This is a genomic window from Acinetobacter guillouiae, assembly GCF_002370525.2.
Taxonomy (GTDB): domain Bacteria; phylum Pseudomonadota; class Gammaproteobacteria; order Pseudomonadales; family Moraxellaceae; genus Acinetobacter; species Acinetobacter guillouiae.
In genome coordinates this window covers 115,343-230,685 of record NZ_AP014630.1, presented here as the reverse complement: position 1 = coordinate 230,685, position 115,343 = coordinate 115,343, and the positions used below count along the sequence as shown (strand labels likewise).

The following is a 115,343-nucleotide window of genomic DNA, read 5'->3' as shown; positions in this document are numbered from 1 at the left end:
ATACCTGAGTCGTCTTCGCCTGATCTTACAAACGAAGCAACTCACGCTCAACCTCAAGTTGGCTCTTATCAAGAAATGCAAGAGAAAGAAGCTGAGGCTGCTGCCATTGCTCATGATCGCTATGATCCTGACAATATTTATAAGGGAGCTGAGAATGTTGTTATTCCACCGCCTCAACTCAAGCGTAAATTATTATCAAGTGAAGCACTAGAGGTTAAGTTCCGCCCTATCGACACTTATCCAAACTTTAACGTCATCAGACAAACTGTTTATGATGTTACGCGTTTAAAAGTCATCTCTGAAATTGAAGATGTACTTGATAAAGTCGAAGTAGATAATCCGAACTGTAAGCTCATTGGTGTAGAACCGTTTACCGTCAAATTTCCTAAAGAGACCTATTATGGAGATGTGTTTAATCTTGTTTTAAAAGGCTGCTCTGCTCAGGAAATCAAGGAGGTTTATCTTTATACCACACATGGAAAATTAACTTACCGTGCCATTGTTGAAGAATAATTTCTTTAAAACAATGACAGGTAAATAAACCCTTTTCTCTGTTTCAGCTCAATGCCTCATATTGAATCAGCGCAAATATTCATCACTAAGCTGAGTTGGAACAGAGCTTTATAAGAAATGAAAAAGAAAATGATAGAGCAAAAAATTGTAGATTTATCTATATCACAAATATCTGCTAAAAAAGCAAATATTTCAAAGCTATAAAATTGGCATATAGTAATTATTGTGAATTATGTTATTTCAAAATTTCTGGTGTTATCCGTATTGACTTTATAAGTTCCATTTAATGTACTGGGCATTATACGAAATAAATTTATAATCCCCCAAATAAAATGCCCGCTTTTAGAATATGCACTTTTGTGATTTTCTTAGCGGACGATTTGGACTAATTTCTTCTTTCAAAAGATATGAATTACTGTTCAATCACCAGCACAAAATTTGGTAACACTACTCCTTTGTTGGTCTTTAGCACACCTACACATAAATTTTCAGGCGCTGAAATAAAAGTGATCCCCGAGAAATCGCCCGTTGATTTACATTTTTTCTGATCTACTTCACTGGGCGCCTCAAGATTTAATTGATGCTGTATATCTAAGACAAGAACCTGTGCTAATGCATCAAAAGCTTTATTTGCTTGTGTAAAAAAGACCGTATTATTATTTGCATCCCATTCAGTTAATGGTGCTTTTTTCTGGCTGATATAATTGTATAAACGCTTTGCAGACTTATTATTGTCAGCAGCATTTTTAAATTCAGCTTTCAATCCAAATACTGCCTTGACATCAGGTTTTTCTTTAAAAGAAAGCCGTGCAAATGGGACAATTTTAACGTCAGAAGCCTGATTTGAAGTCATTAGTTTAAGAGAAGTATCTGCTTGATTCTCCTGTAAAGCCGAGCTAATTTTTTTATTCACGATCTCATCAAATTTAATGGCTTGCTTTAAATTACTGTTAGAGATAGCTGCGCCATTATTTCGTTTATCAATCGCTGTAGCAACACCAACACCAATCAGTCCAAATGCATTTGATGCAGGGTTGGAAAGCGCATTGCTTGCATCTCCGACAGTAATTTGGCTTCCCTCAATAAAATGATCACCGCCACCAGATTCCGTCATCGCTGAAATTTGCTCAGATGATACTGAAATTGTCGTGTTGCTACCTTTTGCAGGGTATTGAATGGATTTGGTTGTTGCACATCCAGTTGCAATCATCACAATGACGATTAGGCTTAAGAAAGACTTATTCATATGAAAACAGGCCTGAAGAATGGTTAATATATTAAAAACATGTGAATTTTTCGATATTGTTAAGCAATAATAAATAATTATTGTGACAAATGATACTGAGAATTATTCATTTTATGCAGATAAAAATTGGTCTTATATTTGAGTACACTAATTTTTATTTTTTACTGATTAACCTTTCATTTTTTTAAATAAAATCTTTTAAATTCCCCGTCCGAATTGGGTAATAGGAGAAATTACTTTCATTTCACTTCAATCTATATCGTTGTTTAGGGCTTTTCGGCTTATCTGGAATAGTACGTTCAATAAGGTTTGCGTCTAACGCAGGATTGAGATAATTCTTTTGGAATGTTGCACGATGGGATAAATTTAATAACTGCATCAACTCAGCCAAGCTATATTCTTTTTCCTGCATAACTGAAATTAAACGCTGAACTTGGTCGCTTACTTGTACGTCAACTTGAGCGCTAACATGATCGCTATCTTGAGCGGTGTTATTTGATTCCAATATCGCATCCAAAATCATCTGCAAAATAAACTCTATAAATGCTGCAGAATCAGTACGGTCTGTGCTTGCTTGTAAAGCCTCATAGTAGGCCTTTTGATTTTGATAAATCAGACTCTCAACAGGAATATTTGCAAAAATAGTATTCCATCGGCTAAGTATCAATGTTTGCCAAAGTCTCCCCATACGTCCATTCCCATCAGCAAATGGATGTATAAACTCAAACTCATAATGAAATACCGAACTCTGAATGAGTGGGTGTTCTTGGCTATCTTTAAGCCATTCCAGTAAATCAGACATTAAACGAGGAACCTGATTCGCTGGCGGAGCCATATGCACCACTTGATCACCAGACATAACACCTACATTGGCATGACGGTATTGTCCAACGTCATCAATCAAGCCTGTCATTAAAGTTTGGTGTGCTTGTAATAAATCTACTTCTTGGCTGGGTTGCCATTTTTGAAATGCTTCATAAGCTTTTATGGCATTACGTACTTCTTGAACTTCTTTAGGCGGTGCAATTACAGCTTTACCATTCAAAATTGCAGTAATTTGTTCTGTGCTGAGGGTATTTCCTTCAATTGCAAGCGAGCCTTGAATTGTTCGGATACGATTGGCTTTTCTCAGTTTTAAGTTGTGTTGGACTTCCTCTAAAGCACTCAAACGCCCTATATTCTCACTGATCTGCGCAATCAGATGAATGATTTTTGATGTGATGGTATAAGGCGGTTGATATTTCATGCCATTCCTAAACAGAAGTAAATACAAAGCACAGTTGATTAAACGCTAAAAGTTTTGTCTTTTATAGGCTATTGAATGCTTTCAGAAATGGCACCCTCTATTTAACCATGACACTATAGGCGAAATAAAAAAATCCTTTACCTCGTCTCAGTTGGCATCACAACATCCGCAGACTGACATACCTCTTGCCACTTGAGTTTAAAATCATCAATGGCTTTTTGTCGGGTTAAAGGTATCTGATAAATCGGTACACCCTTTGCATCGTCAATCATACCTTTTAACAATACCTGTTCTTTTGCAGATAATGCTTCAGGATTAAAATCAACATCATCCAACGATAAACCGTTTTGACGTAACTGCATTAACATTTCGGAGGTCTGTTCAAGTAACTGACATTCTTTAGGAGCTTCAGCATGTGCGACAGAAACCAATAATAATAAAATACTGAATCGTTTCATTCTCAATTGTTCTAGTTTTTACTTAACTTAGTTATACGATATTTGAGCTATTTTTTGAAGCAAATAGATACATATCCACTCAACTAAAAAGACAATTGACTATTTCAATTCAAACTTTCTTGAATTAGTATCAAGTGAAAAGAACTTCTAGCACGATTCAAAGGAGGTGAAATACAAAATAAAAATCATATAGATGTAACGTTCTCTTAAGATAATCATGATGCGGTACTTATTAGCGATTCAAACAAGTTAAAAGCATAAAACTGCTATTCGGGAGTGACAATGAATAACAGCGCCAATTATGTAAGACAAGTCAAAAATGCTAAACGTGGTGGATACACCCCAACTATTGCCAAAGATGTAAATAAGCATAAAATTCAGAAAGCTATCCAATTGATTGAGCAATGGAGAAAACTCGCAAACGAATTGAAACCCCAAATGCAAATAGATATGGCAATCACCCTAGAAGAATGCGCACAAGATCTGGATCATATTTTAAGGAGAAAATAAGTCTATATTTCAAAACTGATAAAGATTTATTGATTTAACCCCAAATACTCAAGGCTTACCCCTCCGTAAGCCTTTTTAGTCGGAAGCTTAAAGCGATTACTAATCGTTGCTCTAGTTGTCATTACTCTAATCGCCGTTACTCTAGCTATCTTTACTATTTTATCTACCTGCAAATTAAAAGCGATAAAATCCTTTGCTCTCTAAAAATCTAAGCATTCATAGCACACGACATTATCAGCTTCTGACCAATACCCGATCGCTAAAGCTATAAATATTAAAGATTATTCAATTGTTTATTTTTTGGCTTGCAATCTTATAAATATTCTGTAAAATTCTCGCCACGTTGCCGGCATAGCTCAGTTGGTAGAGCAACTGACTTGTAATCAGTAGGTCCACAGTTCGAATCCGTGTGCCGGCACCATTTTTACTTAGCCTCGCTTTTTTAGTGAGGCTTTGTTGTTTTTGGCTTAGGCATTTTCTTATAATTTTTTGATGTGCTTGCTATCATCACAAATAATAAAAATCATGTTTTGACTGCGCTGAGCTGTATATATCGAACGATTCCCTCTTCAAATAACCTTTGACAAAGTTTTGCGGTCATTTGTATTTTGACTTGATCTAGCCCTCCACGCTCTGTTTTCGCTCGTGTCGTAATATATTGACTAAAGCCAGCCAATACTGCTGTGGATAGATCTTCTAGCACGATTTGCTCAAGACCATGCTGTTGCAGTGCATGATTTATTTGGGTCGTGGTCATCAGTGATTTTAAATCGACATCAACGGCTTTAAGTAGCCATTTGTATTTCATTTTTTGTTTTGAATTTAAAACTGTGTCTGAAAGCATTAACGCATGAAAACCCAAACGACCTTTTGAATTTAAAATTGGGACAACTGAATTTAAAAATAAATTTAAATCGCTGTGGTAAGCCGCATCAATACACAACACCACATCAAAGGGTTGCGTAAAGAAAAGCGCATTTAAATTTAAAAAAGATTGGCAGTGAATCGCCTTAATCTGCGGGAGTTGTTTTTGAATTTTATCGACACACTGTTGTTGTAACTCAACCGCTTCTAAGTCTTGAATTTGGTAGTGTTCTAACCAGTACTTTAAACTGGCACCTTGACCACAGCCTAGGTCTAGTACCCGATCATGTTGATTAAGCTGTACCGCTTGTGCAAGTCGTTCAGCAAGTTGCTGACAGGCTTGAGGATAAGAGGATGTTGTCTTATCCCAATAACCTAGATTGGTCCAAGCACACTCAGCATTATCTCCTAACATTTTTGCATCGATTGCATATTTATGTTTTGGAAGTTTTTGCTGAATCGCTTGAAGCCATTTCATTTTAAATCATTCACTTATTCAGTTATGAATTCATTAAGTTTTATATGAATTCACTGGGCTTTAATAGCCAAGTTGCGGAGCCACCTCAACTTTAGGTTTTAATCCAACAAATGGCAATGGTGCACCAAAAATTTCTGCGATATGCATTGCAGAAGTTACCGCAGATTCAAGAATTGGCAAACCATCACATGACCATGAGCCGCAATAGAATACTTTACGGTTGGCGACTTTATGACGCGCTTGCAACTCAATATTCAATGCTACTGTTTCAGAATCCACCACAGCACGGGTTAAGGTCACAGTAGAAATAACTTTCTTCGGATCGATGCTGGTCACAGGACGCCATGTTTGGAACACTGGAGATTTACCCACCAAACTTGGTTCAATCGAGTTCAGCCAAACTGTGAATTGTTGTTTGGTAAATTTACGATCCATCATATAGCTCAACACAGCCCAATCTTTACGATTTGGCGGCATCACGGATGCATCGGTATGCATGACCAATTCGCCTTGCTCAAACTTAAATTTTTGCAATAAAGCGATATCATCAGCAAATTGTTGTTTATTTAAAAAGTTTTCTAATTTATTGGTTGGTGTTGCAACCACCACACGGTCAAATTGAAATTGCTCACCTTGTGCATTTTCAACCAGAACAGCACTACCCTGTTCCTCAACTTTGGTGATTTCAGAACCGCTATGAATATCAATACCTTCAATCAATTTATCGACAAAAGCAGGCGTTCCACCGTGTAAACGTAATAAAGCATCACCATCGGTTAATTGCTTTAAGAAGATTAAGAGCGGTTTTGCAGGCCATTCACCAATAGTTTTAGGGTCACAGGTGCAAATGGTATAAAGCACAGGCATTACTGCACCATGCCAAAATACTTCTTCAATGTCATTGTGATTGATAAAATCAGCAAGGGTAATATCTTGATTTTTAGATTTAAAAAATTGAGAAATGGCAGTTTTAAGCTGCAACATCCCTTTGACTAAACGCCAACCATACTGCTTAATCCCTTTACGGTTATTGATAATAGGGAAATTACCAATACGGGTGCGTGATGTGGTCAACCAAGTTTCTGTTTTATCTTCAAATAACCAACTGCATGCCATAAAGGTACGCACTGGAAAGGTTTTTATGCCAAGGTGTGTTGCAAGGCTCAGTGTATTTTTCCATAAATGCTGATTCATCACGCGCAAAGGTGCATCAATTAAACCACCTTCAAACTCAATGCTGTGACTATCCATACCACGACCAGGTAATGCTTCGAAGATGGTAATGTTATGACCTGCATCTTTAAGAATTCTTGCGGTGGCCAGGCCAGCCATACCACTACCAATCACTGCAATATCCAAAGTTATTATCCGTGCGTAACCATTTTTTTTATTATGAGCTATAGCCGATTAAATCGCGGTATTAAAAAGTTCCAGTTTTAACTTTTTTTGTTGGAAATTTTTTAGGAAAAATCTCCATTCCTCGGTGTTTATTTAATTTTAGTGGTTTTAGACCAAGCTCTTGTGCGACACCCTGCTTATACTTGATTGATATTTATATATATAAAAAAATACTGTTAAAAACATACAGATAATTTAACTATTTATTAAAAAAACATTTACAAATGCCAATTTATTAATTATTATTTACAGCATAAAAACGATAAATAATTCACATTTACAATAAAAACAAATAATTATGACAACACACACAATAAAAGAAACTACAGCATAAAAAGGATCTCTATAGTGTGGAATAGAGATCCTTTTTTTTACTTTGAATTTGCTTTTTAAGTAGATCAATTACACCACTTGTAAAATGACGGCATACAAAAAACACTGTAACAACGGATATAAATTAACCAAATGAAATATATTGTGCTTTACTTCACATTTTTAATTAATTATGATGCGCGAATAACAAAACAACCCAATCAAAACAAGACATAATCATTTAAAGAAAAAAACTACAGCGTAAGAGAGCTTCTGTTCAATAAGAGCAAAGCTCTTTTCTTTTTTTTAATTTCTGACCTTTTGGTGCTAAAAATTTTAAATATAAAAAAAGCGGATTTTACAATCCGCTTTTTGACTTCTCGATATCTCATACATGGCTGAACTCATAGACTAAAGACATGCAAGGTATCCGTTATACACAACTACCTTTTATCAATATCAACTAAGCTTCCGCTACAATTTCACCAAATTTGCCATTATTGAAATCGTTAAACGCTTGCACGATTTCTTCTTTGCTATTCATCACAAATGGACCATAGCCTTGAATTGGCTCATTCAGTGGTTTACCTGTAAGGACCAAAAACTTAGCGTCTTGCACTGCTTCAAGTTGAATTGCTGCATCGCCATCTTTTTCAAACATGACAATCGAGCTATCAAGTACCTTTTGTGTACCATTGAGTAGCATTTCACCTTCGAGTACAACCACCAAAGTATTGTGGTCAACTGGCACATGAATAATTTGCTCATGACCCGCTTTAAGCTGACCATCCCAAACATTGACTGGGCTAAAGGTTGAAGCAGCACCTTGTTGTTCAGCATATTTCCCAGCAACCACACGTAAGTGGCCTGCATCATCATCAAAATGAATCACAGGAATATCTTGCGCAGAAATTGCTTGATACTTAGGTTGGGTCATTTTATCTGCCGCAGGTAAATTCACCCATAGCTGAACCATTTCAAAGATTCCACCTTTTTCAGTGAATTCATGTGAATGGAATTCTTCATGAACCAAGCCTGCGCCCGCAGTCATCCATTGCACATCACCTGTTTTAATGGTTCCACCGCCACCATGGGAGTCTTTATGAGTAACTTCACCTTGATAGGCGAGTGTCACTGTTTCAAAGCCACGATGTGGATGTGAACCTACACCGTGCTGTTCATGGCTAGGTGCAAATGTATAAGGCGCTGCATAATCCAATAATAAAAAAGGACTAATCGCTTGACCTAAACGATCATAAGAAAACAAGTTTTTTACAGGAAAGCCATCACCGACCCAATGCATATTTTGATTGCGGTATACACCAATAATTCTTTTCATCTCAATACTCCTATCTCTAGGCTTTAATATGAATCCATTTTAGGTTTTTTAAAGTGATCAATACAGCAATCTACCAATACGCTGAATCCCAAATATAGGATATTCAATAGCGACGGCACAGCGTAGTTTTTAATCAATCATCTTATTTATGAGATTATTAATCTCAGTTTATAGGCTTAATTATCATCATTAAGCCACGTAACATGAAATCCATGCAAAATAATTTGTTTTGTATTTAAGCACAATTTAAATTTTAGTGACTTCAAGGATATAAAAAATGGGAAAACCTTACGTTCGTTTAAACAAAGATGATGCTGCGGTATTGTTAGTCGATCATCAAACTGGATTACTCTCTTTAGTCCGCGACATTGACCCAGATAAGTTTAAAAACAATGTTTTGGCGCTGGCTGCGGCGGCTCAATATTTTAACCTTCCCACCATTCTGACCACCAGTTTTGAAGATGGTCCCAATGGTCCACTGGTACCTGAGTTAAAAGCGCTTTTTCCAGATGCGCCGTATATCGCTCGCCCTGGTCAAATCAACGCTTGGGACAATGAAGACTTTGTCAAAGCGGTAAAAGCAACAGGTAAAAAACAACTGATTATTGCAGGTGTTGTCACCGAGGTTTGTGTTGCCTTTCCTGCACTTTCTGCCCTTGAAGAAGACTTTGAGGTCTTTGTGATCACCGATGCTTCAGGAACATTTAACCCGCTAACACGCGACTCAGCGTGGGACCGTATGAGCAATGCAGGTGCACAATTAATGACTTGGTTTGGTGCCTCATGTGAGCTACATCGCGATTGGCGTAATGATATTGAAGGTTTAGGTACGCTATTTGGTAACCATATCCCTGACTATCGTAATCTGATCAACAGCTACACACAAAACACTTCTCAAAAATAAGACAATCTTTGTCGCTAGGAATGTAAGCCTTTGCATTCCTAGCTTTTGCTTCTGCATTTTATGTGTACAAATTTTAAAATACTTTCCTATTAATGATACTATTCTATCATCAACACACCTGAGATGAAGCTGTGCACTCTTTTGATGATTACTATTATTTCTATCTGGTGGTAAAACATGGTGGATTTAGTGCTGCGAGTGAAGCCAGTAATATCACCAAGTCTAAGCTGAGCCGACGTATTCTGGATTTAGAAGCCAAATTTAATGTAACTTTGATTCAACGCTCAACACGGCATTTTAAAGTCACACCTCTAGGACAAGAATTCTTTGAGGAATGTGCAAAGATTATTGAACAGGCGGATAATGCTCAGAATGTCTTATTAAAACAAGAAATTGAATTACAGGGACTGATTAAAATTAGTTGCCCACCGGTGATGATGGAACATCAAATTCGACCGATTCTAAATCAATTTTTAAAAAAATATCCCAAAGTTCGGGTTGAATTGGCACTCACCAGTCGACGTATCGATGTGCTGCATGACGATATTGATTTGGCTATTCGTACTAATTTTTCAAGCAATGAAGACTCCAGCATTATCGTTAGAGATGTGATTAAAACCACGCACTGTTTAGTGATTAGTCCTGAACTTTTAGGCGATCGTGAAATTCAACATGTCACAGAACTTTGTGAATTTCCAACCATTGTATTAGGTACAGATAAACAGCACTATCATTGGCATTTACATCATATTCAGCAACGAGAAGAAATCGATATTCCGTTACAGCCTCGGGTCAAAAGCAATGACTTAATGGGCGCGTATTATGCGGTACTTGATGGCTTAGGTATTGCTGATCTTCCCTATTTAACGGTAGAACGAGACATTGCTTCAGGGCGTTTAATCCATCTGTTACCAGAGTGGTGTTCCAATATTGGGGTTGTACAGTTGGTTTATGCATCTCGCAAAGGTCAACGCTTAGTCATGGAAAAATTGATTGAAGATTTAGTTGAAGGTATTCGTGCCTATGCACCTCAACACGACGGTTATATTTTATAAAGCCAACAATCGAACAATAAAAAACCAGAAGCTAAACTTCTGGTTTTTCAATTCTAATCCTAGGCAATGATTAGATTTTACCGATCAGATCAATTGAAGGTGCAAGTGTTGCATCGCCTTCTTTCCATTTTGCAGGACATACTTCACCTGGGTGTGCGTGCACATATTGCGCTGCTTTCACTTTACGCAGTAATTCTTGTGCATCACGTCCAATGCCACCGGCATTGATTTCAATAATTTGGATTTTACCTTCAGGATCAATCACGAAAGTGCCACGATCTGCAAGACCTTCAGCTTCAATCAACACTTCAAAGTTTTTTGCCAAAGCCCAAGTTGGATCACCCACCATTGGATATTGGATCTTTTTGATTTCATCTGAGTTGTCATGCCATGCCTTATGGGTAAAGTGTGTATCAGTAGAAACTGAATAAATTTCTACACCCATTTTTTGGAATTCAGCATAGTTATCTGCTAGGTCGCCTAACTCTGTTGGGCAGACAAAAGTAAAGTCAGCAGGATAGAAAAATACCACAGACCATTTACCCAAGAAGTCTTTTTCAGACACTTCGATAAATTCACCATTTTTATATGCAGTTGCGTTAAATGCTTTAACTTCAGTATTGATCAAACTCATTTGGTCTTCCTTCAATAGGTTTCAGGGATTGCTTATCTGTGAAATCACTATACGAAAAATTATTAAATCGGTAAAACTGGAGTTTTTAATAAAAATAATCGGTTTTATAGATTTATTTTTCCAATCTGTTGGCTTGGTTTGATCGAAATATTATTTCAAACTTTGCTTGACCTTTCGCCGTTTACTCTATAGATTTTCTTTTTGAGTGGACTTTAAAAAATGACGTTCTCAATTCTTTTGGAGCAATTCCAAAACCTTCCTTTTGGTACAGACGCTTTTAAACAACTGAAAATAAACTGTGAATCTCAAATTGCTCATTCTGAGTCTGATTTTGAGAAAACGGCGATTTTTATGATTTATGGTTTTGCCAAAAACTATGTCTTACTTTATGAAGATCAAGCCATTACTGCTGAATTTGCAGCAAAAGCAAAAAACCAATTGCTAGGCTATATGCAGCAACTGGACACAGCAATTCAGACTCAAGATCGTGCAACCATTCTTAATCACTTAGATCAAGTCACAGCGCACTATATGCAAAGCTCACGAATTTTTTAATCACAGCATCCATGATTTAACAAGCTTGGTTATTCAGCCTTGTTGTTGCTGATATACGCTTTCTAAACTGCACCAAGCCGCATGTGCCAATGCTGCTTGGTAAACTTTTGGCGTGGCTTTCACTTTACCTGACAACCATGCCCGACAATAACTTTCTGTCGATCCAACCATAAATGACAATAATAATTCATGGGGAATGTTCTTGATCACCCCATAATCGGGTTGCTGTTTCATCCAAGCCAATAAGTGCTGATTACGTAAATGATTCTGCTGTTTTAGCTGATCCCGTTGAGTACTTTTAGAAATACTAAAATTGGCAGTATATAAAAATCTGGCGAAATCAGGATAATCCATCACCCAGTCTATATAACTTGCTGTCATCACTTGGATACCCTGCTGTAGACTTTGTGCAGACAATAAGGCTTGATCACGGCGTTCTGCTTGGTCTTCTATGGCTAAAATATACAGGGCGGCCACTAAACCTTCTTTATTTTTAAAATGGTGATAAATCGCCCCCACACTGGTTTGCGCACGTTCACGGATCATTTCTATTGTTGTCGTTTCAATCCCATATTCTAAAAAACAGGCTAATGCTTCCGTTAAAATCACACGTTTTAATTCTGCACGACGTCCACTATAACGACGTTCCAACAAACTTTGATTATTCATGTACAGCCTTTGATTTTATTTAAGCATTTTCTATATGACATTTTACGCGATTCAAATCGTCTGTCGAGCCAATAACAGAATTTAATTCTGTATTAGAATATTATTCTGTAAACTAAATAATATTCTGTAAACTAAATAAGGAATACAACAATGAGCCAAACCCTAAAACTGTGGAATAGATTTAAAAATAAGCCCGCTGGCAAATGGACCTTTTCAAAATTATTGTGCTTAAAAGCGCCTTATTTCAGCAGTATTTCACCTGTTTTTGAACGACTCGAAACGAATTATGCTGAAATTAAAATTAAAAAACACCGTGCTGTACTCAATCATATTGGTACAGTCCATGCAATTGCCATGTGTAATATGGCTGAGCTTGCTGGCGGAACCATGACCGATGTAACCGTGCCTTCCACACACCGTTGGATTCCCAAAGGGATGACAGTTGAATATTTAAAGAAGGCTGAAACTGATTTAATTGCGATTGCCACGCCTGTTGAGCGCAATTTTCAGTGGAATCAAGGTAGTGATTATTTGGTCAATGTAGAGGTTAAAGACACGCACAATGATCTGGTATTTAAAGCTGTGATTACCATGTGGGTTTCAGAAAAAAAGTGATTGTCTAAAACCAAATCATGAAGTTCATAAAAAACCCTTTGTTTTCACAAAGGGTTTTGATAAAGCTTGACCGTTTTTATCAATTAAAACGGTAAGTCATCATCCAAATCCGCAGGCGCAGCAGTAGGTGCTGATGGTGCAACTGCAGGTTTAGGCGATTGAAAACCTTGGTTTACATTGTTTCCGCCATTGCCATAGCCACCTTGTGGATTGGCATTGCCGTAACCACCGCCTTGATTACCTTGATTCGCATAACCGCCACCGCCTTGGTTGTTGTTAAAACCACCTTGCTGGTTGTTATTGAAACGTGGTTGGTTATAACCACCATTGTCAGCAGCAGCGCCTTCACCTTGTTGACGGTTGTTATCAAGCATCTGCATTTGTTCGCCACGAATTTCAGTGGTATAGCGCTCTTGACCATTTTGATCCGTCCACTGACGGGTACGTAAAGAACCTTCAATATAAACTTTTGAACCTTTACGTAAATACTGCTGTGCAATCTCACCTAAACGGTTGTGCAATACAATACGATGCCATTCCGTTTGTTCTTTTCTTTCACCGGAATTTTTGTCTGTCCAAGATTCACTTGTCGCAATTGAAAATTGAGTGAGAGAACCCCCATTTGGGAAAGTTTTAGTCTCAGGATCACGACCTAAAGTACCAACTAAAATAACTTTATTTACACCACGCATTAGATGTTATCTTCCTATTCGATTCTATGTTTTACTTTATAAGAGTTATGTTTAAATGGCTACCTCTTTCCCAAACAACTGCGTTAAATGTTGTCGCGCAGCATCATCAATTTGCTGTTTATCAACTTTTATATACGCAACTTGCTGGTCAGACATAACCACAACTTCCTCAATACCACGAATTGACAACAACTGAGAAGTCCAATTATCGGTTTGTTTATCCTCAGGCAATCGTAATACGATTGATGTTAAATATCGTGGTTGAGCTAGCCCAAAACTAATGAGCAACCAAAGTATAGCAATAGCTGATAAGACACTCCAACCCATTGTTGTATTATTGAGCAAAATTAATTGTCCACCGAGTGTCCCACCAAAAAAAGCCCCTAAAAATTGAGCACTTGCATTGACACCCATCGCTGTTGCTTTGGATTGAATCGGTGCTGCTTTAGACAGCCATGAAGGGAGTAATGCTTCCATGACATTAAAGGCAATAAAGAACAATCCAAGGCCTAACAACAAGATATATTTGGATTCATAACCAAAAATCAGAACGACTAATCCCGCGATAATTCCTGCAATTGCAGTCAGAAAAATGCTGCGCATTTTACGGTATTTTTCAGCCAGAATAATGCTCGGAAATGCAAAGAACAGACTAATGACCAACAAAGGCAAGTAAACAATGCCATGTTGTGCCAAAGGGATCCCCGCAAAATTGATCAATTGAGAAGGCACATAAACAAACATTGCAGTAAGCAATAAGTGCAGCGCAAAAACTGAAACATGCAGACGATTTAAATCGCCCATTTTTAAGACTTGTTTGAGCTGATGCAGATAACCTTGTTTAAAGTTTTTATGGTGACGTGTAGTTTTAGGCACCATAAACAACATGAGGATTGCCAATAATCCCATGATTGTTGTTACCCAGAATAGTCCTGAAATTCCCACCAAACTGGTGAGCCAAGGCCCTAAACTAAAAGCCACAACAAAAGACAATCCGATACTCATACCCATCACAGCCATGGCTTTGGTTCGATTCTCTTCGCGGGTGACATCCGCCAGCAAAGCCATAACAACCGCAGATACAGCGCCAGCGCCAGCAATCGCACGGCCAATAATGACCCCATAAATGGTTTCAGACATTGCCGCAACAGCACCACCTAAAGCAAATAGCAGTAAGCCAAAAACAATCAAAGGTTTACGACTAAAACGATCTGCCCATAAGCTAAAAGGAATTTGCAGAAGTGCTTGGCTGAGACCATAGACGCCGACCGCTAAACCGATCAAAGCAGGTGTGGCATACTGATAAGACTGACCAACCACCGCAAACACAGGGATAATCATGAACAACCCCAACATGCGTAAAGCAAAAATACTACTTAATGCAAAGGTCGAGCGGCGTTCTAAAGGATTCATCATATCTACTGGCTTATCAAAACTGGCGAGCTAATTATCAAACACATCATCGCATATTGTGGCAACTTTGTGGAAACATTGAGCATAAAAAAGAGCACTGTTAAAGTGCTCTTGTATTGTAATCTCTTTTCTTAAAAAAGGATTAACTCTGTTGTTCAATTCGCTTGTTATATTGAATCGATGCAATCACTGCCCAAACAATAAAGGCAACACCAATCAAACCTGTTACCACCTCAGGTACATGTAAACCTGTACCACTTGCAATCATGATAAATGCCAAAGCACCAATGGCATAATGCGCACCATGCTCAAGGTAGATATAGGCATCAAGTGTACCTTTATCGACCAAGTAAATTGTCATTGAACGAACAAACATCGCACCAATGGCCAAACCGAGCATAATGATGACAACATCAGAGGTGATCGCAAATGCGCCGATCACGCCGTCAAAACTAAACGATGCATCTAAGACTTCTAAGTAAATAAAGCCACCAATACCCGCTTTGATGACACCAGTAGGTGCACCATTGGCATCATGACCCACAGCATTGCCGTCTTCATCCACTTCTGGCTCGCCACCCAGTAAATGACTGAGTACTTGTACCCCGATATAAATCACGATGCCCCAGATACCTGCCATTGTGACCACAAGGCGTTTCGCTTCATCTACATTTGCAGCCATAATCAGCAATGCCACTAAAGCAAGGAATACCGACATTGCTGGTACATTGGCCAAGTTGGCTAAACGCTTTTCAATCCATTTAAACCAATGGGTATCTTTGCCTTCATCCAAGAAAAAGTTTAAAAATACCAACAACAAGAATGAACCACCAAAAGCGGCAATTTCAGCATGATGTGCCAATAATTTTTCTGAGTATTGAATTGGATCATTTAATGCCATTTTCACAACATCAAACATGCCCATATCCGCTGTGACTGCAACAATCACAACAGGAAATACCAGTCGCATACCAAACACAGCAATCAAAATACCAACGGTTAAAAAGATCATTTTCCAGAAATGATCCCAATTACGCAGTACAGATGCATTTACAACAGCATTGTCAAAAGACAGAGACACTTCCATCACAGCAAGAATTGCCGTAATAGTCAGTGCAGAGAGCATGGCTTGCACGCCTGCATTTGGACCATGGGTAAAGCCCCAATATGCAGAGATTGCCAAACACACGATCGTAAAAAATATTGAGAAACCAAAATGTTTCATCATGGGAATTCGACCTACGGAGAATAGTTTTTGAATCAGAAAACTGAAATAAAAATCGCGTTTTTAATGCGCACATTATGACGACTTTTTCACATTTATCCAAAGTTCTTTGTCATATTTTTATGCAAATACAGCCGAATTTTCTGCATTCAAATACCTAAAGCAATTTAGAGTTGTTATAGTCTTGCAAACTGAAATCATTTTATAACTTGAATCATTGCATAGGAAAATGACATGTCTTTTTCTCAAGACGTATGGCAACGTAATCTTGCTTTATATAACAAAACTTTAGCGCTTCCATTTAATCAAGAACTTGCGACAGGCTCATTAAACAAGGAAGCTTTTTGTCATTATGTGATTCAGGATGCGCATTATCTGGTGGCTTATGGTCGTGCATTGGCTGTCTGTGGTGCAAAAGCATTTGATGCTGACGATATCATCCAATTTACCCAAGGTGCGAAAGAAGCGATTGTGGTTGAACGTAGCCTACACGATGGATTTATGAAAGATTTTGGGATTAGCAAAGCTGACTTTGAGAATACCCCGCTTACCCTTGCCTGCCATCACTACACTGCTTTTTTAACTGCGACGGCTTGGTCTGAAAGCTATCCTGTGGTTTTGGCTTCGTTACTGCCTTGCTTCTGGATTTATGCAGAAGTTGGAAAAGATATTGTGAGTAAATCTATTGCCAATAATCCATATCAAGCATGGATCGATACCTATTCAGGTGAAGAGTTTAACGAAGCAGTTAAAAATGTTTTAGCAACGATTGACCGTATTGCAGAACATTGCGATGCAGATACCCTTGAGAAAATGCATAAAGCCTATACCAAAGGCGCTGAATTAGAATGGCTATTCTGGGATAGCGCTTATCATCAAAGACAGTGGTTGGGCTTAGATCAGTAATACAATTTTATTGAAAATTACCAATGTATATAAAGATGAATAATTAAGCTACTTCATGTATTACATCTACAACTATCCCTCATAAAACTGAGGGATAGTCTCAATAAAAAAGAGTGCCAAAGCACTCTTTACTCGTAACAGAATATATTAAAATGCTATTTTAAATTAATCTGATAAATTGCTGTACTGCCACTGACTTCATTGCCCACAATCAACATAGGTTTTGAATTTGGTGAATCTTTGGCAGAGACAAACGTCAGTCCTTCAGGACCTAAATCACTTTTCTCAATCAGAATCTGCTTGCCATCCTTGTTTAAGATCGGCTGACCTTTAGCATCTTTATAAACCTGATCCTGTTTAAAGGTACGATTATTAAAATACTGTATAAACACAGGCTTTTGTGGATTACTAATGTCGTATACCATAATCCCACTTTGGCGCTCTAAGCCGATAAAGGCAAAGGTTTTTTTACCAATCGTACCTAGCGCTAAACCTTCAGGCTCAGGCCCTTTATTGTCACTTCGGTCATCAAAAGCCGCCGCTTCATGATCACTATTAAAGTAATTTGGAAATAGCTCAGCAACTTTACGCTCAAATTCACTGCCTGAATCCCAAACTAACTTGCCTTGTGCATCCCATATACTGAAAGAACGTGCGCCATAGCTATAAAGTTTACTATAGGTCAATAATCCATTGGCATCCAATTTTGGTGAGCCATCCGTGTTGGTTTGATAACCCATATTCCAAGCAATGTTTAAACGTCCTAATTGTGTATCATCACGGCACATGCCCGGATCAGTCGCTGTTGCACCACAATAGGCAAAAACTGTGGCGTCTAGTTTGGCCCCTTTTACACCCGCAACAAGATTGGTCAAATGAGCAGGATAATCGCCTTTATTATTGAAACCTTTGACGTTGAATAAATGCTTCATTCGAATTGCTTCTGCAAAACCTTGACTTTGATCTCCAGCATAATATGCAGTTGAGTCCTTCAACCATTCACGTGAATCACCTTCATTGGCGGTGACTAAATAACTCGCTCCATTGGCTTGATAATGGGCAATTGAATCAGGTTGATACATCCCCACCAAACCTGGCCAAGCTTGGATATTAATTTTTCCATCTTTATCACTGACATCTAGCGCATTGTTAGCAAGCCCATGATCTTTATAACCTAATGGAAAAATATCGGTCACTTTTTTAGCGACGATATCAATTTTGGCAATGGCATTATTTTCTTGTAAGGTCGCCCAAGCGGTTTTTCCATCATTGCTGATGGTGATGTACTCAGGTTCTAGATCCTGAGCCACCGTCGCTTTAGGACCAAAAATACGTACACCCGCTTTAATCAAATCGGCTTTTTTATCATTAAACGCTTTAAAATCGGCAAGGCTGGCGATTGGTCGTTGAATATTGCTGATATCAATAATGCTGATTGAACCTTCGGGATCGATACTATAGTCATCATTGGGTTCAGCCTCATTTGCCACCAAAACAGTTTTACCATCGGGGCTAAATGTCAGCATATCAGGCAAAGCACCAACTTCGACTGTACTGATCAATTTCAAATCTTTGGCATTAAAAAAAGCCACAATACCCTTATCTGTTTTTTGTTTGGCTTGAACAGCAAGTGCCACAATGCCATTTTTAATCGCAACTGAATTTACTTCAGAATCAGCTAAAGCTTCACGAGCCGAAAGCTCACCAATATGCACAGGTGTTTCGGGTTTAGACACATCTAACACATCAACCAAACCCTTTTTGGCATTGACCACAAATACCCGTTTTGTTGTTGCATCATATGCGGGAATCTCTGCTGCACTTTCAGCAAAAATACCCGTTTCATAACGCCCCAATAAGCTTAAATTAATGCTTTCAGGTGTGGTTTCTTCAACCGTTGGCGTTGTTGTTTTATTATCATCATTACATGCCACTAAGCCAACAGAAAGCATTGCTAAACACAATGCAGAAACTTTTATGTTCATAAACAGCCCATTTTTTGTTTAATTTGGCTTAATGTATTCATCACGGGTGTAAGTTCCATGACAAGCAGATTACAGTTTCATGGCAATTTCTTGAACATTCAATTGGGTATCACGCATGATTCAATATAAAGCAACGATTTCATACAGATTTAGTCAGATGATTGTTTTAAAATATTCACAAAATGGGATTATTTAAGTTCTATGACGACTACGCCATCGCACAGTAAACTCCAACCTAAATTTTATTTATTGGTTTTTTTAGTTTCGATCGGCTTTTTCATGCAAGGCTTAGATACCACGATTATCAATACCGCTTTGCCTGCTATGGCAGAAAGCCTGCAAGAAAATCCATTAAAAATGCATGGCATCGTGATTAGCTATGTCTTGGCAGTTGCTGCATGTATTCCTTTAAGTGGTTGGTTGGCAGATCGCTTTGGGGTACGAAATATTTTCTTTGCAGCAATCGTGATTTTTACCGCTGCCTCATTGGGCTGTGCACTATCCAATGACTTCAATCTGCTTATTGTATTTCGAGTTATTCAAGGTATCGGTGGCGCATTACTGGTTCCAGTCGGGCGACTCGCCATGTTAAAAATCATCCCTCGTGAGCAGTTTCTTTCTGCAATGAGTTTGATGAGCTTAGCAGGCTTACTCGGTCCATTAATGGGCCCGATCTTAGGCGGTTGGTTGGTTGAATATGCCTCTTGGCACTGGATTTTTTTGATTAATTTACCCATCGGTATTTTAGGCACTTTTGTCACCTTTAAAGCTATGCCCAATGTGGCTGAAGCATCAGTAAAATCCTTTGATTTCAGTGGCTTTATCCTATTGGCAATTGCAATGGTGGGCATGGCTTTAGGGATTGAAAATATTGCCAGCAATGAAATCTCCAGAAGCCTGAGCTTAGGCTTACTTTTCGCTGGGATAATCTCAGCCTTGGTCTATGCCTATCATGCCCATACCCATAAAAATGCATTGTTTCGTAGTCGACTGTTTAAAAATAAAATCTATACCATTGGTGTACTCGGTAATTTCTTTGCGCGCTTTGGTGGGAATGCGGTTCCCTTTATTTTGCCGCTGATGCTCCAAGTTGCATTTAAAATGGAACCTTTTATGACTGGGGTAATGATGACCCCAATTGTACTCGGTTCATTATTTTCTAAACCCATCATTCGCCCGATTCTACAACGTACTGGTTATCGTCCATTTCTACTGGTTAATACCTTATTGATCGGTGCATGTATTGCCAGTTTTGCGTTACATACAGCGGATACCCCGACATGGTTAGGTGTAGTGCATTTCTTTATTTTTGGTGTACTCAACTCATTACAGTTTGTGACCATGAATACCCTTACGCTTAAAGATCTCCCACAACAGGATGCCAGTAGTGGGAATAGCTTTTTATCGATGATTATGATGTTATCAATGAGTATTGGGATCGCTTTGGCAGGTACTTTACTCAATGCATTTACAGGCTATTTTAGTGAAGCGCATATTACACAAGCATTTCACTATACCCTGATTTGCTTAGGTGCGATTAACATCATTACGGCGTTGATATTCTTTCAAATTCCCAAAGATGCGCAAATTTAAGTGTTGCAATTTTTATTCAGCCATCGTTTTTTAGAACCAAAGCACGTTAAACTGATCCATCTGGATATTTAGAAAAACCATGTCAAAATACGCTGCGAAAAAACACAAACAGCAAAAAATCACTCGCAATAGCTCAGTTTTAGCGATCGCACTTTTCTGCTGCGCCATACTCGGCACTTTGTTTTTTGTTCATAATAATGCTGCCTTGGCTGAAGCCTATCCGATTAAAGGTTTCGATGTTTCACATCATCAAGGTGATATTGATTGGAAAAAAATTTCTCCGCAGCACTATCAGTTTGTCTATCTTAAAGCCACTGAAGGTGGCGATTATCAAGATGATAAGTTTCAGCAGTATTGGTTAGAAGCACGTGAACGTGGTCTGCGCGTGGGGGCTTATCACTTCTTTCGTTTATGTCGTGATGGTGACATTCAAGCACAAAATTTTATCAAAACAGTGCCAAATAAAAGCAATGCCTTGCCCCCTGTGATGGACTTGGAATATGACAGCAGTTGCATAAACATCTATACCAAAGAACAATTAATCAAACACATCAAAAGTATGCATGATCAATTGCAAAAGCATTATGGTAAACAACCGATTTTTTATACCTCTAAAATCTTTTACAACATGGTACTCACAGGTGAGTTTAAAGATACACCGATTTGGATTCGTGAATATAAAGATAAGCCAGATTTAAAAGACCAACGTGCATGGACATTTTGGCAACAGAGCAACCAAGGCAAAATTCAAGGCATCGAGAAAAATGTCGATTTAAATGTATTTTATGGTGACGCAAAACAATGGCAGCAGTTTTTACAGAAAAATAAGTTGAATTAAGCATAATCAAGATCATTCATGACATAAGCTGTCGCATATTCTTTACAAAATTTAAATTCATCAATAGAAACAAATCAAGATCGGTTAGAATAATCACACAGCGTTTCAACACTGTGTAATTCATGAGAAAAATCATCCATATTGACATGGATGCATTCTATGCATCTGTAGAGCTACTCGACCGTCCTGAACTAAAACACTTACCTGTGGTGATTTCCTCACATCATCCTCGGGCTGTGATTGCTGCTGCATCCTATCCAGCGCGTCAGTTTGGATTACGCTCCGCCATGTCGATGTCACAGGCAAAAAAACTCTGCCCTCAAGTCTATGTGATTGAACCGAATTTTGAAAAATATCGCGATGTTTCTGTCAAAATTCATGAAATCTTTCAGAAATACACTGCGCTTATCGAACCTTTATCTTTAGATGAAGCTTATTTAGATGTCACTGAAAATTTACAAAATATTCCCAGTGCAACTGAAGTGGCGGAACGAATTCGAGCCGATATTTTTCAACAAACAGGGCTTACGGCTTCGGCAGGTGTGGCACCGAATAAATTTCTTGCCAAAATTGCCTCGGATTGGAATAAACCCAATGGCATTTGCATCATTAAACCGACCCAAGTTCAACATTTTATCCATGATTTACCCCTGAAAAAAATTCCCGGTGTCGGTAAAGTCACTCAGGAAAAACTGAAAAGCTTAAACTTAGAGACTTTGGGGGATTTGCAAAAAATTGAAGAAAATATACTGATCCATCATTTTGGCAAATATGGTAGACAGTTGTTTTTATATGCCCAAGGTATTGATGATCGCCCAGTACAAGCCGAACGACAACGTCAGCAAATTTCCAAAGAAACCACATTTGATGATGATCTCAGCCTTGAACAGTGTTCAATCTATTGGGACAATTTAATTGAACGTGTTTGGCTCAGTTTAGAAAAAAAACACATGCAGGCTCGCGGTGTCACCGTTAAGTTAAAACTCAAGAATTTTCAAGTTTTACAGCACAGTAAAAGTTTTAAAACCGCACTTCAATCACAGCAAGAAATGGTTCAGGTCATTCAAATATTATTAAGTGAAATGCAAATTCCTGAGCATTTCCAATTCCGTTTAATCGGAGTGGGTTTGTATCAACTGACCGATCAGCAAGATGAAGCACAATTGTCATTATGGTAAACATAAATGAAAAAGACATGTGCGACATCAGCTTAAATCTTTTACTTTATATCAGAAATAAAATCGTGAATTAATCTAGCCACTTGATTGGCGTGTACATTGGCCAAATCATGTTGACCTTGTTCAATGATATGCAATCTGGAATGCTGGATTTTTTCATGCAAATATTTACCCACGCCCACAGGGCTAATGGGATCTGCATCTCCCCAAAGCAACAGGACTGGGCACGCTATTTTGTATAATAAATCATCTAAATGGGATTGATGATCGACAAACCAATTGGGCACCGCAAATGTTTGCTGGTAATCGCCTCGCCAATCGGCAACCTGAAAGGGGCTTAAATCAATTCCACCAGAGCTTGCAACCAAAACCAAAGCTTTGATCAATTCAGGTTTTTGTAATGCTGCTTGAACTGCAAAAACCCCTCCCATAGATTGAGCAATCACAATACAGGGCTGTTGAATTTGGTCAAGAATATAACCCTGTAAATCGTCAAAACTATCAATATGCGGATGCTCTGGATGCCCAGCAAAACTTGGATAGGCCATCACTGTTTTTTGATGATCGGCTGAAAGCTGCTGCATAACAGGTTGCCAAAACGCTGTACTTCCCGATGCACCTGGTAAAAAAATTAAATGCATTCAGCCATCACCTTGATATACAAAATTTAATCATCACTCTTTAGTTTAGCGCGTTGAAAAGCAGGACGCTGCTGAATTCGTTCAGCATATGCAGCCAGTCGAGGAGTTTTATTTTTGGTACGTTGTTGCATGGCAATCACGGGAAAACTCATTTGAATGTCGGCAAAAGAAAACTCACCTGCGGCATAATCATGTTGACTAAAATAAGCTTCCAAAAAGGCTGCATGTTCTTTTAAACGAGGATTGCTAAAGCCGCCACGGACACCTTCTGAAATTTTCTTTGCAATTGGGCGAATTAAAAAAGGAACATGTTTGGGCATATTGGTCATGACCAAGGTCATCAACAAATAAGGCATTAAAGAACCCTCGGCATAATGCATCCAGTAGTTATATTGCATTAAGTCTTTAGGATTCTGAGGCTTAAACTGATTTTTTGTATCATAAGTTGCTTGAAGATAATCCAAAATCACAGCAGATTCTGCAATGGTTAGATCACCATCGGTCAATACAGGTGACTTTCCAAGCGGATGAACTGCTTTTAACTCAGGGGGTGCAGCAAAAGTAGGCAAGCGTTTATAGTACTTAATCTGATATTCAAGCCCCAGCTCTTCTAAAGCCCAAATAATACGGAGTGAACGAGATTGATCTAGGTGATGTAATGTAATCATTGTATTGCCTCAGTTTTTATCCTTCGACTATAAATTGATCTCAACTTTTCAACAATTCTATTACTGTATTTAAATCATTTTTTTATCAACTTTGTTTATACTCTAGATTCAATATTGGTTATTCTGAGAATAAAAATGAAGTCACTTATCCCGTTAATTTTCTTCTTTATTTGTTCAAATCTATATGCATATCAACCCAAGCTTATGTTACTGGGATCTCTTGAGAATAAGGGTGAGTCCTTTATTGATGTAAATGCACATCAAAAAATTCGTGATTCGTTTAAGCAAGCTGTCATCTATGAAAAATATGCCAACCCTATTAAAGATGAGCAAAGTGTAACATATCAATCGGTTATTAAACAGCTTATTGTAGATTGTAAAGAGAAAACCATTGCCATTCGGGGTGCTGACTACTTTGCAGGAAAAACATCAAATAGCAAATTAGTGAAAAAATTTGATGACATTACCTTGAGCCATGATGGTGAAACGGGGGCCGCTTTTTATTCCTTTGACGACTTAGAGTTTAAAGCCTTGAATCAAGATAAGTTCTATAACAAAATTTATGCAAACACCTGTAAATAATCAATAAAAGCAACTTTGTATAATCTTAATGACAGAAAAAAAAAGATATTTTGTTTTTATACAAAATATCTTTTATGGATCAGCGACAACGGTCATCTTTTACATAGCCGTTTTTATATAATCGTGGTATTGATTTCCACACTACGCAATAAGGTCTTGGTCACTGGAGTTTTTTGGCAAATGTCTAACACTTTTTGATGCAACTCTTCAGACAAAGGAGTGGCAAAAGACAAGCGACGCTCGACCCATTCTTTCCCCTCTTTATTGGCATTAAAATCAGCTTCAACTGTAAACTCACCCAAATCAAGACCTTTGTGTTGCGCATACATACGCAATGTAATCATGGTACAAGAAATTAAACCTGAACAAATAAAATCATAAGGCGCTAAGCCCTTGTCTTGCCCACCGAATGATTCTGGTTTGTCGGTAATCAGTTGATGTTTTCCACTCACCACCTCACCTGACCATGGTTCTGGATAGGTTTTTACCTTTGCATTTGCAATAATTGCCATTTTATTTTCCTTGAATCTTTAAATTTTTAGTGAATGCCCGTTTAAATAAAACTTTGTAAACGCAACACTTGCGCTAAAGGATGATCAAGCACGCCTTTAACGCAAATTATTTAGTTTGAATCCATGTCTAAAGATCGACAATGCGCAATGCAGCACATCACTTCGATGCTCGCATCTTGTCTGGGAATGCCGGTGCTTCTAAACGTGGACCATCATAATCAGGGATCGTTCCAAAACGCGCATCCTGATTCGCCCATTGTTCTGTTGCCGTTTTTAGTTCTTCCTGTGTTCTGCCCACAAGATTCCACCACAGTAAAATAGGCGACTCAAAAGGTTCACCACCTATCAACAGTAAACGCGAGCCTTTTGGTAATTCAACCTCAATCTGTGAAATTCCAGGTTCTATCACCACCATATTGTCACTATTTAAATCATGACCATTTACTGTTGCTTCACCTTCTAATGCCATAAATCCATATTCAAAATGAGGATTCAGTGGAATACGTGTCTTGGTTGATTCTTTTGCAAAAAAATCGATCCCGACTAATTCCGTATGCACTTTGACAGGAGATTTGGTATTCATGAATTCACCGACTAAAACTGTAAATTCAATATGGTCCTGCTCTACAATGGGTAATTCTGGATAATGATCAAACTGCGGTGCCATATTGATCTTATCATCAGGCAATGCAATCCAAAGCTGTGCAGCATGCATTCTCGTTTCAGTATCGGGAGCAACTTCTGTATGGGAAATTCCATAACCCGCAGTCATCAGATTCACTTGTTTAGGACGAATCAATTGTTTAGAGCCGATGCTGTCTGTATGCATCATCGTCCCTTCGATCATCCAAGTGAAGGTTTGTAATCCAATATGCGGGTGCGGTCCAACATCCAATCCATCTCCCTGAGGAAATACGACTGGGCCAGCGTGATCTAAAAAGCACCATGCGCCAATCATGCGTTTTTGACGACTGGGTAATGCGCGTTTAATGACGGTGCCTTTGCCTATTTCTGCTGAACGGATTGGAAAATCTTGAATAAACTGATTCACATATTTTTCACAATCGTCAGAGTTAGAAATCTCGGTATAGTTGGTATTGGTCATTTTGTTATCCTAAATTTGTCCATCAGCTCAGGACGTTATTTCAACATCTACAATTTCATTTTATTTAGCTTATCGGTTTTATATACATCGACCTATAGCTATCTTAATACGCTGAATACCATGAATAGGACAATAATAGTTTGGTTTTTGTTATGCAGTTTCTGATTACAAAATCTGGGAGCAATACTTTACCGAGTTGCATATTCACATTGAAATGTTTATAGACCCACCATCACCCTATGACATGTTCAAAGCCTTGATCGAATTAAGCAGAAGGTGGTGGCGTAAGATCTACAAATAAGCCTGTGAAACGGCGAACCAGAGGTAAAAAAATTAATACTGTGGGAAAGGCAATCATCCATGAAAATAGCCAGACGCTAAACCATTTTGCAAAAAATCCATCGAACCACCCCACATTTTTCCATAAATTAATCATGGAAATGGTCGCACTCATCAAAGCTGAGAGTATCAACGGCATAATCCACCCTGCATATTTTGCTGGTAATTTCGGAATTCCAGCAAAAATCATGGCAGGTTTATGTTGATCGCGTCTATTTCCGATCTTGATCTCTGGTTTTAAATCACGCATTTTTCTTGACGTTCTGCTTTAAGTTTTTCATAAATTGTTTAACTGCGGGTTCAAAGTCTTGAAATAGCACATGATCACGGTGGGTAATCATCACCTCTAAAAAGAGTTTTAATCCTACCGCAAACGCTTTGGTGGTTTCTTCATCAAAAAACTCAGCAGCTTTTAAGTGTTCTACGATTTGGAAAATATCATCGTGATTGCCCACGTTAAATTCGATATTTTCATTGTAGATTGATGGATGACCTTGCGCATCTGCAAGATGTTGAACAGTTACATAATATTGATGTTGTTTCATAAGATTTCTCTAACTTGTTAAATATTCGACTGGGTTTAATGTAGGGCCGTACTAAATTTAATATCCAAAACATCAATATCAAACGCTTGAAAAACCTGTTCCAGTGAAGCGATCAAAGACGCTTTATTGATCTGGGTTAGGTCGGCACATTGGATATTGAGTGACTCCACTTCGGATAAATAAGGCAAAGCATATTTGGCTTCATCTCTGCCATGCAGATTTTGCGTAATCAAACCGACTTTCTCTAAATCGCTCACCACTCGATATATGGTCGATAAGCTGATCTGCTTATTTTGTACATATAACTGCTGATAAATCTGCTTTGCGGTCAGTTGTGCTTTTTGGTCCAACAGTGCTTTGAATACAATCACTCTTGCTTGGGTCACTTTTAAATTTGCATGACGCAGTTTTTGTTGTACCTCAATACTCATGTCTCACCTAAACCTTCTATTGCCCTATTATTGCCCCATTATTGCACTGTTATAAACGTCCAATTTCTACTGCAGCTTGATCAATTTTTTCAGCGACTTGTCTAACTTGCTCCGCATCAAAATCTTTACCCTTGAGCTTTAGGCGTAATGATGTTTTTAAGTTTTCCATCGCACGATGAATATCCAAATATTGGTCGTTTTCATGAATTTCGCGTCGAGTTTCTAAACGCTCTAATAAGTGTTGGATATGCGCATGCTGCTCTTTTAAATGTAATTTTCCAGCATCAGTAATCTGATATTGCTTACGATCACCTTCTGTATTTTCAGCATGCACAAAACCAATTTCTTCAAGATAGGTCAGGGTTGGATAGATTGTGCCTGAACTTGGAGTATAGCCTCCACCGACCAGATCACTGATGGCTTTGATAATTTCATAACCATGCTTTGGCTGTTGCTGTATCAGATGTAAAACCAAAAGCTTCATTTTACCCGATTCAAACAACCGACCTCGTCGTCCACCATAGCCCCGTTCGGTATGCTGTTCACGATGCTCAAAATCATTTTGTGAATGATCATGTCGCTCTGATTTCATCTTTATTTTTCTCAAATTGATTAATTTATACATATTAAGATATATCTTAATAAGTCTTAAGACAATACTAAAGAACAAAATCAATTATAATATTTTGATAAATAATGAATTAAATAATTTTAAATCGATCTATCTTAAAAAATTAAGACATAAAAAAGACCGATTAAAAGCCTTTAAACCGAATCTATTGGCTATTTTTATTGTTGTTATGGATTGCTTAAAGCTTGACTCAGTTACCCATTTTTTAAGCATTGTTTTTATGTCATGGCGCAGCAAACTTTTAATTTTCAGATCTTTAGCCTTGACATAGAGATTAATTTACATACAATGCGATTTGTAACAAAAAATTAATATTTTTATAACAAAAGGGTCACACAATGTTTAAGAAAACTTTATTTGCTGCATTACTTGCTAGTTCTTTTGGGTCTGCACATGCATACCAAGCTGAAATCGGTGGTTCACTCGGTATTGTTGATCCAGATAAAGGGGATACATCTACTGGTTTTGCTATTGATGGAACATATTATTTTAACCCTGTTCAAGTTAAAAATAACCCATTAAACGAAGCTGCCTTTCTAGATCGCGCAAGCAACGTAAATGCTGGGATTAGCTATATCGATTATGATGCCTACGATGTAACAACTTATGGTGTTGGTATTGAATATTTCGTTCCAAATACCGATTTTTATGCAAGTGCTGCTATTGGACGCTCTACAGCTAAGGCCGATCATGTCGATGATTTAGATACAACAACTTACTCAGCAGAAGTAGGTTACTTGCCAATCCCGGGTCTTTTGATTGCAGTGGGTTTAGCAGGCTATGATAATGATTTTAATGATGATATAGATCCAACTATCCGTGCTAAATATGTCACTCAAGTGGGTCGCTATGACATGAATTTTGAAGGTGGTGCAAGCTTTGGTGATACCGATGCTTACAGCGTAGGTACAGATTTATACCTAGATAAAACTTTCAGTGTCGGATTGGCTTATTCAGGTAGCCGCACTGATGGTACTGATGAAGACAGCTTTACAATTCGTGCAAAAAAATTCTTTACTCAACAAATCAGCTTAGAAGGTTCTGTTGATTTTGAAGATGACGATAATGTCTATGGTCTACGTGCTGCTTACCGCTTCTAATTATTGGTAAACTTTAAAAAACCGCTCTCGTATAAGCGGTTTTTTAATCTCTAAATTTACTGTTCTAAATGCAGCATTCTTAACTGTAAACTCACATTGCCATTAAATTGATTTTTATCCAATTCATAAACAATACGTACCCTATCTTGCATAGGATCAAAATTGAATTTATCGCGTACATTAAAGGCAATTGCATCAATCGGTTGGCCATTTTCCAAAGCTAAGCGCAATTTCAGATGCACTTCCTTTAACCAACGATAATCGATGACTTTAAAACGCCCTTCAAATACTGGTGCAGGAAACTTTTGCCCCCACGGTCCCAATTGCGCCAAAGTATCTACAGTTTGCAGTTGAAATGCCTGAGCAGGTAATTCTCCATCCGTCCACAACACCGCTTGGAATAGAGCATCATCTGATTGAGCAACCAACTCAGTAAAACGTTGTTTAAATTCTTCAAAATGGTGCTTTCGAATAGTCAAACCCGCCGCCGCTGCATGCCCACCAAAATGACTAATCAAATCAGGATATTGCTCGGCAACTTTTTCAATACTGTCTCGAATATGAATACCATCAATCGAACGAGCGGAACCTTTGATATGAATCCCATCTTTATCTGCCGCAAATACAATACTGGGGCGATGAAATTGCTCTTTTAAACGCCCTGCCACAATACCAATCACACCTTGATGCCAATGCTCTTCAAACATGACCAGCGCTGCGGGTAAATGATCTTGATCAAGCTGTAGATTTTCCAGCGCTGCCAAAGCCTCTTGTTTGATCTCCGACTCAACTTGACGGCGTTCTAAATTTAAATCATTGAGTTGGCGTGCCAAAGTGTGAGCTGTTTGCGTATCGGTTGCCAAAAGACATTCAATACCGATGTCCATGGTTTCCATACGCCCTGCGGCATTAAGACGAGGACCTAACACAAAACCTAAATCAGAGGCTTTTAACTCAGCAGGATCACGCGCTGCAATGTCTAATAAGGCACTAATCCCAGCACGACATTGATTCTGTTGAATCCGTTTAACCCCTGCATCCACTAAGATACGATTGTTATGGTCGAGGCTGGCAACATCGGCATAAGTGCCCAAAGCAACCAAATCCAAATATTGCGGCATTTTTGCAGCCGATTTCCCCAGTTTTGCCCGATGGCTACTTAACTTTGCCAATAGGTAAAATGCCACACCGACGCCAGCCAAAGCCTTACTTGGAAATTCGCACCCTAACTGATTTGGGTTAACAACCGCCTCAGCCTGAGGCGTTTCCTTGGTCGTTAAATGGTGATCGGTGATAATCACCTGCATTCCATGTGACTGTGCTTGTGCTACACCTGCATGACTGGAAATTCCATTGTCGACCGTAATTAATAGATCCGGCTGATATTTTTCAAAAGCCAAATCGGCAATTTTAGGGGTTAGGCCATAACCATATTTAAAACGATCTGGAACGAGGTATTCAACATTGGCCCCCATTTCTCGTAAAGCCAGCATCATCAGTGCGGTACTGGTGGCACCATCTGCATCATAATCACCAACAATCACAATTTTTTTATCTTGATCTAAAGCTTGATCAATTATTTGAATGGCTTGCTCCAAACCTTTCATTTCTGGTGCAAGTAAATATTTAAGTTTTAAATCTAATTCTTGTTCAGATTGCACACCACGACGAGCCAAAATTTCAGCAATAAAGGGTAACACGCCCTGAAAGTTTTCAGGGCGTGTGATCAAAGGTCGTTGTTTAATTTGTAATTTTTGCATTTATGGCATCAAACGTTGTATTGTCCAAGATTCACCGACTTTTTCATAAGTGAGGCGATCATGTAAGCGATTTGGGCGGCCTTGCCAGAATTCATAATACGTCGGCTCTAAACGATAGCCTCCCCAAAATTCAGGTTTAGCCAATTCATTCTTTTCAGCCACTTGATCATACAACGCTTGAAAACGCTGTTGTAAATGTTCACGACTCTCAATCACGCCACTTTGTGGGGTACTGATATGCGCTGCAATTTGGCTATCACGCGGACGTTTATGATAATAATCTGTAGATTCTTGTTCAGATATTTTCTGAACTTGACCACCCACACGAACCTGACGTTCTAACTCAGGCCAATAGAATAGCAATTCTGCATAAGGATTTTCAGCTAAATCTAAGCCTTTTTGACTGTCATAATTGGTATAAAAATCATAACCAGCCTCAGTAGCACCACGCAATAACACAGTACGCACATGTGGACGCCCTTGTGCATTTGCAGTTGCCAACGACATTGCATAGGGTTCATGCAGTTTTGCTTCTAAAGCCAAATTAAACCAATTGAGAAACTGCGCATGAGGATCAGCATCCACCTGCTCCTCATGTAGTTCACCTTTTTGATAAGTAAGACGAAGCTCACTTAAGTCTTTAATTACATCTCGCATGAAGCAAAACCTTCTACAGACGATACAATATTTTAAGCCGCATTTTGACGAACAGCATCTGCTAAATGATTTGCCAAATCAGTTACTTCTTGCAGATTATCGCCTTCTACCATAACACGGATGATCGGTTCCGTCCCTGACTTACGAATTAAAATTCGCCCACGTCCTTTAAGTGTGGCTTCTACTTTATCAAACTCGGCAACCAATGCTGGCACCGCAAATGGGTCAAACATTTGTTCAAGGCGAACATTAACCAAAACATTGGGTAAAGTTTTAAAATCTGCAACCAATTCATCTAAAGATTTATTCTGTTCAACCAATACTGTTAACACTTGCAGGGCTGCAATGATTGCATCGCCTGTTGTGCTCTTGTCTAAAGTCAAAATATGACCAGATGGTTCGCCACCAGTCACCCAGTTGTTTTCTTCTAAATTTTGCAATACATAGCGATCACCCACTTTAGCACGCACAAAAGGCACTTTGGCTTTTTCAAGTGCCAATTCTAATGCCATGTTACTCATCACTGTACCCACGATACCCGCCGGTTTTTGAGATGCTTGGGTTGCTAAAATATACAGAATATGGTCGCCATCAATCAATTTACCAAAACGGTCGACCAAAACCACACGATCTGCATCGCCATCAAAAGCAATACCTAAATCTGCTTGATGCTCAATCACGGCTTTTTGTAAATTTTCAGGATGTGTTGAACCACAATCCTTATTGATATTTAAACCATCTGGTTCGTTATAAAGCGCAATAACTTTTGCGCCTAATTCACGAAATACTGCTGGACCTACGCTATACGCTGCACCATTGGCGCAATCCACCACAATTTTTAAATGGCGTAAATTGAAATGATATGGGAATGTCGATTTACAAAACTCGATATAACGACCATTGGCATCTTTAACACGTACACTCTTACCTAAGTTTGCGGTGTCTTCAATGATGATATCGTTCTCAAGCTCTCGGTTAATCGCATCTTGAATCGTATCTGGGAGCTTTTTCCCTTCATCTGAAAAGAATTTAATCCCATTATCAAAATAAGGGTTATGTGAAGCAGAAATCACGATCCCTAAGTTGGCATGCAATGCACGGGTTAAATGGGCAATTGCAGGGGTCGGCAGCGGTCCAAGTAAATGTACATAAACACCTGCAGCATTGAGACCCGCCTGTAAAGCTGCTTCAAGAATATAACCCGATAAACGAGTATCTTTACCTAAAACTACAATCGGTTTTGATTTTGGGCTAATTTGCTTTAATACTTTCCCTGCCGCAAATCCGAGTTTAAGTGCAAATTCTGGGGTAATTGGGAGTTCACCAAATTTTCCACGAATCCCGTCTGTTCCAAAATAACTCATCTTTTACCCACTTATTATGTGTTGTATAACAATCAATTTTTAAGGTTTACTACTTTACACCAAAATAAAAAAGCCGTCATAAACTGACGGCTTTTTCCAATCAAAATATTACAAAAGATTAACCTACACGATAGTTCGGTGCTTCTTTGGTAATCGTTACATCATGCACATGTGACTCTTGCATACCTGCAGCGGTAATTTTCACAAATTTTGCATTTTGACGTAAATCTTCAATGGTTGCAGAACCGGTATAGCCCATAGATGAACGTAAACCGCCCATCATTTGATGTACGATATTGCCCATTGGACCTTTGTACGGTACGCGGCCTTCAATCCCTTCTGGGACCAATTTTTCAGCGCCTGCTTTCGAGTCTTGGAAATAACGATCGGCAGAACCCGTCGCACCAGCCATTGCACCCAAAGAACCCATACCACGGTATGCTTTGTAATAACGACCTTGGAAGAATTCAACTTCACCAGGCGCTTCTTCAGTACCCGCCATAAGTGAACCCACCATAATCGTGCTTGCACCAGCACCAATCGCTTTTGCCATATCCCCAGAGAAACGGATACCACCATCAGCAATCAATGGAATTTGGTCTTTCAATGCATTGGCAACACTGTCAATTGCAGAGATTTGTGGCATACCAATACCTGCAACGATACGTGTCGTACAGATTGAACCAGGACCAATACCCACTTTCACCGCATCTGCACCCGCATCAAGTAATGCCAAAGCAGCATCACCCGTTGCGATATTACCGCCAATCACTTGAACTTGAGGGAAGTTTGCTTTCACCCAACGTACACGCTCGATCACACCCGCAGAATGACCATGCGCCGTATCCACTACAATCGCATCAACGCCGGCTTCAACCAAAGCTTCAACACGACTTGGAGTTTCAGCGCCAGTACCCACTGCAGCACCAACACGTAAACGACCTAATTCATCTTTACAGCTATTTGGATAAGATTCCGCTTTACGGAAATCTGTAACTGTAATTAAGCCTTTTAGTGCATTGCTTTCATCAACCACCAATACTTTTTCAATACGGTGTTTTTGCAATAATGCTTGAATATTTTCTTTCGATTCATTTTCACGAACAGTCACAAGACGATCTTGCCCTGTCATGATATTGCTTACTGGTTGTTCCAAGTTGGTTACAAAACGAGTATCTCGGCCAGTTACAATCCCAACCACTTTGCCATCTTTAACGACAGGTACACCGCTGATGTTGTTGGCTTGTGTAATTGCCATCAAATCACGAATCGTGGTTTCAGGTGTCACGGTAATTGGATCTTTCACCATTCCCGCTTCGAATTTTTTTACACGGCGAACTTCTGCAGCTTGTGCAGAAATATCCATGTTTTTATGTAAAATACCAATACCACCGTTTTGCGCCATTGCAATCGCCATACGTGACTCTGTCACAGTATCCATTGCTGCTGAAACCATAGGGATGTTCAGTTGAATGCCGCGTGTGAGGCGTGTCTTTAGAGAGACATCTTTTGGGAGGATAGTAGAATAGGCAGGGAGTAATAAGACATCATCGAAGGTTAGCGCTTCTTGAACGATGGTCAACATAACAATCTCGCTGGTAATTTCCGTGAGCTATTATATACAAATTTCCGTTCAATTTTCATTTTTTATTGTGCGGATTTATCTTATTCTCAATCACACTTTATTTTTCAGTATCTTATTGAAATAAAAATGGGCTTTGAATATAAAATTATCGTGAATTTAACACCACAGTAGACTGTCGACTTACAGTCTCTGCCTTATATCCTAAATTTTCCCAATGAAGCGTTAACACACCTGATCAAAGTCTTCATCATTGCTGGGGGTAGCGACTTCTATTTCGATCAGGGGAATTAAACCATAGCCTTGTCTTGCTTTTGCACATTGTGAATCCCCAGCACGTACTTGTTTGCATGAAGAACTCCGTTGCTCATACATACTACAGCTGACTTGCTGTCCAATCTCACCTTTTAATGCCACACAACGCGGTTGCTTTTGATTGGTGCCCTGCATACAAGAATACACCGCTGTCAAAGGTTCGACATAATCTGGCGGCATGGCTTCTCCTTCTGCCCAATAAAATGAGACTCGGAAAAAGGCGCAACACGCCCCACAACTTAAGCACGCATCCTGTGCTGAGATTTGTGACAACATTTTTTTAAGATTCTCGTTATCAATTTAAAATTTTGGCAAGAAAATCCTAAAAAAAGTCGCACTCAAACTCAATATCTTTTTTGAATTTTTTATTGTGGACAGGTAAACACGGACTCATCCATCAAATCGACACCGCATTGTAAATTTTCGATCCAGTCTAAAAACTGATGAATCATCTCTTTACCAATAAACGGCTTACCATGTTGCGGCACAATCATTTCAATATCCATTTGACGCACCATTTTCACCCATAAACGGATCACCCGATTGGTACACATATAGCGCTGATGAAAACCATGCATGGTTGGAATGTGCATTGCAAAATCTTCAATTGGTTTCGAGGCATCATCAACAATCGATGCACCCATATCACCTGAGAATAAAATTTTTGAAATTGGATCATAAAACTGGAAATTTCCAACGGAATGTAAGAAATGCGCAGGAACCACGATAATGCGCGTTTCTCCCAATGGAATAGAGCCACCTTGGTCAGGCAATTCGATCAGACGTTCTAACCAGCCCCCTTTCATACGGTCACTCATAAATGCTGAGTTTAAATGAGGTAAAAAGCGTGCCCATAATTTAGATGCGACCACTTTGGCATCAGTATAGACCAACCAACGCGGCATTGAGGTAATGATGTCAGGGTCTTGGTGAGATGCCATGACATAGTCTAGATTTTGTAATCGGGTGTATTTATTAAGCTCCATGGTCAGGGGCACATAGGTCAAATCACCGCCCGGATCTAATACTGCTGCACGTTCATTATTTAAAATAAGAAACTGATTGGCTTGTACACCTTCACCTTTCACCAAACTGGTAAAACTTATACATTTATGAGTGCCATTATCAAACAAAACTTGCGACGTGGTGCGATCTAAAGCCATACCAGAAACCCCAAAACCTTTTTTAAAATAAATCTTTAGTTATCCCATACAACATATAAGGTTTTCTTCAAAGTTACAATAAATCTACAACCTAAGTTTAAAGATTATTTGTGTCATCATTCTCAGAATAATAAAAAACCCAACATTAAGTTGGGTTTTCAGCTTTAAAAATAGATGACTTTATTGATGTTCAATCAGCTTGGAAAATTGCACTTAAAAAAAGTAATGCTGAACTAAAGCTGCGACACCAATAATAAAGAAGATTGCAGCTCCAATTTTATGAATCAGAGCAATCGGTAATTTATCTGCCAATTTATTGCCAATAAATACAGCAGGTGCATTGACCAACATAATCCCCAATGTCGTACCTAGAGTTACCCAACCGATGCTGTCAAAGCGTGCAGCAAGTGCCACTGTGGCGATTTGGGTTTTATCCCCAATTTCTGCAAGGAAGAATAATACAAAGGTTGCACCAAAGACCCCATATTTTTGCCATTTATTAATACTTTCAGATTCATCATCCAATTCATCTGGAATCAACATCCACCCAGCCATACCAATAAAGCCAAGTGACACAATCCAAAGTAATACTGTCGGGCTAAGGACTGTGGTAATCCACTGACCAAGCACAGCCGATACACCATGATTGACAATAGTTGCTAATAAAATTGCAAATAAAATAGGAATAGGTTTACGAAAACGTGCAGCAAGAAGTAATGCGAGCAGTTGTGTTTTATCGCCCATTTCGGATAAAGCGACAACCACTAAAGAGATGAAGAAGGCATTTAACATTTCAAAGTCTCTGGCTAGCAATATTTACCGATGACTTACCCCTCCTGCTAGCCAATATGAATAGTCACCTATTCAACGCGGAGTGATAAATCAAAGGTCTTGCCAACAAAAGATAGCTGAGTAAACACCTTCAGCTAAATTGGTTCTTTGCTATGATGACCATACTCTGTTGAGTAATTATGTTGATCATCACCCATTTATCATCTCGCAGATGACAAACAGCGGCTACTCCCCAATGAAGTACAGCTATTCTACAACGCTTTATCAGTCATTTTCAATTTTTAAAAATTAAAAAATTTAAAGCTCAGATAAACTTCAAAAAATATCGTGCCGAAGCATCTTTAATGCCCGCAGAGGATGAATCCAATTTCGTTTCTTCACTAATTTTGAACCCTAGATGGTTATCCTATCGTGGAGCGACATGGATGTCGCCGATTGATTTAGTTGAAAATATTAATTAGGAGAAATTATATTCTTGTGCCTGAGTTTTTTGACAGATTGACTATATTGAATGATGACTTTAATGCAGGTTTGAAAATTATTGATAAAACAAAATCAGATGCATATAAAAAACCTCGCCTAAAGCGAGGTCTTCTATAATTTAAAACTTAAAGCAAGATGTTACGAATATCTGATAACAACTTGGTCAATTTATTGGTAAATCGCGCAGCATCCGCACCATTAATCACACGGTGGTCATAAGACAATGACAATGGCAACATCAGTTTTGGATCAAAACCTGAGCCGTTCCATACCGGTTGCATGGTTGCAGGTGAGATACCCAAAATCGCAACTTGCGGCCAGTTCACCAATGGCGTAAATGCAGTACCACCAATTGAACCTAGGCTGGTAATGGTAAAGTTTGCACCTTGTAAGTCTTTCGGAGAAAGTTTCTTATCACGTGCTTTTTTACTTAACTCACCCAATTCAATGGCAATTTGCTTAATCGATTTTTGATCAGGATTACGCAATACTGGAACAGTTAAACCATCTGGTGTCGCCACAGCGATTCCCATATGGATTTCTTTACGCAACAGCACAGACTTTTGATCATCTGCCAAGTGACCCGCAAAATAAGGCTCTTCTTTGAGTAAGAACGCCACCGCTTTTGCAATAAAAGCAAGGATCGTTAAGCTAATACCATCTTGCTTAAATTTCCCTTTTAACTCACCGCGCCAAGCTTCTAGTTCCGTAATATCTGCTAAATCAAATTGTGTCACTTGTGGAATGAAATTGTTTAATGACAATTGCGGTACAGACACTTGCTGTAAACGCGTCATTGGTGCAATTTCACTACCACCAAATGCACTGAAATCTGGTAATGCAGGCAAACCTGAAGCGACTGGCGCAGCAGTTGTTTGAGCTGCTGCTTGCGGTGCAGTCAATTTGGCTTTAACAAAAGCAAAAACATCATCCTTCATCACGCGTGCATGAGGGCCAGAGGCCTCGACTTGTGATAAAACCACACCCAGTTCACGCGCAAGCTTACGCACAGCAGGACCAGCATAAACTTTGGCATTTTCAGCTTGTTGCGCTTTAGATAACTTTTCAGTACCCGCTTGAGCAACGGCCACTTCAGCTTTTGGCGCTGATGCTGTCGTTTTCGCGGCTGGTGCTGATGCAGCTTGTGATGCTTGAGCGGCTGGTTTTTCTTGCGGTGCTGATGCAGTCTGACCCTGTGCTTCAATCGTCACCAAAGCAGTGCCCTGGCTTACAGACTGATTCAATTCCACATGGATCGCCGTTACCGTACCTGCAACCGTACTTGGCACTTCTACAGAGGCTTTATCCGACTCAGCAACGCAAAGGCTTTGGTCTTTTTCAACTTGATCGCCTACGCTCACCAAGATTTCAGAAATTGTTGCTTTATCTACACCAAGATCAGGAACAGCAACTTCAACTTTACCCGATTGGGCTGGTGCTGATGCTTCTGGTGCAGCAGCTTGAGTTGGTGTTGCTGACGCTTGTTGAGGCGCTTCAGCAGATGCTGCTGCCGAAGTCGTTGCAGCGCCTACAGTTTTCACTGTAATCAGTACCACACCTTCTTTAACATTATCGCCTTCTTTGACCACAACACTTTCAACCGTGCCAGCAACTGTACTTGGAACTTCAACCGTTGCTTTATCCGATTCCACTACAACGATGCTGTCATCTACCGCAATTTCGTCGCCCACTTTAACCAGAACTTCGCCGACCAAAGCTTTTTCAACACCAATATCTGGCACTTGAACTTCAACTGTTTGAGATGAAGCTGTCGTAGATGCAGAAGGTGCAGCAGACGCCACAGGTTCAGCTTTAGTTTCTACAGCAGGTTCAGTTTTTGCAGCTTCTTGAGTAGGCTGTGCTGGTGTTTCTGTCTCTGTTGCATCCGCAGATTCAACTTCGATCAACACAGCACCTTCTGAAACTTCATCACCTTCCGTAACAGCAATACTTTTAACCACACCTGCTGAAGTGCTTGGCACTTCAACAGAGGCTTTGTCCGACTCAAGTAGAACGATACTGTCATCAACAGCGATGGTATCCCCTACTTTCACCAAGATTTCTGCAACAGTGGCCTTATCAACGCCAATATCAGGAGTTTTAACTTGCATCATTATTTCTCCTCTGTCACTTCAGTATAAGCAGCAACTTCTTGTACAGATGGATGCGCTTGCGGTAACCATGCAACTGGACGATCAACATCAAGCTCAAATGAAGAGATTGCATCTTTCACTAAACGTGGATCAACTTCGCCTTCATCAGCAAGTTTTTTCAATGTTGCAACCACAATGTGTGCCGCATCTACACCAAAGTAACTGCGCAAATTACTGCGTGTATCTGAACGACCATAACCATCTGTACCCAATGTTACATATGGACGGCTATCTGGAAGATAAGCACGGATCTGTTCGCTATAGGCACGCATATGATCTGTTGCTGAAACAACAATACCATCCGTGTCACGTAATTGCTGAGAAACCCAAGACTCTTTACCGTCTTCAAGTGGATGTAAGCGATTGTATTCTTCAACAGCCATACCATCACGTGCCAATTCATTGAAGCTTGTTACACTCCATACATTGGAATGGATTTGGTATTCATCACGTAAAATTTGCCCAGCTTTAATCACTTCACGCAGAATCACGCCTGAACCCAATAACTGAACTGTGGCTTTTTCATCTTTATTGAACAAGTACATACCACGTTTGATGCCTTCTTCAGCACCTTCTGGCAATGCAGGTTGGTCATAGTTTTCATTCATGAGCGTCAAGTAATAGAACACACGTTCCTGATTCACATACATACGTTGTAAACCATCATGCACAATCACAGCTAACTCATAACCAAAGCAAGGATCATACGCTACACAGTTCGGAATCGTACCTGCCAAGATATGAGAATGACCATCTTGGTGTTGTAAACCTTCACCATTTAATGTTGTACGACCAGCTGTTGCACCACACAAGAAGCCTTGTGCCTGAGAATCACCCGCTGCCCATGCAATATCCCCAATACGTTGGAAACCAAACATTGAGTAATACATATACATTGGAATCATTGGTAAGTTATTGGTTGAATAACTGGTACCCAATGCTGACCAAGCGCTCATTGCACCTGCTTCATTGATTCCTTCTTGCAACATGTGACCATCTTTCGCTTCACGATAGTTCATGAGCTGTTCTTGGTCTTCTGGGGTATAGTTTTGTCCATGCGCAGCATAGATACCCAACTGACGGAACATACCCTCTAAACCGAAAGTACGCGCTTCATCAGGTACGATAGGCACAACACGGTCTTTAATGGCTTTTTCTTTTAACAATGCTGCAATCAAACGTACCATAACCATCGTGGTTGATTGTTCTTTACCGCCACTGCCTTTAAGCACACCATCAAATACTGAAATATCAGGAATCGCCAATACTTCACTGTCTTTACGACGTGCAGGCAAATAACCACCTAAAGCTTCACGACGTGCTTTCATATATTTCAATTCAGGTGAGTTTTCACCTGGACGATAAAATGGAAGCTCTTCAAGTTGCTCATCAGAGAATGGTAAATTGAAACGGTCACGTACATATTTCAATGAATCGTGTTGCATTTTCTTGATTTGGTGGGTTTTGTTGACGGCTTCAATCTCGTCAGACAAACCATAACCTTTGACTGTTTTCGCCAAGATTACAGTCGGTTGACCATTGCTGGTCATTGCTGCTGCATATGCGGCATATACTTTGTATGGGTCATGACCACCGCGATTCAGATTATCAATATCTTCATCACTTAAGCCTTTCACCAACTCCGCAGCTTCTGGGTATTTACCAAAGAATTTTTCACGGGTATAAGCGCCACCTTTTACTTGGTAGCGTTGGTATTCACCATCCAGCGTTTCATCCATACGGGCTTTTAAAGCACCTGAGGTGTCTTTGTCCAATAAAGGATCCCAATGACGACCCCAGACCACCTTAATCACACGCCAGCCTGCACCACGGAACAGTGACTCTAGCTCTTGAATGATTTTACCGTTACCACGTACAGGACCATCTAGACGCTGTAAGTTACAGTTAACCACCCAGATTAAGTTGTCTAATTTTTCGCGACCCGCAAGCGAGATTGCACCTAAGCTTTCTGGCTCATCCATTTCACCATCGCCAAGATACGCCCAAACTTTACGGTTTTCTTCTTTGATCAAGCCACGATTCATCAAGTACTTTTGAATGTGCGCTTGATAAATTGACATGATTGGACCAAGGCCCATCGAAACGGTTGGGAACTGCCAGTAATCTGGCATTAAGTAAGGATGAGGATAACTTGAAAGTCCCTGACCACCCACTTCACGACGGAAATTACTCAATTGATCTTCAGTCAAACGACCTTCTAAAAATGAACGTGCGTAAATACCTGGCGCACAATGACCTTGGTAATAGATCATGTCGCCACCAAAGCTATCGCTATTGGCACGGAAGAAATGGTTAAAACCGACATCATATAGGGTCGCTGAAGACGCGAAACTTGCCAAGTGACCACCTAAGTCATCACCTGTTTTATTGGCACGTAGAACCATTGCCAAAGCATTCCAACGAATTAATGCTCGAATACGACGCTCCATATCTTGGTCGCCTGGCATCGCTGGAGATTCTTCAACTGGAATGGTATTTAAATAAGGGGTATTTAGACGCTGAATAGGTACATGCTTCGAAATTGCTTGTTGATATAATTTTTCTAATAAAAACGCAGCACGATCCGTACCCATATGCTGGAGCACTGAATCAAAGGCATCTTGCCATTCTTGTGTTTCCTGAGCGTCGCTATCACCATAATACGCCATTTCCCACTTACTCCTTGAATAGTTTTCTATATATTATATGTATCATGTTTTAGGCCTGTTAAGTTATCGTTACAGCCAAATGCAGATTGTAAGGATTATTTAGCAACTAAATAGTTGTTGACTAATTAACACTTAAAATAACAAAAAACCGCCAATAAAGGCGGTTTTTTATACAAAATAATTTTTTATTTGATGATAGTCTGAATACAGTATTTAATTCATCGCGACTACGAATTCAACCATGCATACAGAGCATCAGTCATAAGCTCAACAATCAAATGTTTAGCATTATGGCAACATGGCTAAGTAAGAAGATGGATTTTTACGTTGACCATCTTTCACTACTTCATAATGCAAATGAGGACCTGTGCAACGACCTGTGCAACCCACGTTGGCAATATGTTCACCAGCCTTCACCTGATCACCCACACGGGCAATTAGACGTGAAGCATGCGCATAACGTGTAATATAGCCATTGCCATGGTTAATTTCTACATATTGACCATAACCAGTACCCCAACCAGACTTGGTTACGATACCAGGACCTGTTGCATAAATTGGTGTACCACTTGGTGCTGAAAGATCTAAACCAGAATGATGTTCGGCACGACCACCCATTGTACGACCACCAAAATCAGAGCTTACGCGCTTCATGTCTGGAAGAGGATGAGTGACTAACCAAGAATATGGAGAGTTTGCTGTATAACGAGAAGCAGAGTTTGCGCTAGAACCGTATTTTTTAGCGATACTTGCATTGTTTAACTCGATTGGCGCATCCTGGCTACGTAAAGTAATATTCATCTTTGCTGAAGCAGGAAGATCTAAATCATCTGGATTATAAGAGCCTTGAGATAAAGTCTTGGATAATTGTTCTAAACGATCTGGTGATTGAACCAAGTCTGCAAATGCAGCGGTTGCAGCGGAAGCTGCTAAAGTAAAAGCCAATAAAATACGTCGCGTATGCATAAAAACCTCTTTAACTGTTCTTAGTCAAGTTTCTTGAGTGATCTCATCCTTGATATCTATCGAAATTAGCGCTTAAGATAAGACATAAATATGTAGGAACCATGTATGTCTGAACCCAAAAACGTCTTTCAACCAACAAGACAACACTTAAAAACAGGAAACTTATCGTTTCTTACAAAGCAAGTTGCCGAATGGCAAAAACTTACTAAATTAATTCAACCGCTACTTCCTCAACCTGAGAATTGGCGAGTTATCTGTTATCAATACGGTATTTTGACCATCACCGGTGAAAATCAAGCCATGATTAGTCAACTCGGTTATCTTCAAAAACAGTATATTTCTCAATTGTCACAAATCAACGAACTTCGTGATTTACAAAAACTGCAAGTTCGTTTACGTATTCAAAACAGCAATACTGAAACACCCCCACAACGCCATAAAACTGTAAGAAGCATACAACCTGCAACATCTGAAATGTTACAAAATGCCGCTAGTTTTGTGAGCGACCCTAAGCTTAGCCAAGCTTTACTACGTTTGGCAAGCAATAAAAAGTAAACTGATTAGATTAAATTAAGATTAAAACTGATCAAAATATGACAGATATCACACTTTTTATTGTTACATTATAACACAATGCCTAAAAGACAAAGACTTATGTCACGTTGACAAAATGAATTGGGCACAGCTTCTCGTCATCAAATGTTACAATTTCATAGCTGCTTGGATCGCTTTTAACATTGCGTAAAAGTTGATTATTCAGTGCATGACCCGATTTATAGCCATCGAATTTGGCAATAATTTGATGTCCAAGTAGGTATAAATCACCGACTGCATCCAAAATTTTATGCCGAACAAACTCATCAGCAAAACGTAGACCTTCTTCATTGACCACGCCAGTATCATCTAAACCAACAGCATTATCTAAGCTCGCACCCAATGCTAAATTATTGGCTTTCAAATAATCGAGATCTTTCATAAAACCAAAAGTACGTGCACCACTGACTTCATAGACAAATGTTTCTGTTGAAAAATCAATGGTCGCCGATTGGTATTCTTTTGCAAAGGCAGGATGATCAAAGTCGATGGTGAAGTTGATTTGAAAACCATCGTGAGGGGTAAAAATTGCACGCTTATCTTCTATGAGTGCTTCAACAGGTTTGAGAATCCGAATAAATTTTTTCGGTGCGTCTTGTTCTACTAATTCGCCCTGCATGAGTAAATATATAAATGGACCTGCACTACCATCCATAATTGGTATTTCAGAAGCAGACACTTCTATAATCAGGTTATCTATACCCAAGCCAGCGATTGCACTGGTGACATGTTCAATGGTGCCAACCTTGGTTTCATGACTGACCAAATTGGAACACATGAATGCTTCTTGAATCAGCATGGCATCTGCAGGCAGATCGACAGGTGGATTTAAATCGATACGGCGAAATACAATACCCCCATCCGCCACATGTGGCAAAAAGTTAATCATGACTTTTTGTCCGCTATGTAGTCCGATGCCACTCGCTTTAACGACTCGCTTCAGGGTACGTTGTTTCAACATGCTAATTCGGTCTTCATTCTCAAATCCGCTATACGTTAGCACATTTAGCCATTGATAAAAAACAAAAAAGGTAATGAATCTCACTACCTTTTCCGTTGATATTAATTATTTTTAATAATTATCAATCATTTACGCTGTTGATTTTTCAAATAATCTTGAATACTCATTGGCGTAGAACGACCGCTTGAACTTGGTGCTGCAACAGGTGCACCATCTTCTTGACGTTTATTGATCGCAGGAACATCATCTTCATCAACCACAGTGTTGTGGCTGGCTTGCTGGCTATATGATTGCGCAACATTGCTGATATGGGTTCTGCGTTTTGCTTCAGTTGCATCACTGGCATTACGTGTTAAACCTGTAGCAATTACAGTGACACGGATTTCATCACGTGCGTCGGGATCAAATACAGTACCAAAGAACACCTCACCTTCTTCAAGGTCAACAATCTGGTTCACAACATCTGTAATCACTTCAGTTTCACGTAAAGTCACATCAGCACCGCCAGTGATGTTAATCAACACCCCTTTGGCATTCATGATATTTACATTATCCAATAACGGACTACGGATCGCCAAACGTGCAGCTTCTTCAGCACGGTCTGGACCACTACTCTTCCCTTCACCCATCATTGCATAACCACGTGTACTCATCGCAGTTTTCAAGTCAGCAAAGTCAAGGTTAATATGACCCGGACGAACAACCAGATCAAAAATACTACGTACCGCATTCAGCAACACGTCATCTGCTTTACGGTAAGCATCTTGCATAGAGATGTCACCATAAACGCTGAGTAAACGTTGGTTCGGTATAATAATTAAAGAATCAACATGTTGTTCTAATGCTTCAATCCCTTTTTCAGCCGAACGTTGACGACGACGACCTTCAAAGTTAAATGGCGTTGTCACCACACCCACGGTAAGAATACCCATTTCTTGAGCAATCTCAGCAACAACGGGTGCAGCACCTGTACCTGTACCACCGCCCATTCCAGCAGTCACAAATACCATATCGGCACCTTCAAGGTGTTGACGGATTTGCTCACGGCTTTCTTCAGCAGCAATTTGACCTACATCTGGATTAGCACCAGCACCCAAACCACGTGTGCTTTGCTCACCAAGTTGCATTTTAAAAGGCGCATTCATACGATCAAGGGCTTGCTTGTCTGTATTTGCACAAACAAATTTTACACCTTTAATGTCAGATTGCACCATGTGTTGTACAGCATTACCACCGCCGCCACCAACACCAAACACAGTAAAACGGGCTTGACCGTTGTTATCGGTTTGTCCATCGTCTAAAAATTCAAATGAGGCCATGACCTTTAGATTTCCTAATATAATTTGGCAGTCACTTAAGCCCGTATACTGCCTTGATCTTCAATAATAAAAATTGTTTTTAGGATGCTGTTCATTGCAGAGCTTGTCAAGTATTGGACAGAACACTTACAACTTCCTAACAATATTCCCCAAAAAACCACACCTAAAAAATACCTTTTAATTTGTTATTTAAGGCATTCCAACCATTCACAATCCGATCAAAGAATGGTCTTCCACCTTGAACTTCAGGTTCTTCAATCGCCTCTTGCATGTCACTTTGACTAAACAAAAGTAACCCTGCTGCTGTAGCATACATTGAACGACGTAAAGATGGTAAATTCTGATCATCGGTCACCACTTGTAACGGTGGATTGCCTAAGTGTGCAGAGATACCCAACATACGACGAGCCAATGTCACCATGCCTTCAATCTGGCAAACATCACCTGTCAGTACTACACCATGATACAAACTTTGTAGTGCACTACGTTGTTCTAATTCGTATCGTACTTTACCTAAGATATCTTCATAACGTGCGATAATAATTTCAGTCAACTCAATACGACTAATGGTTTGTGGGCCATCAATTGCCTCAAACTGAATCATATGATCCGGTTTAACTTGGTGAATGTCGACACAACCATGCAGTAACTTAATCCGTTCAGCTTCTTCGGTTGTGGTTTGCAATACAGTGGCAATATCACGGGTGACATTTTCACCACCACATTGAATGGTATGAGCTAATGCCAAATGCCCTTCAATATAGACTGCAATATTGGTCGTTCCAGCACCGATATCGAGTAAACAAACGCCATATTCTTTTTCATCTTTCAGCAAACTGCCTTCTGCAGTTGCTAAACAAGACACCACCATTTTTTCAACCGAAATATTGGCGCCTTTCATTGCACGATCCAAGTTTTGCATAGTGCTGATTGGCATCATCATCAATTGATAATGGGCTGTCATACTATTGGCAGATAAATTGATTGGGTTCTGTACCCACTCACTTGAATCATCCAGCTCAAAACCTAAAGGCACTGCACTTGCTAAGTAATGATCGGCTGTCATATGACTGGCTTTAGCAAGCTCTAATGCACGCACCACTTCAGTTGTCGTAATGGTATGTTCTGAATTTGAAATCGGTGTACGACCAATCGCATAATGGCTTTGTAATTCGGTGCTTGGAATTGAAACCCAAGCTGAATGAATACGACACTCAGCCATATCTTCAGCTTCTTGAACGGCTTGTTTAATTGCATTTGTGACTTTATCAAGGCTCACAATTTTGCCTTTATTCATTCCTTTATTGCGTGCGCTTGCCATGCCAATAACCTGAATATTATCAGGGGCATGTACTTTACCAATCAGTACTGAAACTTTATGTGTCCCAATGTCAATTGCAACAACTGAGGGAACAGCTTCATTCATCACTTTGCTACCATTATCTTCATTGTTTATGTTTGGCTATATGCCTCTTTTTCAAGCCACGTATTATGGCTGTGCAACCATCCCACCTGCAACGCTTATGTCATTACTGGTTACAACAAATTGACCATTCACAATCTTTGGTGAAATAGAATTTCTCCATTGAATTGCCAAACCATTTCGGTAGCGCAAATCAATGGCGGAAATATTCGACCAAGCGGGTTTCAAATCAGTTTGAGCCAGATGACTTAAACGTTGTAGCTTACTCATGGTTTGATCTTGATCTACGATCACCCGTAGTCCCGAATCAAACTGCATAAACCAAGTCATACGTTCAGTGAGATAAAGCTCTTTTAAACGTAAGTTGACTGGGTGAAATAATTGATTAATTTCATTATAGCGACGCATCATCACTTTGGATTGGCTGAGCGGCCCATGAAGCAATGGCAAGTTTGAATAATTCTTCGCCACCGCTTCTGTATAGACATCTCCAGCATCACTCAGTAATCGCCCGGTTCCCCAACGTGCGATTGCATGACGCGGCATAATCCGCACACGAATACCATTTGGCCATGCCCGTGAAACCACAACACGATCCACCCATGATACTTCTAGTGCTTTATCTCGAATCTGTTCTAAATCCGAGGTGAAATAATTATTTTTAACAACAGGCGCCAAATGTTGTGTAATCGCTTGTGACTCTACCGGTGAGGTGGTACCTACCACTTGAAGTGTGGCCACCCGAGCATCGGTAATCACTTTATACAGACCATAGATTCCTGCAAATAGCACAGCAATAGCAATGACCATAAGCAACCAGCTTCCCACGTTGAGAAGCTTTTCCTGACGTGTTGGCGGCTTATCGTGTATTGATGTAATTGCCGCACGTTTGCGACGCATCGAAGCAGGAAGTTGAGCCATAAACTTAGTGTGCTTGTTCCATGAGCGTTTGCGCTAAAATCGCAACACACAATTCATCAAAGCTATAACCTACAGCTTTTGCGGCTTTAGGCACAAGCGAGTGACTGGTCATGCCAGGCACTGTATTCACCTCTAATAACCAGAAATGACCTTGTTCATCTAACATCGCATCAATCCGTCCCCAACCACTGGCACCGACTGCTTGGAAAGCACGTAAACACAATTCTTGTAAGTTCTTTTCTTCTGACTCGCTTAAACCACATGGAATACCATATTCCACGTCATTACGGTTATATTTTGCTTCATAGTCATAGAATGCAACATCAGCAGGTGGTTGCAAACGAATCACGGGTAATGGCAAACCATTGAGGAAAGAAATGGTATATTCACGCCCCGTGATCCATTTTTCAGCCATCACCACAGCATCATGTACTGTGGCTTTTTCAATTGCAGCAGCAAGGTCTTCCGCTTTTTCAACCTTGCTCATACCAACACTAGAACCTTCATGTACAGGCTTAATGATTAATGGTAAGCCAAGACTTTCAATCACTTCAGTTAAATCAGAATCTTTAGAAATAATACGATAAGGTGCTGTCGGTAAATCTGAACCTTGCCAGATTTGTTTGGTTTTAACTTTGTCCATACCAATTGCTGAACCCTGAACACCTGTACCTGTATACGGTACATTCATCCATTCTAGCGCGCCTTGGATTTGACCGTCTTCACCACCACGACCATGCAATACAATAAATGCGCGATCATAGCCCACAAGTTCCGTCACGCTACGTTCTTGTGGATCGAAGCCTTCCGCATTCACACCCGAACGTAATAATGCTTCTAAAACAGCTTTACCACTATCTAATGACACCTCACGCTCAGCAGATTTCCCACCAAGCAACACCGCTACTTTGCCGAATTTAGAAGCATTTGACACGTTTAAATCCTTAAACTTATAAGTTAGTCAATTTAATTTCTAGGCTTTATTCAAATCCAAATTTAAACAAAGCCAAATCAATTATTTTAAATACAGTTGGTTTTGAGCCAATTCTACAGAAATTGCTCCCACGTTACCCGCACCTTGTGTTAATAACAAGTCATTCGCTTGTAACACTTTTTGTATCGCGTTCTGCAAATTGCCTTCCACTGGGTCAATCAAGATCGGCTCAACTTCACCACGCAGGCGAATACTCCGAGCTAATGAACGACTATCTGCACCAACAATCGGTTTCTCACCTGCAGGATATACTTCTAACAACAACAATTGATCGACTTGTGACAACACATCTACAAAATCATCAAAACAGTCACGAGTACGACTATAGCGGTGTGGCTGGAACATCATCACCAAACGACGATCTGGATGGCTGGCACGTGCAGCTTTAATGGTTGCTTCAACTTCTTTCGGGTGATGCCCATAATCATCTACAAGTTTTACAGTGCCTTCATCCAATTCAAACTCACCTTGAACTTGGAAACGACGACCTACACCACTAAAGCTTTCTAAGGCACGTGCGATCGCAGCATCAGACACACCTTCATCCGTTGCAATACCAATCGCAGCCAGTGCGTTTAGAATATTATGCAAACCTGGAAGATTAATGGTTAAACGTAATGGCTCACGACCTTTACGTAATACAGTAAAGCTTGACTGCATACCGACTTGTTCAACATCAATTGCTCGAATGTCATTGTCTTCATTAAAACCATAGGTCAATACTGGACGACCAATACGTGGCATGATTTCACGAATATTGGCATCATCACCACACACTACAGCCAAGCCATAGAACGGCATTTTCTGTAAGAATTTGATAAAGGTGTCTTTAAGTACATCAAAACTACCGCCATAAGTATCCATATGATCTGCATCAATATTGGTAACAATAGCCGCCATAGGCTCTAGATGTAAAAATGATGCATCTGATTCGTCTGCTTCTGCGACAATAAAACGACTAGCACCCAACGCAGCATTAACACCGGTACGGTTTAACAGACCACCGATCACATAAGTTGGATCCATGTTTTCTTCTGCCAACATGCAGGTCACTAAACTGGTTGTGGTGGTTTTACCATGGGTTCCTGCAACCGCGATACCATGACGATAACGCATCAATTCACCCAACATTTCTGCACGGCGGACTACGGGTATACGATTTTCAATTGCTGCTTTTACTTCTAAATTTTCAGGATCAATTGCAGTAGAAACAACCAGTACATTTGCACCTTTGATATTGTCTGCCGTATGTCCAATAAAAACTTTAATGCCGTTTTCTTCAAGTTGAACCGTTGTTTTTGATGCTTTAATGTCAGAACCAGAAACCTTATAGCCTTGGTTTTTCAATACTTCTGCAATACCACACATCCCAGCGCCACCGATACCCACAAAATGGATATGTTTAATACGGCGCATCTCTGGAATTTTAATTAGGTTTTTTGCTTTATCAGCAGGGCTTGTTGGAGACATAATCAACTCTAACTTACAAATCTTGAATTAAACCAACCACACGTTGTGTTGCATCTGGTTGAGCTTGTTGACGAGCTTTTACCGCCATTTCCATCAATAATTGGCGGTTCATCAACGGTGTTAGTAAATCCTTTAACGAATCTGGAGTCATGCTCTGCTGCGGACAGATTTTCGCAGCACCTGTTTTCTCCAAAAATCGTGCATTGGCAGTTTGGTGATCGTCCACCGCACTTGGTAATGGCACAAATACAGCCGCCACACCAGCCGTCGCCACTTCAGTGACCGTTAAGGCACCTGCACGACAAATAATTAAATCTGCGTTGCTATAGGCCAGTGCCATATCTTCAATAAATTGCTGAACCTCAACCTGTATATTTGCAGGCGCATCCGCATATAAAGTCTGTGTGGTCTCTTGTTTATTTTGCCCACACTGATGAAATACTTTTAATGGAACATCAAATTGTTTTAAGGCTTGAGGTACACATTCATTCAAGGCTTGTGCACCCAAAGAACCACCAACAATTAAAATATGTAAGGGTTCAGCCGCATTTTCGCGTTCTTTATAACGAAAAGAAGGATTATAAATTGCGGTAATTTCTGACCGTACAGGATTACCTGTCGTCACAATTTTTTCACTTTTCGGAAAAGTATCAGGAAATGCTTCGCAGACTTTTTTAGCAATTCTTGAAAGCTGGGTATTGGTAAAGCCTGCCACTGCATTTTGTTCGTGAATAATCACAGGAATACCCAACAGACGTGCAGCCAAACCACCCGGACCCGCAACATAACCGCCAAAACCAGCCACTGCATCGACATTGAGCTGTTTCATATAGCGCATTGCGCTCAAGGTTGCTTTTAAAATTTTAAAGGGTGCAGCCAATTTACGTACAATACCGTTGCCACGTACACCTTGAATGTCAATGTGATAGATTGGAATATCATGTTGTTTTAAAAGTCGATTTTCCATACCTGTCGGAGTCGCCAACCAAGACACTTGGCTGCCTTGTTGTTGCAATTCTTTTGCAACTGCCAGTGCAGGGAATACATGTCCACCTGTACCTGCCGCCATCATCATGATGTGTTTCGGTGTGCTTTGCTGGGGTTCGGTCACGGTCTAATTCTTCAATGCAAAAATAAATATTTAACGAATATCTTAAACAACCAATTGTAATCACAATCCGCTATGGGGAAAAGTTTATTTACTTTTTTTCACCAAGCCTTTCATTGTTTTTTTCTACTGATTTGAAAGTTTAAACTACTTTTATCATTAATCCGTTAAAAAAAGTGGAATTAAACGTTATTTTTTTATATTTCTCGATGATTTATCATTTTTATAGCCAATCGACAGCAAAAAATAGAGCCGCGAAAGACTCTATTTTTTAGTTGAGATTTAGAATGCAGTATCCCAGCTTAAATTAAACTGACTGACCTGCTTCTAGTACATTAAACAAATCATCTGCAATTGAAGTACCAAATTGATCATCAATTTCACGAATACAGGTTGGACTGGTGACATTGATTTCAGTGACATAATTTCCAATCACATCTAATCCTACGAAAACCAAGCCTTTGGCTTTTAAGAATGGTCCAACTTTGGCTGCGATGGCTTTGTCATTTTCAGTCAATGGACGAGCTTCACCCAAACCGCCTGCTGCCAAATTCCCACGCACCTCACCATTTTGAGGAATACGAGCCAAGCAATAAGGTACAGGCTCACCATTAATCAGCAAAATACGTTTATCACCATCCACAATTTCAGGGATATAACGTTGTGCCATAATCGGTTGTGTGCCATTTTCAGTTAAAATTTCAATCGTTGAACCAATATTGACGCCATCTTGATATAAACGGAAGATCCCCATTCCACCCATACCATCCAGTGGCTTAACAATAACGTCACCATGTTCTTTTAAGAATTCACGAATCAAACTTTGCTGTGAGGTCACTAAAGTGGGTACTTGTAGATCTGGAAATTGGGTCGCAAATAGTTTTTCATTACAGTCACGCAAACTTTGTGGTTTGTTAATAATCCACACGCCTTCACGCTCTGCCTGTTCCAAAATATAAGTGGTATAAACAAAGTTCATGTCGAAAGGTGGATCTTTACGCATCAACACCACATCATACGTTGCAAGCGACTCTTTGGCTTTTTCACCTAACTCATAGTAGTGATCGTAATCTTCAAAAACCTGAAGCGGTGAAATCAAACCAAATGCTTTGCCTTGGTCAATATATAAATCTTGTTGTAATGCATAGCCTAACTCATGCCCTCGACGTGCAGCCGCCCATAACATTGCCATTGTTGAGTCTTTTTTCAGGTTTACACTTTCGATGGGATCCATCACAACAAGTACGCGCATATTGATGCTCTTATAAAATTTTGGATTGAATGCAGTATAGCGGAGAATCTGGTGTACTTTTTCGAAATTTCGCTAAACTCTTAGCAATTATTGTGAATATGATGATCGAAATGCAACAAGCCATTGTGGGATTTCATTTGGATGAGGAGCAACATTATGTTGCTGAACTTGCGTGTGGGCATCAACAACATGTGCGTCATCTTCCGCCTTGGCAGAATCGTCCGTGGGTGTTGACAGAACAAGGACGGCAGGAAAAAATAGGCATGTTTTTAGCGTGTAAAACGTGTGATCTTCAAAAAAATAGTTTATAAGTTGAACTAGTTTCTATTCGTCAATAAAAAGAGTTATTCAATGTCGAATCAACCTGACTCAGAGATTAAAAATTACTATAACCAACTTGCACACGACTACGATAACAACCGTTTTAACAACAGTTATGGGCAATATTTAGACCAACAAGAGCGTGCTTTTCTCAAGCGTATTCTCGGTAAAACAGCACCTACACATTGTATGGATATCGGTTGTGGTACAGGTCGTTTACTCGATTATGCCGATTACGGTGTAGATTTCAGCCCTGAAATGCTGAAAGTTGCTAGAGAAAAATATCCACATAAAATTTTGCTTGAAGGCTCTCTGACTGAAATTCCAATCGAAAATCATCAGCTTGAGGTGATTTATAGCTTTCATGTGATCATGCATCAAGACTACGCAACCACAGAACAATTTCTAAATCAGGCGCAGCAAAAATTAAAACCCAATGGCAAGCTTATTTTTGATTTCCCCTCCGCCAAACGTCGACAAGCTGTAAAGCATCAACAACAAAGCTGGCATGCTGCTCATCAAATGACATTGGCAGAGATTGAAAAGCTGCTTGGCACTCAATGGAAGCTGGTTGAAAGTCAGGGCTTTTTATTTTTCCCTATCCATCGTATTCCAACGATTTTACGCCCACTGTTTAGAAGCTTAGACAACTTGATGTGCCGTTCATTTTTAAAAGAATATGCATCATACTTGGTTGTCGTTTTAGAAAAACAACCGTCAGTAAACAATTAGAATAAGCAGGTGGAATATGCGGCAATATTTACCCAAATCATGGAAACTGCTTTATCAGTTATTACGCAGGTATTGTCGTGAACACCTTTTCTCGAAGCTACCATTTGCCTTAAAACATCAAGCACTGTGGCAAGCAGACCAGCAAATTTCAACCCAACAAAGCATCAAGATAAATCATTATTTTGAAAATAAAACCCATAACATTGATCTTGCGATTGAGGCCTTAAACGGTTTGGTCATTGAGCCAAATCAAATCTTTTCATTTTGGCATTTGGTAACAGCCCCAACGTTAAACAATGGCTATAAAACAGGACGTAATCTGGTCAATGGAAAAATTTCAGAAGATCTGGGTGGTGGGATCTGTCAAATTTCTTGTTTGCTCTATATCAATGCGTTAAAAGCGGGTTTAACCATCATAGAACGACATTCACATTCGATTGATATTTACCAAGAACATGAACGCTTTACCCCCTTAGGCAGTGATGCAACTGTGGTGTATGGCTATAAGGACTTACAGTTTCAAAATTGTTTAGATCAGGCACTACAGATTCAAATTTTCAGACAGCATGACCAACTGGTCGCCACCTTGGTCGCTCAGCAGTATTTAAAGGAGTATGCACTCAAATTTATTGTTGAAGATTCTAAAACCCATCGAATTGTCCGCACCTTGCAAGACCAAAAACAGATTGAGCAAAGTATCTACTTGCTCAATTCACCTGCTGATTAAGCTTATTTTTCTTGAAATTGTTGTTGGCTATTTTCTATCAGGTATTGATGAGCAGTCCGTGGATCCCGCGGTAAGGCCAGTTTGACACGACAGCCCAACTCAATATCATCTTTTTCAAACACAATGATTTCAGCATCCAGCTCTATTGGACGACCAATTTCAAAATCGGTTTGATCTAAACTTTCTCCCAATAAGTCTGCATATTTCTTTTCTAAGTGGCCAATGGTTAAATCTTGAATCATGACTTTAATCGAGTATTGCTGTCTCGAACATTCAGGTTCACGTTGAATACGTGATTTCTTGATATAACTGTTCTCAGATGCTCTTAACATCAATTCATTGATTAATTTTTTCTGGGCGTGCACGTTGATATTTAAAACCAGCTCAAACTGTTCTAAACCTTTCCATTGAAATGGATATTGCCGAAAAAACATATCCCGCTCAAATTGGTAACGTTGCCAACGTCGTTGGTCGATATGTTTGACCAACATAATGCCAAGTACAGCAACCACGACGATTATCAATAGAATGAACATTAAAAATGGCACCTAATCCTTTATAGTCCATAAAAATAAGGAGCTTATGCTCCTTATCTTATCCTTTTTTTTAACTTATATACCATATTTCACACGGTAAGCTTCCATTTTTGCTAAAGCATCTTGCTCACCTTTGGCATCAAGATAATCCATTAAGTCTTTCATGCTAATTAAAGCATGCACCGGAATCTCAAGTTCTTGTTGAACTTCTTGGATGGCAGACAATTGACCTTGCCCTTTTTCTTGACGATCTAGCGCAACCAATACGCCTGCAATTGTCGCACCTGCATTTTTAAGAATTGTGACAACTTCACGAATTGCGGTACCCGCTGTAATCACATCATCAATAATCCAGACTTTTTTGCCTTCTACTGAAGCACCGACCAATACCCCGCCTTCACCATGGTCTTTGGCTTCTTTACGGTTAAAGCCCCAAGGCACACTTACACCATGTCCTTGTGACAAAGCCACAGCTGTTGCGGCAACAAAAGGAATTCCTTTGTATGCAGGTCCAAAGATCACTTCAACGTTGTTACATTGTGTTAATTTATCTGCATAACCTTGAGCTAAAAGCGATAATGCTTCACCATCGTTGAGTAAACCTGCATTAAAAAAATAAGGGCTCACACGGCCTGATTTTAAAGTAAACTCACCAAATTTAAGCACACCACGTGATAATGCGAGTTCGATAAAAGCTTGCGGGTTAAACTGAGCTGGCGTTGACATGAGGTGCTCCAAAATTCATACATTGAGGTTATGACTGCGCATGATACCAAAGAGTAGCTATCCAAGTGATCAAAAAATTTTAAGAGTTGTCTCAATTAACGTAAATGGCTTACGTTCATCCGTCACTAAAGGCCTACTTGAATGGATGGAAAAGTCAGATGCAGATGTGATCTGTATCCAAGAAAGCCGTATTACGCATGAACAGTGGACCGATAAATTTAAACCCGAAGGTTGGTTTACCCATCTGTTCCCTGCGGAAAAATCAGGCTATGCAGGTACAGCGATTTACAGTCGCTTGCCGTTTAAATCGATCCAGAATGGTTTGGGTTTTGAACTTGCCGATAGCCAAGGTCGTTTTATTAGCGCGGAATTTGATGTCGGTTTAGCCAAACCTGTGCACATCTGCTCGCTGTATTTGCCTTCAGGCTCATCAGGTGATGAAGCACAAGCCCGTAAAGATCACTTCTTAGAAGAATATCGAAAAATTTTAAAACAATGGCGTGATGAAGATAAGTCAATCATTGTATGTGGCGATTACAACATCGTGCATAAACGAATCGATATTAAAAACTGGTCAGGTAACCAAAAATCGTCTGGTTGCTTACCGCATGAACGTGCTTGGTTAGATCATATTTATGATGAACTGGGCTATGTCGATACATTTCGTGAAGTCCGTAAAGAAGCAGAACTGTATTCTTGGTGGTCCAATCGTGGACAAGCGCGTGCGAAAAATGTCGGTTGGCGAATTGATTATCAAGCATGCTCACCTGACTGGAAAGATCGCACAGTCAATGCTTGGGTCTATAAAGATGAATGGTATAGCGACCATGCCCCTGTGATTATTGATTATCAAATTTAAACAGCCCTATGCTCAATTTTTAAATAAAAATTGAGCATTTTTGTGAACAAGTGTTCACTGATTATAAGGCAATAACTTACAAATTTTGTCGTGTTATCTTATATTTTCTTCATATCAACAAGCGCATTATACACGCACGGCACAGGGACATTGTCAGGATGACAGCAAAAGGATAGGACGCCGTAGGAAGAAAAGGAAATAAGTATTTCGAATATTTATTTTTCAAGGATGTGACATTGGACGTTGTAATGAGACCCGCATAATCAGGATGATTAGATGCGGGTTTTCTCTTTTTTTAATTTCAATTTTCTTTAGTTTCAATTTTTTATTTTTTAGACTTAAATCATTTAATCAGCCAGTCTACTGCTCGCTTCAATAAAATATTAATCGCAAATTGTTAAATTCTGATGACAGCAATCATGCCTTTTAAAATATTTTATCTATTCTTATACTGTACATATTGGCAATTTTGCTACTCTTTCTGTCAAATCAAACAATTGAATATTAGGTTAAGACATGTTGAAAATTTATGGAATCAAAAATTGTAACTCCATGAAAAAAGCTTTTGATTTACTGACTGAACTTGGCTTGAGTTACGAGTTTCATGATTATAAAAAACAAGGCATAGATGCAGAGACGGTTAAACAATGGCTCGATCATATTGGGCAAGATCTTGTGCTTAATAAAAAAGGCACAACGTGGAAAAAACTCAGTGAACAAGAACAGCAACTGGCTTTGTCGAGTGAACAAGCACTGATTCAAGCGCTTACCACACACACCAGTTTAATCAAACGCCCTGTGATTGATCAAAATGGCCAATATGTAATTGGTTTTGATGAAGATAAAATTAAAGCTTTAAAACTTTCAACATAAAAATAATCGAGCAACAAAAAGCCTGATCAATAGATCAGGCTTTTTGTTGCAGTGAATCAATCTGCTTAGTTTGCACGCACCCAAGTTTGGTTGCGACCTAAAGCAGAAATACCCATATAACCACGTAACTTTAACTGATTACCAGCAAGTTCACCTTTGAGTTTATAGGTCTTGCCATTTTTAGGATCTAGAATCGTACCATTGTCATAGTTTTTACCACCAACATTTTTTAGACCATTGACAATCGTCACACCTTTCAATGATTTATTGTGGTAAGGACCTTCACATTTGGTACAAGAGTTTTCTTCACCTGGCGTTAAAATACTTTGAATCGTTGCCGTCAATGTTCCATTTTTTTGTTCAGTGAATTTCACAATTGCTTTTGGCTGTTTCGTTGTGTCATCAATTGTTTTCCAAACTGTTCCATTGAGTGGATCCGCAGCATTTGCAAGAACTGTTGCTGATAATAAGCCTAATGCAAGTACAATTTTTTTCATTGTTTTGTTTTCCCTAGTCTAATTGACACTTTATAGTATCAAAAATTTACGTCGAATTAGCAATTCTTGAATGTGACTATATAGTGTACCCTTGTAACAAATGTTGATAAATCAACAAAAATAAAGTCAAAAGTTTAACAATATGGAAGGAACATGAAGATTAACTCAGCTCTGAAACAATATCTTACAGAATCTATTCTTAAATCTAGCTTCAAATTTCCAAGTCGTTTCAATCTTCCCCCGGCAACTGCACGTTTTGGAATAGAACAACTTGCACGTGTTTTTCCACAACGTAAAGATGTACAGATCCGTTCTTTGCGCATTGCGGGGATTCGGGCAGAAGAAATTAAACCGCAAGCGCATGCGACTCAAATGATTTTTCATATTCATGGTGGAGCGTTTTTTGTCGGTTCTATCAAAACCCATCGGGCTTTTTTATCTGAAGTTGCTGCACGTACACAAATGCAAGTTTTACATGTCGATTACCCGCTCGCACCTGAAAGTAAATTCCCTGAAGCAAGTGATGCGATTTATGATATTTATCAGCAGCTTTTAGATCAAGGCGTGCTAGCGAAAGACATTATTGTGTCAGGTGATTCTTGTGGAGCGAATCTGGCTTTGGCACTCGCATTACGAATCAAAGAAGAAAATAAGCAACAACTCCCTAGCGCTTTAATCCTGATGTCACCCTTCTTAGACCTGACCTTAACAGGCGAGTCTTTACGCTATAATCAGAAGCATGATGCTTTACTGTCAATCGAAGCACTTGAATCTGGTATTGATTTTTACGTACCGAAAAACATGGATCGTTCTTTACCCCCACTTTCGCCTATTTTCGGAGATTTTGCAGGGTTGCCTCCAACCTTGGTTCAAATTGGTTCTAAAGAAATTCTTTTGTCAGATGCGCAACGTTTTGAAGAGAAAGCCAAAGCTGCAGGCGTGCAAGTCAATTACAAGCTGTATACGGGAATGTGGCATAATTTCCAAATGTTTAGCCCGTGGTTTGATGAAGCAAAACAATCTTTAGCAGATATTGCTGAATTCGCTCATAAAATTGATAAAGATTAATCCCAATATTGACCAAATGGTGAACAACAAGCGCTTTAAAAGCCAAACTGTTGTTCACCTTTAAAAATAAAATCATCCATTTAAACAAAATGAGCATTCACTAGAATAATAATTATACAATTCATTGGAACTATATTGCTTGTCAAATTTATTTTTAGGGGATTTTCCCAGTCCGAATAGACTCTTAACCTATACTACAAAGTTAATCACACTTTTTAAAATTATGTATATATCCTTCAAGTATTTACTTCAACTTTAGTTTGAGTTTAAGCCAATAAGTTGCTACATTCTAAGTATCAACAATAAAAATCCAAGTGTGGATGGATTAGATTATGCGTAATAAAATTTATTCAGAAAAACGACGTAAAATTCATTCCTTATTCAATCAAGTATTGAAACATTCTTTTATTGCCAAATTAATCCATAAAAACCAACTCAGTAATAATCTGGAAATCGACCCACATACAGGTATTTATAATCAGTTTGCAATTAATACCTATTTAAAAGAGTTACATCCTCAGACTGAATCAAATTTTGGTATCGTTTTACTCAGTGTGGATAACTGGTGTGAAATCAAGAATAAATACACTCTAAAAATCGCACATAAGGCTTTAGCCGCAATCGCCCAAGAGTTATTACAAAATATTCGTGAAACAGATCTTGTTGGTCGTTATAGCGAATCTGAATTTATTTTAATTCTCAGTGATGTTACTCAAGATCAAGCTCATCATATCGCAGATCGTCTATCACTTTTAATGAATCATTATGATTTAAAGATCAATAACAAAGTCATTCCACTTCAAACAAGTTGTGGTGCATCTGTTTCTAAACATGACAGCATGAGTAATGCGGTGTTACAACAAGCAGATCAAGCACTATATATTGCGAAAACCAATCGCAAAGCTTGTTATACGGGCACAGGTGTTTTATCTTAAAATAGCAGTATAATTAAAAATTAATTACACCACTATTTACTTTATATTAATAATAAAATACCCATTTATTAACAAATAAATGATAACAATTCTTTGTTTTAATAAATTTTAATCACTATAATTTAAAAATTTATTAATCAGTACTTAATGAATTACAGCTTAAAAAACCCTGGAATAATTATGAATGAAGGTATCAAATATAAGACTTAATCATTACTGGCAAAAGCTGAAACAACAATTAGATTCAAATATCATTATGAATTGGAGCAGTTTACATAAATGTATCTTGATTCTGTTCCTGACTGTTGCCCTTCATTTATCATGGATTGCGTGGAAAGTTTTTATTTTATTCAATCCAGAAACTTGGCAATGGGTCAATATCTCCTTGATTCGTTCACAACTTGTGGTCAACGCTGGCTCCACCCTACTGCTTTTTTTCCTGATCGCATTTTGTTATTTCTTTCAGAATAAAAAATGGGCAAATACCATCCTCCCCCATATCGTCATCAGTATTTTTATTATCTTAATGCTTGCTGATGGCTTTCTTGTCGGTATCTATAGTCCAGCCACTGTTTTTGCATTCGTGTGTATTTCTGGTGTGGGTTTAATCTTATTCAATAGAAAAATTATTTATCTTCAAATTAGCACTGCCCTGCTGTTCTATATTTCAATGATGTTCTGTACCTATTGGCGCATCATTCCATACGCCCCCATCTTTAATGAACACATATTGGAAAATAATCGACATGATAACGCGTTCTGGGTGGGGACGATGCTGTATTTTATTGTCCCTATTTTAATTGTATGTTTGATTTTATGTGAAATTTTACTGTCGCAATGGCGATATAGAGAATCATTAATCAAAAAACTCAGTGAAACGGACCCACTGACCAATTTATATAATCGTCGTTTTTTTAATGAAAAGCTTGATGATATCCAAAATAAGCAAACCGAATATGCCATTATCTTGATTGATATTGATCATTTTAAAGAAATCAATGACTTATATGGACATCATTTTGGTGATGAAGCATTGTGTCAAGTTGCCAAATTATTATCATCTCACATTCGTCAGTCGGATATTGTGGCTCGTTATGGCGGTGAAGAATTTATTATTGCCTTACCTGAAACCTCTTTAAACATTGCTCAAGCACTTGCTGAACACTGTCGATTGGCGATTCAAAACCAAGTGCTTGAATCCCTTGATCATCATTATGTTCAGCTGACCGCCAGTTTTGGTATTGCCACCTCCAGTGACGATGACAATATTAGTAAAATTATTCATCTGGCAGACAAAGCGCTATATCGGGCCAAACAGTCTGGGCGCAATCAAGTACAGCTCTACCGCGCTCAAATCAATGAAATAGCTTAGCAGTATTCAATAGATTAAACCTGACTGCGATATTGCTCTTCACATGCTACAAATCGAAATTCTGCTTGCGCTTCTGCTATCCATTGCTGTACAGCAGGGACGGCTAATATCTTATCGATATAACGTTGACTGTTTGCTGATACTGCAATGCCATAACCCATAAACCGCATCACAACTGGCGCATAAAAAGCATCGACAATCGTAAATTCATCAGCACATAAAAAACTGTCAGGGTGTGGTCGCTCCGACCATAATTGTTCAATCCGTTTTACATCGTGCTGTAGTTTTAAATTTTCCTGCCAAAGTTGTGCACCAATATGCTTTAAATCAGCATCTAAATTCATATCACAACAACTACGCAAAGACATAAAACTACTATGCATTTCAGCGGACATCGATCTTGCACGCGCACGTTGTTTTAGGTCTTGAGGCCACAAGTGTTTTTCAGGAAACTTTTCTGCCAGATATTCACAAATCGCCAAAGAATCCCAAATTAAAAAGCCATCGTCCACTAAGGCTGGGACTTTGCCAGTTGGGTTTATTTTTAAAATACTTTGTTTAAATTGACTATCGACATCAAAGTGATCGAAAGCAATAAGATGCTCTGTAAATGGAATGTTGAAATGCTGAATCACTAACCAAGGTCGCATCGACCACGTCGAATAATTTTTATCACCAATAAACAGTTCTAACATTCTAATACTCCTGTATTTATTACTTATTTTGAATTCAGCATACACAAGATAAGACTGTTCTAAAAGCATTTCAAAAATGCTCGCTTTTAAAACAAATCAAGGAGTAGATTGACTACTCCTTGACGAGATATCAGACTGAATTGGTTAGAATAAGAATGCAACACCTAAACCAGCTTTATAACTACGGTCTCGCCCTTCCAAATCGACACCCACACTTCCATCAAGTTGGGTACGTTCATTGACCGCATAGATCAAACCAGAGCCTAGACCATACTTATAGTCTTGGCTCTCTGTTTTTGAATAAACAAACTCAGAGAATCCTGAAAGATTACCTGCAATTTTATAACCGACAGTAGGTACAGCGGTCACTGACCAATGCCCATCTTGCACAGCATAGTTCATGGTGATTCCAGTATTGACCAAATCGTTATACTGGTAAGCTAATGATGTGCCGATGCTATAAATATCATCTTCTTCACTAAAACCATCATTGCCCGTTGCAATCAAGGCTTGAGCCAAAATCGCCATAGATAATTTGTCATCTTTTAAGTCGATGGCTTTTTTAATCCCAATAGAAACATCACCTAAGCCAGAGTCATCCTCTTTCATGCCTTTGTATTTGGTTTGTGTCCAAGCTGGACCCTGCCAGCCTAACTGTAATTCCATACTTGAGGTTAAACCAGTACGGAGCAGCATATCGCCATTGAGGGTGACAGTTTTTGCTTTTGCGCCATCTACTTTAGTTTCTGTATAGGTCGCACTTGGAAGACCTTGCTCCCAAGCCAATTGACCCACTGGCGTGATTCCTGTTCCGAAACCTGTTCCAGGACGATCAAAAGAAAATTCTGCTGCCATTGCGCTTATACTTAGACTCGAAGCAAGGGCTAATGTGATTCTATTTAAAATTGCCATATCAAGACTCAAAATTTACGATAATTCTTTGGACATTTTCGCACCGCGACTACGTAGTAACTCTAAAGATTCTTTCTCTTCAGGTAAAGCCTGAGACCAATCTATTTGATCAAATTCACAATCAAAGAACAAATCACTGATCGAAGATAAAATGGTTTTACCTTCTTCATCTTTGGTATTCGGATCAACCTTATGATCTAAAAGCTTGTCAATTGCAGGTACACAGGCTGCGCTTGCAGCATCCCACAATGGACCATAGCATTCTTCAGCATCCCACAAATAAAAATTTGCTTTGGCATTTATTAGAGCATCCAAGATATCTAAATGTGGTTGTAAATCTTGCGCTTTTTGTTCTGCTGTTAAAGGATCACCTGCTTCATAAGCATCACAAATTTTTTCCCACCATTTAAACAATCCATCTGACCAAATTGAAACAGCTGGCCCTTTTTCAGGCTCCATAAAGTTAGGATCAAATCCATCTGCAAGCAAACGTTTGACTTGAGCAAGGTCTAAATCTTCTAAAGCCTGTATAAAGACTTGTTGTTGTGCTGATAACATGTTGATCTCACTATTCTATTCCTATACAGCATTATGACGAATATTTTTAAAATAGCTTTGAAAAATTTTAATCGTGTCGCTTTTATTTTATAAATGGCATTTATTGTTCATTTATGACAAAGAAGACAATCCATAACTCTTTTAGAACAATAAAATTGAAGACCATAAAAAAGCCCCGAAGGGCTTTTTATCAGATCATGCTTCATCTGCATCAGCAAGTTCTAGTTTTCCACCACGTGGATTTTCAATTTTTTCTAATACGTGCTCTAGGCTACGCTTTACGCGATCTATCGCACCGTGTAATGAAAGATCAATGTTTTTCGCTCGATGTTTTACCACGACTGGCTTCAAACCCGCTGCTTTGACCTCAATCATACACTGGATATCATCCGCCCCACCTTTGTCACCGTTCTCATCACTGATATGAACTGAAAACTGGGTAATACGTTCGCTATGACGTTGGAATTCTTGATTTAGCTCATCGCGTACGTAAGTAATTAAACGATCACTATTTCTAATATTTTTATCTGTACGGATTTCTATATTCATAAAAAACATCCTCTTTCTAATCAAAAAACGAGTGCAAAACTTATATTTTCGGCACACTTTGCGCCTGCTGTATAAGACAGCTTTTCACCTACAATAAATTGGAACCGTAACTCCTCTATTGCAAAGATGAACACTTTTAACGATCTGCAGATAGGTGTTCTTATACATTCAATATCAGGCCATATTGGAAAATATGCAAGTAGATTTTTAACTTTTTTATGAAAAGAATATGAAAAATGACATCTTGTTACGTTACTTTATAAGTAAATGATTTAATTGATTTTTTAATGACTAATTCTGACTAAAAACATCAACTATGTTTAATTCTTAAGCTTTTAATGGATATAAATTATAAATCTTTGCTTTAAATATGCGACTCACGTTTTAAAACATTTCACCTCTTGATGTTTACATATTTATTTTCATTCCATCTAATTTTCGCTTTATTTTTATTTAAGAATCTGTATTCTTGAAGCGCTTTTCTTGGGGGAAAGGAAGAATTCATGAAACTTACACAAATTGCGGCTATCTGCGCAATCGCTTCAACTGCAACTTTGGCTCAAGCTGCGCCTGTTTGGCAAGATTTTAGTATTACTGGTCTTTATGGTGAAAACTATGAATTAACACCAGATGAGAAACAATCTACCATCACTTTTGAGTATGCTGCCAAACTTAAATACGGTGATTTCTTTGCCTTTGCTGACCGTACCAACAGTGATGGTCAGTCGGATACTTATTTTGAGGTTTCTCCCCGTCTTAGCTTAGGTGCTGTTTCTGGGAAAAAACTTGAATTAGGCCCAATTAAAGACGTATTAATCGCGACCACTTGGGAAGGTGGTAAAGACATGAACAACTACCTATACGGTGTTGGTGTTGATTTAGCCATTCCTTATTTTCAATATGCGCAATTAAATTTCTACCGTGCCAATAATGAAATCCAAGAAGATGACTATCAATTGACATTTACTTATGGAATTCCATTTAAAATTGCATCTGAAGAATTCCTTGTAGATGGTTTCTTGGATTGGTCAACTGCAGAAAAAGATCAAGTTTCTCACTCAAGCGAGTTGAACTGGACGACACAATGGAAATGGAATGCGGGTAAACACATTTCTCCAGATACGCGTCTATATCTTGGTGTTGAACACTCTGTATGGCACAACAAATATGGTGTTCCAGACAAAGATGAAAATAATGTCAGTGCTTTAATCAAGTATCATTTCTAAGACTGAGCTAAATCCATTGATCAGAAAGCAAAACTTCGGTTTTGCTTTTTTTATTGCCCTTAAAAATAATTCTTTTTAGAATACTCCTATCAATTTTCCATTGACCTGTATCCATGAATTTTCAGATCCGCCCCGCTCAAGCTTCTGACCTAACTGAGATTATGCGTATTTATAATCATGAAATTGCAACAGGTTTAGCAACATGGAACAGCCAATTAAAGACTTTTGCAGATTACCAGCAGTGGTTTCTAGAATTACAACAACAGCAATTTCCACTTTTTGTTGCTGAAGAAACAGCGACTCATGCCATTGCAGGCTATGCTGATTATGCAAGCTTTAGAGCAATCAACGGTTATCTATATACAGTTGAGCACTCTGTTTATATCGACCCAGAATTTACTCGACAAGGGCTCGGCAAACGCTTAATGCTGAAATTGATTGAACATGCTCAACAGCACAATATCCATGTTATGGTTGCTGCAATTGACCATGAAAATACTGGTTCGATTTATCTACACCAACAACTCGGATTTAAACAAACAGGTTATATGCCACAAGTCGGACAAAAATTTGGGAAGTGGCGTGATTTGGTGTTGATGCAATTAAATTTTGATTAAAATAGAGCAGTATTTATACAGCATCAGTCGTAAAATTTTTTTGTCGCTTTTTCAAAATCTGTTGTATAACCATAAACAATATTGCTGAACTTCAGAGCGAATATCGATGAATAAAATGATAATCAGTCTATTGGCACCATTTGCATTGATACTTAATACATCAAGCCATGCTGCTGACTACGATGAACAAAATATAAAACAGGGTTGTGCCAAACTCAGTCAATATCGTAAATTGGGACAAAAATTTTACGACCAGAAAAACTATAAAAAAGCGCTTGATCAGTTTCAAAGACAAGCATCTTGGAGTGCTTTTTGTCAGTCTGTGGGTGAAGAAGACACTGGCATTCGGGTTTCAGATAATGACATCGACATTGCCAATAATAATGTGGGTTTAACGTATAGCAAACTCAATCAACCCTTATGGGCAAGAGCGTGGTTTCAAATTAAACCCACAAAAACCAGTCAATTTAATTTAAAAAAGTTAGTAACACCAAAACCAAACAATGACTTAACAGGAGAATATGCCAGTTATGCAGGTTTTGGCGAATGGAACAATATCACCATTAAAAAACGTGATCAGAAATATCTCATTCAATTCACTGGTCTATGGATGGGTGCTCGAAGCCTACTTTATGGTCCAAATATTGGCGAGTTTGAAACAGAAATGCCACTTCATGCCAAGAAAGCAAACTATCGTTTTGAAAATTGTCAAATTGACATCAATTTCACTTATAACGCCTCTTTAGGCAATTTTATTGAAGTGAAAGAATTAAATGAACAAGCCGATTGTGGTTTTGGCATGAATGTTTCATCAACGGGCTATTATCAGAAAGTTGAGCCTCAATAAAATTTTGATTCGGAATTTGAAATAGTTTAGTTTGTTGTATTATATGCTTTAATATCCTTTACTTAATACATAATAATTGGGTGAAAAATGGCAAAATTTCTAAATACGAGCGGTACAAATTTTTTCTTAGAAGAATTAATAAAAAATGCAAAAGAAAGACTGATTTTAATTAGCCCTTATCTTCGGCTTAATGACCGTATCAAAGAATTATTAGAGGATAAAAATCGTTTAAAAATTGATATTCGGATCATTTATGGGAAAAGCGATTTACATCCTGATGAAATTAAATGGATGCAAAAATTAGATTATGTTCGAGTAAGTTTCTGCAAAAATCTTCATGCTAAATGTTATTTAAATGAAACAAGTTGCATTATTTCCAGCTTAAATTTATATGAATTTAGCCAAGTAAATAATAATGAAATGGGGATCTTAATCAATAAAGAAGATGATACTGACGTATATAAAGATGCCTATGAAGAAGCTCAACGTATCATTCGTATTAGCGATGAGGTTCGAATTTCTCTTGATGAAGTCAAAACAGAAGAAGTGGAAGATAATTCAAAAGAGCTATTAGAGAATCCAAGTAAATTAACTTCCTCAAAACTTGCTGCTAAACATAAGCTTAAAACGCCTGAATTATTAGATAAACTTGTAGAAAAAGGTTTTTTAACTTTAAACGATGGCGGTAAACATTATTTAACTGAACAAGGTAAAACTGTGGGTGGAGAATTCAGATCAAGCCAATATGGTGGTTATTTTCTGTGGAATGAAAATACAGAAATCTAGACTATTTTCATGTGTATTCGTTTAGGCTTAATCGAATACAAGGCTTGAAAAGAATGAAGTTCTCACTATTCATTTTATGAGTTGAGAGCTTCATTCCTCATTAACCATCAAATCGCCACTAAATCACGAATCCCCTTTTCAGTCATTTCTTCACCAATGCCTTGTGCCACCACTTGACCACGTGCCATCACGGTATAGTTATCTGCCAATTCCTCGGCAAAATCATAGAATTGCTCGACCAGTACAATCGCCATTTCGCCACCATCAGCCAATTTGCGAATCACTCGACCAATATCTTTAATAATCGAAGGCTGAATTCCTTCGGTCGGCTCATCTAAAATCAAAACTTTCGGTTCGGAGGCTAAAGCACGTGCAATGGCCAATTGCTGTTGCTGCCCACCCGATAAATCACCGCCTCGACGATGTTTCATTTCATCTAAGACAGGAAAAATTTCATATAAATGCTCAGGGACTTTACGGGTTTTTGCACCTGAAAATTTTGCCATGCCGATCAAAATATTTTCCTCTACTGTGAGTGTAGAAAAAATATCACGCCCTTGAGGAACATAGGCCAAACCCGCACGTACACGCTGTTCAGGGCTCATTTTAGCAATGTCTTTACCATCCAATAAGATTTGCCCAGACTTAATCGGTAAAATTCCCATCAAACATTTTAATAAGGTGGTTTTACCCACACCATTCCGTCCTAAAACTACGGAACACTCTCCAATCGGCGCAGTTAAAGTCACATCACGGAGAATGTGACTGCCCCCATAAAATTGATTGACGTCTTTTATTTCTAGCATGTTGCTCCCCTTAACGTCCTAAATACTTTTCAATCACATCTTCATTGGCTTGTACTTCCGCCAAGGTTCCCTCTGCAAGAATGGCGCCTTGCGCAAGGACCGTGACTTTCTCACTAATGGTGTCGATAAAGCTCATATCATGCTCGACCACAACCAAGGTATGATTCTTTTTTAATTCCAAACATAACTCTGCTGTCCGTTCAGTTTCAGCATCGGTCATTCCCGCTACAGGCTCATCCAACAAGATCAGTTTAGGTCGTTGCATCAACAGCATGCCAATCTCTAGCCACTGCTTTTGACCATGTGATAACAATCCCGCAGGCTTTTGAATAAACTCTTGTAAACGAATCTGTTGCAAAGATTCATCCAAAGCCAACTGTGCATCGGGACTTAACTTACTGAAAAAACTTTTTTTCACGGTTTTGTCTTTTGGTGCAGCAAGGAGCAGATTTTCCATCACAGTAAAATTTTCAAATACAGTCGGTTTCTGAAACTTACGCCCAATACCCGCTTCTGCAATTTGTTCAGTACTCATTTTGGCAAGATCATAGTTTTGACCAAAAAAGGCAGAACCTTCGGTAGGACGTGTTTTACCGGTGATCACATCCATCAGCGTGGTTTTCCCCGCACCATTTGGTCCAATAATGCAGCGCAACTCCCCTTCTTCAATGTAAAGAGACAAATCATTTAAAGCGCGGAAAGAATCAAACCATACACTGACTTTCTCTAAATAAAGTGCAATACCATGACTGAAATCAGCACCTTCAGCTTTAGGACGACCATAACCCTCACCGATTTGGCCACCATGTTGCGAATTTAAGCCCAAATCTGACAATAGCTCTGACATTAGTGATCCTCCTTTTTAAAGCGCTCAAGCAATCCAATCACCCCTTTAGGGAGGAAGATGGTTACAACGATAAATAATGCACCAAGGATCAATAACCATATTTCAGGATATGCAACGGTAAAATAGGTTTTAACTCCATTGATCAGACCTGCACCTAGAATTGGGCCAATCAATGTGCCACGACCACCTGCTGCAACCCAAACCGCCATTTCAATCGAATTCACAGGATTCATTTCGCTTGGATTAATGATGCCTGCTTGTGGGACATACAATGCACCTGCAATTCCGGCAATCACCGCTGAAAGGACCCATGCCGACAGTTTGTACCACAGGGTACGATAGCCTAAATATTGCAAACGGTTTTCGCTATCACGGATTGCCCCCAACACTCGACCATAAGGCTTATTCATTAAACTACGTAAGCCGATAAAGCTGAGTAACAACACTAAGGCAGTAAGGAAACATAATGTTGCTCGCATAGAAGCAGAGGTAATATCCATCCCAAGAATGGTTTTAAATCCAGTAAAGCCATTGTTCCCGCCAAAACCTGTTTCATTGCGGAAGAACAAAAGTGCAGCAGCAAAAGTCATGGCTTGGGTGATAATCGAAAAATACACACCTTTAATTTTGGAACGAAATGCAAAGAATCCAAAGATAAAGGCAATCACGCCTGGTACCAAAATCACCAAAGCCAAAGCCCATAAGAAGTGCTGGGTTCCGACCCAGTACCAAGGCAGCTCAGTCCAACTGAGAAAACGCATAAAGTCAGGCAATTGCTCGCCTGCTGACTCTCGCATCAGATACATACCAAAAGCATAACCACCCAAAGCAAAATATAACCCATGCCCTAAACTCAGGATGCCGGCATAACCCCAAACTAGATCCAAAGCCAGTGCAACCAAGGCGAGACACATGATTTTGCCAATCAAAGTCACCCAGTATGCTGAGAGGTGTAAGGCTGAATCTTGTGGCAACACATGAAACCACGGCAGAATCAGCATCACAGCGAAACATACAGCAATGGCAATTGCACTATAGGGTTTATCTGAAAGTAATGATGTGATTTTCATAGGCTTACTCCACAAAACGACCTTTGATAGCGAATAAACCTTGTGGGCGTTTTTGAATAAACAGAATCACAAGAACCAAGAGAATAATTTTGGCGAGCACTGCGCCCATACCAATTTCGAGAATTGTTCCACTCACACCTAAACCTAATGCGGCAAGCACAGCGCCCCAAACCTGACCAACACCACCCACAACAACCACAAGGAAAGCATCAATAATATAGTTTTGCCCTAGGTCAGGTCCGACATTGCCAACTTGTGCCAAGGCACAGCCTGCCAGTCCTGCAAGTCCTGAACCCAGACCAAAGGCCATCATATCGATTCGTGCAGAACGGATACCGACAGCACGCGCCATCTGACGGTTTTGCGTAACCGCACGGACGAATAGACCAAATCGGGTTTTATTAAGCAGGTAAACCAGTAAAAGTAATACAGCGATGGTGAAAACGATGATCGCGATACGGTTATAGGGCAGCATCAAACTAGGTGTAAGTGAAATTCCACCTGAAAGCCATGAAATATTTGATACTTCCACATTTTGCGCACCAAAAATCATCCGTACCAATTGCATCAAAATAAGGCTGACACCGAAGGTCGCCAACAAGGTTTCTAACTGACGGCCATACAACGGACGAATCACGGTTCGTTCAATTAACATGCCAATCAAAGCACTAACTAAAAACGCTGCTGGAATTGCTGCAATCAGGTACCAATCCACATAAGCAGCCAAATGAGTTTTAAAGAAACTTTGCACCACATAAGTGGTATAAGCACCGATCATGATCAACTCGCCATGCGCCATATTGATCACACCGAGTAGGCCATAAGTAATCGCCAGCCCTAATGCTGCAAGCAATAAAATACTTGCAGTACTGAAGCCTGAAAAAACATGTCCTGTCCATTCACTGGCTTGAATGCGGGTTTTAATACTACTTTGCGCACTGACCAATGCAGCCTTTAATTCTGGATTTAAGTTTGGCTGTGTTAGCGCTTGTTCGATGATCGCCAGAACATCAGGACGACTAGAATCTTTTAGCGTTTTAACCGCCTGAATTTTGGTGAGTGTATCTGGACTATTAAAATCAATTCGTGCTTTTAACTGGGCTAAACGTGCCTTCACTTTATTATTTTTTTCATTGAGATAAAGTTGGTTGATGACCTTGATATCCAGTTCATCTAAATTATTTTCCAAGATATCAATCGCAGCCAATCGCTGTGATGCATCTGGGGACTGTAACTTGATCTTCGCCTGACCAAAACTTAAGGCTTTATGCAAAGTGTTGACCAGCGTCACTTGATTTAAATCACCTGGCCAATCAGTAATTGCCTGTTCATCTGGATAACTGAACAGCTTATCTCCAGCTTTCATGATGTAGGTATTGCCCGAACTGTCGGTATAAAGCTCGTCGTTTTCAACATAAGCCACCAGCTTATCAAGTTCTTCAATACTTGCTGGCCATTGATTCAGCATCGCTCTACGCTTTGCAAAATCTGCACGTACAAATTTTTGAATGACATCATCATGACTTGCTGCTGTCTGAGCTGATGACGATTGCGCTACTGGCACAGATTCAGCAAAAATCTGTTGAATAATAAATAATTGAGAGATCGTAAAAAAAAGTGCTGCGAGTTTCAGTCTAAGTGACATGTGCAACTCCCCCTATTTTTGTTTAAATACAATGACCTTTAAAGTTGAGTCATCAGTTAAGCCCACTACACATGTAGCAGGCTTTTGGGGTCGTAAAGTCTTTATTTAGGAATGTACGGGCTCCATGGTTCCGCTTTGATCGGTTGAGGACTCTTGTAAACCACATCAAATTGCCCATCACCACGAATTTGTCCGATCATTACAGGCTTATGTAAGTGATGATTGCTGGCATCCATACTTAAGGTATAGCCTGACGGTGCTTTAAAGCTTTGACCCGCCATCGCTTCACGGACTTTGTCTACATCCGTTGTTCCCGCTTTTTCAACGGCTTGTTTCCACATATTGATACCAACGTAGGTGGCTTCCATTGGGTCATTGGTCACCAATTTACTGGCATTGGGTAGCTTATATTCCACTGCATATTGCTTCATCTTATTGACGAATTCGGTATTTACTGGATTCTTCACAGACATGAAGTAGTTCCACGATGCCAAATGCCCGACCAGTGGTTTGGTGTCGATCCCGCGTAATTCTTCTTCACCGACTGAAAAGGCCATCACAGGAATATCCGAAGCTTTTATGCCTTGGTTACCCAATTCACGATAGAACGGTACATTAGAATCACCATTGATGGTGGAAATAACCGCGGTCTTTTTACCCGCAGCAAATTTCTTAATATTGCCGACGATGGTTTGATAATTACTGTGTCCAAATGGCGTGTATTCTTCCATGATGTCTGCATCGGCAACACCTTTAGACTTTAAGAATGCACGTAAAATTTTGTTGGTGGTTCGCGGGTAGACGTAGTCAGTACCTAATAAGACAAAACGTTGTGCCTTACCTCCCTCTTCACCCATTAAATATTCAACAGCAGGAATCGCTTGTTGGTTAGGTGCTGCGCCTGTATAGAAAATATTTTTAGACTGTTCTTGGCCTTCGTATTGCACTGGATAGAACAACAGACCATTGAGCTCCTCTACAACTGGTAACACTGATTTACGAGAAACTGAAGTCCAGCAGCCAAAAATGACAGCGACTTTGTCCTGAGTTATTAACTGGCGGGCTTTTTCAGCAAATAATGGCCAGTCTGATGCAGGATCGACGACAACAGGCTCAAGCTTTTTACCCATCACCCCACCTTTGGCATTAATTTCATTGATTGCCATGAGTGCCGTATCTTTAAGCGACGTTTCAGAGATTGCCATGGTTCCAGACAGTGAATGCAAGATGCCCACTTTAATTGTGTCACCGCTTGTGGCAGTTGCCGATTTATTTTCTGCTGCGGGTTTCGCTTCCGTTTTATCTGCGGGCTTTGAGCAAGCTGTCAGCGCAATGCTCCCCATCATTGCCACAGCGAGAAGTGTTTTTGAAAACATTTTTTGTTGGAACATCATCTTTTTCTCTCCAAACCTTTTGGTGCATTTTTGAATGCGCGATTTTGCTTTTACCTGACAGGCTTAATTCAATTTTTATGCCAAGTGGAGAATTTGTGATTTTATCGCTGAATATTTATCCTGATAAAATATAATAAAATCAAAATATTAAATGCTATTATTTTTATATAAGTTGAAGATACGTTGATAGGCATCAAATGCCTTTCAATCACTGGATATAGCCAGCACTTAGCAAGTGAAAATGCGAGATTAAAAGCCACACTGGTCAAATTAAGTGCGATTTTTTTTGTTTAAAATGAGCGATGAGAGTGCAAAAAATTTACCCAGAATTAAATTTTTAGGACTTTCGGGATAAATTCTGCTTTAAAGCACCAAACGCTTTTGACAGGATGACCCAATCCTTGAGATGGATGGAGTAGAGGTAAAAGAATAAGAGAAAAAATAGAAAAGCAATACAAAAATAATTTGTATTACGATCAATATAATTCTGTTTGCATCAATGCGATATTTGAGAGGTACCAAAAAAAATGATGCACTGGGGCATCATTTTTTAAATATGCATAAGTTCAGCAATCAAACACTCAAATCAGCTAAATTACCTTTTTGCTCTAACCAGTCTTTACGATCACCTGACCTTTTTTTGGCAAGTAATTTATCCAGTAAGCCTGTTGTGTGATGCGTGTCGTCCAAATCCAACTGCACCAAACGGCGTGTATTTGGATCTAAGGTGGTTTCACGCAATTGACTGGCGTTCATTTCACCCAAACCTTTAAATCGAGTAATTTGCGGGTTTTTAGATTTAACTCTCTTTAAGATAGCTTCTAACTCTTCGTTATCAAGCGCGTAATAAACATCTTTGGCATCATCGATACGGAACAATGGTGGCATTGCAACATATAGGTGCCCAGCATCAACCATTGCAGGGAAATGCTTGACGAAGAGTGCACAAAGCAAGGTCGCGATATGTAAACCATCTGAATCGGCATCGGCAAGGATACAAATTTTGCCATAACGTAATTCGGAAAGATCATCACTGCCCGGATCTACACCGATTGCAATCGCAATATTATGCACTTCTTGAGAGGCCAACACCTCGTCAGAAGACACTTCCCAAGTATTTAAAATTTTCCCACGAATCGGCATGATCGCTTGGAAGTTTTTATCACGGGCTTGTTTTGCAGAACCACCGGCAGAGTCACCTTCGACGATAAACAGTTCCGATTCTTCAAGGGTATGACCGACACAATCTGATAGTTTTCCGGGCAAGGTAGGACCGGCAACAATCTTTTTACGTTCAACTTTTTTAGCTGCTTTTAAACGGCGACCCGCTTTCGCAATCACAATCTCAGCCAATTGCATGGCCACTTCAGAGTTTTGATTTAGCCAGAGCGCAAAAGCATCTTTGGCAATATTTAAAACAATGTTAGACGCTTCTCGGCTTGAAAGACGTTCTTTGGTTTGTCCTGAGAATTGTGGCTCTTGGAATTTAAGCGACAGAATATAATTGACCCCGTCCCAAACATCTTCAGCAGACAATTTGAGATTACGTGGCAACAAGTTACGTAACTCACAAAACTCACGCATCGCATCGGTAACACCTGAGCGTAACCCGTTTACATGGGTTCCCCCTTGTGCCGTTGGGATCAAATTCACATAACTTTCCTGAATTTGTTCGCCACCCTCAGCATTCCAGCAAATTGCAAACTCAGCGCTGGCGCGTTCAGCTTCACCCGTTGCAACAAAGGCAGGATCTGGAATGATTTCACGATCTTGTAATTCATCCATCAAATAGTCGACGAGACCATTTTCAAACTGCCATTCAATTTTTTCGTCATTAATCTGGTCAATATAATTAATTTGTAAACCAGCAGCCAATACCGCTTTGGCTTTGAGATTATGTTTTAACGCTTTTAAAGCAAATTTAGGAGAGTCAAAATATTTCGCTTCTGGCCAAAAATGTACTGTTGTCCCCGTAGCACGTTTTGGCGCTTTACCTTCCAAAATCTCTAAAGGCGCAACAGGTTCACCATGTTCAAACGCCATTTTATAAAGATTGCCGTGGCGTTGAACTTCAACTTCAACACGATCAGACAAGGCATTGACCACGGAAATCCCAACACCATGCAAACCGCCCGAAAACTGATAGTTATCGGTGCTAAATTTACCGCCTGCATGCAGTTTCGTTAGGATAATTTCAATCCCGCTTTGTCCGTATTCAGGGTGAATATCGACTGGCATACCACGCCCATTGTCTTCGACCGACAACGAACCATCTTTATATACCGTGACAGTAATTTTATTGGCATGTCCTGCAAGTGCCTCATCGACAGCATTATCAATTACTTCTTGCGCCAAATGGTTTGGACGAGTGGTATCGGTATACATACCTGGACGGCGACGTACAGGATCTAAACCAGATAATACTTCAAGTGATTGGGCCGTATATTGAGACACGTTGAGTTTTTTCCTTTTATTTTACGGAGTATGATAAAAATTCCAGAATCATGGGTATTTTATCTGCAAAATCTTCCATCGCATGATTACCATGCATTTCTGTCATGATCAATGATGTGTGTGGAGCTGCACTATAATACCGTTCAGCGTCACGATAATCTAAAACTTCATCACCTTGTTGCAATAAGACCAGTATTTTGTCTGCATCTTGTACAAATGGCACGGCAATCGCTTCCAAGTAGTCAAGTTGTAAACGATCTAAAGTCCATTGTTCATTGATCTTATAGGGAATCTGTTCAATTCCAAATAAATTACTGAACAATTGCCATGGTCGCATAGCTGGATTAATTAAAACAGCAGGCACACCATATTTTGCGACCAATTGTGTCGCATAAAAGCCACCAAAGCTACTCCCCACCAGTGCAACATCAGGCAATTTTTCAATGAGCGCTGAAATTTGATCTAAAACCAGTTGCGGATGCTGGTTTAAATCAGGCAAATGCACACAATGCGATGAATAACATCGACAATAATCATCTAGTTGTTGCCCTTTTATTGATAAAGGACTACTTTTAAAACCATGTAAATAAATAATATTCATTGAAAATAGTTTGCTTTTTTACCACCAATGTTTTAATTTTTAATGTGATTCAAATCACATTATTGTTTTAATTTGTATATGTCAGGATATTGTCCGACAAAAAACTAAAACTTAATCGCAATTATCGGTATTTTAAATAGTGTTCAGGATGAACAAGATAAGATGATTGCCTAGGGATTTATACATTGATCTAAAGCAAAAATAAAGTCTTTGTTCCAGATCAATATGGATGAGGAAATAACCATGCCAAGCTTAACCCCTTTACACGAAACCTATTGTAAGTGGGATCGTTCGCCTCCAAGTCAGGCCGACGTATTAGAGGGTTTAGCACAGTTAGTCAGTACGCCGCTCAGTGGTATGGTCCAAGACTTCATCCAATCAATCCAACGTGAAATGTTGCTGAGTATTTTTGGCTTAAGTAAACAAAAAGCCAAACGATTTCAATCCCGTCCGATTGTCGATAAATTCTATCAATTTGGTTATCACGCATTGCAAAATTATGGTAGCCACCTGATTGCCCCGATTTTACGTAAAACCATTGAACGTTTTCCAAATTTACATGATAAGCCATTGACCTCTCACATGACTTTTTTGGTTAGTGTTTTAAATGGGGTATTGGGCGATTATTTATTAGCAACTCATAATCCGCTCGCACTGTCACCGGTACTCTATGATCATTATGGTTCATTACAGCAAGGCGACTTGGCTGGTCGTGTGGTGATTTTCTCCCATGGTTTATGTATGAATTATCAAGACTGGACCAATCGTAACAATGGCGGTATTGGTGAGAAACTCTTGGCTCAACGTGATCACAACACCATGTTGTATTTTCACTACAATACTGGACGTAGAATTTCAGCCAATGGACGTTCATTGGCAAATCTTTTAGAAGATTTGATCAAACGCAACCCTCGTATTACCAGTATTGATTTAATTGGACACAGTATGGGTGGCTTGGTTTCTCGCAGTGCGCTTTTCTATGGCAAACAAAACATGCACCAGTGGTTCCACATGGTTGAGAATCTGGTTTGTATTGGCTCCCCGCATCATGGTGCGTTATTAGAACGTTTTGGGTTTGCCATGCAAGAGAAAGTGGGGAATTTCCCGATTGTTAAAATGATCAGCCATATCGTCAATATCCGCAGTAACGGTATCTTAGACTTGCGTTATGGAAGTGTTCGAGATGATGACTGGGAGCATAACAATGCTCGTATTGGTTTGATGGATGACAACCGTAAACCAGCTCCGCTACCGTCGCATATCAATACCTTTTTAATTGCAGGCACGCTGGAATTTGAAAACCGCAAAAATCGCACCTTAAAAGTGATTGGCGACTATCTGGTCAGTGTTAAAAGTGCCTTGGGTGAACACCCGAACCCACGCTTTCAGTTAAAATTACCTGAATCGCATAAAGCTGTGTTTTATGGCTTAAACCATCTTGAGATTCAATATCATCCTTTGGTTTCGGAACAGATTGCCAAATGGTTTTATCCGCACCATGATGAATTGGCAGAAGAACAAATTCGCAAATACTTGATTAAATTAGAAAGTATGCAAGGGATTGTTGAAACTTAATTGCAAAAAAGCTGATCTTTAATCGGCCTTTTTTGCTATTTCACTTCAATTTGATAAGACTTGTTCTGCTGAGGATCAATCATGTCACCATATTCATCAAAGTTTGATTTTTCTGCACATTGGGTATCGATCAATAAGCGTTGATTTTTTGCAATAAAGCCTTGTTTTAACTCACAAGTCCAAGCTTTATTATAAAATTTTTGGCTAAGCTTTTTACCTGTTAAATCAAATTGCGTCACCCCAATCAGCGACTGGGCAAGTGTTCTTGCAGGATGGCTCTGCGACACAGACAATACATAGTATCTGCCACCGTGTAATTGACAGTCTTTGATTCGACTTGAAAAATAATCTGGGTCGACAATAAATTTTTTAAATGGCTGAGCGCCCAATTTGATATAGGAAACATCGGCTGGAATGGTGTCATCAAATTCAGATTTAAACTGACAAGATACATCTTTTCTGACCACAGTGTTGGCTGGTTTTGCAGAGACTTGTGCTGTAGCCAAACAGACCAGTATGACGATCCCGGCTAAATTTATTTTATGATTCATGGTTTTGCTTGATTTATAAATAATTGAAGTTTATATGAAAAAAGAGCCAGTTTAGACTGGCTCTTGATGTTTTAAATTAGTACTTTCTAAATAACTGCCATAGACTGATCAATGCCAATACACTGAAAAACAGTAATGACCAAACAGGTAAAGACTGTCCTAAGAAAGTCCAATCGACCATGGCACATTCGCCAGAACCCTTAAGCACATTTTCAAACACAGCCTTTAAAGGCAAAGTGTTGACCCAATAGTCCAGACCGGGACCACAACTTGGAACCTGATCTTTGGGTAGGTTCTGTAGCCACACATGACGAGCGGCAACACCAACTGACCAAGAAATCGCAGCTAAACCCAAAAAGCTATAAATGCGTTTAAATACATTTGTTTTTGGGTTATGCAAAAAGGCAATCAGTGAAATTAGCCCTAGACCAATCAATCCAATACGCTGAAATACGCATAGTGGACATGGCTCAAGCCCTTGTACATGCTCTAAATAGAGCGCAAATGACATACCAATCACACTTGCCAAAAATAAAAGACCACTTACGAAGCGATAACTACGCCATTGCATGGAACTTCCTCATTATTTAATCTATGTTTTATCTAAATTTACTCAGATAATCCTCGAAACTTATACTTGTATTTTGTTCAAGTTGCTGTTGTTCTGCGAGAGATGTTCGAGTAAGCCCCTCAAAATACGCTAAAGTTTCCGGACTTAATACATGTTGTTCGTAACTTTGGATATGTTGATTGGCCATATAGCCACCAAAATTCCATGTACCACCTTGCTCTACAGTATCGGCAATCACATGCGCTGATAGTGTTTCATCCACATCATCAATACGTGTTTGCATCACCGTCAATGCTTGACGATATAAATCTGTTGCATAGGATTGGTTGAGTAGATCTGCAAGTGGTTGCATGGCGGTGACATGCTGTTGAATCCACTCAAGTAATGGATATTCAACACCCGCTTCAATGATTTTCGCATTTGGCGCACGACCACGATTGACCACTTCAGCCTGATTTTGCTCAATAATATCTTGTTCTTCATCCCATAAATCTGGGCTTTCTTTAAGCAAGCAATACAACGCAACCACTTCCAAGAAGCCTGCTGTATCCTCATCGATACCAATAGCGCTGTATGGATTTACATCTACCGCGCGTAACTCAACATAGCCAATCCCACGATTTGACAAGGCCTGAGATGGCGTTTCCCCTGCTTGTGGCACTTGTTTTGGACGGACTAAGCTGTAGTATTCATTTTCAATTTGTAAGACGTGATCATTAATTTGAATCGGCTGACCATTGGCATCGTTTAAACCTAAATGACTAAACTGTGCATAAGGTGAATTAACCGCTTTTTGTAATTCAGCCACGTAACTTTCTAAATTGTTGTAATGAATACCCAATTGTTTTTGTGCAGAATTTTGATAACCAAAACGCCCCATACGCAATGCTGTGGCATAAGGTAGAAATAATGTGCCTTTGATTAAAGGCAACAATTGATGTTCACGGCCTGTCATAAAGCATTTACAAACTGAAGGGCTAGCACCTACCAAATACATCACAAGAGGAGTTAAACGAATAAAGTTACGGATTAATCCAAGATAACGATGACTGCGATAGTCTTGCAGGCTTAAGGCTTTAAGCGATTCATTGCTTTCATGTTGTTGTAATTGTTCAAATAACGCATCTGGGAAAGACACATTGTAATGCACACCCGAAATCGTCTGCATACGGCGACCATAACGAATGCCTAGACCATGACGGTATAAGGTTTTGAATTGACCAATATTGGATGTGCCATATTGCGCCAAACGGATATTTTCTTCTTTGTCATCCAGCATACATGGCATGGACAAAGTCCATAGCTTTTCACCATTTTCTAAATGACGATGCACAACAGCATGGACATCTGTTAAAAAGCTTAACGCTTCAGGAATGCTTTCTTTGGGGGGTGTAATAAACTCCATCAAAGCTTCTGAATAATCTGTGGTGATATGCGGATGTGTTAGGGCAGAGCCTAAAGACTGAGGATGATCAGCCTGTGATAAAAAGCCATTACTTTGCATACGCAGGCTTTCACGTTCAATGCCACGTAACATGCCTCTGAATAAGGTAGAATCCACCCAATTTGGTACTAAAGATTGGGAAATCGTTTCGGGTTGACTCATACTTACTCGCTTATCTTAAAGAATTTTTTAAAATAAAATGTTTTGATGCGCGCAGTATAACGTTATTTATCGATATACACGTATAAGCATCGTTGTTTTAAATGAATTATTCACTTTATTTCGGAAAAGTTTTTAACACAAACTGCCTCTACAAGACATCTAAAATTTGTGATTTTATAGAAAAATTACCACTAAAGAATTGTAACTACTATGAATTATCAAGAAATTATCGATTTTTGGTTTAGTGAAGAAACTCAGCCATTTTGGTTCGCAAAAAGTGACGCATTCGATCAAACTTTGCACCAGCGATTTGCACATACCTTGGATCAAGCCAAACATTGTGAGCTATGGACTTGGCGTGCGACAGCAGAAGGTCGCTTGGCTGAAATTATTGTTTTAGATCAATTCTCGCGTAATTTGTATCGAGATCATGCTGAATCTTTTGCACAAGATGCCTTGGCACTTGCACTATCACAAGAAGCAATTCAGCTGAATTTAGATCAACAATTAAGCCCCGAACAGCGTTCATTCCTGTATATGCCATTTATGCATAGCGAATCAAAAATTATCCATATCCAAGCTTTACAACTTTTTGAACAGCTGGGCAATCCACTCAATTTAGATTTTGAGAAAAAGCATAAAGTGATTATTGATCGTTTTGGACGTTATCCTCACCGTAATCAAATTTTAGGGCGAAGCTCAACGGCAGAAGAAATTGAATTTTTAAAACAACCAAATAGTCATTTTTAATCCTATTCATTTTTATCTAAACAGCTTATGCAGAAATATTTTGCATAAGCTGTTTGACCCGTGCATCAAAGCATACTGATCCATCAGCAGCAACAAGCGTTAGAAAACATAGCTGTGTTTAATAATGGTATTTTCAATCATTTCAGCATGTATGGACTTTAACTGCTGTTCATGCGAGTCAAAACTTGGAAATAGCGGTATACCCTTTCCAAGAAGAACAGGCATGATAAAAATCTCTAAAGTATTGAGCAGCTTCTGTTCAATAAAAGTATTCTGCAATTGCGTTCCACCGACAATCCAGACATTGCCGTTATAATTCTGTTTAAGGTGCTCAACAAGTTCATCCACAGCTAAGTTCCACCGCGAAAGCGAGGCATGAGTTAAAGCTAAATCAGGATTAGAAGTGACGATAAATCCTTTCTGGTTTGGATAGGGCCACGCCTCAGCAAAAGAACAAATCACTTCATAGGTTTTACGCCCCATAATCACGATATCGATATCCTGGATAAAATCATCATTATCCACAGTCAATACTTTGAAATGGCGCTAAAAACGCTACAGAACCATCTGGTGTTGCGATATAGCCATCTGCGCTTGTTGCAATATAACCTTTAATTTGAATACTCATTTAACTCTCTCAACAGCGTTCACTCTCAACAGTCTTCATTTTTTATCATGGATCAAATACGCATAATACCGTGCTCATTGTTTAAATTTTACGTGAACAGTCATTTATCTTGTTGAGTATCATCCTGAATTAACAAAATTCTTCTTGAAATTCATTGTCAGTCCATCAATTTAGAACAATATACTGAGGATTATAAATTCATTAAATTCCATCCAGAAGAATGGAAAGGAGAGACACATGAACAAAGTACTCATTGGTCTAACTATTGCAGCGGCGCTCACCATCACAGGTTGTGCGACGACACCAAGCAAACCACGTACCTTTGACCAACTTGGGCAATACACTACGGTTCCACTTAACGATCATAGCTATCGCATCAGCTTCCAAGGCAATAGCAATATGAGTTTTGGGACAGCTGAAGAAATTAATCTTGTTAAAGCCGCACAAACCACGCTTTTAAATGGATTTACGTACTTCAAGGTTTTAGATGACCCAAGCAATCGCACTCAGCAACCGCCTCGTAAAGCGGTAGTTTACCCTTCATCAAACTACTACCCATATGGCTGGGGCTATCGTCGTCATCCTGTGTTCTGGAATGACCCATTTTATGATATGCCACAAGTGGTGACCATTGACCCTGTGCAAATTTCCTATACGATAGAATGTTATAAAGATAAAAAATCATCACCGAATGATGCATTTGACGCTCGTCTGATTTTGCAATCTTTAGGACAAAAATATGGTGTTAGTCCGACAGGACAAGTACTGCAACCACAGCCTGATGCGGTAACATCAACGAAATAAAAATGCACAAATCGATTTAGGAAAATGAATGAGCGGAATTGAACAAAGTGAAGTTCTCAATGAAATTCCAAACTTAGATCGAAGCAAACGCTTTGCGACCATCGCCTTGGTGGTGGCTGTTGTCGCATGGTTTGCTTTGATCATTTCCGCCAAACTGATGCCTGAGTATGCTTGGTTTATTCATATTCTCATGTTGGGTGCTGAAGCTGGCGTAGTCGGTGGCTTAGCCGATTGGTATGCGATTACCGTGTTGTTTCGTAATCCCTTTGGGAAAATTCCCATTCCTAAATTTCTCAAAGATCACACCGAAATCATTCCACGTAATAAAGCACGTATTGCGGAATCGATGGGTAAATTTGTCCAAGAGAATTTTCTCTCCCCACAAATTGTTGAACGTAGTTTAAAAAGTATTGATCTTAGTTTTGCTGTGGGTCAATGGCTGGCCAATCCTAAAAATAACGGTCAAGTGGTAGATGTGATTCAGCAAACTGTTCCAAAAATTTTCGAATTTGTCGGGCAGGATCAAATTGGACGCTTTATTCAAAACAACAGTGTGCAATGGGTTCGAAATACTCGCATGAACCAATTGGCAAGTGAAATGCTGCGTGCAGTTTTAGAAAATGATTTCCATCAAGATGTATTACAACGTGGACTGGATATTGCCCATGAATGGATGATGACCCATCCTGAAAAAACCCGTGAAATTACCCAAACCATGTTTAAAGAGCTTGGTGTTTCACGCCTTGCCAAAGGTGCCAGCTGGATTGGGATTGATGTTGAGCAACGGACCATTGATTCAGTGATTGAAAAAGTGGAATCCATGCTTGCTGATCAGGAGCATCCTATTCGTCAAAAAATTGAAGAAGCTGCACATGAGCTTATGTTGCAATTGGCAGATAACAATAGTCATGCCAGCATAAGTTTAAATGAAACCAAGAATGCCCTGTTAGACAGCGAACCAGTACTCAACTTTATTACTGGTGCTGTGGTGATTTTATGTGATGCTGTTAAATCTGACCTGCTTAAAGCAGACTCAGGTATTGCCATGAATTTACGTATCGCCATTCAACAGCTGGGTGAAAACTTGATGCAAAATCAGTCTGTAAGAGAATTACTGAATGATCGAATCAGCGGAATTGCCATCAATTTAAGTGACCAATATAGTGAGAAAGTGATTAAGTTTATTAGTCAACGTATCCATGAATGGGACTCTACCGAAATGATCGCCAAGATTGAAAATGAGGTAGGCGGTGATTTACATATGATCCGTGTTAATGGTGTTGTGGTGGGTGCATTTATTGGTCTAAGTTTAGGTGTGATTCGTGCTGTGATTGATTTTGCGATTTGAGAATATAAGGCTTTAAATGATGCAACAAAGGTTGAAGATTCAACGGAAGTGATTCGTACTACTTCGGCAAAAAGTAAAACATCACAGAAGAATGGTTATAAATCAAATTTTACCTGATGACATGTTAAAAAGAATGAAGAAATCATTCTTAACTTTTTAGGATTAAAACCATGAATTATTTTGCAAAGGATCCCTTCTAGGTAATGTTACCTAGGAGGAACCGTGAAAAATCTAAAATATCAATATCAAAACTCTATAAAAAGGAACCCTGATGATTGCTTTTCGAAGCGTTATCCAAATATTAAAAGCCTTTATTATAAAGCATTTAGTACACACCAAGAGAGAAGTTTTTATTTTCTACATATAATTGAATATAAAGACTATCCTCTTAAGATCCGTGTTGCACGTGGTAACGGCTTGGCTCAAGCTTGGGATGATTTACCAACCTATGTCTATAAAGTTGCCAAAAGTTGGAAGCATAACGCCAAAAGAAAGCATCAGTATTACAAAGAGCATGAGCAACAATAAAAAATGGGAGTCTAGCTCCCATTTTTTAGCACTGCACTTTTATCAATTTAAATGCTGTATCAATCAATCGCATAATTGATGGTCACCACAACCCGCGCAATTTTATTAATGGTGGCTTTGTCATAAGCACCGCCATAATCACTGTCATCATCAGAACCACTTTCAGGTAAAATATAAAACGCACCCTGACTTGCAGAACGCATCGCACCGACTTTTACCCCACCCACTTTTGCAAACTCATTGGCACGGCTATGCGCATTTTTAGTTGCATTGGCGATCAATGACATTTTTATTTCTTCTAGATTCGACACCAAATACTGCGGTTTTTGCTCGATGGAGATGCCTTTTTCATCTAATAAATACGCATCTTTTGCGGCTTTCTCAATCTTTTGAATATCACGACTATTTATCACTAGTGATTGCATCGCAGTATAGCCTCTAAACTCACGGGTAAATTTTCCCTCGCCTTGATTCACTTCCTCATAATAGGGTTGAGAGCTTTTATTACCCAGTTTCATTTCTGTTGCTTTAAATCCATGCCCAATAAAGAAATCTTGTAGTGCTTTTATTTCTTGATCCAACAATTGATAGGCGGCTGAAACACTGTCTGAAGCACGACTGGTTTGCAGATGAATCTCCCAGCGCGCTAGATCCGCTTGTATAGGTTTTTCAGCCAACCCTTTGACCACTATTGAATTTTTTTCACCATTAAACTGCTTAAGTGCATAGCCCATGACACTTGCCGAAATAATGAATCCTAAACTTAGAATGAGTGCAAAGACCCATAAAGTTTTATATGTGATTGATTTATTTTCCATTATTGTAGTATCGCTAAAATTATTATAAATAAGTTATAGTAAGGATCCTACAACAAGTCAACCTACTTTGATCCTATAAACAACATTGCGTTATGGTTTGCATCGCCTATAAAGATTGATCACACCTTATAAAAATCAGAATAATTCATCTAATCATCATATGAAATCTACATGATCTGATTCAGCGCTTAAAATCACTGCTAAAGTGCGTTTAAGCCATCTAAAATTGCTCTGAAACGAATGAATGAAATTTCAGTTTGGATCTTGTGGGCTTAAAAATAACAAGTTTAGTAACCATCTTATCGGTAATTTTATCTCTCACTATTTTGTAGTTTTATTTAGTTAATCTTACGCATCATGCTCGGCGATATAACATAATGTTTTCTAAATTCACGTGAGAATTTCGACATATCATCAAATCCACATTGATAGGCAATTTGATTAATTTTATGTGTATGTTCGTTGGTCTGTATCAACATCTTCTTGGCTAATTGCAGACGACTTTGCATCACATAACGGCCAAATGTGGTTTCATTCTGTTGAAAAAGTTTACTGATATATCGCGAACTAATACGAAGATCTTGAGCAATATCATGAATACTCAGCCCACTATTGTCTAAGTGCTCCAAGATTAAATGCTTGACCTGTACGAGCATGCTGTGGCTACTGGATCGAGGTGTTTTGTCTTTGATCTGATCGAGAACCACATAACGCAGTAAATCAAAAAATTTATGCAGTACCACCTGCTGAAGTTCTGTTGAAGCCTGCTCAGGGAACCAAAATAAATCATGAGCGTAATTTAATAATAAAATTTTCAGTGGATGCCCATCACCAAAAGCATGACCACATAACTGGTCAGGTCGCCCAAAATACTGTTGAAATTGTTCACGAGGGAACATGAGAACCAGTTGATTGAATTGTCCATTCAAATACAAATCATACGGCTGCTGGGTATCATGAAAAATAAATTGCCCTTTGCTGAGGCATTGTTCACGACCATGATATTGAACACCCATTTGGCCTTCTATCAGGAAGATAAATAAAATCTCATCATGATGACTATGTCTAATATTGGAGGCATGCCGTTCAACATGTTGACCATAGCCTTTGATTTCAACCAGTTGAATATTGCCTATATGTTTTGCAGACAAAGCACCAAAAAAGCCATCCTGTACAGAAACATTACAGGTCAATGGTACAAATACTTGACTAATCGCATCCTGCCAATAATCACGTTGCAGCTTATTTTTGACACGCCTTGTGTCATAGTTAAACATCATTGTCTCTCTTATTCTTAGACGCTTATGCAATAAAGCTAATCCGTTTAGCATAATTTGTAAACCTTCAACTCAGCGTCTCCTAACCTTGAGATCAAGCAAAATTTATCTCTTTTAAATTTGGAATCATTTTTTGGATTTTTAGTTCCGTATAGATCTATGTTTTGTTCCTGCTCAGCATACCCCCTGATCAATCTTTGACTTTATAACCAAAAGTGCAATATTGCTTAGTTATTGAGAAAGGATCACTCATGAAAACTTCAATTAAAGTCGCTTGTGTACAAGCGGTTCCTGCATTTCTCGACTTACAAGGAAGCGTAGACAAAACTATCAAAATTATTGCCGAAGCAGCTGAAAAAGGGGTTGAACTTATTGCCTTTCCAGAGACGTGGATTCCTGGCTACCCATGGTTTTTGTGGTTAGATTCTCCCGCTGCAAATATGCCTTGGGTATATCAATACCATCTCAACTCTCTTGAACTTAACAGCGACCAAGCCAAACAAATTGCAGATGCTGCAAAAAAACATAATATGCATGTGGTTTTAGGCTTGAGTGAGCGTGATCATGGCAGTCTGTATATTTCCCAATGGATTATTGATCATCATGGTGAAACCATTGCTGTACGTCGAAAATTAAAAGCCACCCATGTAGAGCGCACCTTATTTGGTGAAGGTGATGGTAGTTCTCTGAAAGTCTATGACACTGCGCTTGGTCGCATTGGGGCACTGTGTTGCTGGGAGCATTTACAGCCCTTAAACCGTTATGCAATGTATTCGCAGCACGAACAAATCCATATCGCAGCATGGCCTAGTTTTAGCTTATATACGGATATGACTGCCGCACTCGGTGCAGAAGTCAACAATGCGGCTTCACGTTTGTATGCAGCTGAAGGACAATGTTTTGTGCTCGCATCTTGTGCGATGGTTTCTCAGGAAATGATTGACGCTTTATGTACCGATGACACAAAGAAACAGTTACTAAAAACTGGTGGTGGTGCATCACGAATTTATGGCCCTGATGGTGGTGATCTTGTCACTCCACTTGCCGAAGATGAAGAAGGTCTGTTAATCGCTGACATTGAACTTAATCATATTATTTTTGCCAAGAATGCGGCAGATCCTGTAGGACATTATTCTCGTCCAGATGTTTTTCAGTTGGTCTTTAATGCTCAACATAAACCTAACGTGATCTATTCAGCACCCACCGTACGTTCTGCTATCGAGCCAACAAATGTTGATGTGACAGCAGAATTGGAGGTTGAAGGAGAATAAGTGAGGATTTGCTATTTTTGTAGAAGCTAAATAACTCAATCTTGGTTAAGATCAGAAAATTAAAGGGTAATACCTTTAGTTTTCTAATAAGTCTTAATTAAAAAAATTTTTTATAAGAGTTTGTTAGTGGAAAAGAAGTTTGGCAAACCATAAATATGATTCATGGTATATTAGTTACTATAGCATTAGATTAAAAGATCACACCGAAATCATTCGTTTACTCAGAGCCAAAGATGCCACTAAAGCGGAGAGAAAAAAATATGAGCGTAGTTAGATATACAAAAGAAGAACTTAATGAAAAGTTCAAAGATAAACTTGAAGCAGAAATCCAATGTTTAGTTGCAAGAGGTAAAATCTCTGACAAACACATAGACCTTTCTGATATTCCTGAAATTACTGACTGGAGTAATGCTGCTCGTTATGGGCAACGTCATCATCCATTGAAATAACAAACCACTAATCGTCTGCAAGATAAGTAATTAGACTTGCTTAAACTTCTTTACGTTCGATTGACCCAGCTTCTTTAATTGAAGAAGCAAAGTCATTAAATAAATTATTATCTATGAAATTTCTCGTTCACTAATTGGTGCAGAACTGCTGTTTTCTTAGCTATTCAACTTATAACTTTTCGTTGTTATGTTAATTTAAATTATCTAGATTTTTTAACATATTCATATCGTCCTGACTAAATTTTTCTTTATCTTTAAAAGCATTTTGATGGATAGTTTCAACGCTAGAAGAAGTTTCACTCGAAGATAAATAAGCAATATTTTCAGACATATTTATAAATATTTTGATATCAGTTTTATTATCACCCATGACTAAACCATTGGTATATTTCATTTTTGCGTACTGATTTTTATATTTTGCATAGATATAATAATCACTAAAAGTGTTTATATTTTCTTTTTTATAACTTTGCATTCTCCCATCTTTAAATAAAACAGTATGATTGCTAGTTTTTCCTATATATTTTTTTAATTCATGTCCATCCAAAAGATACCCATACGGATTTACCACCAACTTTAAGTCTTTATTATCTATAGATTTATCAAAGATAATATCTACTTTTGTTTCATAATTTTGAGAGGAAATATTTGAACATAAAGTCATTGCCATTAACCCTATAAAAATTATAGAAAATTTTAAAATCATCATTAAATCCTTAATTTATAATCTCTATTTCTCGTTGTGATTTAAAATCATTACAATAGACTTCTTTCATCAGCCCTTTTAAAACTATAGATCAACATAAAATTTCCCTCATCCTAGCCTTCTCCCAGAGGGAGAAGAAAATTTCAATACCAATATAATTCACTACTCATGATCATTTTTTTATTTGTAAAAGAGCTATATTGCATTGATTTAAATACTGTTATAAGTTCAATTTTCAAATTTCTTCATATTATGTGCCTCAATTAACTTTTTCTTTTGACTCATAGATATATTTTTTAATTTTAAAATATCTTTATTTAATAGCTTATCTGTTTCTAACAACTCTTCAAATGTCATAGATTCTAGGGTCGCAATTGTATCAGGCTCTAATTGTGTAAGTTCAAACTTTGCTTTGTTCGGATCATAGTAAATAAATTTTTTTACTCCAGAATTTTCAAATTTTTTGTAATACAAAATACCATCGCTAAACAACTCTTTATTTCTATAAACTTTAAATTTTAGATGATCCTCTGCAAAAGAGTAGTCATTTTCTACAACACTATCCTTAATAATATTTTCGGTATAATACATTTTATTAAAATTAGTATTAAACACATAAAATTCATAATAAAAAACATTAGAATTAATCGAAGTGTTTTTTATTAAATTCCCTTGATTAACAATTGTTTCCTTCTTAACCAAACCGTACCATTTTGAATTAAAATCTTTTTTATATGTAAATAAATTTACATTTAAATCTTTCAAACTTTCCTTATTTTCTATACTAAAATTTAAATGGGTGGACTCTTGCATATCTTGTGAACATCCTAAGAAAAATATAAAGAAGATCAGGAAAATTATTTTTTTATTTATCAAAGCCATTTGCCCTCCAATGAATTAACTCTGCATATTCTTTAGAACCATCATCATTCTTACGATCAACTCTATGATCATTAAAAAAAGATTGAGATGATTCCGATAGTAATAAATCATTCTTATAAAAAAGCATTTTATTCACTGGAGTATTCTCACTGCGCTTTAAAGCTTTCTTCCCTTCCCCTTCATTTCCACCAACCATATATGTTGGTCCAACATCCCAAGCTATTGAAGGACTAAGATTAATTTTATCGTAAGGATCTGATGTCAGTCCGTTTTTAAAAGTTAATGACCTAGCTAAACTTGTAAATCTTTTGTCTGGGTAAAATGAAGGAAAAGAAGAAGTAGACTGCCCTGAAACAATGATATCTTTAACATTATTAGACTGAGAAACTTGACGAACAAAGCGTTTATTTTTGTTCTTATAATATGCAGTATTACAACCAAAAAAATTTAGTCTAGAATCTTTAGCCCAATAGAAATTAATTTTTTGCCAATATTCCATAATGAGTTGTGATTTATATTGAGGCTCTAACATTTCCACTGGAGTGTTATTTATTGCACTATAAATAATAGGACCATCTAACCCAGCATGTGAAAAAAAGCTTACTTCTTTTACTTCAGCTAGATCTTTCCCACCATAATGATTAACCCAATAATCTATAATTTTTTGAATTTCGGTGAATCCATGTAAAGGAGGGCAATGAACCTTATGGATAGTTTCATCAAAATTTTTGAGTGTTTTAATATTTATTAATCTCGTTTGAGCTGATTCTTTAAAAAAATCCTTACCAACATCTTTTTCAGCAACCCAGAATAAAAGAAATAACTGTTTTTTTCTAGTAATTTTAATATGTTGTGTATTATTTTCTTGAGTAGAAGTTCTTGCCGTTGATGTTTTTCTTGGTGGAATACCCATTTTTATTTTAGCTCCAAATGAATTTGGACGTCTTTTTCTTCATTTGAAAAGAATGTAGATGAGTAACCATCCTTATCCGTCATACCTTGTATTTCCGATCCATTCGGATAGATTGCGGTATATGGCGTATTTTTATAAGGAATTCCATTATCGTCAGTAAATAAATATCGTAAATTGTATGCAGTACCTTCAGGGAGGAAAGGTAATTTTGTTTCCACCTTTGCCCCGCTCTTAAAAATATGCTGCCCAGCTTTTACTTCAAATTTTGCTGGAGTGATTATGGTTATGCCATTTTTATTGATAATAATTTGAGAACCACCTGCCATAGCCCACCTTTTTATTAAGTTTTTATAAAATTAGTTATAAATATAGTTTAATATAAAAATTCAATAACTCAAAACTTACATTAAAATTATGACTTTTATCATTGCGCTACAATTAAATGACAGCGCCATTATTGCAGCAGACAATAAGAAAATTGTTTTAAAAGAAACGAAGGAAAGCCAGTTCAATATAGAAATGGCTTCAAAAATTTATCAGTGGGATAACGGTATCATTACTGGTACTGGTGAAGGCTACGTTGTCAGTAGATCTATTGAATTATTTAAAAAATTAGCGCATTCAGATCTAAACAAACTTCCTCAATGCCTTGAAATTTCAAGACAGATGAGAGAGTTAGAGATTGGAAAAGAATGTTTCCAAGTCGAAAATACGAAACTGGTGTGTTCGAGTTATAGCGAACATGGTGCACAGCTCTATAAAATCGAGCGATTTGATCCATTGCAACCTTACAACTTGATTGCTGTTAAACCACTGGATATATCGGTTTGGCTCTTCCACCCCAACATTGAGAGCATTTCAACAGATCTACAGCATCTCTATCGAGATCTAAAAGACTATTCTGCATTCTCCAATCGAACGGACTGGGTAAATTACTACATCAATCGAATAGCAGTAATTTATCAAAAGCAAAGCCTGTGTGATCCTTTAATGAGCCAAAGCTTTGATATTTTTTTTCAAAATAAGGATAAGTACATCTTTGGTCATATTTCAAATACGCAGGATGAGCCATTAGAAATTAGAGAGTTTTAACCAAACCAGTAAAAAAGCTATTCAATCTAGTATGTTCAAAAATATTTGATCAAAAAAGTCTATATAATTTTTAATTATGTAAAAATTTGATTTAAAAAATCGTGGAACATGAGAAATCAAGAAAAAGCCGTTCCAGTGCACTGAATTCTGGAACGGCTTGAGATAAGATATTGATGCAAAAAGGAAAAATTCAAGCATTTTGTATATGGTGTATTATGTTAATTTTAAGATTTATAAATAATAAATTCCACACCTCTTAATGGATTAGTTATTTATCTTTTGACTTTTTCTTCTCACTTTCTTTACTTTCGATATCTACATTAGACGGATAAGAGTTTCTATCTACTTCACTTAATTTAGCTTGTTGCTTAGCAAATTCAGCTAAAGGACCATTTGTAGCAGCACGTATTACAGCTTGTTGCTTAGCAAATTCAGCTAAAGGACCATTTGTAGCAGCATGTATTGCAGCTTGTTGCTTAGCAAATTCAGCTAAAGGACCACTTGTAGCAGCACGTATTACAGCTTGTTGCTTAGCAAATTCACTATGAATACCTAAATTCTTTAAATACTTTGACGTATCTGAATATAGTGCTAATTTTTTCAACTCCTCATCAAGATTTTGAGCTGGTATATCTTCAGGGGTATGGGCAGTATTTGAAGTATTTGTCTGAGTTATATGACTAAGTTCGGACTCTACATCTGATAGTATTTGAATATTTCTTTCTTGAAATTCTTTAAAATAGGTTGTTACTAACTCCTCACATCCATTAATTGCCCCATTCAATACTGTCATCTGTCTTTTGAGTTGAGCATCTTCCTGATGATCAGGATATCTTAGGAAATGATCAATTTCCCCCCACGCCTCATCAAGAATAGATCTAATTTGAAGTTCAAGTTTAAAATTATGAGGAAAATTAGCATCAATAATATAATGTGTTGATCTATATTTAGATGCCTTTTCAGATCTAATGTATTTTAATTTAGTTCCATTAATTTCTTTTAAATAACCATCATCATAATAATAAGATAAATCATCTTCAGGTGCATGATAAATAATAATATTTTCATCTTTATTTATTCTAAAATTACTACAAACATAACCATCTACTATTTTCCAATGATGTTTAAACAAAAATATAGCTCTAAGGCCTACTAGATCTGTAATAATTTCTTTGTAATTTTTAACATTAATCGATAAGTATTTAGATTTATTGTTTTTCTCTTTAATTGCTTCTTTTCTTTTTCTGACTATTTTAGTTAGAAGATGAATAGGATCTTTAACTCTCCAACGAACTGAGTTTATTTCATCACAAAACTGTAACTTATTACTTAAATAAACTCCTTCAGTTTCTAATTCTTTTAAGGATTTTGAATAGTCATTATAAATATCGATAAGCTCTTTAGAGGTAATGTTTGCCAGTTTTAACTCCTCAACTGATAAATCTTTTGTATCTTTAAAGTAATCCTGAATATTGTCCATAACTATATTTTCTCAAAATTTGAATTAAGGTTCTAATTAATTAAAAATTATATACTTTTTATGTAAAATCTCTTTCATAAATCAAAAAACGTACATCTTTTTGTTCAATATTCATCCTGCAAAATTTAAGATTTTCAAGCATAATCTGTATATGAAATATCTCGACTCAAAAAAGCTTTCTGATTCTCAGTTTAAGCGTTATACAGGCATATCTCGTTCAACATTTTCTCTAATGGTTGAACAAATGCAGATGCAAATTCCTTCTAAAGGCAGGCCACCAAAACTATGTCTTGAAGATCAGGTATTACTCTGTTTAAGCTATTGGAGAGAATATCGAACCTTATTTCATGTTGCTGCAAGTTATGGTGTATCAGAGCCAACAGCTTCCAGAATTGTTCGTCAAGTTGAAGATAATTTAATTCAGTCAGGTTTGTTTAATTTACCCAAAGATATCCCCGAAGGGGAAGGTATAGACTGGAATGTAGTGATCGTAGATGCCACTGAAATTCCAATTCAAAGACCTAAAAAAACAGAAGAAAAGTTATAGTGGTAAGAAAAAGGCTCACACATTTAAGGTGCAAGCGATCATTCATTGTAAAACTCAGCAAATACAAAGTTTATGCATGAGCAAAGGCGCTGTACATGACTTTGAACTGTTCAAACGCAATCTGCATTTAGTCCCAACAAATTCATTTATTCTTGCAGATAAAGGTTATCAAGGGATTTATGCTATATATCCCAATAGCTTGTTACCGTGCAAGGCTAAAAAACGTTGTGAATTAGATCCTTTGCTAAAAACATATAATCGAGAAATTAATAAAAGAAGAATAGTCATTGAACATGTATTTGGTACATTAAAAACTTTCAAAATCCTTGCAGAGCGTTATCGAAATAGAGGGAAAAGACTTGGCTTAAGATTCAATTTGATTGCAGGTATTTATAATTTAGAACTGAGTAAAAAGTGATTTATGAAAGAAGTCTGTAATATTCAAAATTTGAAACATGAATAAAAATTTGTGAATTTCTCTCCATTTAACATAATGGTCGTTATGCGAAGCCAAACCCTACCCGCTATTATCAATATAATACGAGCTATAAAGCCCGTACATCATCTTAACTCCCTTCAATATATTGTGTAACAAAAAATTACTATCTGTATTAAACACAACTTTATTGATCTTGAACACCCATCGCCCCCTAACCAATAGATTACTTAATCCTATTCAGCTCCTTAAAACGACCTGCTAAACTGCCACCAACGCATTTATAAAATCAGTCTGGTCATGATCGAAATCCACTCCAAACTCCCTGCTCAAGGCGTCACCATTTTTAGCATCATGACCGCTATGGCACATCGTCTTAACGCCCTTAACTTGTCACAAGGTTTTCCGGACTTTGATACACCACCTGCGTTGCTACAAGCACTGAGCCAAGCAACGTTGGACGGTTTTAACCAATACGCTGCTGGCGATGGTTTATTCGCGCTAAGAGAACAACTGGCGCAACTGTTTTTAAAACGTGATCAATTACAACTTGATCCAGTCACAGAAATCACCATCACCCCGGGGGCAACGATCGGGATTTTTAGTGCAATACAAGCCATCATTCATCAAGACGATGAAGTGATTATTTTTGATCCAAGCTATGACAGCTATGCACCAAGCGTGCAATTGGTCGGTGGTAAAGCCATTCATATCCCACTCAATGCGCCTGAGTTTTCCGTGGATTGGAATCAAGTCAAATCTGCAATTACAGATAAAACCCGTATGGTAATTGTAAATACTCCACACAATCCAACTGGGGCGATTTGGTCTAAACAAGACTGGTTAAATTTAATTGAACTGATTCAAGATAAAAATATTATTGTGCTTTCAGACGAAGTCTATGAGCATTTGATTTTTGACGGTGAAAAACATTATTCAGCATTGTCATTTCCAGAGCTCAGAGATCGTAGTTTTGTGGTCGGTTCTTTTGGTAAGACCTTTCATGTGACAGGATGGAAAACAGGTTATTGCATTGCAACACCAGCGCTTATGAAAGTATTCCGTCAAATTTATCAATTTGCCAACTTCTGTGGCGTAACCCCCGTGCAAATGGCACTTGCTAATTTTATGCAACAGCATCCTGAACATATTGATGGGCTATCAAGCTTCTATCAGCAAAAGCGTGACCTGTTTATTTCAGGTATTGCGAATTCAAAATTCAGTTTAATTCCCTCTCAAGGTACATTCTTTCAAAATGTCGACTACAGCCAAATTCGCCCAGATTTAAATGATGTAGAGATGTGTAAATTCTTAGCGGAAGAACATAAAATTGTGGCGATTCCAGTTTCTGTTTTTTATAAGCAAGCCCCTAAAAACTTACGTTTAGTGCGTTTTTGTTTTGCTAAAAAGGAACAAACTTTAATTCAGGCCTGTGAAATTTTAAATCAAATTTAATCCCGATCCATACAGATCATCTTTTTAAAATTAAAGCCTGAGTTACTGAAATACTCAGGCTTTTTACTCAGCGTTTGTTATATTATCAATAAGATAAAGACACTCGAAATAGACAGTAGAATAAAAGATGCCAGCTCGTCCCGATATGCTTCACCAACCCAAGTTCTGGAAGGTTTTTTTAATCTTCCTCGGCCCACTGATTCTAACCAATATTCTGCAAAATCTATCTGGAACAATTAATACCATTTTTGTTGGGCAGATGCTCGGTGTAGAAGCGATTGCCGCAATTTCGGTATTTTTTCCGATTCTATTTTTATTGCTGGCTTTTGTGATTGGTCTATCTACAGGCGCAACTGTGCTGGTTGGGCAAGCGTGGGGCGCCAAAGATATCGAAAAAGTGCGTACCATTGTTGGCGCATTGTTATTTATGACCCTGATTGGTGGATCAATCATTGCCTTTTTAGGGGTGTTTTTTGCCAAAGAAATTCTATTGCTTTTGGGTATAGATCCCAAAATCATGCATCTTGCACTGCCCTATGTTCAATGGATGTTAATGAGTAGCCCTTTTCTATTCATCTATATCACCTACACCTCTATTTTACGTGGTGTGGGTGACAGTACTACACCATTGATGGCATCAAGTCTGACGATCATTGTGGGCGTCATTGTAACGCCAGCCTTGATTGGCGGTTATTTTGGTCTACCTAAGCTCGGCATTATTGCTCCAGCGATTGCCAGTGGCTTAGGCTTTATTTCGACCTTAGCTTTTCTCTATATCTATTTGAATAAAAAAGATCATGCTTTAAGACCAGATTCAGCGTTAATCCAGCATATCCGCTATCACCCACAATTTAGTCGCAGTATTTTGCGTTTGGGCGTGCCGACAGGTATTCAAATGGTGACCAACTCGGTCGCAGGTCTGGTGGTGATTGGACTGGTTAACCAACATGGTGCACATGCAACAGCGGCCTATGGCGCCGTCAACCAAGTGCTCAACTATATCCAATTCCCTGCTTTGTCGATTGCCATTGCAGGTTCCATCTTCGCCGCTCAAGCCATTGGTGCTGGGAAATCTGAACTGCTGGCAAAAGTGACGCGTACAGCGCTGCTGAGTAATATCGTGATTACAGGCTCATTGGTACTCTTGGCCTATATTTGTTCAAAATATTTGATGGCGCTGTTTATTACAGATCCATCGGTGATTGAATTGGGTCAACAATTATTATTTATCGTGTTGTGGTCGATTATATTCTTTGGTGCCAGTGCAATTTTTGCCTCAATCATGCGGGCCAGCGGAACCGTAACTGTTCCTATGATTTTTAATATTTTATCCATCCTGCTCATTGAAGTTCCATGTGCTTATTTATTTAGTCAGTGGTTTGGTTTACAAGGCATTTGGTATGCGCTTGCACTGACCTTTTTCAGCTTATGCTTAATGCAAGGTTTGTATTACCAATTTGTTTGGAAAAAGAAAACGATTGAGATCTTAATTTAAATGCATCGGCACTTTGCCCATACATTTAAATCAATAATGTTGAGCTTTATCGAGATGATTTTAATCCTTTCGATAAAGCTCAATTACTTTAAGCTCCGACTGCCCTAATAACTTGCTTTTATTACGCTCAAACACTTGTTGAATTGCTGGATCATTCGGATCAAAGACTAAGGCTTGCGGTAAAATTTGCTGCTCATTGAGATAGCTTTCAGCAAATAAGATTAAAATTTTTCCATTTTCCAGCAGTTCAATTTTCTGAGGTTTGGCAGGTAGTTTAAATGCAACCTTTTGGCTATTTTCTTGCGTTTGGTCAACAAGATTCAGTAGATAAATATCTAAATCTTGTTGATCTAGGGCACTATTTAACTGATTGAATCGGTTAAAATTGGCTTTCTCAGCATAATACAAATATTGATCACCTAAATAACCCATTAAAATAGGTATGCTTCTGGTGTAGATCTCTCGATAAGTATAGCGATTGTCTTCTTGCTCATCTTGATTTGTAGATGGTTCATCTTGGACGTTAATTACACTTACAATATCTGCAACACGTCGATCATAAATCCCAATTTGGTTTTCCGAATCTTGATAAAACTCAACCACTGAATGATACGCATCAACGGAATAGAGAACTTTTTCAGGTACATCAAAATTGAGTTCAAAAAAACTCAGATCCGCAGTATTCATATAAATATAAGGATGATTTGCCCAATCACCTAAAATACGAATACTTTTTTGCTCTGGTTCAAAGACCATATCGATTTCACGACAAAAGTGTTCCTGATAATTTGCTGGCAATGCGGCTGTGGTGATTTTGCCTGATTTCAACTGGATGCGTGAAATACTGTTCCCTACACCATTGTAAACATATAGATTTTCACCCTGTTTATCCAATAATAGTTTGCGTGGATAACGTTCAACTTTAAATTTTTGCAATACCTGTTTGGTCTTTAAATCGATTGCAAAAACTTGGTCATAATCCAAAGATGCCACATACATGATTTGGCCATCACGGCTTAACACCACATCGGTTGCACCGACACCTCGGCACATGTTGTGCATACAACCAGTTTCATCATAAGCTAAAGCATATTGGTAAAGCAGTTCCTCTTTGAATGAAACAAGATTAAATCGATAGACTGCATTTTTCTCTGTTTCTGTATAGTAAAGATTGTCCCCATATCGACGATAATCTCCCATTGCATTCATATTGGATAAAATAACGGTTTGCTGTGGGACAGCTTCCAAAAAGACCTGACTCTCATAGAATTTTTGAATCTTGATCTTTTGTTCATGACAATCATGGATGTACTGTTGCTTGGTTTTCCCCAAGTAGCTTCCAATATCAAGCTGCTCTTCACCATTCCACAGATAGTTACAATATTGACTGGCCTGTTGTAAATCACTGATCTGATTTTGCTGTGGCGAGGGTGCTGAACTTTGACCCTGTCCTGAAGGGATGGCAGCCATGATCGCTTTCACTCTTTTTATATTCTGTTCTGACTGTGCAGCTTGTTGGAATTTTTTGGCATAGGTTGTATGGGCTTCAAGATCATAGCTATCTAATACACTATAGGTCGCTTTAAATGCATCATAGCCTTGCAGTTGGGCTGATAAATAGTGCCCAATCAACGCCACTTTTCGATTCAATACGTCGATATTTTTTTCATGCTGCTTTTTTACCCGTTTAGACACAATTGTTGCAAACTCATCCACCTGATCTTGGTACTTGTCAATCATTTGGGTTAATAGAACGAGCTGTTTCTTCTGCGCTTCTTGAATGTCATTCATATCATGTAATGCAGATCGATAAGTACTGGCCTGATCTTCATCCAATAAAGGATAAGGTTGATCAAATCGAATGTTATCAACAATGCTACGATTAAAATGCACAACCGGTTTTAATTCTTCCTGAACTTGATCAAGCAATTGATAAATAATGGTTAAATCTGAATATAACATCGCATCCAATTTAGAAAGATCAGGATCTATTTTGCGTAATTGTTCTTGGTGAATAGCTGTTTGATATAAGTCTAGATATTGCACAGAACGATCAAAATATTGTGACCAAAATTTTCTATATTTATAATCTGCTAAGAAACCTGAATATAACCGATCATCCTCATCCTCTTTGATATATTGTGGGTAGAGTCGTTCTATTTCTGCTCTATAAAGCTCTGTATTTTCTGCCGTATCATGACTTGAATGGTCTTGTACACCAGCGACACTGTCTAAAATACTGGCATTCTCTTGATCAGTAGCAGCATAGGTTAAATGTGAGGCGAATAAAATCATACCTATACTTAGGCTTAAAATGGCTTTCTTCATAAAATGCTCAATTCAAATTATCTTTATAATAAAAATAAAAATTTAATATTTTCTGATCTATTCTAACAAATTATTGTATCAATCCCAATCCGCAGAATATTAATGAATTTAAAGCATGCTGATTTTTATTTTCAATTGATTCGATTATTTCACAATATCTAAAATGAAAAAACCGTCAGCTTGACGGTTTTTTCATTTTATAAATCAATTATTTTGGTTCTAGCTTTTTACTAAACTTGGTCGCAAAACCTGTAATTTTTTGATATCCAGTCGGTAAAATACGCTGAATTAAATCTAAGGTTTTTGCATCATTTCCAATAAGTAAACGACGTTTGTCTTTTAGTACAGCATCCAACATTTGTTGAGCAGCATCTTCTGGTGGCATACGCAATAGTTTATTAAATGCTTTTGCTGATTTGTCAGGGTTCATTCCTAAAGAACGTAAACTGTCATTCATACGCGCATCATTTGCAATATTGGTACGAATGCCGCCTGGATGGACACATAGTGCCGATACACCACACTTTTCGATATCTAATTCTTGACGTAATGATTCAGTAAAACCACGTACTGCAAATTTAGATGCATTATATGCAGACTGGGTCGGTTGCGCGGTTAAACCAAACAAGCTCGAAATGTTGATGATATGCCCATCACCTGTTTTCTTGATATAAGGCAAAAATTCTTTTGTTCCGTATACAACGCCCCAGAAATTGATATCCATAATCCATTCTAGTTCGTCATAAGATGCGCCTTCTACGGTAGAACCTAAAGCCACACCAGCATTGTTAAAAATCATGTTTACAGAACCATGATTTTGCACTGTGTCCGCAGCCCAAGCTCGCATTTCTTCAACTTTGGCAACGTTCACTTTCTTTGAGGTCACACGAACATTATATGGTTTGACCAATTCAACGGTTTCAGCTAAACCTTTTTCATTCACATCACTAATGGATAAATGACAACCTGCTTTTGCCAATAAAATAGCAAGTTGTTGTCCCATACCAGAGCCAGCACCAGTAATTGCAGCGACTTTGTTTTTAAAATTTTTCATTGTCTATCCTTTTTTAAACCCGCACAAAGCATTCAGAGTGATGTGCAGCTCACTTGCTCAATATAATTTTGACAATCATTATTGTCAATATTATATTATGATTTAGCCGATGTTTTTTTATACAAAAATTCTAGAATAGGTTTCAATGGCTTTTATTGCTAAAATAAGCGCTTCTTTGTGACAATCAAATATGACACGAGTAATTTTTTACAATGAATGAGCCACTTTCCACTGAAAAGAAAACTATAAATAAAGCTGCCAAAGAGCGTCAATTTAAAGGCATGTCCTTATCTGAGCGGAAACTTGCACGTCGAGAAAAGTTGATCGAAGCAGGGATTGAAGCTTATGGTACGCATGGCTTTTTTTCTGTCACCGTCAAAGATATTTGTAATGAAGCCAAGCTGACTGAACGTTATTTTTATGAGTCCTTCAAAAAAAGTGAAGAGCTGTTCCAAGTCATCTTTCTACAACTGATTGAACAATTACAGCAAACCGTGATGCAAGGCGTCATGCAAGCAGCACCTAATCCTAAAAATATGATCCGAGGTGGCTTAACTGCAATCTTTACCATGTTAAAAAATGATCCACGTGTGGCGCGTATTATTTATATCGATGCCATGCTGGTTCAAGAACTGCATAATCATGCCACGATCCATGAAACGATGGGCCGTTTTGACCGATTAATTCACTCCTTTGTCACCCTGATGATGCCGCATATTGAACGCAGTGAACAAGAAATTTCCTTGGTTGCCACAGGTTTAAATGGCTATGTAACTCAAATTGCGGTTCGCTGGGTCATGGGTGGGTTTAAACAATCGCTTGAAGAAATTGTCTCAGCATGTGAAATTGTATTTGTATCGCTGATTGATTCATTTTCATCTAAATAAGCTTTTTAGCCTGAACAATCCTGTCATAAAATCGTCACAAAACTATCAAATAGCAGATTTTTATGTTCAGTTTAAATAAATTTCTTTTCTCAAAATGGAACATTTATTTAAAAATGTCATGGATTATTCATCATATCGACGATTATTTGTCACATTTTTTTGCAAAAATTCGTCAACATCTTCTTTTTGCAATGATACTGTCATAATTAATCTTTGTAATAAGCCTGTCATAAATAAAAGACGGTACACCGTTCATACATAGGATATTGCGTTGTGAAAGATGACTATATATTAATCGTCGATGACGAACTTCCGATTCGAGAAATGATTCATACCTCATTGGATATGGCAGGTTTTCAATGCCTGCAAGCTGAAGATGCAAAACAAGCCCATCAAATGATTGTTGACCAACGACCATCTTTGATTTTACTCGATTGGATGATGCCTGGCGGTGTGAGCGGTGTAGACTTATGTCGTCGCTTAAAACGTGATGAAAATTTGGCAGAAATTCCAGTCATCATGTTGACAGCACGTGGCGAAGAAGATCATAAAGTTCAAGGCCTTGATGCTGGTGCAGACGACTATATGACCAAACCATTCTCTACTCGTGAATTGGTTTCGCGTATCAAAGCTGTCCTTCGTCGTGCCAATGCACTCAGTGGTGAAAAAACCATTGATGCCAATGGATTAATACTTGATCCAGTGAGCCAACGTGTCAGTTTTAGTGATAATATTTTAGAAATGGGTCCAACAGAATACCGCCTATTGGCATTCTTTATGACACATCCTGAACGTGCTTATACACGTGCCCAGTTACTTGATCAGGTCTGGGGTGGTAACGTGTATATTGAAGACCGTACCATAGACGTACACATCCGCCGCTTACGTAAAGTGCTTGAACCTTATGGTGCTGATCGCTACGTACAAACTGTGCGTGGAACGGGTTATCGCTTCTCTACCCGTGCAGATGTTGCTTTAGGTTAAGCATTCTCAAGGTAAATAAATTTCTATGTATGAACCCTACCCCGTCCCAGATCTTGCACGAGAACATAAAAAATTCCGTTACAGTAGCTTGTGGGAATTTGCAAAACAAGATTTACGCCTGCTTGGTTTTTTACTCATCATTGGCGGATTTATTGGTTTAGGGATAGGGTATTTTTGGATTTGTATTTCCATCGGTTTTGCTGTTTTTTTTCTATTTCAATTACGCTCTTTATACTTGGTCAATGAGTGGATTTCGAATCGTCCTTATGATTCTCCGCCCAATCTAGAAGGTATTTGGGGTGCGCTGCTTTTTAATGTTTATCGTGCACAACGCCAAGAACGGGTTGTTCAAGCTGAAATGGTCGGATTGATTGATCGTGCGCAATCCTCACTGATTGCTTTAGCCGAAGCTGTGGTTTTAACGGATGAATTACATCAAATTGAATGGTGGAATCCTGCTGCGGAAAGACTGTTGGGCATTCAACCGCTAGATCGTGGTCGTAATATCTTGACCATTATCCGCCAACCGAGCTTTATTGAATATTTTAATAATATCGACCAATCTCCAGATGGCATTAAAATAAAATCTTCGGTTTATGAAGAGCATTATGTACAGATTAAACTGACACGTTTTGGTAGTGAAAGCCGTTTGCTCGTCGCTTACGATGTCACACGTGTACATAATCTGGAACAGATGCGCAAAGACTTTGTCGACAATATTTCACATGAACTTCGTACCCCGCTGACGGTACTCAGTGGTTATATCGAAACCTTTACCGACCAAGAAGATTTAAATCCGCGCTGGAAACGTGCTTTTGAACAGATGCAATCGCAAACACGTCGTATGAATGCCTTAGTCAATGACTTACTCTTGCTTTCACGTTTGGAAGGCAATAAACAGATCGCAAAAAATCAAATCATCGATATGCCGAATTTGATGAATCAGCTTTTTGATGATGCACAAGCCTACAATGTCGATTATGGACATACTTTAAATTTAGATATCGACAGTCATTGTGACTTAATTGGTTCTGATGCAGAGCTTGCCAGTGCGTTTAGTAATTTAATCACCAATGCGATTAAATACACCCCTAAAGGTGGCACTGTTACAATCGGCTGGCATGATGACAGTGAACATGGTTATTTCACTGTTGAAGATACCGGGATCGGAATTGACCCAAAACATATTCCACGTTTAACCGAACGCTTTTATCGTGTAGATAGTGCACGAAGCCGTCAAACGGGTGGAACAGGTTTAGGGCTTGCCATTGTGAAGCATGTTTTAATGCAACATAATGCATATTTAGAAATTGATTCTAAAGAAAATCAGGGGTCTATTTTTAGAGTGGTTTTCCCCAAAGAGCGCCTTGATTTTGCAGGTTAATATTTGATTTTTTGATTAATTCTGATGAAACTATTTTTAGATTGTGAGTTTAATGGCTTTGGTGGTGAATTAATTTCACTGGCATTGGTTGACGAAAATAATCAACATTTTTATGAAGTTTTAGCATGCGCTGACCCCATTACTTGGGTTAAAGACCATGTCATGCCTCGTTTAAATCAAGAACCGATTTCCTTAGCGCAATTTCAAAGTCGCTTACAGTTTTATTTATCTCAATATTCTAGTCTTGAAATTGTGGCAGATTGGCCAGAAGACTTTGCCTTGTTTACCCGTAGTCTGGTACTTTCTGCGGGGAAATGTATCCGAACACCTCCGCTGACCATGCAATTATGGATGCAAGACCCAATTGAAACCCATGTCCCCTCTGAAAACCCACACAATGCCCTAGCAGATGCACAGGCTTTAAAGCTGTCTTATTTCAATGCATCGGGATTGATCTAAAAATATATTCTGGGTTTAACCAGACACTTTTATTGGGTTGCTATTACATAAAAAGAACCGCCAAATAGCTCGCACTGCTTGTGTATTTACCATTGTGAAAAATGTTTTGATGCAATCAAAATATCTTGGAAATTAATACTAAAAAACGATATTCAACTTTTAAAATCGTTTTCCTCAAAAAGCACTTATGCCATAACGAAAATTCATACTCAGACGTGTGCTGTATATCTTCATAATAAAATTCGAGATCAAGCTGAATAAATGACTTTAGATTATAAAAATAAAGCTTACTTATATTAATGTTGACCAAGTCACATTAGTGAAATATATTGAGAAATATATCTGATTTTAAGCATTATTTTATCATCAGTTATTTTTATAAAAAACTATTCATAAATATCAACACACCAAAAAATGGACATTACAATGAATAAATATAAATTTTCTATTGCAGCTGTTTTAGGATTATTACTGAGTGGGTGTGCTACGACCATAGCAAAACTCTCTTATAACGATCTAACAGGTAAAACCGCAAATGAGATGATGAATACCAATCGTGAAGGAAAATACGGACCAGTATGGGGAAAGCCTTATAGGACTGGCGTTGATAAGGATGGAGGGCAATTATTTTTTTATTGGATACGTTCCGATATGGGAATAACAACCGAACAATGTGGACAAGGCATGGATCAAGGTGTTGTGATCCAATATATGTGTAGTTATTCCAATGTCTGGTGGAAGGAATGGAAGATTAAATTTGGACAAGACGGACGAGTCTCTGAATGGAAAGTGGTTTCTTTTAAGGCTGAAAAGAACCGCTTATAACAGGCTTACATCAAATCTTATTCGGCTTTGTGAGCTTGACTCTGTTACTCAAAGTGATACAGAGTCAATCTCAATCAACCATTTGAAAAATATAATGATCCATTGATCTCAATTATATTTTATGCCCTAAAGCTTCACCCATCACCACAATAGAATTGGCTTTAAACTGTTCATCCCAAGTGATTTTATTCTGTTCAAACAATACAACTGCGGTTGAACCTAAATAAAAACGTCCAAGTTCAGCACCCTTTTCTAAGGCCAAATCATGCTGGTTTAACTCTAAACGCCCTGTTGGTTTTACTTTACCAGTCGCCACAGTTTCAATTCCTGCAACGATCATTGCACCCACTAGAACAACCGCCATACGTCCTAATTCGGTATCAAACAAACATACCATACGCTCATTACGCGCAAATAAACCTGGAATATTCTCTGCTGTAGTCTGGTTTACAGAAAATAACTCACCAGGGATATACAAGGTTTCTGTCAACGTTCCTGCAAATGGCATATGGACACGGTGATAATCACGTGGTGACAAATAAACCGTGGCAAATTCACCATTGATAAATGGTGCAGCCAATTGTGGATCGCCAATCAGTTTGTCTACAGAAAAACTTTGGCCTTTGGCCTGAAATACATCACCATCTTTAATTTTACCCAACTGAGAAATTGCACCATCTGCTGGAGAGACAATACTGGTCTGATCTGTGTCAATTTCTCGAACACCGTCTTTTAAGGCCCGGGTAAAAAATTCATTGAATGATTTATATTTTAAAGCATCACTTTGCTCAGCAATAGAAAGGTCTATCCCATACTGTGCTTTAAATGCTTGAATCGCTAAATTTTTAACAATTGGATTTTCACTGGCTGCAACTTTACCAACAACACGGCTGAGTTGCTGTTGCGGAATGACTTTTTGTGCTTGGATAAAAATTTGTTTTTTTAACGTTGATGTAAGACTCACGCAGGTGATTCTCCAGTAATAATTGGACTATCGAGGCGATTGCCCCACTCGCTCCACGCACCATCATAGGCTTGAATATTCCAATCCAATAACCGACCCAAGATATAAGCCAGACCAGAACGATGATGTGACTGACAATACACCACCACAGGCTGGTCAAATTGAAAGCCTAATTGTTCTAGACGTTGTTGCGTGCGTTCTAGAGGATGCAATTTTAAATGATTTTGACGATTAATTGCAGTACTCCATTCAAAATGTTGTGCACTTGGAATGTGACCGCCGCGTCGCGCTGCTAAACGCTGTCCGGTATATTCTTCTGAAGTTCGACAATCCCAAACTTGAATCGCTTGCTGTTCAACCTTTTGCAACAGTTTGGCATATTCAATTCGGTGTTGATCAAGATGTTGTAAATTGACGGTAACTAAGGGTTCAACTTTGCTAAAACTTTCTGCTTCAGCCGAAGTCGGATAGCCTGCTGCTAACCATGCATGAATTCCGCCATTGAGTAAGCTGGTATTATAAAAACCAAGGCAATGTAAGTTCCAGATCAAACGCCCAGCCCAAGCACCGCCTTCATCATCGTAGACCACGACATGATGTTCTGGAGAGATGTTTAAATACTCAATCAGCGCTTTTAAACCGTCCTCATCGGGCAATAACCCTGAAGCTTGTTCTTCCTGTCGAACCAACAGTTGTGGTTTAACATGTAATGCATGTGGAATATGTAATTGATCATACACAGAGCTACGACTTAGATCGACAATACGAATTTTGTCATGCCCTAAAAATGGCACAAGTTGTTCTGCTTCTATGAGTAATTCGAAGTTAAAGGCTGGTGTAGTCATACGTTTTTCTATTTTAAGACCTTGAGCACAAATGATCTTAGCACAGTGTTTTTTACCAATATGCTGATTTTTCACATTCTTTTAGCAAAAATTCAGATATCAATTTTCACTGCTTCGACAACTTCAGGTATTTCAAAGACCTGTCGTAAGTAAGCCAAGAAAGTATCGTTATCCGTCATGGTTTTTCCGGGACTATCTGAAATTTTCGCCACAGATTGACCATTACACTCCACCAGTTTTAACACAATATTGAGTGGCGTTTGCCCCATATCATTGGTCAAATTGGTACCAATACCAAAACTGACTTGAAAACGATCTTTAAAGTATTGATATAACGCCCACGCACGCTCAATGTCTAATCCATCACTAAAGGTTAGCATCTTGGTTTTGGTATCAATTTTCAGTTTTCGGTAGTGTTGATAAGCTTTATCGCCCCATTCAAATGGGTCACCACTGTCATGACGTAAACCATCGAATAACTTGGCAAAATACAAATCAAAATCTTGTAAGAATGCATCCATACCGACCACATCGGTCAAGGCAATGCCCAGATCACCACGATACTCTTGTACCCAGGTTTCTAAAGCTGCTTTTTGAAAATCTCTTAAACGGACATCTAGCGCTTGGAATGCTTGTAGAAACTCATGCGCCATGGTACCAATTGGATGAATATTTAATTCCTTTGCCAAAAGGACATTACTGGTACCTCTAAACACATTGGGTACAGCTGCATGGAAAGTCTGGATCACATGTCTTTGCCAATCTAGACTATAACGACGACGAGTACCAAAATCTGAGACTAAAAATGGCGGAGCTTGAGTGCCTTGTTGCTGTTCAAATTTCTTTAATAATTCAACTTTGGCTTGTAGACGGCGTTCACCTTCAACATAAATGTCATCATTACGAATCCGGCTAAAATAGAGTTCATTGACAATCGCCAGAACAAAAATTTCAAACATCATCGCCTGAACCATTGGGCCTTCAACCCAAATGTCTAAACGGCCTTGTTCATCAATACCCGCTTTAATAAAACGGCGTTTGAGTTGGAATAATTCTAAATAGTCGACAAAATCACTTTTGATAAAACGCATACTGCGTAAATATTGCAATTCATCTTCTTGGAATTTGAGTAAGCAGAGATGATCGAGCTGCTCGTTCAAATCATCCAGAATATCCGTCAGGGGATAAACCGTAGCATCTAGATTACGACAGCGAAAATGATACACACTGTGCGTTTGAGGAAATTTATGTAGCACCACTTGTAACATGGTAAATTTATATAAATCTGTATCGAGCAAGGATTGGATGATTGGCGCCATATCTATTTTAATTTCGCTATGCTGTTTTTATTAAAGCATATTTTTCGCTGAGATAACGTAATCATTTATAAGTGATGAACTATATTTTCAGTTAAGCTCAACATAAATCTCAGCAGAATTATTTTTTCAATTTATCTGCCCATATGATAATTTTATAAATTCTATTTTTATTCAAAAACTTATCATTAGCTTCAACTTTTCATCAATGGCTTACTCTCATCAACTTACTGGGTTTTCCCTGTTAGAATAGCGTTATCGTATTTTAGTCTTATTGTTTATATGCGCGCATTATTACAAAGAGTGTTAGAAGCCAAAGTCGTTGTTGATGGTGAAACTACTGGAGAAATTCAAAAAGGAATTTTGGTTTTTCTCGGCTTAGCGAAGGAAGACAATTTTGAAAAAGGTCAAAAATTAATTGATAAAATTTTGAAATATCGTTTCTTTGATGACGAACAAGGCAAAATGGGCTGGAATGTCAGCCAAGCCAATGGTGGGATTTTATTGGTTTCTCAATTCACCTTAATGGCACAAACGCAAAAAGGCTTGCGTCCAGACTTTGGACCAGCCATGCCGCCCGCTGAAGCTCAGGCACTGTATCAACAATTGGTTGATTATGCTCGATCACAATTTAAAAATGTTGAGACAGGTATTTTCGCAGCGGATATGAAAGTGCATTTGGTCAATGATGGGCCTGTGACCTTTAACTTAGAAGTTGAATAATTAAAAGCTGAATAATCAAAACATTGATCTTAATACCAATGTTTAAATCTTAAAAAGCCCGATCTGATCGGGCTTTTTAAGATTTTCGATTCGCTTAGCGTCCAATCTTCTCTTTTAAGAATTGGCGTGCCAATTTAATTTTGTCTTTTACTGGTTTTGGAACTTTTGGTGGAATCAGTTTAGCCACTTGGTTAAACCAGACCAACAAACTGAAATCGCCTTCCATTTTGATACTGCCGTTTTGCATACCCGTCATAAAAGCCGTTGGATCGCCTTTTACCAAAGTTTTTACACCTTGCTCACTGTCAGCAAACTGTAAAACAAAATCAGCTTTTTGTTCAGCACCTGAAACTGTATCAATTTGACCATTGTTCACAATGATTTGGCGTGCCACGCCCAAGTCGGTACCAATCTGAATACGGAACTGACGGTCATGGGTCAATTCAATAAATTTTGGACTGGTACGAGCCAATTGTTTCATACGAAGTGCTAAACCCAATACAAGCAAATCCAGTGGATCTGTACTTGCATCAACGATTGGTAACTTCACAACTGGAATTGCAGAAAGTTTCATGACATTTAAGCCTGTTGTTTTTTAAATTAGATTCGAATTTGCTCATCCTAACATAACTTGTCATTGCGTAGACATGGCTTTCAGAGCAAAGTATAAACTGAAAAAAAGGTATACCATTATGATATACCTTGGAATGTCTAAATTGATTTTTTTCGTGTAATTAAAGTCACTATTGTTATCTTAGCGTTCATATTGACTGAAGTTTTCACTCAAAACTTATTCATCTTCATAGACTGGGGTATGTTCAATATATTGGCGATTTGCCAATGCTTTTTGTGCACGACTGTCTTCACGCAATAAAAGAGCAATCAATGCTGACATCGCCAACATAATCGCGGTTAAATAGCTATATGCGACCGAAATATCAAAGATGTTCTGTACACTATAACGCATTGCTTCCAAGGTGCCCCAGAAGATCATGCCTGCAAACATAAACCCTAACCAATGACGATAAGGGGAAAAGAACACGGTAGCCAACGCTGCAGCAATTAGACCGAATCCAATCAATGTTGCAAATGTTGTTGATACCATAACAACCTCCGTCAAAATGATGCCTTATAAAAAAACCGTTTAAATAGGTGTTTCACAACAATTTCAAGCTTTATAATTTTTCTTAAATCACCTTATAGAAGCTTATGCTTTGCATTATGTATAGTTTTTAAGAGAAGGAAAGCGCTGTTTTCTGCTTAAACGACACACTTTGTCGCAACATTCATTTGTCATTACATTTTTTAAGAATCCTGTTTTTCTCACAATCTAATTACCATCAATCATGCAGTGTCATTACAAAAAAATACACACAGCTTTTAATCCCTGAAAAACTTTTTTTAAGTTCTAAAACGAATATTTTTATCAAGCTGTTTTATTGAGCGCGAATGGCAGCAAAGTGATTCATTTTCAAATAAAAAATAGCGACTTAAAGTCGCTATTTGTCATGATTCTGCAATATAACCCATGTCATTTAAGCACGGGACAAATCTTTATCATGCACGCCTAAAAGATAAAGCACACCATCTAGACCTACACTTGAAATGGCTTGATTGGCATTTTGACGAACCACAGGTTTCGCACGGAATGCGACTCCGAGCCCGGCAATTGAAAGCATCGGCAAATCGTTTGCACCATCTCCAACCGCAATCGCTTGCTCAGGTGAAATCCCCATTTTCCCAGCCAATTCAGTCAAGAGATACGCCTTGCGCGCTCCATCAACGATATGGCCTTTAACCTCACCTGTCACGACACCATTTTCAACATCGAGGATATTGGCATGCACTTCATCAATGCCCAATTTTTCTTGTAGAGATTCAGCAAAGTACTGAAAACCACCAGATAAAATCGCAGTTTTATAACCCAATGATTTCAGTGTCGAGATTAACCGCTCGGCACCTTCTGTCACGGTTAGTCGTTCAGCAATTTGAGGCAATACTGTGGCATCAAGGCCTTTAAGTAACGCAACGCGTGCACGGAAACTTTGTTGAAAATCCAACTCCCCTTGCATTGCACGTTCAGTGATTTCAGCGACTTTATCGCCCACCCCTGCTTCTTTAGCAAGTTCGTCAATCACTTCTTGCTCAATCAAAGTCGAGTCCATGTCGAAGCAGACTAAGCGACGATTACGGCGATAGGCATTGTCTTCCTGCACCGCGACATCAATATTTAATTCAGCAGAAAGCCGTAAACATGCGGCACGCATCGCCTGTGCATCCAGCATTTGCCCACTCAAACCGAATTGAACACATGAACGTTTCAGCCCATCTTGGTGTCCATTACGTTCGGGACGACCCGACAAGCGCGTCACTGTTTCAATGTTAAAACCTTGACTTGAAACAATATTGGTTACCGCTTGTAGATGTTCGGCTGTGAGCTCTGGTGCTAAAGCGGTCACGATATAACGTGTGCGCCCACCTTCACTCACCCATTGGTCATATTCTGCGCCTGAAATCGGCTTAAAACGAACGGTTAAACCAATATCATGTGCTAAAATAAGGATGTCTTTCATGGCTAAAGCTGTTGCAGTTTGATCGTTTGACGACACTACAATACCTAAAGTCAATTGATTATGGATGACCGCCTGTCCTACATCTAATATTTGCAAAGAATGTACGGACAACACTTGCATTAATCGAGTAAACTGATTGGGTTGGTCAGGTCCTAAAAATGAAATAAGAATGATTTCTCGCATGAATTGACTCGGGTCTGAGCTACAACAATTGGAAGAATCATAATCGAAATCGAAATTTTTTGCTTTGGAAGTTTACGTTGAATGCGCCAAGACAAGGGCTATTTGCTAGCCTACTTATTGTAAGTTTTGCATTTCATACCTTTTTATTGGTAGTTGCAACAACACATCAGTTAAATGAAAACCGTGCCAGCCAAGGCCAACTCATGACCAGCCAATTGGTCACGGACAGCCTATCTGAACTCGAACCCGCAAATACGGTGTCATTGGCGCTGTTGGCAAATCGCTATGCGACCAATCCAAGCGTGGCTTCGATTCGAATACTGGATGCTAAAAAACAAGTGCTGGCAACCAGTGGTATGGCAAAAACTCGTCAAGGTGAAGTTTTTGTTCGTGATGCATTACAGAACGAGAAAAAAGTCGGCACAATTGAAATTACCTTGATCAAGCCAAGTATTGGTGAAATTTTACGGACCCAATGGCTGGCTATTTTAGTGTCATTATTAATTCATACCTTTTTATGGTTGGCCTACCGTGCCATCGCTCGCCCAACGCGCAGTGAATTTTTGGCTCGCATCAACAATGAAGCCCGCTTAAAACACGAAATTCAACAACTGACTGAAGCACTTGAAGCGGAGAAAGCCAACCGCACGATTGCGATTGCGCAAGCTCAACAACAAGCGCAAGCCAAAGCAAAACCTGAACCCAAAACGCCTGTAACCACAACACTGGAAAATGACCAAGAGATTTTGGCGCTGAATATTCAGTACTATGATCCGAAACAACTGATGAATACGGTCAACCAGTCGGTTTCACTGCCTTATTTTAATTTATGTCAGATTTTTCTGAATAAAAGTATTGAACTTTGCGCACAGCATTTCAAATTGAATGCAAAAGATTTCACCATTCATCAAGAATTTAATCAGAATGGTGCAATCCTGAGTATTGATGCTGAAAAACCCAATGCAGCACAATCTATATTAATGGTTGGTTCGGTATTTCAATTACTGTCGGAAGTTCTGTATAAACGTTACCGTGAAGACAAGCGCTTTGTGTTACAGACGCGTTGTGCGGTCACCACCTCAGTAGAGGCGATGCAACTTGATGCGTCTCAAGCTGCTGAGCGCTTGGTGAATCATTTAATTGCCAAAGAAATGGCATTGTATTTAAGCAATGATCAACTCAAGCATATTGGTGATTGTTATCAATTGGTTGCCTTACCAAATCCAACCAATGTGTTGACCCGTCACTCATTTATGATCAATGGTATGAATAATGACTGTGCTGAACTTGCACAAAATATTCGTACTGAGATTTTAAAAGGTAAGAAAAATACACCGAATTCTGAAGCAATCTCAGAGAATTAAGTATTTACCATCTATCAAGCCCTCCTCTTTTTTAAAGTGCGAGGGTTTTTCTTTTATTACGCTCAATTTCCGATAAGTTAATCTTATTTTTTTCGAAATGAGTGTCTGATCTTTATACTAAATCACGATAAATCAATTTTCTTCTCTTTTCATTGCCCTACAAGCTTGTGTATAACTATCTATCTCAAAGGAAGATGATAAGCATAGGCAAAATACGTAAAAACACGTTAGACTATGCTCCGAATGTACTCAATGAAAATGTCATACGACAGAACAAAAAGGTGAAGGTTGATGCCGCTCAATACTGTTGAAGAGCTTGTAGCAGATATCCGTGCAGGTAAAATGGTTATCCTCATGGATGACGAAGATCGTGAAAATGAAGGCGATTTAGTCATTGCTGCAACACACGTACGCCCTGAAGACATCAACTTTATGATCACCCATGCTCGTGGTCTTGTATGCCTAACACTAAGTCGTGACCGCTGTAAGCAACTCGATCTACCATTAATGGTCGACCATAATGGCGCACAACACAGTACAAACTTCACGCTTTCTATTGAAGCTGCAAATGGTATTACCACTGGTATTTCTGCCGCAGAACGTGCCCATACCATTCAAACTGCAGTTGCTGCTCATGCCAAACCTGCTGATATTGTACAACCTGGACATATCTTCCCATTAATGGCACAACCAGGTGGTGTATTACACCGTGCTGGGCATACAGAAGCTGGCTGTGACTTATCTCGTTTAGCGGGTTTAGAGCCGGCATCTGTGATTTGTGAAATTATCAATGAAGATGGCACGATGGCACGTCGTCCAGATCTTGAAGTATTTGCTGAGAAACATGGCTTAAAAATTGGTACAATTGCTGATCTGATTCATTATCGTATGACCAATGAACAAACCGTAGAACGTTTGGATCAACAAAGTATAGATACTGAATACGGTACCTTTGATTTATACCGTTACCGTGAAATTGGTAATCCAGACATTCATTTGGCTTTGGTTAAAGGTGAACCAAAACAAGGGGTGACGACTGTCCGTGTACATGGTTTCAACCCTGTACGTGATTTATTGAAACTCAATAAAAAAGATGGTGAGCCTGCTTGGAACCTCGATAAAGCACTCAAAACGATTGCCGACAGTGATCGAGGGGTTTTGGTCTGGATTGGTCAACGTCATCTATCTGACTTAGGCCCTGCTTTGGCAGAACTTGGTAAGCCAAAACCAACAAAATCAAATGCTGCACTTTCACAGCAATACCAAACAATTGGTGTTGGTGCACAAATTTTACGTGATCTTGGTGTTGAAAAGATGAAACTTCTCAGCTCACCATTACGTTTCAATGCATTATCAGGCTTTAATTTAGAAGTGGTGGAATACATCACTGCTGACCAAAAAACTGGTCAATAATTTTTAATCAGACTGCATTTATTGCTCAATTAGGTTTTTAGTCGGGAAATAAAAGCAGTCGGTACAACCACTTATCTGTT

115 protein-coding genes, 1 tRNA gene, 1 pseudogene and 1 riboswitch (1 of these 118 cut by a window edge) are annotated in these 115,343 nt (G+C 38.6%); of the genes and pseudogenes, 46 read left to right on the top strand and 71 right to left on the bottom strand.

All coding sequences use genetic code 11. The annotated features are described in order from the left end of the window. A protein-coding gene (locus tag AS4_RS01065; RefSeq protein WP_096732650.1) for a hypothetical protein crosses the window boundary here: on the top strand, positions 1-513 show its 3' portion. Its footprint begins 57 nt before the window's first position; the window shows 513 of its 570 coding nt (coding positions 58-570); the start codon falls outside the window, past its left edge; it ends in the stop codon at positions 511-513. Between the two features lie 412 nt (positions 514-925). Here the strand turns inward: AS4_RS01065 and AS4_RS01060 are convergent, their stop codons facing one another. The 3 genes from AS4_RS01060 to AS4_RS01050 form a co-directional block, all read right to left on the bottom strand. Next, positions 926-1,759: a hypothetical protein gene (locus AS4_RS01060; protein ID WP_096732648.1), complete on the bottom strand. Its 834-nt coding sequence runs from the start codon at positions 1,757-1,759 to the stop codon at positions 926-928. Positions 1,760-2,003: 244 nt separating this feature from the next. Continuing rightward, on the bottom strand, positions 2,004-3,005 hold the full coding sequence (locus AS4_RS01055) for a Fic family protein (protein WP_096732646.1): 1,002 nt from the start codon (positions 3,003-3,005) through the stop codon (positions 2,004-2,006). Positions 3,006-3,142: 137 nt separating this feature from the next. Further along, positions 3,143-3,463 (bottom strand): hypothetical protein, encoded by a 321-nt coding sequence (locus AS4_RS01050; protein ID WP_096732644.1) that lies wholly within the window; start codon positions 3,461-3,463, stop codon positions 3,143-3,145. 282 nt (positions 3,464-3,745) lie between these two features. On the opposite strand from AS4_RS01050, the gene AS4_RS01045 reads away from it, so the two are divergent. Next, positions 3,746-3,973 carry a hypothetical protein gene (locus AS4_RS01045; protein WP_004718547.1) on the top strand — a complete coding sequence of 76 codons (228 nt, stop codon included), beginning with the start codon at positions 3,746-3,748 and terminating at the stop codon, positions 3,971-3,973. 345 nt (positions 3,974-4,318) lie between these two features. Next, positions 4,319-4,394 (top strand) — tRNA-Thr (locus AS4_RS01040). Positions 4,395-4,496: 102 nt separating this feature from the next. On the opposite strand, the gene AS4_RS01035 is transcribed toward AS4_RS01040, so the two are convergent. From AS4_RS01035 to AS4_RS01025, 3 genes are all read right to left on the bottom strand, one after another. Further along, a complete protein-coding gene (locus tag AS4_RS01035) occupies positions 4,497-5,315 on the bottom strand; it encodes an SAM-dependent methyltransferase (protein WP_096732642.1) in 819 nt (272 codons plus the stop codon). A 60-nt stretch (positions 5,316-5,375) separates the two neighbouring features. Beyond that, positions 5,376-6,674: an FAD-dependent oxidoreductase gene (locus tag AS4_RS01030; RefSeq protein ID WP_096732640.1), complete on the bottom strand. Its 1,299-nt coding sequence runs from the start codon at positions 6,672-6,674 to the stop codon at positions 5,376-5,378. 814 nt (positions 6,675-7,488) lie between these two features. Then, positions 7,489-8,364: a pirin family protein gene (locus AS4_RS01025; protein WP_004718553.1), complete on the bottom strand. Its 876-nt coding sequence runs from the start codon at positions 8,362-8,364 to the stop codon at positions 7,489-7,491. A gap of 277 nt (positions 8,365-8,641) precedes the next feature. Here AS4_RS01025 and ycaC point away from each other — a divergent pair, with 277 nt between their 5' ends. Both ycaC and AS4_RS01015 read left to right on the top strand, forming a co-directional pair. After that, positions 8,642-9,268: an isochorismate family cysteine hydrolase YcaC gene (gene ycaC / locus AS4_RS01020; RefSeq protein ID WP_004818434.1), complete on the top strand. Its 627-nt coding sequence runs from the start codon at positions 8,642-8,644 to the stop codon at positions 9,266-9,268. A 131-nt stretch (positions 9,269-9,399) separates the two neighbouring features. Continuing rightward, positions 9,400-10,323, top strand: a complete 924-nt coding sequence (locus AS4_RS01015) for a LysR substrate-binding domain-containing protein (protein ID WP_096732638.1) — start codon at positions 9,400-9,402, stop codon at positions 10,321-10,323. Positions 10,324-10,393: 70 nt separating this feature from the next. Here AS4_RS01015 and ahpC read toward each other — a convergent pair whose 3' ends face one another. Beyond that, complete coding sequence (ahpC, locus tag AS4_RS01010; protein WP_004718560.1) at positions 10,394-10,957, bottom strand: alkyl hydroperoxide reductase subunit C; 564 nt, start codon at positions 10,955-10,957, stop codon at positions 10,394-10,396. Between the two features lie 219 nt (positions 10,958-11,176). Between ahpC and AS4_RS01005 the strand changes: the two genes are divergently transcribed. Then, a complete protein-coding gene (locus AS4_RS01005; RefSeq protein WP_056517215.1) occupies positions 11,177-11,512 on the top strand; it encodes a hypothetical protein in 336 nt (111 codons plus the stop codon). Positions 11,513-11,545: 33 nt separating this feature from the next. Here AS4_RS01005 and AS4_RS01000 read toward each other — a convergent pair whose 3' ends face one another. After that, positions 11,546-12,181, bottom strand: a complete 636-nt coding sequence (locus tag AS4_RS01000; protein ID WP_034611308.1) for a TetR/AcrR family transcriptional regulator — start codon at positions 12,179-12,181, stop codon at positions 11,546-11,548. Positions 12,182-12,331: 150 nt separating this feature from the next. Between AS4_RS01000 and AS4_RS00995 the strand changes: the two genes are divergently transcribed. Beyond that, positions 12,332-12,796: a hotdog fold domain-containing protein gene (locus AS4_RS00995; protein WP_096732636.1), complete on the top strand. Its 465-nt coding sequence runs from the start codon at positions 12,332-12,334 to the stop codon at positions 12,794-12,796. 83 nt (positions 12,797-12,879) lie between these two features. Here the strand turns inward: AS4_RS00995 and ssb are convergent, their stop codons facing one another. From ssb to AS4_RS00980, 3 genes are all read right to left on the bottom strand, one after another. Next, positions 12,880-13,488, bottom strand: coding sequence for a single-stranded DNA-binding protein (gene ssb / locus AS4_RS00990; protein ID WP_096732634.1), 609 nt, complete (start codon positions 13,486-13,488; stop codon positions 12,880-12,882). A gap of 51 nt (positions 13,489-13,539) precedes the next feature. Beyond that, complete coding sequence (locus AS4_RS00985) at positions 13,540-14,904, bottom strand: MFS transporter (protein WP_016539108.1); 1,365 nt, start codon at positions 14,902-14,904, stop codon at positions 13,540-13,542. 139 nt (positions 14,905-15,043) lie between these two features. Beyond that, on the bottom strand, positions 15,044-16,126 hold the full coding sequence (locus AS4_RS00980; RefSeq protein ID WP_171066888.1) for a DUF475 domain-containing protein: 1,083 nt from the start codon (positions 16,124-16,126) through the stop codon (positions 15,044-15,046). A 234-nt stretch (positions 16,127-16,360) separates the two neighbouring features. Here AS4_RS00980 and tenA point away from each other — a divergent pair, with 234 nt between their 5' ends. Next, positions 16,361-17,032: a thiaminase II gene (gene tenA, locus AS4_RS00975; protein ID WP_004818427.1), complete on the top strand. Its 672-nt coding sequence runs from the start codon at positions 16,361-16,363 to the stop codon at positions 17,030-17,032. Positions 17,033-17,187: 155 nt separating this feature from the next. Here the strand turns inward: tenA and AS4_RS00970 are convergent, their stop codons facing one another. Continuing rightward, positions 17,188-19,017 carry a choice-of-anchor I family protein gene (locus tag AS4_RS00970; protein WP_096732632.1) on the bottom strand — a complete coding sequence of 610 codons (1,830 nt, stop codon included), beginning with the start codon at positions 19,015-19,017 and terminating at the stop codon, positions 17,188-17,190. Positions 19,018-19,218: 201 nt separating this feature from the next. On the opposite strand from AS4_RS00970, the gene mdtD reads away from it, so the two are divergent. The 3 genes from mdtD to dinB all read left to right on the top strand — a co-directional run bounded on the left by mdtD (position 19,219) and on the right by dinB (position 22,626). Continuing rightward, positions 19,219-20,610 carry a multidrug transporter subunit MdtD gene (gene mdtD / locus AS4_RS00965; RefSeq protein ID WP_004818423.1) on the top strand — a complete coding sequence of 464 codons (1,392 nt, stop codon included), beginning with the start codon at positions 19,219-19,221 and terminating at the stop codon, positions 20,608-20,610. Positions 20,611-20,689: 79 nt separating this feature from the next. After that, positions 20,690-21,448: a glycoside hydrolase family 25 protein gene (locus AS4_RS00960; protein WP_096732630.1), complete on the top strand. Its 759-nt coding sequence runs from the start codon at positions 20,690-20,692 to the stop codon at positions 21,446-21,448. Between the two features lie 122 nt (positions 21,449-21,570). After that, positions 21,571-22,626: a DNA polymerase IV gene (dinB, locus tag AS4_RS00955; RefSeq protein ID WP_034611297.1), complete on the top strand. Its 1,056-nt coding sequence runs from the start codon at positions 21,571-21,573 to the stop codon at positions 22,624-22,626. Between the two features lie 41 nt (positions 22,627-22,667). Here dinB and AS4_RS00950 read toward each other — a convergent pair whose 3' ends face one another. Next, positions 22,668-23,267: an alpha/beta fold hydrolase gene (locus AS4_RS00950; protein ID WP_096732628.1), complete on the bottom strand. Its 600-nt coding sequence runs from the start codon at positions 23,265-23,267 to the stop codon at positions 22,668-22,670. Positions 23,268-23,293: 26 nt separating this feature from the next. Beyond that, entirely contained in the window at positions 23,294-23,935 is a 642-nt protein-coding gene (locus AS4_RS00945; protein ID WP_096732626.1) for a glutathione S-transferase family protein, read from the bottom strand. A gap of 135 nt (positions 23,936-24,070) precedes the next feature. Here AS4_RS00945 and AS4_RS00940 point away from each other — a divergent pair, with 135 nt between their 5' ends. Continuing rightward, entirely contained in the window at positions 24,071-24,517 is a 447-nt protein-coding gene (locus AS4_RS00940; protein WP_096732624.1) for a surface-adhesin E family protein, read from the top strand. Between the two features lie 113 nt (positions 24,518-24,630). Here AS4_RS00940 and AS4_RS00935 read toward each other — a convergent pair whose 3' ends face one another. The 6 genes from AS4_RS00935 to AS4_RS00910 all read right to left on the bottom strand — a co-directional run bounded on the left by AS4_RS00935 (position 24,631) and on the right by AS4_RS00910 (position 28,041). Beyond that, positions 24,631-25,029, bottom strand: a complete 399-nt coding sequence (locus AS4_RS00935) for an OsmC family protein (RefSeq protein ID WP_004718587.1) — start codon at positions 25,027-25,029, stop codon at positions 24,631-24,633. A 157-nt stretch (positions 25,030-25,186) separates the two neighbouring features. After that, positions 25,187-26,134: a pirin family protein gene (locus AS4_RS00930; protein WP_034611289.1), complete on the bottom strand. Its 948-nt coding sequence runs from the start codon at positions 26,132-26,134 to the stop codon at positions 25,187-25,189. A gap of 265 nt (positions 26,135-26,399) precedes the next feature. Beyond that, entirely contained in the window at positions 26,400-26,723 is a 324-nt protein-coding gene (locus AS4_RS00925; protein WP_406565189.1) for a DUF2798 domain-containing protein, read from the bottom strand. Further along, positions 26,716-27,018 carry a DUF3861 domain-containing protein gene (locus tag AS4_RS00920; RefSeq protein WP_096732622.1) on the bottom strand — a complete coding sequence of 101 codons (303 nt, stop codon included), beginning with the start codon at positions 27,016-27,018 and terminating at the stop codon, positions 26,716-26,718. The genes AS4_RS00925 and AS4_RS00920 overlap by 8 nt, the downstream gene beginning before the upstream one ends. A 35-nt stretch (positions 27,019-27,053) precedes the next feature. Further along, positions 27,054-27,449, bottom strand: a complete 396-nt coding sequence (locus tag AS4_RS00915; protein ID WP_096732620.1) for a Fur family transcriptional regulator — start codon at positions 27,447-27,449, stop codon at positions 27,054-27,056. Positions 27,450-27,498: 49 nt separating this feature from the next. Next, positions 27,499-28,041, bottom strand: coding sequence for a PadR family transcriptional regulator (locus tag AS4_RS00910; protein ID WP_096732618.1), 543 nt, complete (start codon positions 28,039-28,041; stop codon positions 27,499-27,501). A 377-nt stretch (positions 28,042-28,418) separates the two neighbouring features. Between AS4_RS00910 and AS4_RS00905 the strand changes: the two genes are divergently transcribed. After that, positions 28,419-29,180, top strand: a complete 762-nt coding sequence (locus AS4_RS00905) for a putative porin (protein ID WP_096732616.1) — start codon at positions 28,419-28,421, stop codon at positions 29,178-29,180. 56 nt (positions 29,181-29,236) lie between these two features. Here the strand turns inward: AS4_RS00905 and recJ are convergent, their stop codons facing one another. The 10 genes from recJ to AS4_RS00855 form a co-directional block, all read right to left on the bottom strand. Next, positions 29,237-30,940, bottom strand: a complete 1,704-nt coding sequence (gene recJ / locus AS4_RS00900; protein WP_096732614.1) for a single-stranded-DNA-specific exonuclease RecJ — start codon at positions 30,938-30,940, stop codon at positions 29,237-29,239. Beyond that, a complete protein-coding gene (gene pdxH, locus AS4_RS00895) occupies positions 30,941-31,597 on the bottom strand; it encodes a pyridoxamine 5'-phosphate oxidase (protein WP_096732612.1) in 657 nt (218 codons plus the stop codon). 32 nt (positions 31,598-31,629) lie between these two features. After that, positions 31,630-32,961 (bottom strand): phosphoglucosamine mutase, encoded by a 1,332-nt coding sequence (gene glmM / locus AS4_RS00890; protein ID WP_004818404.1) that lies wholly within the window; start codon positions 32,959-32,961, stop codon positions 31,630-31,632. Positions 32,962-33,079: 118 nt separating this feature from the next. Beyond that, the gene (guaB, locus tag AS4_RS00885; protein WP_004718605.1) at positions 33,080-34,546 is read right to left on the bottom strand and encodes an IMP dehydrogenase; all 1,467 of its coding nucleotides are present in this window, start codon (positions 34,544-34,546) and stop codon (positions 33,080-33,082) included. Positions 34,547-34,768: 222 nt separating this feature from the next. Further along, a complete protein-coding gene (locus AS4_RS00880; RefSeq protein ID WP_096732610.1) occupies positions 34,769-35,134 on the bottom strand; it encodes a YkgJ family cysteine cluster protein in 366 nt (121 codons plus the stop codon). Between the two features lie 89 nt (positions 35,135-35,223). Beyond that, entirely contained in the window at positions 35,224-36,021 is a 798-nt protein-coding gene (locus AS4_RS00875) for an oxygen-binding di-iron domain-containing protein (RefSeq protein ID WP_004718609.1), read from the bottom strand. Positions 36,022-36,234: 213 nt separating this feature from the next. Continuing rightward, complete coding sequence (locus AS4_RS00870) at positions 36,235-36,813, bottom strand: TMEM165/GDT1 family protein (protein ID WP_096732608.1); 579 nt, start codon at positions 36,811-36,813, stop codon at positions 36,235-36,237. An 88-nt stretch (positions 36,814-36,901) separates the two neighbouring features. Next, a riboswitch (yybP-ykoY riboswitch) is annotated at positions 36,902-37,059 on the bottom strand. Between the two features lie 362 nt (positions 37,060-37,421). After that, positions 37,422-39,407 (bottom strand): 2-oxo acid dehydrogenase subunit E2, encoded by a 1,986-nt coding sequence (locus AS4_RS00865; protein ID WP_171478431.1) that lies wholly within the window; start codon positions 39,405-39,407, stop codon positions 37,422-37,424. 2 nt (positions 39,408-39,409) lie between these two features. Next, entirely contained in the window at positions 39,410-42,118 is a 2,709-nt protein-coding gene (gene aceE / locus AS4_RS00860) for a pyruvate dehydrogenase (acetyl-transferring), homodimeric type (protein WP_096732604.1), read from the bottom strand. A gap of 288 nt (positions 42,119-42,406) precedes the next feature. Next, a complete protein-coding gene (locus AS4_RS00855; RefSeq protein WP_004718614.1) occupies positions 42,407-43,084 on the bottom strand; it encodes a M23 family metallopeptidase in 678 nt (225 codons plus the stop codon). Between the two features lie 105 nt (positions 43,085-43,189). On the opposite strand from AS4_RS00855, the gene AS4_RS00850 reads away from it, so the two are divergent. Continuing rightward, positions 43,190-43,639 (top strand): DUF721 domain-containing protein, encoded by a 450-nt coding sequence (locus AS4_RS00850; protein ID WP_096732602.1) that lies wholly within the window; start codon positions 43,190-43,192, stop codon positions 43,637-43,639. Between the two features lie 97 nt (positions 43,640-43,736). Here the strand turns inward: AS4_RS00850 and lpxC are convergent, their stop codons facing one another. From lpxC to gshB, 8 genes are all read right to left on the bottom strand, one after another. Then, complete coding sequence (gene lpxC, locus AS4_RS00845; RefSeq protein ID WP_016539103.1) at positions 43,737-44,639, bottom strand: UDP-3-O-acyl-N-acetylglucosamine deacetylase; 903 nt, start codon at positions 44,637-44,639, stop codon at positions 43,737-43,739. Between the two features lie 125 nt (positions 44,640-44,764). Continuing rightward, positions 44,765-45,958: a cell division protein FtsZ gene (gene ftsZ, locus AS4_RS00840; RefSeq protein WP_004718620.1), complete on the bottom strand. Its 1,194-nt coding sequence runs from the start codon at positions 45,956-45,958 to the stop codon at positions 44,765-44,767. A 163-nt stretch (positions 45,959-46,121) separates the two neighbouring features. Beyond that, positions 46,122-47,384: a cell division protein FtsA gene (gene ftsA, locus AS4_RS00835; RefSeq protein ID WP_004718623.1), complete on the bottom strand. Its 1,263-nt coding sequence runs from the start codon at positions 47,382-47,384 to the stop codon at positions 46,122-46,124. A 63-nt stretch (positions 47,385-47,447) separates the two neighbouring features. Then, entirely contained in the window at positions 47,448-48,302 is an 855-nt protein-coding gene (locus tag AS4_RS00830; protein ID WP_034611259.1) for a cell division protein FtsQ/DivIB, read from the bottom strand. A 4-nt stretch (positions 48,303-48,306) separates the two neighbouring features. After that, positions 48,307-49,236: a D-alanine--D-alanine ligase gene (locus AS4_RS00825; RefSeq protein WP_096732597.1), complete on the bottom strand. Its 930-nt coding sequence runs from the start codon at positions 49,234-49,236 to the stop codon at positions 48,307-48,309. 81 nt (positions 49,237-49,317) lie between these two features. Continuing rightward, on the bottom strand, positions 49,318-50,766 hold the full coding sequence (gene murC / locus AS4_RS00820) for a UDP-N-acetylmuramate--L-alanine ligase (protein ID WP_004818388.1): 1,449 nt from the start codon (positions 50,764-50,766) through the stop codon (positions 49,318-49,320). A 13-nt stretch (positions 50,767-50,779) separates the two neighbouring features. Continuing rightward, positions 50,780-51,877, bottom strand: coding sequence for an undecaprenyldiphospho-muramoylpentapeptide beta-N-acetylglucosaminyltransferase (gene murG / locus AS4_RS00815; RefSeq protein ID WP_096732595.1), 1,098 nt, complete (start codon positions 51,875-51,877; stop codon positions 50,780-50,782). A gap of 304 nt (positions 51,878-52,181) precedes the next feature. After that, positions 52,182-53,126, bottom strand: a complete 945-nt coding sequence (gene gshB / locus AS4_RS00810; RefSeq protein ID WP_004718633.1) for a glutathione synthase — start codon at positions 53,124-53,126, stop codon at positions 52,182-52,184. Between the two features lie 110 nt (positions 53,127-53,236). On the opposite strand from gshB, the gene AS4_RS00805 reads away from it, so the two are divergent. The 3 genes from AS4_RS00805 to AS4_RS00795 are packed head-to-tail and all read left to right on the top strand — an operon-like array spanning position 53,237 to position 54,906. Next, on the top strand, positions 53,237-53,437 hold the full coding sequence (locus AS4_RS00805; RefSeq protein WP_035371079.1) for a DUF3565 domain-containing protein: 201 nt from the start codon (positions 53,237-53,239) through the stop codon (positions 53,435-53,437). A 40-nt stretch (positions 53,438-53,477) separates the two neighbouring features. Beyond that, positions 53,478-54,179 (top strand): class I SAM-dependent DNA methyltransferase, encoded by a 702-nt coding sequence (locus tag AS4_RS00800; RefSeq protein WP_096732593.1) that lies wholly within the window; start codon positions 53,478-53,480, stop codon positions 54,177-54,179. A gap of 16 nt (positions 54,180-54,195) precedes the next feature. Next, complete coding sequence (locus AS4_RS00795) at positions 54,196-54,906, top strand: VanW family protein (RefSeq protein ID WP_096732591.1); 711 nt, start codon at positions 54,196-54,198, stop codon at positions 54,904-54,906. 2 nt (positions 54,907-54,908) lie between these two features. On the opposite strand, the gene AS4_RS00790 is transcribed toward AS4_RS00795, so the two are convergent. Together AS4_RS00790 and pyrE are read right to left on the bottom strand one after the other, a co-directional pair. Next, complete coding sequence (locus tag AS4_RS00790; protein ID WP_004718640.1) at positions 54,909-55,442, bottom strand: hypothetical protein; 534 nt, start codon at positions 55,440-55,442, stop codon at positions 54,909-54,911. 75 nt (positions 55,443-55,517) lie between these two features. Continuing rightward, positions 55,518-56,168, bottom strand: coding sequence for an orotate phosphoribosyltransferase (gene pyrE, locus AS4_RS00785; RefSeq protein ID WP_096732589.1), 651 nt, complete (start codon positions 56,166-56,168; stop codon positions 55,518-55,520). Between the two features lie 40 nt (positions 56,169-56,208). On the opposite strand from pyrE, the gene AS4_RS00780 reads away from it, so the two are divergent. Further along, positions 56,209-57,027, top strand: coding sequence for an exodeoxyribonuclease III (locus tag AS4_RS00780; protein ID WP_004818376.1), 819 nt, complete (start codon positions 56,209-56,211; stop codon positions 57,025-57,027). A 516-nt stretch (positions 57,028-57,543) separates the two neighbouring features. Continuing rightward, positions 57,544-57,900: a Spx/MgsR family RNA polymerase-binding regulatory protein gene (locus tag AS4_RS00775; RefSeq protein WP_096732587.1), complete on the top strand. Its 357-nt coding sequence runs from the start codon at positions 57,544-57,546 to the stop codon at positions 57,898-57,900. Positions 57,901-57,965: 65 nt separating this feature from the next. Here the strand turns inward: AS4_RS00775 and AS4_RS00770 are convergent, their stop codons facing one another. Next, a complete protein-coding gene (locus tag AS4_RS00770; RefSeq protein ID WP_096732585.1) occupies positions 57,966-58,397 on the bottom strand; it encodes a DUF2147 domain-containing protein in 432 nt (143 codons plus the stop codon). Positions 58,398-58,550: 153 nt separating this feature from the next. Between AS4_RS00770 and AS4_RS00765 the strand changes: the two genes are divergently transcribed. The 3 genes from AS4_RS00765 (at position 58,551) to AS4_RS00755 (ending at position 61,772) form a co-directional block, all read left to right on the top strand. Beyond that, the gene (locus AS4_RS00765) at positions 58,551-59,465 is read left to right on the top strand and encodes an alpha/beta hydrolase (RefSeq protein WP_096732583.1); all 915 of its coding nucleotides are present in this window, start codon (positions 58,551-58,553) and stop codon (positions 59,463-59,465) included. Positions 59,466-59,797: 332 nt separating this feature from the next. Further along, positions 59,798-60,400: a GGDEF domain-containing protein gene (locus AS4_RS00760; protein WP_096732581.1), complete on the top strand. Its 603-nt coding sequence runs from the start codon at positions 59,798-59,800 to the stop codon at positions 60,398-60,400. 256 nt (positions 60,401-60,656) lie between these two features. Continuing rightward, on the top strand, positions 60,657-61,772 hold the full coding sequence (locus tag AS4_RS00755; RefSeq protein WP_227548108.1) for a GGDEF domain-containing protein: 1,116 nt from the start codon (positions 60,657-60,659) through the stop codon (positions 61,770-61,772). A gap of 14 nt (positions 61,773-61,786) precedes the next feature. On the opposite strand, the gene AS4_RS00750 is transcribed toward AS4_RS00755, so the two are convergent. The 4 genes from AS4_RS00750 to AS4_RS00735 form a co-directional block, all read right to left on the bottom strand. Beyond that, the gene (locus tag AS4_RS00750; protein ID WP_096732577.1) at positions 61,787-62,467 is read right to left on the bottom strand and encodes a glutathione S-transferase family protein; all 681 of its coding nucleotides are present in this window, start codon (positions 62,465-62,467) and stop codon (positions 61,787-61,789) included. A gap of 144 nt (positions 62,468-62,611) precedes the next feature. Beyond that, the gene (locus AS4_RS00745; RefSeq protein WP_004818363.1) at positions 62,612-63,379 is read right to left on the bottom strand and encodes a transporter; all 768 of its coding nucleotides are present in this window, start codon (positions 63,377-63,379) and stop codon (positions 62,612-62,614) included. Positions 63,380-63,394: 15 nt separating this feature from the next. Beyond that, positions 63,395-63,937 carry an ankyrin repeat domain-containing protein gene (locus tag AS4_RS00740; RefSeq protein ID WP_034611217.1) on the bottom strand — a complete coding sequence of 181 codons (543 nt, stop codon included), beginning with the start codon at positions 63,935-63,937 and terminating at the stop codon, positions 63,395-63,397. A 195-nt stretch (positions 63,938-64,132) separates the two neighbouring features. Beyond that, the gene (locus tag AS4_RS00735) at positions 64,133-64,486 is read right to left on the bottom strand and encodes an HPF/RaiA family ribosome-associated protein (protein ID WP_004718651.1); all 354 of its coding nucleotides are present in this window, start codon (positions 64,484-64,486) and stop codon (positions 64,133-64,135) included. 503 nt (positions 64,487-64,989) lie between these two features. On the opposite strand from AS4_RS00735, the gene AS4_RS00730 reads away from it, so the two are divergent. The 4 genes from AS4_RS00730 (at position 64,990) to AS4_RS00715 (ending at position 67,962) form a co-directional block, all read left to right on the top strand. Next, the gene (locus tag AS4_RS00730; protein WP_096732575.1) at positions 64,990-65,712 is read left to right on the top strand and encodes an outer membrane protein OmpK; all 723 of its coding nucleotides are present in this window, start codon (positions 64,990-64,992) and stop codon (positions 65,710-65,712) included. A gap of 113 nt (positions 65,713-65,825) precedes the next feature. Next, positions 65,826-66,329: a GNAT family N-acetyltransferase gene (locus AS4_RS00725; RefSeq protein ID WP_096732573.1), complete on the top strand. Its 504-nt coding sequence runs from the start codon at positions 65,826-65,828 to the stop codon at positions 66,327-66,329. Positions 66,330-66,435: 106 nt separating this feature from the next. After that, on the top strand, positions 66,436-67,176 hold the full coding sequence (locus tag AS4_RS00720; RefSeq protein WP_096732571.1) for a hypothetical protein: 741 nt from the start codon (positions 66,436-66,438) through the stop codon (positions 67,174-67,176). A gap of 87 nt (positions 67,177-67,263) precedes the next feature. Next, positions 67,264-67,962 carry a phospholipase D family protein gene (locus tag AS4_RS00715; protein ID WP_096732569.1) on the top strand — a complete coding sequence of 233 codons (699 nt, stop codon included), beginning with the start codon at positions 67,264-67,266 and terminating at the stop codon, positions 67,960-67,962. A gap of 107 nt (positions 67,963-68,069) precedes the next feature. Here the strand turns inward: AS4_RS00715 and urtE are convergent, their stop codons facing one another. The 7 genes from urtE to AS4_RS00680 form a co-directional block, all read right to left on the bottom strand. Further along, positions 68,070-68,768: an urea ABC transporter ATP-binding subunit UrtE gene (urtE, locus tag AS4_RS00710; protein ID WP_096732567.1), complete on the bottom strand. Its 699-nt coding sequence runs from the start codon at positions 68,766-68,768 to the stop codon at positions 68,070-68,072. A gap of 10 nt (positions 68,769-68,778) precedes the next feature. Beyond that, positions 68,779-69,615 carry an urea ABC transporter ATP-binding protein UrtD gene (urtD, locus tag AS4_RS00705; RefSeq protein ID WP_004718659.1) on the bottom strand — a complete coding sequence of 279 codons (837 nt, stop codon included), beginning with the start codon at positions 69,613-69,615 and terminating at the stop codon, positions 68,779-68,781. Next, positions 69,615-70,685 (bottom strand): urea ABC transporter permease subunit UrtC, encoded by a 1,071-nt coding sequence (gene urtC, locus AS4_RS00700; RefSeq protein WP_004718664.1) that lies wholly within the window; start codon positions 70,683-70,685, stop codon positions 69,615-69,617. Before urtC ends, urtD begins: the two co-directional genes overlap by 1 nt. Positions 70,686-70,689: 4 nt before the next feature. After that, a complete protein-coding gene (gene urtB, locus AS4_RS00695) occupies positions 70,690-72,330 on the bottom strand; it encodes an urea ABC transporter permease subunit UrtB (protein ID WP_096732565.1) in 1,641 nt (546 codons plus the stop codon). A gap of 101 nt (positions 72,331-72,431) precedes the next feature. Next, the gene (urtA, locus tag AS4_RS00690; protein WP_096735463.1) at positions 72,432-73,721 is read right to left on the bottom strand and encodes an urea ABC transporter substrate-binding protein; all 1,290 of its coding nucleotides are present in this window, start codon (positions 73,719-73,721) and stop codon (positions 72,432-72,434) included. Between the two features lie 576 nt (positions 73,722-74,297). Continuing rightward, complete coding sequence (parE, locus tag AS4_RS00685; RefSeq protein WP_096732563.1) at positions 74,298-76,178, bottom strand: DNA topoisomerase IV subunit B; 1,881 nt, start codon at positions 76,176-76,178, stop codon at positions 74,298-74,300. Positions 76,179-76,194: 16 nt separating this feature from the next. Beyond that, positions 76,195-76,779: a YqiA/YcfP family alpha/beta fold hydrolase gene (locus AS4_RS00680; protein ID WP_096732561.1), complete on the bottom strand. Its 585-nt coding sequence runs from the start codon at positions 76,777-76,779 to the stop codon at positions 76,195-76,197. A 243-nt stretch (positions 76,780-77,022) separates the two neighbouring features. On the opposite strand from AS4_RS00680, the gene AS4_RS00675 reads away from it, so the two are divergent. Further along, the gene (locus AS4_RS00675; protein WP_004818342.1) at positions 77,023-78,354 is read left to right on the top strand and encodes a PGAP1-like alpha/beta domain-containing protein; all 1,332 of its coding nucleotides are present in this window, start codon (positions 77,023-77,025) and stop codon (positions 78,352-78,354) included. A 35-nt stretch (positions 78,355-78,389) separates the two neighbouring features. On the opposite strand, the gene AS4_RS00670 is transcribed toward AS4_RS00675, so the two are convergent. The 3 genes from AS4_RS00670 to gshA all read right to left on the bottom strand — a co-directional run bounded on the left by AS4_RS00670 (position 78,390) and on the right by gshA (position 81,082). Continuing rightward, the gene (locus AS4_RS00670; protein WP_096732559.1) at positions 78,390-78,905 is read right to left on the bottom strand and encodes a hypothetical protein; all 516 of its coding nucleotides are present in this window, start codon (positions 78,903-78,905) and stop codon (positions 78,390-78,392) included. A 76-nt stretch (positions 78,906-78,981) separates the two neighbouring features. Beyond that, positions 78,982-79,476 carry a disulfide bond formation protein B gene (locus tag AS4_RS00665; protein WP_004718679.1) on the bottom strand — a complete coding sequence of 165 codons (495 nt, stop codon included), beginning with the start codon at positions 79,474-79,476 and terminating at the stop codon, positions 78,982-78,984. A 28-nt stretch (positions 79,477-79,504) separates the two neighbouring features. After that, a complete protein-coding gene (gene gshA, locus AS4_RS00660; RefSeq protein WP_096732557.1) occupies positions 79,505-81,082 on the bottom strand; it encodes a glutamate--cysteine ligase in 1,578 nt (525 codons plus the stop codon). A 210-nt stretch (positions 81,083-81,292) separates the two neighbouring features. Between gshA and AS4_RS00655 the strand changes: the two genes are divergently transcribed. After that, positions 81,293-81,832, top strand: coding sequence for a DUF924 family protein (locus AS4_RS00655; protein ID WP_096732555.1), 540 nt, complete (start codon positions 81,293-81,295; stop codon positions 81,830-81,832). A gap of 99 nt (positions 81,833-81,931) precedes the next feature. Here AS4_RS00655 and AS4_RS00650 read toward each other — a convergent pair whose 3' ends face one another. Further along, positions 81,932-82,357 (bottom strand): dihydrofolate reductase family protein, encoded by a 426-nt coding sequence (locus AS4_RS00650; protein ID WP_227548107.1) that lies wholly within the window; start codon positions 82,355-82,357, stop codon positions 81,932-81,934. 340 nt (positions 82,358-82,697) lie between these two features. Between AS4_RS00650 and AS4_RS00645 the strand changes: the two genes are divergently transcribed. The 3 genes from AS4_RS00645 (at position 82,698) to AS4_RS00635 (ending at position 85,140) form a co-directional block, all read left to right on the top strand. After that, positions 82,698-83,264 carry a CC0125/CC1285 family lipoprotein gene (locus AS4_RS00645; protein WP_004718687.1) on the top strand — a complete coding sequence of 189 codons (567 nt, stop codon included), beginning with the start codon at positions 82,698-82,700 and terminating at the stop codon, positions 83,262-83,264. A gap of 28 nt (positions 83,265-83,292) precedes the next feature. Beyond that, positions 83,293-84,612 (top strand): DUF445 domain-containing protein, encoded by a 1,320-nt coding sequence (locus tag AS4_RS00640; RefSeq protein ID WP_004718689.1) that lies wholly within the window; start codon positions 83,293-83,295, stop codon positions 84,610-84,612. Between the two features lie 222 nt (positions 84,613-84,834). Further along, complete coding sequence (locus AS4_RS00635; RefSeq protein ID WP_004718691.1) at positions 84,835-85,140, top strand: hypothetical protein; 306 nt, start codon at positions 84,835-84,837, stop codon at positions 85,138-85,140. 59 nt (positions 85,141-85,199) lie between these two features. Here AS4_RS00635 and AS4_RS00630 read toward each other — a convergent pair whose 3' ends face one another. After that, positions 85,200-85,958: an SIMPL domain-containing protein gene (locus AS4_RS00630; protein ID WP_096732553.1), complete on the bottom strand. Its 759-nt coding sequence runs from the start codon at positions 85,956-85,958 to the stop codon at positions 85,200-85,202. A gap of 338 nt (positions 85,959-86,296) precedes the next feature. Continuing rightward, positions 86,297-87,238 carry a helix-turn-helix domain-containing protein gene (locus AS4_RS00625; protein ID WP_096732551.1) on the bottom strand — a complete coding sequence of 314 codons (942 nt, stop codon included), beginning with the start codon at positions 87,236-87,238 and terminating at the stop codon, positions 86,297-86,299. Positions 87,239-87,486: 248 nt separating this feature from the next. Here AS4_RS00625 and AS4_RS00620 point away from each other — a divergent pair, with 248 nt between their 5' ends. Beyond that, positions 87,487-88,506, top strand: coding sequence for a carbon-nitrogen hydrolase family protein (locus AS4_RS00620; RefSeq protein ID WP_096732549.1), 1,020 nt, complete (start codon positions 87,487-87,489; stop codon positions 88,504-88,506). 260 nt (positions 88,507-88,766) lie between these two features. Beyond that, positions 88,767-88,952: pseudogene (locus tag AS4_RS00615) on the top strand (BrnA antitoxin family protein); the annotation flags it as partial. 193 nt (positions 88,953-89,145) lie between these two features. Here AS4_RS00615 and AS4_RS00605 read toward each other — a convergent pair. The 4 genes from AS4_RS00605 to AS4_RS00590 all read right to left on the bottom strand — a co-directional run bounded on the left by AS4_RS00605 (position 89,146) and on the right by AS4_RS00590 (position 91,782). Then, positions 89,146-89,661 carry a hypothetical protein gene (locus AS4_RS00605; RefSeq protein ID WP_096732545.1) on the bottom strand — a complete coding sequence of 172 codons (516 nt, stop codon included), beginning with the start codon at positions 89,659-89,661 and terminating at the stop codon, positions 89,146-89,148. 228 nt (positions 89,662-89,889) lie between these two features. Then, complete coding sequence (locus tag AS4_RS00600; protein ID WP_227548106.1) at positions 89,890-90,543, bottom strand: hypothetical protein; 654 nt, start codon at positions 90,541-90,543, stop codon at positions 89,890-89,892. After that, entirely contained in the window at positions 90,527-91,456 is a 930-nt protein-coding gene (locus AS4_RS00595; protein ID WP_096732543.1) for a hypothetical protein, read from the bottom strand. The genes AS4_RS00600 and AS4_RS00595 overlap by 17 nt, the downstream gene beginning before the upstream one ends. 2 nt (positions 91,457-91,458) lie before the next feature. Next, the gene (locus AS4_RS00590; protein ID WP_096732541.1) at positions 91,459-91,782 is read right to left on the bottom strand and encodes a hypothetical protein; all 324 of its coding nucleotides are present in this window, start codon (positions 91,780-91,782) and stop codon (positions 91,459-91,461) included. A gap of 88 nt (positions 91,783-91,870) precedes the next feature. On the opposite strand from AS4_RS00590, the gene AS4_RS00585 reads away from it, so the two are divergent. Then, entirely contained in the window at positions 91,871-92,548 is a 678-nt protein-coding gene (locus tag AS4_RS00585; protein WP_096732539.1) for a hypothetical protein, read from the top strand. Positions 92,549-92,816: 268 nt separating this feature from the next. Here the strand turns inward: AS4_RS00585 and AS4_RS00580 are convergent, their stop codons facing one another. Next, complete coding sequence (locus AS4_RS00580; RefSeq protein WP_096732537.1) at positions 92,817-94,028, bottom strand: nucleotidyltransferase family protein; 1,212 nt, start codon at positions 94,026-94,028, stop codon at positions 92,817-92,819. A gap of 151 nt (positions 94,029-94,179) precedes the next feature. Between AS4_RS00580 and AS4_RS00575 the strand changes: the two genes are divergently transcribed. From AS4_RS00575 to AS4_RS00560, 4 genes are all read left to right on the top strand, one after another. Beyond that, positions 94,180-94,575 carry a transposase family protein gene (locus AS4_RS00575; protein WP_096734197.1) on the top strand — a complete coding sequence of 132 codons (396 nt, stop codon included), beginning with the start codon at positions 94,180-94,182 and terminating at the stop codon, positions 94,573-94,575. Beyond that, the gene (locus AS4_RS00570) at positions 94,523-94,993 is read left to right on the top strand and encodes a transposase family protein (protein WP_096732533.1); all 471 of its coding nucleotides are present in this window, start codon (positions 94,523-94,525) and stop codon (positions 94,991-94,993) included. Before AS4_RS00575 ends, AS4_RS00570 begins: the two co-directional genes overlap by 53 nt. A gap of 318 nt (positions 94,994-95,311) precedes the next feature. Further along, positions 95,312-96,466, top strand: coding sequence for a methionine aminotransferase (locus tag AS4_RS00565; protein ID WP_096732530.1), 1,155 nt, complete (start codon positions 95,312-95,314; stop codon positions 96,464-96,466). A 127-nt stretch (positions 96,467-96,593) separates the two neighbouring features. Continuing rightward, complete coding sequence (locus AS4_RS00560; protein ID WP_004718718.1) at positions 96,594-97,961, top strand: MATE family efflux transporter; 1,368 nt, start codon at positions 96,594-96,596, stop codon at positions 97,959-97,961. Between the two features lie 60 nt (positions 97,962-98,021). Here the strand turns inward: AS4_RS00560 and AS4_RS00555 are convergent, their stop codons facing one another. Both AS4_RS00555 and AS4_RS00550 read right to left on the bottom strand, forming a co-directional pair. Beyond that, a complete protein-coding gene (locus tag AS4_RS00555; protein WP_096732528.1) occupies positions 98,022-100,289 on the bottom strand; it encodes a YncE family protein in 2,268 nt (755 codons plus the stop codon). A 208-nt stretch (positions 100,290-100,497) separates the two neighbouring features. Further along, positions 100,498-101,343 (bottom strand): SDR family NAD(P)-dependent oxidoreductase, encoded by an 846-nt coding sequence (locus AS4_RS00550; RefSeq protein ID WP_004818325.1) that lies wholly within the window; start codon positions 101,341-101,343, stop codon positions 100,498-100,500. A 212-nt stretch (positions 101,344-101,555) separates the two neighbouring features. Between AS4_RS00550 and AS4_RS00545 the strand changes: the two genes are divergently transcribed. From AS4_RS00545 to AS4_RS00525, 5 genes are all read left to right on the top strand, one after another. After that, entirely contained in the window at positions 101,556-102,230 is a 675-nt protein-coding gene (locus AS4_RS00545; protein ID WP_096732526.1) for a TetR/AcrR family transcriptional regulator, read from the top strand. Positions 102,231-102,503: 273 nt separating this feature from the next. Further along, positions 102,504-103,214, top strand: coding sequence for a phosphate regulon transcriptional regulator PhoB (gene phoB / locus AS4_RS00540; RefSeq protein ID WP_004718724.1), 711 nt, complete (start codon positions 102,504-102,506; stop codon positions 103,212-103,214). 25 nt (positions 103,215-103,239) lie between these two features. Continuing rightward, positions 103,240-104,598, top strand: a complete 1,359-nt coding sequence (gene phoR / locus AS4_RS00535; RefSeq protein ID WP_096732524.1) for a phosphate regulon sensor histidine kinase PhoR — start codon at positions 103,240-103,242, stop codon at positions 104,596-104,598. A 24-nt stretch (positions 104,599-104,622) separates the two neighbouring features. Further along, positions 104,623-105,057 (top strand): hypothetical protein, encoded by a 435-nt coding sequence (locus AS4_RS00530; protein ID WP_096732522.1) that lies wholly within the window; start codon positions 104,623-104,625, stop codon positions 105,055-105,057. 426 nt (positions 105,058-105,483) lie between these two features. Then, positions 105,484-105,882 (top strand): hypothetical protein, encoded by a 399-nt coding sequence (locus AS4_RS00525; RefSeq protein WP_096732520.1) that lies wholly within the window; start codon positions 105,484-105,486, stop codon positions 105,880-105,882. Between the two features lie 112 nt (positions 105,883-105,994). On the opposite strand, the gene asd is transcribed toward AS4_RS00525, so the two are convergent. From asd to pncB, 3 genes are all read right to left on the bottom strand, one after another. Then, a complete protein-coding gene (gene asd, locus AS4_RS00520) occupies positions 105,995-106,846 on the bottom strand; it encodes an archaetidylserine decarboxylase (RefSeq protein ID WP_096732518.1) in 852 nt (283 codons plus the stop codon). Then, positions 106,843-107,691 (bottom strand): sulfurtransferase, encoded by an 849-nt coding sequence (locus AS4_RS00515; RefSeq protein ID WP_034611324.1) that lies wholly within the window; start codon positions 107,689-107,691, stop codon positions 106,843-106,845. The genes asd and AS4_RS00515 overlap by 4 nt, the downstream gene beginning before the upstream one ends. Positions 107,692-107,783: 92 nt before the next feature. Then, on the bottom strand, positions 107,784-109,010 hold the full coding sequence (pncB, locus tag AS4_RS00510) for a nicotinate phosphoribosyltransferase (protein WP_004718736.1): 1,227 nt from the start codon (positions 109,008-109,010) through the stop codon (positions 107,784-107,786). A gap of 279 nt (positions 109,011-109,289) precedes the next feature. Here pncB and dtd point away from each other — a divergent pair, with 279 nt between their 5' ends. Further along, positions 109,290-109,730 carry a D-aminoacyl-tRNA deacylase gene (dtd, locus tag AS4_RS00505; protein WP_004818319.1) on the top strand — a complete coding sequence of 147 codons (441 nt, stop codon included), beginning with the start codon at positions 109,290-109,292 and terminating at the stop codon, positions 109,728-109,730. Between the two features lie 94 nt (positions 109,731-109,824). Here the strand turns inward: dtd and AS4_RS00500 are convergent, their stop codons facing one another. The 3 genes from AS4_RS00500 to serB form a co-directional block, all read right to left on the bottom strand. Next, positions 109,825-110,304 (bottom strand): SCP2 sterol-binding domain-containing protein, encoded by a 480-nt coding sequence (locus tag AS4_RS00500; protein ID WP_004718739.1) that lies wholly within the window; start codon positions 110,302-110,304, stop codon positions 109,825-109,827. A 216-nt stretch (positions 110,305-110,520) separates the two neighbouring features. Then, positions 110,521-110,835: a ciprofloxacin tolerance protein AciT gene (aciT, locus tag AS4_RS00495; RefSeq protein WP_004818318.1), complete on the bottom strand. Its 315-nt coding sequence runs from the start codon at positions 110,833-110,835 to the stop codon at positions 110,521-110,523. A gap of 430 nt (positions 110,836-111,265) precedes the next feature. Beyond that, the gene (gene serB / locus AS4_RS00490; protein ID WP_096732516.1) at positions 111,266-112,486 is read right to left on the bottom strand and encodes a phosphoserine phosphatase SerB; all 1,221 of its coding nucleotides are present in this window, start codon (positions 112,484-112,486) and stop codon (positions 111,266-111,268) included. Positions 112,487-112,563: 77 nt separating this feature from the next. Here serB and AS4_RS00485 point away from each other — a divergent pair, with 77 nt between their 5' ends. Beyond that, the gene (locus AS4_RS00485; RefSeq protein WP_096732514.1) at positions 112,564-113,850 is read left to right on the top strand and encodes a hypothetical protein; all 1,287 of its coding nucleotides are present in this window, start codon (positions 112,564-112,566) and stop codon (positions 113,848-113,850) included. 291 nt (positions 113,851-114,141) lie between these two features. Then, positions 114,142-115,263: a bifunctional 3,4-dihydroxy-2-butanone-4-phosphate synthase/GTP cyclohydrolase II gene (ribBA, locus tag AS4_RS00480; protein WP_004818315.1), complete on the top strand. Its 1,122-nt coding sequence runs from the start codon at positions 114,142-114,144 to the stop codon at positions 115,261-115,263. Positions 115,264-115,343 lie beyond the last annotated feature (80 nt).

Bases quoted from the DNA above. Each gene is read 5' to 3' on its own strand.
- ribBA (WP_004818315.1), top strand. From the start codon at position 114,142: ATGCCGCTCAATACTGTTGAAGAGCTTGTAGCAGATATCCGTGCAGGT.
- phoR (WP_096732524.1), top strand. From the start codon at position 103,240: ATGTATGAACCCTACCCCGTCCCAGATCTTGCACGAGAACATAAAAAA.
- AS4_RS01000 (WP_034611308.1), bottom strand. From the start codon at position 12,181: ATGAATAATCAAAGTTTGTTGGAACGTCGTTATAGTGGACGTCGTGCA.
- urtC (WP_004718664.1), bottom strand. From the start codon at position 70,685: ATGAAAATCACATCATTACTTTCAGATAAACCCTATAGTGCAATTGCC.
- AS4_RS00590 (WP_096732541.1), bottom strand. From the start codon at position 91,782: ATGGCAGGTGGTTCTCAAATTATTATCAATAAAAATGGCATAACCATA.
- dinB (WP_034611297.1), top strand. From the start codon at position 21,571: ATGAGAAAAATCATCCATATTGACATGGATGCATTCTATGCATCTGTA.
- AS4_RS00930 (WP_034611289.1), bottom strand. From the start codon at position 26,134: ATGACCAATACCAACTATACCGAGATTTCTAACTCTGACGATTGTGAA.
- AS4_RS00675 (WP_004818342.1), top strand. From the start codon at position 77,023: ATGCCAAGCTTAACCCCTTTACACGAAACCTATTGTAAGTGGGATCGT.
- AS4_RS00985 (WP_016539108.1), bottom strand. From the start codon at position 14,904: ATGATGAATCCTTTAGAACGCCGCTCGACCTTTGCATTAAGTAGTATT.
- AS4_RS00970 (WP_096732632.1), bottom strand. From the start codon at position 19,017: ATGAACATAAAAGTTTCTGCATTGTGTTTAGCAATGCTTTCTGTTGGC.
- ahpC (WP_004718560.1), bottom strand. From the start codon at position 10,957: ATGAGTTTGATCAATACTGAAGTTAAAGCATTTAACGCAACTGCATAT.
- AS4_RS00665 (WP_004718679.1), bottom strand. From the start codon at position 79,476: ATGCAATGGCGTAGTTATCGCTTCGTAAGTGGTCTTTTATTTTTGGCA.
- AS4_RS00595 (WP_096732543.1), bottom strand. From the start codon at position 91,456: ATGGGTATTCCACCAAGAAAAACATCAACGGCAAGAACTTCTACTCAA.
- AS4_RS00760 (WP_096732581.1), top strand. From the start codon at position 59,798: ATGCGTAATAAAATTTATTCAGAAAAACGACGTAAAATTCATTCCTTA.
- AS4_RS00545 (WP_096732526.1), top strand. From the start codon at position 101,556: ATGAATGAGCCACTTTCCACTGAAAAGAAAACTATAAATAAAGCTGCC.
- AS4_RS01060 (WP_096732648.1), bottom strand. From the start codon at position 1,759: ATGAATAAGTCTTTCTTAAGCCTAATCGTCATTGTGATGATTGCAACT.
- AS4_RS00765 (WP_096732583.1), top strand. From the start codon at position 58,551: ATGAAGATTAACTCAGCTCTGAAACAATATCTTACAGAATCTATTCTT.
- AS4_RS00830 (WP_034611259.1), bottom strand. From the start codon at position 48,302: ATGGCTCAACTTCCTGCTTCGATGCGTCGCAAACGTGCGGCAATTACA.
- AS4_RS00755 (WP_227548108.1), top strand. From the start codon at position 60,657: ATGAATTGGAGCAGTTTACATAAATGTATCTTGATTCTGTTCCTGACT.
- mdtD (WP_004818423.1), top strand. From the start codon at position 19,219: ATGACGACTACGCCATCGCACAGTAAACTCCAACCTAAATTTTATTTA.
- AS4_RS00920 (WP_096732622.1), bottom strand. From the start codon at position 27,018: ATGAAACAACATCAATATTATGTAACTGTTCAACATCTTGCAGATGCG.
- AS4_RS00575 (WP_096734197.1), top strand. From the start codon at position 94,180: ATGAAATATCTCGACTCAAAAAAGCTTTCTGATTCTCAGTTTAAGCGT.
- AS4_RS00600 (WP_227548106.1), bottom strand. From the start codon at position 90,543: ATGGCTTTGATAAATAAAAAAATAATTTTCCTGATCTTCTTTATATTT.
- dtd (WP_004818319.1), top strand. From the start codon at position 109,290: ATGCGCGCATTATTACAAAGAGTGTTAGAAGCCAAAGTCGTTGTTGAT.
- AS4_RS00870 (WP_096732608.1), bottom strand. From the start codon at position 36,813: ATGTTAAATGCCTTCTTCATCTCTTTAGTGGTTGTCGCTTTATCCGAA.
- AS4_RS00805 (WP_035371079.1), top strand. From the start codon at position 53,237: ATGCAACAAGCCATTGTGGGATTTCATTTGGATGAGGAGCAACATTAT.
- AS4_RS00670 (WP_096732559.1), bottom strand. From the start codon at position 78,905: ATGAATCATAAAATAAATTTAGCCGGGATCGTCATACTGGTCTGTTTG.
- AS4_RS00950 (WP_096732628.1), bottom strand. From the start codon at position 23,267: ATGCATTTAATTTTTTTACCAGGTGCATCGGGAAGTACAGCGTTTTGG.
- AS4_RS00775 (WP_096732587.1), top strand. From the start codon at position 57,544: ATGTTGAAAATTTATGGAATCAAAAATTGTAACTCCATGAAAAAAGCT.
- urtA (WP_096735463.1), bottom strand. From the start codon at position 73,721: ATGTTCCAACAAAAAATGTTTTCAAAAACACTTCTCGCTGTGGCAATG.
- pdxH (WP_096732612.1), bottom strand. From the start codon at position 31,597: ATGCGAGATGTAATTAAAGACTTAAGTGAGCTTCGTCTTACTTATCAA.
- AS4_RS00680 (WP_096732561.1), bottom strand. From the start codon at position 76,779: ATGAATATTATTTATTTACATGGTTTTAAAAGTAGTCCTTTATCAATA.
- AS4_RS00645 (WP_004718687.1), top strand. From the start codon at position 82,698: ATGAACAAAGTACTCATTGGTCTAACTATTGCAGCGGCGCTCACCATC.
- AS4_RS00580 (WP_096732537.1), bottom strand. From the start codon at position 94,028: ATGGACAATATTCAGGATTACTTTAAAGATACAAAAGATTTATCAGTT.
- ftsA (WP_004718623.1), bottom strand. From the start codon at position 47,384: ATGAATGAAGCTGTTCCCTCAGTTGTTGCAATTGACATTGGGACACAT.
- serB (WP_096732516.1), bottom strand. From the start codon at position 112,486: ATGCGAGAAATCATTCTTATTTCATTTTTAGGACCTGACCAACCCAAT.
- AS4_RS00555 (WP_096732528.1), bottom strand. From the start codon at position 100,289: ATGAAGAAAGCCATTTTAAGCCTAAGTATAGGTATGATTTTATTCGCC.
- AS4_RS00640 (WP_004718689.1), top strand. From the start codon at position 83,293: ATGAGCGGAATTGAACAAAGTGAAGTTCTCAATGAAATTCCAAACTTA.
- AS4_RS00980 (WP_171066888.1), bottom strand. From the start codon at position 16,126: ATGAAACATTTTGGTTTCTCAATATTTTTTACGATCGTGTGTTTGGCA.
- urtE (WP_096732567.1), bottom strand. From the start codon at position 68,768: ATGCTAGAAATAAAAGACGTCAATCAATTTTATGGGGGCAGTCACATT.
- guaB (WP_004718605.1), bottom strand. From the start codon at position 34,546: ATGTTGACCATCGTTCAAGAAGCGCTAACCTTCGATGATGTCTTATTA.
- AS4_RS00770 (WP_096732585.1), bottom strand. From the start codon at position 58,397: ATGAAAAAAATTGTACTTGCATTAGGCTTATTATCAGCAACAGTTCTT.
- AS4_RS01005 (WP_056517215.1), top strand. From the start codon at position 11,177: ATGACGTTCTCAATTCTTTTGGAGCAATTCCAAAACCTTCCTTTTGGT.
- murC (WP_004818388.1), bottom strand. From the start codon at position 50,766: ATGTCTCCAACAAGCCCTGCTGATAAAGCAAAAAACCTAATTAAAATT.
- AS4_RS00865 (WP_171478431.1), bottom strand. From the start codon at position 39,407: ATGCAAGTTAAAACTCCTGATATTGGCGTTGATAAGGCCACTGTTGCA.
- ftsZ (WP_004718620.1), bottom strand. From the start codon at position 45,958: ATGGCCTCATTTGAATTTTTAGACGATGGACAAACCGATAACAACGGT.
- AS4_RS01025 (WP_004718553.1), bottom strand. From the start codon at position 8,364: ATGAAAAGAATTATTGGTGTATACCGCAATCAAAATATGCATTGGGTC.
- urtD (WP_004718659.1), bottom strand. From the start codon at position 69,615: ATGTCAGAGCTATTGTCAGATTTGGGCTTAAATTCGCAACATGGTGGC.
- AS4_RS00720 (WP_096732571.1), top strand. From the start codon at position 66,436: ATGAATAAAATGATAATCAGTCTATTGGCACCATTTGCATTGATACTT.
- AS4_RS00780 (WP_004818376.1), top strand. From the start codon at position 56,209: ATGATACCAAAGAGTAGCTATCCAAGTGATCAAAAAATTTTAAGAGTT.
- AS4_RS01045 (WP_004718547.1), top strand. From the start codon at position 3,746: ATGAATAACAGCGCCAATTATGTAAGACAAGTCAAAAATGCTAAACGT.
- aciT (WP_004818318.1), bottom strand. From the start codon at position 110,835: ATGGTATCAACAACATTTGCAACATTGATTGGATTCGGTCTAATTGCT.
- AS4_RS00585 (WP_096732539.1), top strand. From the start codon at position 91,871: ATGACTTTTATCATTGCGCTACAATTAAATGACAGCGCCATTATTGCA.
- AS4_RS00655 (WP_096732555.1), top strand. From the start codon at position 81,293: ATGAATTATCAAGAAATTATCGATTTTTGGTTTAGTGAAGAAACTCAG.
- AS4_RS00500 (WP_004718739.1), bottom strand. From the start codon at position 110,304: ATGAAACTTTCTGCAATTCCAGTTGTGAAGTTACCAATCGTTGATGCA.
- ssb (WP_096732634.1), bottom strand. From the start codon at position 13,488: ATGCGTGGTGTAAATAAAGTTATTTTAGTTGGTACTTTAGGTCGTGAT.
- AS4_RS00945 (WP_096732626.1), bottom strand. From the start codon at position 23,935: ATGATTACATTACATCACCTAGATCAATCTCGTTCACTCCGTATTATT.
- gshB (WP_004718633.1), bottom strand. From the start codon at position 53,126: ATGCGCGTACTTGTTGTGATGGATCCCATCGAAAGTGTAAACCTGAAA.
- AS4_RS00915 (WP_096732620.1), bottom strand. From the start codon at position 27,449: ATGAGTATTGAGGTACAACAAAAACTGCGTCATGCAAATTTAAAAGTG.
- AS4_RS00790 (WP_004718640.1), bottom strand. From the start codon at position 55,442: ATGTTCATTCTATTGATAATCGTCGTGGTTGCTGTACTTGGCATTATG.
- AS4_RS00850 (WP_096732602.1), top strand. From the start codon at position 43,190: ATGTCTGAACCCAAAAACGTCTTTCAACCAACAAGACAACACTTAAAA.
- AS4_RS00795 (WP_096732591.1), top strand. From the start codon at position 54,196: ATGCGGCAATATTTACCCAAATCATGGAAACTGCTTTATCAGTTATTA.
- aceE (WP_096732604.1), bottom strand. From the start codon at position 42,118: ATGGCGTATTATGGTGATAGCGACGCTCAGGAAACACAAGAATGGCAA.
- tenA (WP_004818427.1), top strand. From the start codon at position 16,361: ATGTCTTTTTCTCAAGACGTATGGCAACGTAATCTTGCTTTATATAAC.
- AS4_RS00940 (WP_096732624.1), top strand. From the start codon at position 24,071: ATGAAGTCACTTATCCCGTTAATTTTCTTCTTTATTTGTTCAAATCTA.
- pyrE (WP_096732589.1), bottom strand. From the start codon at position 56,168: ATGTCAACGCCAGCTCAGTTTAACCCGCAAGCTTTTATCGAACTCGCA.
- AS4_RS00750 (WP_096732577.1), bottom strand. From the start codon at position 62,467: ATGTTAGAACTGTTTATTGGTGATAAAAATTATTCGACGTGGTCGATG.
- AS4_RS00515 (WP_034611324.1), bottom strand. From the start codon at position 107,691: ATGACTACACCAGCCTTTAACTTCGAATTACTCATAGAAGCAGAACAA.
- AS4_RS00565 (WP_096732530.1), top strand. From the start codon at position 95,312: ATGATCGAAATCCACTCCAAACTCCCTGCTCAAGGCGTCACCATTTTT.
- AS4_RS00625 (WP_096732551.1), bottom strand. From the start codon at position 87,238: ATGATGTTTAACTATGACACAAGGCGTGTCAAAAATAAGCTGCAACGT.
- AS4_RS00605 (WP_096732545.1), bottom strand. From the start codon at position 89,661: ATGATTTTAAAATTTTCTATAATTTTTATAGGGTTAATGGCAATGACT.
- AS4_RS00725 (WP_096732573.1), top strand. From the start codon at position 65,826: ATGAATTTTCAGATCCGCCCCGCTCAAGCTTCTGACCTAACTGAGATT.
- AS4_RS00740 (WP_034611217.1), bottom strand. From the start codon at position 63,937: ATGTTATCAGCACAACAACAAGTCTTTATACAGGCTTTAGAAGATTTA.
- AS4_RS00875 (WP_004718609.1), bottom strand. From the start codon at position 36,021: ATGGCTTTAGATCGCACCACGTCGCAAGTTTTGTTTGATAATGGCACT.
- AS4_RS00960 (WP_096732630.1), top strand. From the start codon at position 20,690: ATGTCAAAATACGCTGCGAAAAAACACAAACAGCAAAAAATCACTCGC.
- AS4_RS00530 (WP_096732522.1), top strand. From the start codon at position 104,623: ATGAAACTATTTTTAGATTGTGAGTTTAATGGCTTTGGTGGTGAATTA.
- AS4_RS00925 (WP_406565189.1), bottom strand. From the start codon at position 26,723: ATGCGTGATTTAAAACCAGAGATCAAGATCGGAAATAGACGCGATCAA.
- urtB (WP_096732565.1), bottom strand. From the start codon at position 72,330: ATGTCACTTAGACTGAAACTCGCAGCACTTTTTTTTACGATCTCTCAA.
- AS4_RS00910 (WP_096732618.1), bottom strand. From the start codon at position 28,041: ATGAAATCAGAGCGACATGATCATTCACAAAATGATTTTGAGCATCGT.
- gshA (WP_096732557.1), bottom strand. From the start codon at position 81,082: ATGAGTCAACCCGAAACGATTTCCCAATCTTTAGTACCAAATTGGGTG.
- AS4_RS00630 (WP_096732553.1), bottom strand. From the start codon at position 85,958: ATGGAAAATAAATCAATCACATATAAAACTTTATGGGTCTTTGCACTC.
- AS4_RS00745 (WP_004818363.1), bottom strand. From the start codon at position 63,379: ATGGCAATTTTAAATAGAATCACATTAGCCCTTGCTTCGAGTCTAAGT.
- ycaC (WP_004818434.1), top strand. From the start codon at position 8,642: ATGGGAAAACCTTACGTTCGTTTAAACAAAGATGATGCTGCGGTATTG.
- AS4_RS00735 (WP_004718651.1), bottom strand. From the start codon at position 64,486: ATGAATATAGAAATCCGTACAGATAAAAATATTAGAAATAGTGATCGT.
- pncB (WP_004718736.1), bottom strand. From the start codon at position 109,010: ATGGCGCCAATCATCCAATCCTTGCTCGATACAGATTTATATAAATTT.
- AS4_RS00525 (WP_096732520.1), top strand. From the start codon at position 105,484: ATGAATAAATATAAATTTTCTATTGCAGCTGTTTTAGGATTATTACTG.
- AS4_RS00935 (WP_004718587.1), bottom strand. From the start codon at position 25,029: ATGGCAATTATTGCAAATGCAAAGGTAAAAACCTATCCAGAACCATGG.
- AS4_RS00550 (WP_004818325.1), bottom strand. From the start codon at position 101,343: ATGAAAAATTTTAAAAACAAAGTCGCTGCAATTACTGGTGCTGGCTCT.
- lpxC (WP_016539103.1), bottom strand. From the start codon at position 44,639: ATGTTGAAACAACGTACCCTGAAGCGAGTCGTTAAAGCGAGTGGCATC.
- AS4_RS00800 (WP_096732593.1), top strand. From the start codon at position 53,478: ATGTCGAATCAACCTGACTCAGAGATTAAAAATTACTATAACCAACTT.
- AS4_RS00730 (WP_096732575.1), top strand. From the start codon at position 64,990: ATGAAACTTACACAAATTGCGGCTATCTGCGCAATCGCTTCAACTGCA.
- AS4_RS01035 (WP_096732642.1), bottom strand. From the start codon at position 5,315: ATGAAATGGCTTCAAGCGATTCAGCAAAAACTTCCAAAACATAAATAT.
- AS4_RS00715 (WP_096732569.1), top strand. From the start codon at position 67,264: ATGGCAAAATTTCTAAATACGAGCGGTACAAATTTTTTCTTAGAAGAA.
- AS4_RS00570 (WP_096732533.1), top strand. From the start codon at position 94,523: ATGCCACTGAAATTCCAATTCAAAGACCTAAAAAAACAGAAGAAAAGT.
- AS4_RS00905 (WP_096732616.1), top strand. From the start codon at position 28,419: ATGTTTAAGAAAACTTTATTTGCTGCATTACTTGCTAGTTCTTTTGGG.
- AS4_RS01055 (WP_096732646.1), bottom strand. From the start codon at position 3,005: ATGAAATATCAACCGCCTTATACCATCACATCAAAAATCATTCATCTG.
- AS4_RS00560 (WP_004718718.1), top strand. From the start codon at position 96,594: ATGCCAGCTCGTCCCGATATGCTTCACCAACCCAAGTTCTGGAAGGTT.
- recJ (WP_096732614.1), bottom strand. From the start codon at position 30,940: ATGCAAAAATTACAAATTAAACAACGACCTTTGATCACACGCCCTGAA.
- AS4_RS01050 (WP_096732644.1), bottom strand. From the start codon at position 3,463: ATGAAACGATTCAGTATTTTATTATTATTGGTTTCTGTCGCACATGCT.
- AS4_RS00880 (WP_096732610.1), bottom strand. From the start codon at position 35,134: ATGTTGTCACAAATCTCAGCACAGGATGCGTGCTTAAGTTGTGGGGCG.
- AS4_RS00620 (WP_096732549.1), top strand. From the start codon at position 87,487: ATGAAAACTTCAATTAAAGTCGCTTGTGTACAAGCGGTTCCTGCATTT.
- AS4_RS00995 (WP_096732636.1), top strand. From the start codon at position 12,332: ATGAGCCAAACCCTAAAACTGTGGAATAGATTTAAAAATAAGCCCGCT.
- AS4_RS00855 (WP_004718614.1), bottom strand. From the start codon at position 43,084: ATGCATACGCGACGTATTTTATTGGCTTTTACTTTAGCAGCTTCCGCT.
- glmM (WP_004818404.1), bottom strand. From the start codon at position 32,961: ATGAGTTATTTTGGAACAGACGGGATTCGTGGAAAATTTGGTGAACTC.